Origin of the sequence: Pseudoclavibacter sp. RFBB5, from assembly GCF_002931555.1 — a bacterium.
Taxonomy (GTDB): Bacteria; Actinomycetota; Actinomycetes; order Actinomycetales; family Microbacteriaceae; genus Pseudoclavibacter.
The window spans coordinates 170,742-283,914 of record NZ_PSTZ01000003.1; the positions used below are offsets into that span (position 1 = coordinate 170,742).

Sequence of the window (113,173 nt, forward strand, 5' to 3'; positions counted from 1 at the left end):
GCCCGCTTGGATCGCCTGGTCGGCGACGGCGAGGGCCTGCGAGAAGCCGGCGCACGCGGCGTTGAGGTCGAACGCGACGGGGTGCGTGGCGCCGATGCGCGTCGCCACCTGGGCGGCCGTCGACGGCGAGCGGTCCATGGCCGTCATCGTGGCGACGATGACCATGTCGATGTCGGTGCCATGCACGTCCGCCGAGAGCAGCGCCTTGACGCCGGCGGCTGCCGCGAGGTCGGTGACGCTCTGCCCCTCTGCGGCCAGGCGTCGCTCGCGGATGCCGACACGCGAGGTGATCCACTCGTCGCTGGTGTCGAGAGTCAGCGACAGCTCGTCGTTGGTGACGACGCGCTCTGGCGACTCGTAGCCGACTCCGACGATGCGCGAGTGCACTGGCTGAGGCTGGGAGAAGGAAAGCATGATCAACGCAGAATCCTACCCTCCGGTCAGTGTTCGTCTCTGTGGGTGGTGTTCGGAGCGTGGGGGCTCACCGGATTGCGCGCCGGAGCGGCAGGCGGCGGGCCAGAACGCGGCAGCTTGGCAGCCCGGCAGCGCGTCCGCGCGTCAACCGCGCGGCAGTGTCCCGATCTGGTCACCGGCCTCGTTGAAGACCACGAGCGAGTCGCCGTCGACCTCGGCGGTGCTCGCACCGAGCAGCCAGGTGTCGACGCCCTCGCAGAACATCATCGTCGAGGCGAGCGCCCCGAACTCGACCGTGCCGTCGGTCTCCGTCCACTCGCCCATGAGTCGGTTGCAGCCGTCGTTGCCCGTGACCTTGCCGTCGTCGGCGAGGTTGAGGCCCGGCTCGCCCTGCCCGCTCGAGTTCGGGGTGCCCCAGGTGCCGGCTGCGGATGCGGCGGGAGCCGCGCATCCGGTGAGGAGCAGGAGAGCCGCTGCCGCGACTGCGATGCTGACGCCGATGGTCTTCACGAGGGCTCCGATGCTCAGGGGGATGGCCACATCGTAGCGACTGGGCGCGGACGATCGGAGGGCCCCTCGCGGGCACCGTGTGGCGGAGCGGACGCACTCCTCGGGCGCGCAGGCCGCGCGGCTCACCGCGGAGGAACCGCCCTCCCAGGGTCACACGAGCGAGCGGATACCCTGTCGGCATGCCCGAACTGACCCCAGAACAAGTGGTGGCCCTCAAGGAGCTCGCGATGGGGTGCGCTCGCCGCGGGGACAGCCAGACGCTGCTGGAGCTCATCGACCAGGGCATGCCCGTCGATCTGCAGGATGCGGCCGGCAACACCGCGCTGATGCTCGCCGCGTACAGCGGTCACGCGGGCACGGTCGAGGCGCTCATCGGTCGCGGGGCCGACGTCGACCTGCGCAATGCGCGCGACCAGTCGCCGATCGCTGGTGCTCTCTTCAAGGGCGAGGATGAGATCGTGCGGCTGCTTCGGGATGCGGGTGCCGACCTCGACGCGGGGACGCCGTCCGCGCGCGCGACCGCGGACATGTTCGGACAGGCGCACCTGCTGGCCTGATCACCCCAGGGCGGTGGGCGAAACCTGACCGGCCGGACTGTGTCGTCGCGTTCGGTGAGCCGCGGAACAAGCGCTTGCCCCCGGGCGTTCGAATGAACGTGACCACTCTGACGCCGCACGCACCCCCGAGCGATGCCCTCGATCGGGCCCTCGCGTCGCTCGAATGGACGCTCGTCGGCTCGCACCGGCACCAGCTCACGTCCGGCGAGCCGTTCGCGCGACGCCACGATGGGCCGGGATTCGTCTACGTCTTCGACGGTGTCGCGCGCCTCACGGTGCAGGGCGCGCCGAGCGAGGACCTCGCGGCGGGGGAGCTCGTGTTCTTCCCGCGCGCGCATTCGATGTCGGTGCTGGCGACGGGTGACGTCGAGTTCATCGACGTGGGTTTCGAGGCGGCCCCGCTCGCGCACGCTGCGGCCGAGACGCTGCCCGCCGCGTTGGTCGTGCGCGACTTCGCGCGGCAGGAGCCGTCGATGGTGGCCCTCATCGATGGCATGGCGTGCGCCTGGGGCCGTGACAGCGAGTCCGGTCGGCGAGGGGGCGTGACCGGGCACCCTCGCGCGGGCGACGCCGTCATCTGCAGCCGCATCGCGACGACCATCGTGTCGACGGCGCTTCGGGCCTGGAACGAGGCGGGATGCGCGCCGGCGGGCTGGCTGCGTGACGTCACCGAGCCGCGCATCGCGGCCGCGCTCGAGGCGCTCCACCAAGAGCCGGGCCGCCCGTGGACGCTCGACGATCTCGGGAGGGTCGCGAGGATGTCGCGTTCGGCGTTCGCCCTGCGGTTCCAGGAGGCGGTCGGGGAGACGCCGATCGGGTACCTCACGCGTGTGCGCATGGAGACGGCGAAGGGGCTGCTGCTGCGGAGCGAGCTGACGATCGGCGCGGTCGCGAGCGGGCTGGGCTATGAGTCGCAGGCTGGCTTCAGCCGCGCGTTCCAGCGCCACACCGGGTCGACTCCGGGTCGCTGGCGGGTCGAGGCGCGGTCGGGGGCAGTCCAGCGGGGGCGCGCGAGCGCGTAGCGGGCATCCGCTCCAAGGCGTGGCCTGGACCCCGCGCGGGTGGATGCTGGCGCCCGCGGCACCCTCGCGCAGCCGACGCCAGCATCCGGAGCGACCTCAGTCGGCGCGGCCCGGGAACCGCGCGCTGCCGAAGATCAGGCCGCCGACGACCGCGGACGCCGAGGCGACGACGAGCGCGGGCGTGACGCCGATCAGGTCGATGAGGAGCCCACCGACTCCGGCGCCAAGGGTGATGGCGAGCTGGAACCCTGCGACGGAGAGCCCACCGCCCGACTCCATGCGGTCGGGCACGAGCCGGCCCATCCAGGTGCCGAGCGTCGTCAGCCAGCCGCCGAACCCGATGCCCCACGTGGTGACGGCCACCGCGACGAGCCACACTTCGCCGGGCGCGAGCGCGACGACGCCGATGGAGATGCCGATGAGCAGCGGCACGGCGAAGCGGAGCACCGCGAGGTGCCGGTCGACGAGGAGGCCGACGAGGAAGTTGCCTGCGACGCCTCCGACCCCGAACGCGACGAGCAGCGCGGCCACGCCGACGCTGTCGAGTCCTGGGACGCGGTCGATGGCGAGGCGGATGTACGTGAACGCGACGAAGTGCCCGAGGACGGTGAGGATGTGCCCCGTCAGGCCGACGCGGATGCCCGGGACGCGCAGGGTGTCGACCAGCGAGCGCAGGCCGCCGCTCGACGCGGTCGGCGGCACGTGGGGCAGCGCGACGCGCAGGGCGATGGCGACCGCCACGGTCACGATGGCGACGCTCGCGAAGATGAGGCGCCAGTCCATGATCGTCCCGAGGTAGCTGCCGAGCGGCACGCCGGCGACGGTCGCGACCGTCGTCCCCGTGTTGACGAGCATGATGGCGCGCCCCAGGTGCCTGGGCTGCGAGAGGCTCGCGGCGATCGCGATCGACATGGCCCAGAAGGCGCCGAGCGCGGCGCCGAGGAGGAGGCGCGCGACGAGCAGCAGCACGAAGCCGGGCGCGACGGCCACGATCGCGCTCGAGAGCGCCGCGGCCCCGGCGAGGATCACGAGGAGGGTGCGGCGGTCGAGGCGAGGGACGAGGATGCCGATGGTCGGGGCGGTGAGGAACCCGACGAACGCGGTCACCGTGACGGTCTGACCCGCCTGCCCCTCGGTGATGCCGAGCGACGCGGCCATCGAGGGCAGCAGGCTCGGTGGCAGGAACTCGGCGAGGACGAGCACGAAGCTCGTCGCCATCATGGCCGCGATGGCGGCCCACGCCGTCTTCGCGGGAATCTGCGTCCGTGGCGCCTGCGTCGCGGGGACGATGGGGATGGTTCCGGTGGTCATGCCCTCACCCTCGCCGAAGACGGCGTCTCGTGGTTGATCGTGCGTCCGCGGGAGGTAACCGAACGTCCCGCATCCCGAGTGGCGCAGGAACTGGAAAGCGCGCGCAGGTCAGTTGCGTGCCTTGCGGGGGATGACGACCTCGCGGATGAGCAGGATGATGCCTGCGGAGATCGGGATGGCGACGAGCGCGCCGAGCAGGCCGAGCAGCGTGCCGCCCGCGAGGGCCGCGATGAGCACCACGGAGCCGGGGATCTGCACGGCCTTCGACATGACGCGCGGCGTGAGGATGTACGCCTCGACCTGCATGTAGACGAGCATCGAGATGAGCACGATCAGCGCCGAGATCGGCGACGCGAAGAGCGCGATGATCGTCATGACGACGGTCGTGATGATCGTTCCGATGAGCGGGATGAGCGTGATGAAGAACACGACGACGGCGACGATGAAGGGGTACGGGGCGCCGACCGCCCACAGCAGCAGGCCGCTGAACACGGAGTTGATGAACGCGAGCACGACCATGCCGCTCAGGTAGGAGCCGACGGACGCCATGATGCGCTCGGCGTAGTCCTCGAAGCGCGGTCGCACCGACGCGTCGATGAGCGAGTAGCCGGCCTGCTTCATCTTCCCGAGCGTCGCGACGAAGTTGATGACGAGGATGAAGATGAAGATGCCGCTCGAGACCCCGTTGACGATGGTCGTTCCGACTTGCAGCGCGCCGCCGCCGACGGTGGCCCAGGTATTGGGGTCGACGAGCGTGTCCTGAGCCCAGTCGAGGGCGTTCTGGGCGGCGCCGTTGGTCGCCTTGTTGACGTCGTCGAACCAACCCTCCGCGATGAGGCGGTCGATCTCCTGCGGCACGGTCGTCGCGAGCTGCGTGATCTGCGAGACGAGGATGGGCACGACGACCCAGACGAGGCCGACGACGATCGCGGTGAAGGCCAGGATGACGACGACGATCGCCATCCCGCGCTTCAGCCCCTTTCGCTGCAGCCAGCGCACCAGTGGGTCGAGGCCGAGCGTGATGAAGAACGCCACGAAGATCGACACGAGCACGGAGGACAGCTGCATGACGGTGGTCGCGAGGAGCGCCGCGAGCAGCAGTCCGATGGCGACCCAGAAGCCCCACATGACGGGGTTCCTGCGGAACAGGTCGGCGGACGTCTTGGACAGTGCCGGTCGGGTTGGGTCGGACATCGGTGCCTCCTCGGCAGCAAGGGGATGCGCTCACCAGGGAGGGCGTCTGCTCGCCAAGGCTAGGGCACGTTCGGGGCGCACGGTTATGTATGCACAAGCTGGCAATGCCTGGGAGGTGCTTGCCCGAAAGCCACCTAATGCATACATTGAGGGGTGTTCGACCGAGGAGGTTCCATGCGCGCCAGTGATCGGGTCTACGCGGTGCTCCGCGAGGAGATCCTCGCGGGCGCGCTCCCACCCGGCACCGTCCTGACCGAGGTGGAGCAGGGACGTCGCCTCGATGTCTCCCGCACGCCGGTCCGCGGCGCCTTCACTCGGCTTCTCGCCGACGGCTTGGTCCGCAGTCAGTCGCCCAGGGTCCTCGTCGTCTCCGAGATCAGCACCGAGCGGGTCGTGCAGCTCTACGAGCTCCGAGAAGCGCTCGAGACGCAGGCAGCGGCGCTCGCGGCCATGCGCCGTGAAGCAACGCAGTTCGAGGCCATCCGCACCCGGCTGCTCGGTGCGCCGCAGCTGCTCGAGCTCGGTGACGCAGGTGTCATCGAGTACTTCGAGTTGGTGGATGCCCTCGACCGCGCCATCGACGAGGCGGCCGCCAGCGAGTACCTGAGCGTGGCGCTCGAGTCGTGCCGCCTCCACTCATCACGAGTACGCAGGCTCTCAAGCCATAATCCGGAACGACTCCGGGAAGCGGCGAGCGAGCATCTCGGCGTCGTCGACGCGATCCTCGCGAGGGATCCGCGCCTCGCGTCGCACGCGACCCACTTCCACCTGCATCGCAGCCTCACGACCGCCCTCGCCTCACTGCAGGCGCATGGTCCGCCGCCGACCGCGCCGCACCCGACCCTGTCTCAGCCATCTCCTTCCGAAGGGATCCTCTCCACGTGAACCTCCACGACGTCCGAGTCCACCGCAGCGACGAGAACCTCGAGCGCCACGACCAGCTGGCGTGGAAGATCGCCGAAGTCGCGGCCGACCCCGTCACCGTCCAGGCAGACGTGACCGACATGGTCATCAACCGGGTCATCGACAACGCCGCCGTCGCAGCAGCCTCCCTCACGCGCGCCCCGATCGTCGCGGCCCGTGACCAGGCGCTCGCGCACGGCGTCTCGCGGCACGGCGCCGGTTCGACGCTCTTCGGGCTCGAGGATGCGCAGCGCACGTCCCCGGAGTGGGCGGCCTGGGCGAACGGCGTCGCCGTGCGCGAGCTCGACTACCACGACACGTTCCTCGCCGCCGAGTACTCGCATCCGGGTGACAACATCCCGCCGATCCTCGCCGTCGCCCAGCACCTCGCGGGCCAGCGGGCGATCTCCGGCGAGCAGCTCGTGCGCGGCATCGCGACGGGCTACGAGATCCAGATCGACCTCGCCAAGGGCATCTGCCTCCACGAGCACAAGATCGACCACGTCGCTCACCTCGGCCCGTCGGCCGCGGCCGGCATCGGCACGCTCCTCGGCCTCGACACGGAGACGATCTTCCAGGCCGTCGGGCAGGCGCTCCACACGACCACGGCGACGAGGCAGTCGCGCAAGGGCGAGATCTCGACGTGGAAGGCGCACGCGCCGGCCTTCGCCGGGAAGATGGCCGTCGAGGCCGTCGACCGCGCGATGCGGGGCCAGACCAGCCCGACCCCCATCTACGAGGGCGAAGACGGGGTCATCGCCTGGCTCCTCGGCGGCGTGGATGCGCGCTACCAGGTGCCGCTCCCCGCCGCGGGGGAGTCGAAGACCGCGATCCTCGACAGCTACACGAAGGAGCACTCGGCCGAGTACCAGGCGCAGGCCTGGATCGACCTCGCCCGCAAGCTCCACAACGAGCACCCGCAGCTCGCGACGGCTCCCGACCGGATCGAGCGCATCCTCATCCGCTCCTCCCACCACACGCACTTCGTGATCGGCTCCGGCGCGAACGACCCGCAGAAGTACGACCCGATGGCCAGCCGGGAGACGCTCGACCACTCCATCCCGTACATCTTCACGGTCGCGCTGCAGGACGGCGCCTGGCACCACGTCGGCTCCTACGCGCCCGAGCGCGCGGGGAGGCCGGACACGGTCGAGCTGTGGAAGCGCGTCGTGACCGAGGAGGACCCGGAGTGGACCCGCCGCTACCACTCGCTCGACATCGCCGAGAAGGCGTTCGGCGGCAGCGTCGAGATCACGCTCACCGACGGCACCGTCATCCGCGACGAGATCGCGGTCGCCGACGCGCACCCGCTCGGCGCGAGGCCGTTCGCGCGGGCCGAGTACGTCGACAAGTTCCGCACCCTCGCGACCGGAGTCGTCGACGAGGGCGAGATCGAGCGGTTCCTCGACACCGCGCAGCGCCTCCCGGAGCTGGCACCCGGGGAGCTCGGCCAGCTCGGCTTCGTCGCCCTGCCCGGCACGATCGAGTACACCGAGGGTGGGGGGATCTTCTGATGCTGTACGCCAAGACCAGCCCCGCCGACAAGCGTGCCGCGTTCCGCGCGAGCCTCGCGAGCGGCGATCTGCTTCGCTTCCCCGGCGCCTTCAACCCGCTCTCGGCCCGCCTCATCGAGCAGAAGGGCTTCGAGGGCGTCTACATCTCGGGCGCCGTGCTCTCCGCCGACCTCGGGCTGCCCGACATCGGCCTCACGACGCTCACCGAGGTGGCCGGTCGCGGCAAGCAGATCGCCCGCATGACGGAGCTGCCCGCCATCATCGACGCCGACACGGGCTTCGGCGAGCCCATGAACGTCGCGCGCACCGTGCAGGAGCTCGAGGATGCGGGGCTCGCCGGCATGCACATCGAAGACCAGGTCAACCCGAAGAGATGCGGACACCTCGACGGCAAGCAGGTGGTCGACGAGGAGACCGCGCTCAAGCGCATCAGAGCGGCGGTGGATGCGCGGCGCGACGACAACTTCCTCGTCATGGCACGCACCGACATCCGGGCCGTCGAGGGGCTCGACGCCTCCATCGACCGAGCCAAGAAGCTCGTCGATGCGGGCGCCGACGCCATCTTCCCCGAGGCCATGGCCTCGCTCGAGGAGTTCGAAGCCATGCGCGCCGCGGTGGACGTGCCGCTGCTCGCCAACATGACCGAGTTCGGCAAGAGCGAGCTCTTCACGGTGCAGCAGCTCGCCGACGTCGGCATGAACCTCGTCATCTGGCCCGTCTCGACCCTGCGCATCTCCATGGGCGCGACGGCGGGCGCGCTCGACGAGCTCATCAGCAACGGGACCCTCACCGGCAAGCTCGACGACATGCAGCACCGCTCGGAGCTGTATGACCTTGTCGACTACGAGGGGTATAACCACTTCGACAGCGGAGTATTCAATTTCAGCGTTCAGGAAAGGCCAGGTCAACGATGACTGAGCAGGAGATCTACAAGGGCCTCGCAGGGGTGCCCGTCGACTACAGCGCCATCTCGAAGGTCAATCCGGAGACGAACTCCCTGCTCTACCGCGGCTACCCGGTGCAGGAGCTCGCGGCGCAGAAGAGCTTCGAGGAGGTCGCCCTGCTGCTGTGGGGCGGCGAGCTGCCGAGCGAGGCCGAGCTCGCCGAGTTCGTGGCGCAGGAGCGGGCGGGTCGTGCGCTCGCGGACAACGTGCGTGCCGTGATCGACGCGCTGCCGACGTCGGCGCATCCCATGGACGTGGTGCGAACGGCCGTCAGCATCATCGGCGCCAACGACCCGGATGCGGAGGACCCGTCGGCGGATGCGGAGCTCGCGAAGGCGAAGGCGCTGTTCGCCGCGCTGCCCGCGATCGTCGCGTACGACCAGCGGCGCAGGCACGGGCTGGAGCTCGTCGAACCGCGCGATGATCTCGACTACTCGCAGAACTTCCTCTGGATGACGTTCGGTGAGGAGGCCGCCCCCGAGGTCGTCGACGCCTTCCGCGTCTCGATGGTGCTGTACGCCGAGCACTCGTTCAACGCCTCCACCTTCACCGCCCGCGTGATCACCTCCACGACGGCCGACCTCTACTCGGCGGTCGTCGGCGCCGTCGGCGCGCTCAAGGGTGCACTGCATGGCGGCGCGAACGAGGCCGTCATGCACACGTTCGACGAGATCGGCGAGGCCGCCAACGTCGAGGCGTGGCTCGACGACGCGCTCGCGAGCAAGAAGAAGATCATGGGCTTCGGGCACCGCGTCTACAAGAACGGCGACTCACGCGTGCCCACCATGCACGCGGCGCTCGAGCGGCTGGTCGAGCACTACGACCGACGCGACCTGCTCGAGCTGGCCGAGGCCCTCGAGAAGAGCTTCGGCGAGCGGAAGGGCATCAAGCCCAACCTCGACTACCCGGCTGGCCCCGTCTACCACCTCATGGGGTTCGACACCCAGACCTTCACGCCGCTCTTCGCGGCGGCGCGCATCACGGGCTGGACGGCTCACATCATGGAGCAGGCGGCGGCCAACTCGCTCATCCGCCCACTCGCGGTCTACAACGGCGTCGACGAGCGCCACCTCGACGGCTGACCCGCGGATTGACCCGCGGGCTCGCCCGGGCCTCGCTCGACGATTCGGGATGGGAATGTCGCTTCGTGCTGGGGAACTTCCCACAACGAAGTCATCTTTCCATCCCGAGCGTCGAGGAGGCATTGGCTGGGGGAGCCGCGCGTGCGGCACCGCTCAGCGCGGACGGATGCTGGCCGACGTCTCGAGGAGCCTCGGCGCCTCGAGACGGTACAGCCCCCACGTGCCGCTGCGCTCATAGCTGAGGTACCCGCCGTCGACGAGGATCCGCAGGTGGTGCGAGGCGGTCGACTGCGCGCATCCGAGGGCGGCGACCAGCTCGGTCACCGTCGTCGGCCGGTCGGGGTTCGCCGCGACGAGCGAGAGGATGCGCAGCCTCGTCGGGTCGGCGAGGACCTGGAGTCCGTGAGCCAGCGCGTTGGCGCCCGCAGCGTCGAGCGGAGCCGCGGATGCGTCACCGGGCCACGCGAAGTCAGGAGTCGGAGTCACGACCACGCCCGCCCACCTGCCCGAGGCGCAGCTTGGTGCACAGGTACTGAAGCGTGCGCAGCTCGTCGGGATCGAGCGCGCTCGTCATGCGGTCCTGGATGTTGCGCATGTGGGTGCGCGCCGCGCGTGTGAACTCGGCGCGGCCATCCGGGGTGATCTCGATGAGCGTGGAGCGCAGGTCGAGGCGGTCGTCGATCTTGACGAGGAGGCCGCGCTGCACAAGCCGGTCGACGAGCCTCGACACGGACGACTGTGTGATGAGCACGTTGCGGTTCAGGTCTCGCAGGCGGATGCGCCCCTGCGGTTCGCGGACGACGTTGAAGAGCACGTCGTACTCGTTCATCGACATCGAATTGCTCGCGAACTCGCCACGCAGCTCACGCATGATGGAGACCTGCGCACGAAACAGCGATTCCCAAGCCTCTACCGGGTTGCTTGTCGTCGGCATCGGGCCTCCTGCTTCTTCGTCTCGGCAGCTTCCGTCGAGTGTACTGGCCAGTACATTGCTCGGCGGAATCCGGCGCGACGATGGGGCAGGACTGCCCGTATCCGGGTGTTCCGATGCGGAGTAGCGACCGGTTCGGCGTGCGCTCAGAGACGGTCGGGTGACTGCGCGTTCGGGTACAGGACATCGACGTCGGCGTGGCGGTCGAAGCGGTACCCGGTTCCGCGCACCGTGCGCACGATGTCGCCATACGCGCCGAGCTTCGAGCGGAGGCGTCGGACGTGCACGTCGATGGTGCGCTCGTTTGGTCGTTCCTCGTCGCTGTCGCGCCAGAGGATGTCGATGATCTCCGTGCGGTCGACGGTACGGCCCTCGCGAAGCACGAGCGCCTGGAGGAGCTCGAATTCCTTGTAGGTGAGGCCGGCGTTCTCGCCTGAGACGCTCACGCGCTTGCGGGTCGTGTCGATCGTGACACCCTCGGCCGGGTCCGGCTGGTGGTCCTCCTCGACACCGCGCGCGGCGAGCGCCTGCGGGTCCTGGAGCGCGAGGCGGACGACTTCGACGTCGCGACCGCCCGCGCCCTTGGGGGCGAGCGCCACGGCGGCGTGCGTCTCAGCGTGCGGCGCGACCTCGGCCGTGACGCGCTTGAGCGCTTCGACGAGCTCGGTGAGCGTCGTTCCGTCGAGGGTGGCCTTGGCCTCGTCGAGGCCGACGTAGAGAACGAAACCGCGCGCTTCAGGCGCGGCGGGGACCGCCTGGACATAGGCGGGGCGGGGGGTTTCTGGGATCTGGGTCACGGCATTCAGGGTGCGGGGGCGGCGGAAGTCGGTTGCGAGAGACATTGGATGAAGTCCTTGGAGGTGATGATGCTCGAAGCGCCCGCGTGTCGGCGGGGCTGGTTCGCGACGGTTCGCGAACGATGCCGAGGGGCTGGAGCCTCGGCGGGATGCGACCGGGTGCAGAGAGCAGAGCGGTCACGCTGGCCCAAGGGGCGCAGTGTTCCTTCTTCGAGAGCGAGCTTCACGGAGAAGGGGGCGAAGAATGCGGCGACTCGACGAGCAGAATTCGGAGTCAGCGACACATTCGACAGGACATCGCGGTGCTGGGCATCATCATGCCAGCGGTTCCCGTCGCCGAAAAGGCGGTCAGGGTGCGCGATGGGTTCGTCATGCGGCCAGTATGTTTCTTCGTGACCGCGCATGTCAACAGGTGACGCGAAGTTTATTCCGCGACACCGTAGAGGCGGTCGCCAGCGTCGCCGAGGCCCGGGACGATGAAGCCGTCCTCGTTCAGGCCCTCGTCGAGCGCTCCGACGACGACGGTGACGTTCCGGCCGTCGAACGCCTCGCGCATCCGCTCGATGCCCTCCGGCGACGCGACGATGCAGATCGCCGTCACGTCGACCGCGCCTGCGTCGAACAGGAAGTCGATCGCGGCGACAAGTGAACCGCCGGTCGCGAGCATCGGGTCGAGCGCGAAGCACTGGCGGTTCGCGAGATTCTCGGGAAGTCGCTTCGCGTAGGTCTCCGGCTGCAGCGTCTCCTCGTTGCGACGCATCCCGAGGAAGCCGACCTCGACGTTCGGGACGAGCTTGAGGAAGCCGTCGAGCATGCCGAGGCCAGCGCGGATGATCGGCACGACCAGCGGGACGGGATCGGTCATGCGGAGCCCCGTGGTCTTCGCGACGGGCGTCTGCAGTTCGTAGGACTCCGTGCGCACGTCACGGGTCGCCTCGTAGCTGAGCAGCGTCACCAACTCCTCGACAAGCGAGCGGAACTGCTGCGACGAGGTCTTCTTGTCCCGCAGCACCGAGAGCTTGTGGGTGATGAGCGGGTGGTCGGCTACGTGCAGGCGCATGAAATACAGAGTAACGAAGCCGGAGGCATCCCGGTGACATCCGCGCAGACCGGCGGCCGCCGGCGGTGGGAGGATGGGCGGCGTGTCACTTCACGTCGACGAGCGCCTGCACGAGCTCATGGGAATCGCCCTTGGCGAGGCCGAACTGGCGCTCGCGAGCGAGGACGTGCCCATCGGGGCCGTCGTCACCGACGCATCCGGCGCCGTCATCGCGACGGCCCACAACGAGCGCGAGCTGACCGGCGACCCGACGGGTCACGCCGAGGTGCTCGCCCTGCGCCGCGCAGCTGTACGGCTCGGCACGTGGCGGCTCGACGGATGCACGCTCGTCGTCACGCTCGAGCCGTGCGCCATGTGCGCGGGCGCGATCCTCTCCGCTCGCATCGGCACCCTCGTCTACGGTGCCTGGGACGACAAGGCGGGTGCCGTGGGGTCGCGCTATGACCTCGTGCGCGATCGACGGCTCCCAGAACGCGCCGTCGTCATCGCGGGAGTGCGCGAGGTGGAATGCGCGGCCCTCGTGCGGGGATTCTTCCGTGACTGACTCCCCGAGTGCTGTCGGCTAGTCGACGGAGCGGATGACGATCGACTCGGTGCTGACGTGCACGTTGTGGCGTTCCGTCACGTCCGGCTCCACGAAGATCGCCTCCGCGTGAGGCGCCGCCTCACGGACGAGGGCGCGCAGCTGGGCGAGGACGGGGGGAAGGTCGAGCACCTGGGGGAGGTTCAGCACGGAGACGCGCACGCCGACGAGCGTGACTCGGTCATCGACTTCCACGCTGCGCACCTGGAGCACTTCACCCACGTGCGGGTTTTCGAGCAGCAGTTCGCGGATGTGTGCGGCGAGTTCCGGATTCGGCACGAGTTCCCCTTCGACGGTGACGAGTAACGGCCAGCATACCGAGACCACCCTGACGGCTGTCAGAGCAGGTGCTGCATTCGAGCGTTGTCGGTGGTGCATCCGTACAATCCGGGTATGACGGCACTGACATACGCGTTCCTCGGCGGCGGCAACATGAACGGCGCGATCCTGCGCGGGCTGCTGGATGCGCCCCTCGGCGAGGGCGCGCGTGTCCACGTCACGACGAGGTCGGCGGCTTCGGCCGCCGCCGCTGAGCGCGACGATCGGGTCTCGACGACCGCGCTCGAGAACGACCCGCGGGCGAACCTGGCCGCAGTCGAGCGCGCGGACGTCGTCGTCCTGGGCGTCAAGCCCTATCTCATCGGGGAGCTCCTCGACGAGATCGCGTCCTCGCTCAAGCCGGATGCCGTGGTCATCTCCGTGGCGGCCGGTGTGCGCCTCGAGAGCCTGGCCGCCCGGCTGCCGGAGGGCTCCCAGATCGTCCGATCGATGCCGAACACGCCCGCGAGCATCGGACTCGGCGTGACGGGTCTCGCCGCCAACGCGTCGACCAGCGAGGAGTCGCTCGCCGTCGCGGTCGCGCTCTTCGAGAGCGTGGGACGCGTCGCCACCGTCGGCGAAGACCGCATCGACGCGCTCGCGGCTGTCTCGGGCTCTGGGCCCGCGCACGTCTTCCTGCTGATCGAGCAGTACCTCGAAGCGACGAAGCGCCTGGGCTTCGATGAAGACCTCGCCAAGGAGCTGGTGGTCGGAACGTTCGAGGGGGCCGTCGGCATGGTCGTCCGCGACCCGGACACCGAACCGGCCGAGCTGCGCCGGCGCGTGACCAGCCCCAACGGCACCACCGAGCGCTCCGTCGCCGAGCTGCAGGACGGCGACCTCGCGGGCCTCTTCGAGCGGGCGTTCGCCGCCAACCAGCGACGCTCGGCCGAGCTCGCCGCGGAGAACTCCTGAGCGTCCCCACGCTTCTCCCGCACGGCGGCGGGCCGTGGGGCCAGGGATGCGTAGGCTTGATGACTTGAACGAACAGCGGGAGGGGCGGCCATGAGCGGTCGGAAGCATGTCTTCACGGAAGACCTGTACCTCGTGCTCGGCGTCTCCCGCAGCGCGTCGTTGGAGGAGATCCGACGAGTCGGGCGCGCGAGGCAGCGGGAATCGCATCCCGACCTCGGTGGAAGCTCCGACGACTTCGTGCGGGTCCGCCTCGCGGTCGAGGTGCTCACCGAGGAGAGCACTCGCCGAGAGCATGACGCCTGGCTCTCCGGCGGGGGCTCGCGCCGCGTCCGCTCACAGCAGCGAGCTCAATGGGCTCCGACGAGCAGACGCTCGGCGGGTGGCGGCGGCCGATTCCGCACGCCGCCTCGCTCCGGGGCGACGAAGGAATCCGCCACCTCAGCCCCGCGCCGCAGCGCGCACGCGGAACCCGCGACCCGCGACGCCCCGCCCCCTGCCCGCATCCCAGCCCAGAACTTCGACGTCCGACGCATGGCCTGGTTCCGCACGCGCTGGCCGGAGCACCCCGTGTACTGGCCGCCGGCGGCGGCCGCTCCGCGTCCGTTCACGCGGCGCGAGCTGACGGCAGTCTCGGTGCACGCGGCCATCGTCGTCATCGGCGCCCTCCTCCTCGTGCTCGACGTGTCGCTCGCGCGGCTCACCGTTCCGACGTTCGGGCCTGGCGCGGAGCCGACGATGTGGCCCGCCGTCCTCCTCTACGTGGGGTTGAGCGCGGCCTGGCTCGTCCTGCGGCTCAGGGTCCGCGCGAATCGCTGGGCACTGACCATGTGGCTCGCGACCCTCGTCATCGCCATCGCGGCGAGCGTGCTGTCGGCGACCCTCGGCGTCATGTCCCTGTTCGCCACGACGGCAGGCATGCAGAACCCGGCCTTCGCGAGCCTGCTCGTGCAGGCCGCCATCTACCTCGCCGCGGCCGTGTCCGGCTACTTCGCGTGGTCGAGTCTCGCGCAGCGGCGCATCGCCGTCACCAGGGAACGGCTGCTGGTGCAGCTCGCGAACGAGTCAGCCCCGCCTGCCGCTGGTGGCAGGCGGGTCTGGGGTGAACCAGGCCAGACGGCCATGGATGCGGGCGGCACTGCCGGCGGAACGAACCCCATGCGCGCCTTCCTCGCCCAGCGCTCCGTCGGCGAGCCGCTCGCTCAGCTTCTCCGCATCCCGGGCGTTCGCGTCGTGCACGGGCTGCGCGTCCCCGGCCAGAATGCCGGTTCGATCGCGCACGCCATCGTCAGCGGACGCAGGGTCGCGCTCGTCAACGACGAGCTGTGGGCGCCCGGCACGTACGGCATCTCGCGTGACGGTGAGCTCACGCACAACGGCGTCGCCTTCTCCTCACCCGCGGCCGAGTTCCCGCACGCCGTCGAGCGCTTCCACGAGCTGTTCGGGGAGATGTCCGAGGTTCGCGGCTGGATGACGGTCGTCGCGGAACGCGAGGGGCCCCTCGAGGTCGACAACGCGCTCACCTGGCAGCGAGTTCGCCTCGCCACGACGGAGTCGCTGCTGCGCGAAGTCGGCGACTGGCTCGCCGGCGACGGCAACCGGGTCGACCGGCTGCTGCTGCGTGACCTGATCGCGCACAAGCGCTGACCCGGCCTCCGTCGCGCAGCCGACAGACAGCGCCACGGAATCATTCGTGCGACCGATCCCACGGCATCCACCGCTGAGTAGCGTCGAAGCATGAGCAACCACAGCATGACTCCGACCCCGACCGGCAGTGCTCCGCTCACCGAGCAGTCCGCCTCCGGCAGCAGCAGACTCACGTACGACCACGCGTTGAGCCCGATCGGCCGCGGGAAGGGGTGGTGGAGGGGCGTCCTCTTCATCGCGTTCCTCATCGTCGGCTTCTTCGTGACGTCCATGACGATCGGCGCCGTGGGCATCCTCATCTCCACCCTCACCGGTGAACTCAGCCCGGAGGCGCTCGGAGACGCGGTTGAGAGTGGCGTCATCCCCATGACGCCCGCGATCTTCGTCACCAACAACCTCGCGCTCGCGGCGCTCCTCCCGCTGGCCTACCTCGGCCAGCGGATGCTGTTCGGCGTCCGACCGGGCACCATCTCGTCGGTCACCGGCCGCTTCCGCTGGGCCTGGTTCCGCAAGCTCGCCCTGGTGATCGTTCCGGTCTTCGCCGTCTACTCGGCCGCGCTGTTCCTGCTCGAGCCCGCCGAGCTCAACATCGATGGCACGGCGATGCTCATGCTCGTCTTCGTGCTGCTCACGACGCCCTTCCAGGCCGCCTCCGAGGAGTACGTGGCCCGCGGCGGCTTCCAGCGCGCGGCCGGCTCGTGGTTCGCTGGCCCGCAGCTTTCCTTCATCGTCGGAACCGCCCTCTCTGCGACGCTCTTCTGCCTCGCGCACGGCGCGGGTGACTGGTGGCTCATCGGGTACTACTTCTTCTTCGGCGTGATCATGTCGGTCACCGTCAAGTACACGGGCGGGCTCGAGAGCGCCGTGCTCATCCACTCTGCGAACAACGTCATGCTGTTCATCCCGGCCGTGCTGACCGGCCAGCTCAGCGAGGGCATCGACCGCTCCGCGGGTGCGGGTGGACCGATCATGCTCCTCCCGGCCGCGTTCCTGGCCATCGTCGCCGCCTTTGTGATCTGGCGTGCGAAGAAGGACGGCATCGAGACCACGACGGCCCCGCTCGTCACCGCGAAGCAGCGTCGCGAGGCCGAGGCTCGGGCCGCCTACGAACTGCACGCTCAGCAGCAGGCGCAACTCGCACAGCAGGCCGCGCAGCAGCCGATGCAGACCTACGGCGACGCGCCGAATCAGGCCTACGGTCAGGCTGCGAGCCAGCAGCCCGGCCAGGTGCCGAACCAGCACTACGGCCAGGCCCCGAACCAGGGTCAGCCGCAGCCGGGTTCGACGCCGCCGGCTGGCACGAACCAGCGTCCCGAGTAGCGCCGGTCGCTCGGCCGAACCCCCGGTACGACGAAGCCCCTCGAGATGGAACCAGCGTCCATCGCGAGGGGCTTCTCCGCGTCAGCGGGCGTCGAACGCGTGCTTCGCCTCGGCCGCGAGGCTCGGTTCTCGGAACACGGCGAGGGCGGTCGCCGCGAGCATCCGAGCCCCGTCAGCGATGGTCGCCGAGGCGTTCGGACCATCCGCGGCCTCGGCGAACTCCCTCGTGTGGGTGACCCCGCCAGGGATGAGCTGGATCATCGGGTGAATCGACGGGACGACGTGGCTGACGTTGCCCATGTCGGTGGACCCGGTGATGGGCTCCTCCGTGACCGGCCGCCCGATCCGCTCGTAGGCCGAGTGGGCGAGATCCGCGAGCACCGGGTTCGAGATGAGCGAGTAGTAGGCGGGGGTGTTCTCCTCGATCAGCACCGAGGATCCCGTCGCGAGCGCGGCACCTTCGAAGCAGGCACGCACCCTGGGCACGATGTTCTCCAGCAGATGGTCCCGCTCGTTGGCGCGCACGAAGATACGAAGCGCCGCACGCTCGGGAATGATGTTGGGCGCCTGCCCACCGTCGGTGACGATGGCATGCACGCGGGCATCGTCGGTCAGCTGCTGCCGCAGCAGGCCGATCGCCGTCAGCGACAGCGTGGAGGCGTCGAGCGCGTTGATGCCCAGCTCCGGGCTCGCGGCAGCGTGGCTGGCGCGCCCCGTGAACGTGACGTCGAGCGCCACCCGGGACAGCGTCGAGCCGCCGACGGTGTTCGTCGCCGCAGGATGCACCATGATCGCGAGGTCGATGCCGTTCAGCACCCCTCCCTCGATCATCGGGACCTTGCCAGCGGCCCCCTCTTCGCCTGGGCTGCCGATCACGACCAGGTGCGCAGGGGTCCCGGGGGTGGCCGTGAGCGCGTCCTTCAGCAGGATCCCCGCGCCGAGCCCGCTGGCCGCGATGATGTTGTGTCCGCAGGCGTGGCCGATGCCCTCGAGGGCGTCGTACTCGCAGAACACGGCGATCGTGGGGGTCTCGTCGCCCGCATCCGGGGTCGACCAGCGGCCGACGAATGCCGTGTCGAGGCCCGCGAACCCGCGTTCGACCGCGAACCCGGCCGACTCGAGCTCGGACGTGAGCCGCGCCGCGGCGTGCACCTCGGTGAAGCGGATCTCCGGGTTGGCGTGCAGGTCGGCGGCGACGTCGACGAGCAGGGGCAGTCGGGCCGGCAGGTGTGCGCCGAGCTCGTCGACGATGGCGGGCACGTGGTCGGTGCGGATGTTCATATTCGGTGTTCCTCCACTTGGTTCGGGGTCGGAGTCGGGTCGACGGGCGCGCAGATCAGCCGCCCATCATGAGGGAATGGCCGGGGCCGACGGGCAGCTCGAAGAGGCCCCACACCAGCAGCTGCAGCAGCCAGACGCCCCAGATCGCGATCGTGAACGGCATGACCAGGCTGAACAGGGTGCCGAGGCCGCCCTTCGGCGCCCACTTCTGCATGAGGCCGAGGACGACCGGGAGCAGCGGGTTCATCGGCACGAGCGGGTTCGAAGCCGAGTCGGTGATGCGGAACGCAGCCTGCACGTAAGCGGGGTCGACGCCGTTGAGCATGAACATGGGCACGAAGATCGGCGCGAGCAGGGTCCACAGTGCGGACCCGCTCGTGAGCAGCAGCGCGGGGACGAACACGAAGACGCTGAAGATCATGAGGCCGCCGATGCCGCCGAGCCCTGTCGCCTCCATCGCGTCCGCCCCGCCGGTGGCGAGGAGCAGGCCGATCTGCGACCACGAGAACCAGGCGATGGCCTGGGCCGCCGTGAAGATGACGACGATGAACGGCACGAGCTCCTTGACCGCATCCGTCATCATGCTGGGGATCTGCGCCCAGCTCGTGAGGGTTCCTGCGATGACGCCGTACGTGATGCCGCCGATGAGGAACATGAAGAGGATGAAGATGGGGATGCTCGACATGAACGGCGAGCGCAGGATGGCGCCGCCCTCGCCCTGCAGGGCTGAACCCGGCAGCAGGAGGAGGACCACGAGGACAGCCAGGTAGGCGACGATCGCGACCGCCGCGATGAGGAGCGCGCGACGCTCCGTGGTGGTGACCGGCTTCGTGGTGGAGTCCGGCGTGAGCGAGCCCGGGAGGAGCTTCGTCTCCGGGGGCACGTACGTGCCGAGCTTCGGTTCGAGGAACCGCTGGCAGACGAACGTGATCGTGATGGACAGGATCACGGTCGACGACGCGAAGAAGTAGTAGTTCGCGAGCACCGACACCTCGGCGCCCGGGTCGACGATCTGGGCGGCGCTCGTCGTGATGCCCGACATGAGCACGTCGGTGCCAGCGGGGACGACGTTCGCGCTGAAGCCGGCGATGACGGCGGCGTACGCGGTGATGAACCCGGCGAGCGGGTGCCGACCCGCGGCGAGGAAGGCCGCGGCTGCGAGCGGGGGCAGGATGATGACGGCCGTGTCCGACGCCAGGTTGCCCATGAGGCTCACGAAGACGACCACGTACGTCACGGCCCACTTCGGCGCGGAGAGCACCGTGGCGCGCATGAACGTGCTCAGCAGGCCCGTGCGCTCCGCGACGCCGATGCCGAGCATGACCGTGATGATGAGGCCGAACGGCGGGAAGGTGATGAAGTTCTCGATCGCCGTCGAGACCGCGTAGACGAGGCCCTCCGCCGAGAGGATGCTGCGGATGGGGATGACCTCGCCCGTCGCCGGGTCGATGGTGCTCGCCCCCAGTCCTGCCGCGATGGCCGACGCGATGGCGACGAGGCCGGCGAGGATGAGGAAGAGGAAGAACGGATGCGGGAGTCGGTTGCCGATGCGCTCAACGCCGCGCAGCATCCTTCCGCTGAGCCCTGGCGCCTCCGCGAGCGTCAGCTCCGTGGTGTCAGTCCGAGTCATGTGCACTCCGATGTTCGAGGGGACTTCGCTGTCCTGAGTGTTCTGATTCTGCTTTACGGCTTTGTTACGGTGGTCGCATCGGGCCAGATATTGGTCCAATATGTTCGATATGGATCTCCAGACGCGAGAAGTGTCCCCGGTGCTGTCCGAATCGGACCTCGCGCTCATCGACGTCATGCAGGAGGATCCGCGCGCACCGTGGGCGCAGATCGGTCAGACCATCGGGGTCAGCGCTCCCACCGCCCGCCGCCGCTGGGAGCGGCTCCAGGCCGACGATTCCGCCTGGGTCACGACGCACGTCGGCTGGAACTCCGGGGTCGTCACCGCCATCGTCGCGGTGCAGTGCCGACCAGGGGCCGTCGAGACCGTCATCGAGGCCTTCGTCACGCATCCGCGGGTCGTGACGATCGCCGAGATCACCGGCGACCACGACCTCATGCTCACCGTCCTCGTCCCGGACGTGCACGAGCTGCGCCGGTTCCTCCGTCTCGGCCTGACCTCGCATGCCGACGTCGCCCGCATGCGCACCATGCTCGTGACGCGGATGTTCCTGGATGGCTCGCACTGGCGGTCCGGGTTCGGCGCCTCCTCCCGGCAGGTGGAGGCCCGAGATGGCAGCACGTCCCCCGCCGCGCCGCTCTCGCCCGCCCTCGCGAAGGCCATCAGCATCCTCGAGCGCAACGGACGAGCGCCCAGCAGCGAGCTGGCGTCAGCGCTCGGCGTCTCTGAGGCGCACGCGAGGCGGTTCGTGCACCGCGCCGTGCGGTCCGGGCACATCGTGCAGCGCATCGACGTGCAGCTCGAGCAGCCCCGCTGGCCGTACTCGCTGGTGCTGTGGATGGTCGTCCCGGCCGGCCGCCTGTACGCGGCCGCCGCGCGCATCAGCCAGCGGCAGTCCGTGCGCGCGTGCGCCGCGCTCGCGGGAGGCAGCGCGAACCTGTACGTCGTCGTCTGGCTGAGCTCGTTGGCGGAAGCGCCAGAGGTCGAGATGCAGATCGTGCAGGACGCCGACGTTCGGGTCGTCGAACGCAGCATCATGCTCCACTACAGCAAGCGCATGGGGCACGTGTTCGACAGCAGCCAGCGCCGCACCGGCCACGTGCCCTGGGTTGACGGTGCGGCTACGTGAGGGCGGCGAAGCGCTCCACGTCGGAAGCTGAACCCGAGACGATCACGAGGTCGTGGTTCGAGACCACGGTGTCGGCCATCGCGTAGGTGAACGGCTTGCCGGGGCTCTTCACACCGACGACCGTCACGCGGTACTTCGTGCGCACCCCGGACTCCATGAGCGGCACCCCGCGGATCGCCTTCGGCGGGTACAGCTTCACGAGCACGAAGTCGTCGTCGAACTGGATGAAGTCGAGCATCCGACCCGAGAGCAGGTGCGCGATGCGCTCGCCGGCCTCGCGCTCCGGGTAGATGACGTGGTGCGCGCCGATGCGGCCGAGGATCTTGCCGTGCGTCGCCGACATCGCCTTCGCCCAGATCTGCGGCACCTTGAGGTCGGACAGGTTCGCCGTCACGAGCACGCTCGACTCGAGCGACGTGCCGACGGCGACGACGGCGACCGCGAACTCGTGCGCGCCGATCTGCCGTAGGGCCTCGATGTTGCGCGCATCCGCCTGGACGGCGTGCGTCACCCGCTCCGCCCACTTCTGGACGAGTCCCTCGTCGGTGTCGACCGCGAGCACCTCTCGCCCCTGACGCTGCAGCTGGCCCGCAGTCGCGGCGCCGAATCGGCCGAGGCCGATGACGAGCACCGGCGCATTGTGTGGAATCGGCTCACCCAACGATGATCCTTTCTTCGGGCAGCCGGAAGAGCTGCTTGTGCTCGCTGGAAGCGAGGGCTGCGGCCATGGTGACCGTGCCGACGCGGCCGAGCCACATGGTGATGGAGAGAATGTACGCGCCCTGCTCCGGCAGGTCGCCGGTGAGGCCCGTGGAGAGGCCGCAGGTCGCGAACGCGCTGATCGCTTCGAAGAGCGCCTCGTCGAACGGCACCGAGGCGAAGTGCATGAGCGAGATGGACGAGACGGCCACGATCGTCGCGCCCCACAGCGTCACGCTGACGGCGAGGCGGAGAACGTCGTTCGGGATGCGGCGACCGAACGCCTGGATGTCGTTGACGCCCTTGGCCTCGGCGAACGCGGCGAGGAAGAGGATGGCCAGCGTGGTGACCTTGATGCCGCCAGCGGTGGATGCACTGCCACCGCCCACGAACATGAGCATCTGCATCGCCAGCATCGTGGCCGGGTCGGCGTTCGCGAGGTCGATCGTGGAGAACCCGCCTGAGCGGGTCATGGCGGACATGAAGCCCGCCGTCATCGGACGGAACACGGGCTCCTGCGCCCCGATCGTCGCGGGGTTGTCGCCTTCGAGGACGTAGATCGCGATCGCGCCGAGAACGAAGAGCAGCACGGTCGTGGACAGTGTCAGCTTCACGTGCACGGAGATGCGCTGCTTCGTCTTCACCCAGCGCGTGAGCGCGAAGATGACGGGGAAGCCGAGGCTGCCGAGGAACACTGCGGTCGCGAGGCAGGTGAGCATCCACGCATCCGTCGCGAACGGCTCGATGCCGGTGCTCGTCGGCATGAAACCCGTGTTGGTGAAGGCGGACGTCGCCCAGAAGAAGCCGTCGAGGATCGCATCCCACAGCGGCTCCCCGGCGATGAGCAGGCGGGGGATGATGAGCAGCGCGATGAACGTCTCGATGATGACGAGCGAGATCGCGACCGTCGCGAGGATGCCGCCGATGTCGCCGAGCTTCACGGCCTGCGACTCGGAGACCGGGCCAGCGTGCGTGCGCAGGGCGTTGCTGTCGCTGGCGGCGACGAGCTTCTGCCGCAGGCCGAGGCGCCGGGTGACGATCGCGCCCATGATGCTCGCCAGTGTGAGCACGCCGATCGCGCCGACCTGCATGCCCAGGAACACCATGAAGTGGCCGAAGCCGGACCAGTGCGTCGCCATGTCCACCACGGAGAGGCCCGTGACGCAGATCGTCGAGACCGCCGTGAAGAGCGCCTCGTGGAACGGAGTCACCGTTCCGTCGGCGGACGAGATCGGCAGCATGTAGATCGTCGTCCACAGCAGGATGATGCTCGTGAAGATGATCACCGCGAACCGCGACGGCGTGTGGTGGGCGAAGTCATCGATCTTCCGGCCGACCGCGGAGACGATGCGCCGCAGCAACCCATCCGTGTCCACGGGAGCGGGGATGCTCGAGGCCCGCGGTGTGCGCATCACATCCCCACTTCACAGCACAGTCGACCGACGCCTCACGTGCGCGAGGCGTCGGTCATGCTACTCCTCGCGCGTGGAATCGCGAATACGTGGCACGGGATGATTCGCTCTGCACCTTGTTTCTGCAGTGCTCTGGGCCATAAGGTATTCAACTGACACTCACTTCACTTCCGTAACGCGCGGATCATCCGTCACCTTGGAGCTGCAACACATGGCAAACGACCTGTCTGATGTGCGGTTCCTGACCGTTGCCGAGGTGGCGGAGCTCATGCGGGTCTCGAAGATGACGGTGTACCGACTTGTGCACTCCGGTGAACTTCCCGCGGTGCGGTTCGGCCGCTCGTTCCGGGTGCCGGAGTCGGCAGTCTCCGAGGCCATCAAGCAGTCCGGCCGCGGTGACGAGTTCGGTCAGCACACCGCTTGAGTCCTGCTGGACCCTGGGTTTTCTTTCGAACACAGGGTTACCGCCAGGTGACGTGTAAGCTGGCGCCAGCGATGCCGCAGCCCACCGCTGCGCGCACCTCGTACTTGTAGATAAAGGATGTTCCTATGGGTTCAGTAGTCAAGAAGCGCCGCAAGCGCATGGCGAAGAAGAAGCACCGCAAGCTGCTTCGCAAGACTCGCCACCAGCGTCGCAACAAGAAGTAGTCGCGACGACGCAGAGCGCCGGGCCCTCGGGTCAGGCGTTTTCTGCGTTAAGGCGCGGGTTTGCTCTGGCCGTGAGCGGGCTTGTGGTCGCTCCCGCGCGTCTTGACGACCACAAGACCGCTCTCGTCCGCGTGGTGTCTGCGAGACTCGAGGGCATGACGGATGCACGCGTTCCGACGATCACCTTCCTGGGCAAGCCGGGCTGCCACCTCTGCGAGGACGCGGAGCCGGTGGTGCGGGAGGTCGCCGCCCGCCACGACGCTGAGCTGTCGGTGCTGAGCATCCTGGACGACGCAGCCTTGCAGCAGCGCTTCGGCGAGCTCATCCCGGTCGTGCTGATCGATGGCGTGCAGCATTCGCAGTGGTTCGTCGAGCCCGAGCGGTTGGATGCGGCGGTGTCTGCCGCCGCGGCCCGGGGGTGAACGCGGGCCGAGCCTGAGGGGGACCGACCAGCGGGTTCAGGCCGTCAGGGCGGGTTCGGTGCTGACGCGGCAGACGACGTCGCCGAGGCGAAGTCGGGCGCCGCTCGGAACGCGGTAGACGACGCCCGGCGAGAAAGTGGAGTTGCTGGCACCGCTGAGGTGCACTCCGTGCGTCGAGTGGTAGTCGGTGACGAGGATGCGTCCGGATCGGTCGAGGTCCACGAGCGCGTGGGTGCGCGACACGGTGTTGTCTCGACTGTCGACGCGGACCGGGATGCGGCCGTCGACGGGTGACGGGTTACGGCCGACCGCGGCGCTGCCGGCCAGTACCGCACGGGAGCTGTCCTCGAACTCGATGACGAGGGTCCGGGGCGCTGCGGGCAGCCGTGCCGTCGTTCGGCGCGACCATCGCCGCGGCCGTCGCTCGGGTCCAGGCCTTGAGATCGACTCGGTGGTGGGCCCGGCATCCGGCCCGGTCTCCGGGTCGGCCCTCGTCTCGGTTCCGTTGGCTCGCGCGGGCGCCGGTGCCCCTGACGTCCCGGCATCCAGCCCGGCGCCCGTTCCTGCTCTCGACGCCTGCGACGATGCCCGACGCAGCGCCCGGCGCCCGGAGCGCGGCTCGGTGACGGCTGGCTGGTCCGGCTCGGGGTCAGCGCGCCTCTGCAGGGAGATGCCGCCTCGAAGCAGCGGTTCTGGCGTGCCGCACCTCCGGCACCTGGTCTCGGCTGCCGACGCGGCTGCGGCGCAGGCGACGCACGTGCCGGTGATGATGGTGAGCTCGGGCTCGCTCCCAGCATCGGTCTCCGGCAGTCCGTCGGCGCTGATCGCCTGCATGATCGCAGATGGATGCACGGCGAACTCCTGCATCCGGTTCCCCTCGTGCAGCTCGAGTCGGATCGCGCGGGCGATGGTCTGCGCGAGGCGTGTGCATCGGGCGACGACGGCTGCAAGCGCGGCATCACGGTCGTCCGCGGAGATCTCAGCCGGGGTCGAGCTCCACGACAGCATGCCGCCGCCACTCGCATCGAGGCGCGCGGTGACGCGCGGCCACGTGGGGACGGCCTCGCCCGGTTCTGGCCGGCGACTCGTGCGTCTTCCCGCCATCAGAAGCTCACCCCGCGCGCGTCGAGGAACGGAAGCGGATCGACGCGTTCGCCGTCGACGAGCGCTTCGAAGTGAAGGTGGCAGCCGGTGGACTGGCCGCTTGTACCCGTGATGCCGATCTGCTGACCGGCGGTGACGACCGCCCCCACTCCGACGAGGTAGCCGTCCGATTCCATGTGGAGGTACTTCGTGACGAGCCCTCCGCCGTGGTCGACTCGGATGGTGCCGTTCCCGGAGCTGTCGGGTTCGGCTTCGACGACGGTCCCGGACTGCGCGGCCCAGATCTGCCCGCCGCAGCCGCCCGCCGCGAGATCGATGCCGTTGTGCATGCGCCATTCGAAGTCGGTGGGGTGGAACCGGTTCCCGAACGTGTCGGTGAGCCCGCCGTCACCGGGTGCCGCCCAGCCCGAGGGGCTCAGGTTCGCGGTGCTTCCACCGGCGGCCGCGGCAGCCGCGCTTGCCGCCCCACACCCTCCGTCTGCGTCCGGACTCGCTCCGCTCGCGGGCGGCATCCCTGTGCCCAGCCCAGTGCTGGTTCCGCTGATGGTCTCGCTCACGGCAATGGCGGCCTGCCAGTACTTGGCATAGTGCTGCGGGTCGGCATTTCCCTGGACGCGATGTGCGGCCTCCGACGGTGCGAGCGCGTCACGCTCGGCAACTGCGAGCAGGGCGTTGAAGAAGCTGCCGGCGCTTGCGTGCGGGTCCATTCGGTCGGCGTAGCTTCCCCACGCGCCGTTGTCGCGTTGCTGGAAGAGCCCGCGTGAGTCGGGACCGGCCGCGTCGCCGTGGTCGAGCACCTGCAGGGTCGATTCGCCGATGGCGGTCATGACCCCGATGACCTGGTCGCGGACCCCGAGGCCGGCCTCGCGACCCGCGGTCAGGATGTGTGCGGCATTCGAGAGCTGCGCGCCAGCGAACTCGGCCGGTTCGCCGTCGATCGTGGTGCTGACGGTGAGCCGCGACGCTGAGATCGGGTCGGCTTGGATGGCACCGGCGGCGGCTCCTGAACCGACCGTGCCGGTCTCCGTCTCGGTGCCGAGCGGAACGACCGGCACCGAGAACCCGGAGGTGGCGCAGGCCGCCGCACTCGCGAGCGATGTGCTCGCGATCGTCGTGAGGACCAGGGCCCCGAGCAGCAGCGCCGGCGCGAGCAGGATCACGATCGCGATTCCCCACCATGCACCGGTTCGCGCGCTCACGAGGCTCCGTCCGGTGGCGCGATCTGGCTGACGAGCCAGGGCCCGGAACCGTCGCGCACGAGCAGGAGCCGATAGGAACCACCCTCGGTCGAGACGGCGACGCGGGCGAGGTAGCCGCTTGCGTCGCGTTCGACCGCGATGTTCCCGCCAGCTGTCAGCGCGGGGATCGATGCCGGGTCGACGGAGCTCAGCGCGACGACCGCCGCCGTGGTGAGGTGGGGTTCGAGCCCCTCGAGCCAGTCCCGCTGGGAGACATCGCGACGCTGGTACGCCGCCATGGTCGCGGCAGCGACGCTGATCGCGTCGGCGTCCGACTCCCCATCGTGTGTCGGCGACGGCTCTGGGTCCTCCGCTTCGATGTGCTCGCCCCGCGACCCATCCGTGAGCTCAGACGACCGGTCCGACAGCGCCTGTCGGCTCGGCGATGTCGTCGGCGGCCCGTCGGCTGTCGAGCATCCGCTCACTCCCAGGGCCAGCGCTGCCAGCGCAGCAACTGCGATCTTCCGGCGCATCGAGCACCCCTTCCCAGCCACAGCTCGGCTGCGGCGAGCACCAATCTAGGTCGCTCGGAGCGCCCCGAATTCGGCCTGTGGATAACTCCCTGCGGTCCCTTCGGCCGTGCGTAGAGTCCATTCCTGTACCGAGCCGGCACCAGCACCGACGAGCCATCTGAGGGCGTCGACGGTTCGGCTCAGACACCGGGGCGAGGCACGGCGCGCAGACGCGATCGCTTGTGGTCCGACCCCGGCGGCGCCCGACCCCGCCTACCTGGGTCGCTCTTCGGCGCGCGTTCTCGCGCCTTCATCTCGACAGGAGACCTCTGATCATGACGACCGTCGCACTCGCGATCTTGCTCGACACCACCGCGCACCTGGCGACGCTGCCCGACCCTGACCCGGTGCAGCCTCCGGGCACCGAGGGCCTCACGACCCTGCTCGGCTGGGTGAAGTGGATCGGGCTCGCGGTGTGCGTGCTTGGCCTCATCGCCGCCGGCACGATGATGGCCATCCAGTCGCGCAGAGGCGAGGGCGGCGAGCACGCGGGCAAGATCGGCATGGCGCTCGGCGGGGTCATCATCATCTCGGCGGCGACGAGCCTCGTCGGCTTCTTCGTCTGACATGCGGCGGGCGAGCATCATGCCGAACAGCAGGCAGAGGCCGCGCCGATCTGGCCGCCTCAGCTCGGGCACGTCATGGGGACGTCCTGGCTTCGTCGTGGCCGCCCTCGGCGTCGCGCTCCTTGTGGGTGCCGGTGTCGTCGTCTCAGCCCTCGCGGCGTTCGGGGGTGAGGCTCCCGGTGGGGGTGCGGATGCGCGGGCCGAGTCAGCGACTTCCACGCCGACGCTCGAGGCGAGCGCTGGTCCCCAGCCCGTCGCTGCTGACGACACGCTGTCACCCAGCCATTGCGGGCTGCCCGAATCTGGGGAGTCGGACCCTGCCGAGTCGGGGAAATGGCGACTCGCGATCGCGCCGGAGACCAACTGGCGGGATGTCGACGTGAACCTCGCCCCGAGCGCACCGGCCGCGGGTCCGGGAGAGACGCATGAGGATGGGGTCGCGTCCTGTTTCCAGCGTTCGCCGGAAGGTGCGCTGTTCGCGGCCGCGAACTTCCTCGTGCAGTCGAACACCGCGGGGCTCCGGGCCCCGCTCCTCGAGTACGCCCTGGCGCCTGGACCCCACCGAGAGGCGATCCTCGCAGAGTCGAAGTCGGGGGCTGAGTCGGGCTCCGAGGGTGAGCTCATCCGGCTCCAGATCGTGGGCTACCGGATGCTCGCCTTCGACGGCCAGGCCGCGCGCGTCGACGTCGCGCAGCGCGTCACCGTCGATGGCATGAGCAACTTCATCGCCGCCGTCGTCGACCTCCAGTGGGTCGGTGGCGACTGGCGGATCCCGACCGACGAGCCGCATCCGGTGCGCCTGCAGGCGCTCAGCGACGTCGGCGGCTACGTGCGGTGGGGCGCCTGATGGCTGACTGCGGGCTCGGCGATTTCGAGTGCTATTCGAAGGAGATCGCCTCGACGGTGTGGAGCCGAACACGTGAGGCCCTCCAGAACGACGTCAACGAGTGGGTGGCCGAGCAGATCTCGACGCTCGGCACCATGTGGGTCGACGTGCCGACACCCGACCTCGGGACGACGGGGGCCGCGGCGGGTTCAGCTGCCGCCGCGCCGACCGGCGACGTCGAAGCGCACCTCGGCACCGTGCTCGGGTACGTCAGCTGGATCTCTGGCACGGTCGCCATCATCGGGCTCGTGTTCCTGGCCGTCATGGTGGGGCTCCGCATCCGCTCCGGCGACGGGGTTCCGTTCCACGGCCGCCTGTTCGCCGTGCTCGCGGGCGGTGTCCTCATCGCGGGCGCCTCCTCATTGGTGTCTGCGCTCATCCCCACGGCCCCGGCGGCGTCGACCAACACCGCGACGTTCCTGCAGTCCTCGACGTGGTGGATCGCGGGTGTCTGCGCCATCGTCTCCGTCATGATCGGCGGCGCGCGCATGGCGTGGGAGCAGCGGGCGCGGCCGGGGCAGGAACTCCTGAAGAGCCTGCTCACGCTGGTGGTCGTCGCAAGCGTCGGCCTCACGATCGTGTGGCTGCTCGTGCGTGCGGGGGACTCGTTCTCGACCTGGATCATCGACGAGTCGCTCGAGTGCGACCTCGACGGGGCCCCGAACTGCTTCAAGGACAACGTCGGCGTCATGCTCGGGGGATCCGTCGCGGGCCTCGCCGGCGGTGCTGCCGGGAGCTCCGGCGGAGCGATCGCGAGTGGGGTCAGCAACGGCCTCTTCATCGGCGTGATCGTCGGGCTCGTCTCGGTGGTGCAGGTGCTCCTCATGATCGTGCGAGGCGGGATGCTCGTCATCCTCGCCGGAATCCTGCCGCTCGCCGCCTCTGCGACGAACACGGAGCTCGGCAGAGGGTGGTTCCAGCGCTGCGTGGCCTGGCTGACCGCGTTCATCCTCTACAAGCCGGCCGCGGCAATCGTCTACGCCGCCGGCTTCCACATGAGCGGGGCCGCCCCGACCTCGGAGGGCAGCGCCGTTCTGACCACCTACACGGGGCTCGTCATTCTCGCCCTCGCCATCGTCGCGCTCCCCGCGCTCATGCGCTTCGTGACGCCCATGGTCGGGGCGCTCGCCTCGAGCGGCGGGGGCGCATCCATCGCCAACGCGGTCGCGGACCGCGTACCGGAAGGCGCGCGACCCCGACCGAGCACTGCGCCGCAGGGCAGCAGCGCTTCGCGGGCGGTAACCGGGGCGCCACGGAGCGGGGCGCGGGCACCAGGGGCATCGGCGACGCCGCCCCGATCTCCGTCGACCCCGGGGTCACCGGTGCCGTCGCCGGGGTCCGCGAGGACCCCCGCGTCCCCGAGAGCAGGGTCAGGAGGCGGTGCGGTGGCGGCAGTCGGCAAGGCCGCGGGTGGTCCATACGCTGCGGCGGCGCTCACGGCCGTCCAGCCCGTGAAGAAGGCGATCGAATACGGCACGGACGCCGCGATCACAGTCGCGGAGCGGACCACAGGAGAGGAGCCGAGCGGTGGTCGATAGCTCGATGGCACGACAGGTGCGCACGTACGGGAACTGGCGGAAGCCGACCTCCGCAGGCCTCCTCGGGCTCGGCTCCGTGGGCACGGCGCTCCTCCTGGGCGGGCTGGTGCTCGTGGTCGTCGCCGTCATGATCTCCGGCATCGTCGCGGCGCTGATCGTGGCGACGGCGATCGGCGTGTGCCTGCTGCTGCTCGTCGTGCGTGACGCGCACGGCAAGAACACGCTGTCCCGCCTCGGGGCCCGCTCAGGGTGGGCGCTGTCACGGGCGAGGGGCGAGGCGAGCTACCGGTCCGGCCCGATCGGCCGCGTGCCGTGGGCGACCTTCCAGCTGCCCGGCATCGCGGCGCCGACGAGGCTGAGCGAGCACAGCGACTCGCACGGACGCCGGTTCGCCCTGCTCCTCACGCCGGCCGCCGGCAGCTACACGGTGGTGTTCGGTACGGAACCGGATGGCGCGGCGCTCGTCGATCAGGAGCAGATCGACTCGTGGGTTGCCGAGTGGGGCCACTGGCTCTCGAGCCTCGGTGACGAGCAAGGGATCGAGGCGGCCTCGGTGACCATCGAGACCGCGCCGGACTCCGGCACGCGCCTGCGGCGCGAGGTCGCCATGAACATCGACCCGAACGCGCCAGCCTTCGCGCGCGCAGTGCTCGAGGAGACCGTCGCCGACTACCCGGAGGGGTCATCCACCGTGAAGGCATTCGTCGCGCTCACCTTCCAAGGGTCGCTGAGAACCGGAGGGCGCCGGCGGGCCCCCGACGAGATGGCGCGAGAGCTCGCGGCCCGCCTCCCCGGCCTCAGCGCGGGACTGCAGGCGACCGGCGCCGGCGCCGCGCAACCGCTCACGGCGCAGGAGGTCTGCGAGATCGTTCGAGTCGCCTATGACCCCGCCGTCGCCGTGCTCATCGACGAAGCGCACGCCGCCGGCGAGACCCCGCAGCTCAGCTGGAGCGACGTGGGCCCGGCGGCAGCCCGAGCAAGCTGGGATGGCTACCGCCACGACTCCGCCTACTCGACGACCTGGGCGATGACCGTGGCGCCGAGGGGCAGCGTGCAGTCGAGCGTGCTCGCCCGGCTGCTCGCGCCGCACCGCGACATCGCCCGCAAACGGGTGACGCTGCTCTACCGGCCCATCGACGCGGCCCGCGCTGCCGCCCTCGTCGAGGCCGACCTCAGCGCCGCCCAGTTCAGGCAGACGTCGCGTTCAAAGCCCGCCGCCCGCGACACGCTCGCCGTGCGGGCGGCGGCGGCGACCGCCAGCGAGGAGGCCTCCGGAGCAGGCCTCGTGAACTTCGGGGCACTCGTCACGGCGACGGTGCTCGACGCGGAGCACGAACTCGACGCGCGAGCGGCCATCGACAACCTCGCCGCGACCGCACGCCTCCGCCTCCGACCCGTCTACGGATCCCAGGACTCGGCCTTCGCCGCGGCGCTGCCGCTCGGCCTCGTCCTCAGCAAGCACCTGCGAGTGCCAAGCGAACTGCGAGAGAAGCTATGAAGCGATCACACCAGAAGACGGCGAAGCGACCCGCGCAGGCGCGCCAGAGAACCCAAGCGCGCCCGGGCGCGCGAGGCTGGAGCGGCGCCGGCAGCGGCGCATCCACCTACGTCCAGGCCCCGGATGAATGGCGCGGCACGACCGTCCAGGTCTGCGGGCTCTGGCCGTTCGCGGTCGGGACGGGCACCCCGATGATCGGGGTGCCCCTCGGCCGCCACACGCAGACCGGGGCCACCCTCTGCTGCGACCCCATCTCGTGGTTCCAACGAGCCAAGCTCATCAGCAACCCGTCCGCGTTCATCCTCGGCAAACCAGGCCTCGGCAAGTCGTCGTTGGTGCGGCGCATGGCAACGGGTCTCGCCGGCTACGGCGTGATGCCGCTCGTGCTCGGCGACCTGAAGCCCGACCACGTCGACATGATCACGGCCCTCGGGGGCCAGGTCATCTCGCTCGGACGCGGACGTGGCTACCTCAACGTGCTCGACCCCGGCGAGGCGACGGCGGCCGCGAAGCGGCTCAGGGCCCACGGCTTCGAGGCCGAGGCCAGCCAGGTGCTCGCCGACGCCCACGGTCGCCGGCACACGATGGTCGCCGCTCTCCTCACGATCATGCGGCTCCAGCCGCCGAGCGACCGCGAGGAGACGATCATCGACCGGGCCCTCAAATGGCTCGACGAGCACCACGACGGGGTGCCCGTGCTCGGCGACCTCCTCGAAGTCGTCCAGGCAGGGCCACCGGAGGTGCGCGCGGTCGCGCTCGACCGAGGAGACGACAGCCGGTACAAGGCGATCACGGAAGACCTCGAGGCGTCGCTCATCGGACTCGTCGGTGGCGGCAGGCTCGGCGAGACCTTCTCGCGGCAGACCACCAACCCGATGCGACGCGATGCGCCCGTCGTGTACGACGTCTCCTCGATCGACGACTCCGACGTCGACCTGCAGGCGGCGGCGCTCCTCGCCTGCTGGTCAGCGGGGTTCGGCACCGTCAACGTCGCCAACGTGCTCGCGGATGCGGGGCTCGAACCCCGCAGGCACTACTTCGTCATCCTCGATGAGCTCTGGCGAGCGCTCCGTGCAGGGAAGGGCATGGTCGACCGCGTCGACGCGCTCACCCGCCTCAACCGGCAGCGAGGGGTCGGGATGGCCATGATCTCGCACACCATGAGCGACCTCCTCGCCCTGCCCACCGAATCAGAGCGGATGAAGGCGAAGGGGTTCGTGGAACGCGCCGGCATGGTCATCTGCGGCGGCCTGCCCGGGGCCGAGATGCCGCGCCTCACCTCCGCGGTACGGCTGTCGCAGGCCGAGCAGGAGCTGCTCATCGGGTGGCAGGACCCACCCGCCTGGGACCCGACCAGCGGCCGGGAGGCCGAACCGCCGGGACGAGGCAAGTTCCTCGTCAAGGTCGGCGGCCGGCCAGGCATCCCGGTCGACGTGCAGCTCACCGCCGCGGAGGCGAGCATCAACGACACGAACAAGCTCTGGCACGAGGCGAGCAGGGCGACCGGCGACGCTCCGGGGATCGACCGCGGGCACGAGCCGGATCGAGCGAGATCGTGAGCGCGCCGCGGAAGCGCGGGCCGGGCGGACTGGCGACCGAGGCCGTCGTGCTGTGGGTCGCGCTCGGCACGGTCGTCGTCGCCGTCGGCGGCACCAACGTCTGCGTGCGCGCCGCCAACGCGGTCGATGGCACGGGGTCCGCTCTGCCGGACAACCTCTTCGCCCTGTTCTTCGAGGTGCTGCGAGGCCGCATCCACTGGACGGAGACCGCGACCGCGCTCGCCGTCGTGATGAGCCTCGGACTCCTGCTCGCGGGCACCGCGGCGACGCTCCTCAGCCGGCGCCGGCGATCCGGCGCTCGCCGACTCGACCGCGCCGCGGCCCTGCTCGGCCGGGGGAAGGAGATCGCTGCCATCAGCGCTCGCGGAGCCACGGCCAGCAGCCGGCGCCTCGGTGTCGACGGCCCGATCGGCGTCCGCCTCGGCACGAGCATCCCGGGGCCGGCTCCGGTGTACGCGGGGTGGGAGGACATGCAGATCAACATCAGTGGCCCGCGCACCGGGAAATCGACCGCCTTCGCCATCCCAGCCATCGTCGAGGCACCAGGTGCGGTCATCGTCACCTCCAACAAACGCGACGTCGTCGACGCGACCCGCGGAGTGCGCGCTGCCACGGGCCGAGTGTGGGTCTTCGACCCGCAGTCCGTTGCGGGTGAGGTCGCCCGATGGTGGTGGGACCCGCTGAGCTACGTCACCGACGAGGTGCAGGCAGGCAAGCTCGCCGACCACTTCGCCAGCGGGTCGAGGGAGCCCGGCTCCAGGGCCGACGCCTTCTTCGACCCCGCCGCGAAGGACCTCCTCGCGGCGCTCCTGCTCGCTGGCGCGCTCGCGGGCAAGCCCATCACCGAGGTGTACCGGTGGGTGACGCGACCCGGCGACGACGAAGCCATCGGCATCCTGCAGGACAACGGCTTTCGGCTCATCGCCGACCAGCTCGAAGGGGTCATCAGCGCCCCCGAGCGGCAGCGCGGCGGCATCTACGGCACGGCCCAGCAGATGGCCTCGTGCCTGACCGGCAGGGCCCTCGCCTCCTGGATCACGCCGGGGACCGGTTCTGACGGCCGACCGCGGTTCGACCCTCATCAGTTCGTGCGTGGCACCGACACCCTCTACTCGCTCTCCCGCGAGGGGCAGGGGAGCACGGGCCCGCTCGTCACGGCCCTCACCGTCGCCGTGGCGGAGGCAGCGGAAGAACTCGCCGCGGTTTCACCGGCCGGTCGACTCACCCGGCCGCTGCTCGGCGTGCTCGACGAAGCCGCGAACGTCTGCCGGTGGCGCACCCTCCCCGACCTGTACAGCCACTACGGCTCGCGCGGCATCGTGCTCATCACCATCCTCCAGTCCTGGTCGCAGGGCGTCGAAGTCTGGGGCGAGGCAGGCATGCGAAAGCTCTGGTCCGCCGCGAACGTCAAGGTCTACGGCGGGGGCGTCAGCGAGGCGGCCTTCCTCGAGGAGCTGTCCAAACTCGTCGGAGACCACGACAGAGAACTCTCCTCGCTGAGCTACGGCCGAGGCCACCGCACCGTCTCGAGGCAGCTCCACCGCGAACGCATCCTCGACGTCTCCGAGCTCGCCGCGCTCCCGCGCGGGCGTGCACTCGTCCTCGCATCCGGCGCGCGCCCGACCCTCATCAAGACCAGATCGTGGATGCAGGGCCCGCACGCGACCCGTATCCGCGCCTCGATCGCGCAACACGGCCCCGGTGAGGATCCCGCCCCAGCTCTGGACGCACCAGTGCGCGCGGGGGAGCGGCGATGAGCGACGATGAGACGCACCCAGGCGGTGGGAGCGCGTCCGCCAGCCAGTTCGCGTGCCTCGACGACTTCGTGCGCCAGTTCGTGAGCCGAGCGTGCGCCCGCGGAGTGGACGGGCGCACGCGAGTCTGGTCGGCCCGCTGGTGGGACTCACCCGAGGCGGTGCTCCGTCTCGGGGGGCTCTGGGAGGCGTGGGAAGAGCTGAAGGACTCGCCAGGCGGCGCCTGCCTCTGGTTCCGGGACCATGCCGACTACCACCTCGGCGTGCTCTTCAGCCCCGATGGCCCCTTCGAGTCGAGCCCCGACGTGCGCGACAGCACCAGCCGTCGCGGTGACGACCTGCCCTGCGCACCACCCCCGCCAGGCCACGAGGTGACGCAGTGCGGCTGACGTCGGACGCAGCAGAGCCGCCCGCGAGAGATCGCGGACGGCTCTGAGGTCGCTGCCTGGTTGCGCGCAGCGCGATGAGACCTACGGCTGCAGGCGGTTCGGGCCGCGGAACAGGTACGTGACCTCGCGCAGCGTCGTCTGGTGCAGCATCAGCATCAGAATGCGCGCGAAGCCCATGCCGAACCCGCCGTGGGGCGGTGCTCCGTAGCGGAAGAAGTCGAGGTAGAAGCCGAGCTCGTCGACCTCCATGCCCTTCTGCTTCGCCTGCTCCTCGAGCACGTCCACACGGTGCTCGCGCTGGGCGCCCGTCGAGATCTCGACGCCGTTCCAGATGAGGTCGTAGCTCTTCGTGAGCGACTCGTCGCCCTCGTGGCGCATGTGGTAGAACGGGCGGATCGATGCCGGGTAGTCCGTGAGGAACACGAACTCGTGGCCGAACGTCTCCTGCACGTGCGCCGCGATCTGACGCTCACCCTCGGGGTCGAGGTCGAGGTCGTTGCGCTCCAGCTTGTGGCCACGCGCCTCGACGATCTCGCGAGCTTCGAGCAGCGGGATGCGCGGGAACGGCAGCGACGGAACGACGATGTCGACGTCGAAGAGCGCCTTGATCTCCTCGCCGTGCGCATCCTTGACCGCCTGCAGGCCAGCAACCATGAGCTGCTCCTGCATCTGCATGACGTCCTCGTGCGACTCGATCCAGCTCACCTCGGCGTCGATGCCGGTGAACTCGGTCGCGTGGCGCGACGTGAAGGAGGGGTCGGCTCGGAACACGGGCCCGATCTCGAAGATCTTCCCGAGGCCCGAGCTCATCGCCATCTGCTTGAAGAACTGAGGGCTCTGCGCGAGGTACGCGCTCGTCTCGAAGTAGTCGACCTTGAAGAGCTCCGCCTTCGACTCGGACGCCGACGCCATGAGTTTCGGCGTGAAGAGCTCGACGTAGCCGTTCTCCACCCAGTACGTGCGGAACGCGTGCGCGAACGTCGTCTGGATGCGGAAGATGAGGGCGTTGCGCGGGATGCGCAGGTCGAGGAAGCGCCAGTCGAGGCGCTTGTCGATCGACGTGTCCTCGGCGATGGGTGTCTCGGGGAGCGCGGCGGTCTCGACGACGATCTCGTCGACCTTGACCTCGAGCCCGCCGAGCTTCACGCGCTCGTCGGCCTTCTTCTGGCCGCGCACGGAGATGAAGCTGCCCTGCGCGAGCGCGGAGATCGTGTCGGAGATCGCCTCACGGCCCTCGGCACGCGGGTTCACGAGCTGCACGGCGCCGCTCTCGTCACGGAGGACGACGAACTGCACCTTCTTCTGGTCTCGAACCGTATCGACCCACCCCTGCACAAGCACGGGGCCGTCTTCGAGCGTGGAAAGGGAGGAGATGAGGGCGCGATCAGTCACCGGTCAAGGGTACCCGAGGCGCACGTGCGTGCGAGCGGGAAGAGAACAAGGCACGGCTTGGGTCGCGGATGCGCATCCTGTGCCTGAGTGTCGGTGGCGGTTCGTAGACTGGATTGCATGGCGGCACAGCGAATCCACCTCGTCCGCCACGGCGAGGTCGAAAACCCCAACGGGCTCCTCTACGGGCGGCTCCCAGGCTTCGGGCTCTCGGAGCTCGGCGCCCGCATGGCGCGCGTGACCGCAGAAGACCTGCACGCCCGTGCCGTACCGGCGACCCGACTCGTCGTCTCTCCGCTGCAGAGGACCCGCGAGTCTGCGGCGCCCATCGCCGAGCTGTTCGGGCTCGAACCGGTCATCGACGAGCGGGTCATCGAACCCACGAACGCGTTCGAGGGCAGGCGCATGACGGGCAAGTACGGCGCGCTGCGTCGCCCAGGATCGTGGCCGAAGCTCGTCAACCCGCTGCGTCCCAGCTGGGGGGAGGCGTACAAGTCCATCGTCGCCCGCATGCGCGAGGCGGTGCTCGACGGCGCAGAGCTCGCTGACGGCGGCGATGTTATCGTGGTCTCTCACCAGCTGCCGATCTGGATGGTGCACCGAGCGCTCTCGAAAGAGCCGCTCCCGCACAACCCGAAGCACCGGCGGTGCTCGCTCTCGAGCATCACGACGCTGGAGTACCACCCCGCAACCGGCTTCGTGGAAGCCGACTACCGCGAACCGGCGGCGCAGGAACTCAGCGCCGCCACCGATGAGGGAGCCGTGTGACCATCCGCTCAGAGAGCGTGAAGATGTCGCGCTCTGCCCGACCCCTCCGCGTCGCGTTCGCCTCGTTGGGTGTTGCGACGATGCTCCTGCTGGCCGCGTGCGCCCCGAGCGAAGACCTCGCCGATCAGGCACGCGACGCTGGAGCAGGCACCGTGGCGAGCGACGGCAGCTACGAGATCTTCCCAGCGGAAGAGCGCCAGGCGCCGATCGAATTCGGTGGCATCACCGAGTTCGGCGACGAGCTGTCGAGCGAGGACCTCGCAGGGTCGGTCACCGTTGTGAACTTCTGGTACGCGGCGTGCCCACCGTGCCGCCTCGAAGCGCCCGATCTGCAGGCGCTGTGGGAAGAGCACGAAGGCGACGGCGTCGAGTTCGTCGGCGTGAACATCTACGACCAGGCCGCGACGGCCAAGGCGTTCGCCGAGACGCAGGGCATCACCTACCCGTCGATCCTCGACGTCGACGACGCGAGCGTCCGCCTCGCCTTCGCGGACAACGTGCCACCTCAGGCCATTCCGTCGACGCTCGTGCTCGACGCCGAGGGCCGCGTGGCGTCGGTCATCCGAGGCCCCATCGACCCGTCGATCCTCGGCTCGATGATCACCGACACCCTCGCCGAGAGCAGCAAGTGACCACTGCCCTCTTCGCTGCATCCGCACTGACCGCCATCGCACCCGGCAACGCGGTCGGCGAGACGATCGTGAGCGGGCAGCTGCTCCTCGCGATCCCCCTCGCCCTCCTCGCGGGCCTCATCTCCTTCGCGTCTCCGTGCGTGCTCCCGGTCGTCCCCGGGTACCTCGGGCTCGTCGGGGCTGTCGCTCAGGATGCGCCAGCCAAGACCACCTCGCGCACCCCGATCGGAGCAGTGGCCGCAGGGGGCACCGGAGGAGGCGCGGCTTCTGCTGCAGCAGCGGTGGGCGGTGGCTCGAGCACAGGCTCCTCCGCAGCGTCGACCGCGCCCGCGAAGCCCTCCCTCGTCACCCGCCTCACCACCGGTCGAGGCCGGGTCGCGTTCGGCGCGACCCTGTTCGTGCTCGGGTTCTCCGTCATCTACGTGCTCTCCGGCGCAGCGTTCGGGCAGATCGGCATCTGGCTGATCCAGTACCAGGGCGCAGTCATGCGGGTGCTCGGCGCGATCGTCATCCTCATGGGTGTCGTCTTCATCGGCCAGGTGTCGTTCATGCAGCGCACCGCGCGCCTGAAGTTCGCCCCATCCGGGTTGCTGGGTGCACCGCTGCTCGGCGTGGTCTTCGGCATCGGGTGGACCCCGTGCCTCGGCCCGACGCTCGCCGCGATCATGGCCCTCGGGGCGCAGACGGCCTCCCCGTCCAGGGGCGCCCTGCTCGCGTTCTTCTACTGCGTCGGGCTCGGCCTGCCGTTCATCCTCATCGCACTCGGGCTCGGCCGCGTGACCACGGGAGTCAACTGGCTCCGCAAGCACATCCGAACCATCAACCTGATTGGCGGAGGCCTCCTCATCGTCCTTGGATTCCTGATGCTCATCGGCGTCTGGCAGCAGATCATGTTCGCGTTCGCCGCGACGCTCCCCGGTTATGTCGCGCCCCTCTGATCATTTCGACGCGGGCAAGGACGGCTTCGAAGCCCGCGATCGGCAGCCGAAGAAGACCGCATCCGGAGCCGCGGGCGCGACGACGTCCAACAGGCCGGGCGGCGTCAAGAAGCCCGGCCGTGCGTCCGCCCTCGTCGCTTGGCTGCGCACCGCCTGGCGTCAGCTCACGAGCATGCGCACCGCGCTCCTGCTGCTTCTGCTCCTCGCGATCGCGGCCGTACCTGGCTCGCTCGTGCCGCAGCGCTCGAGCGACCCGAACGGCGTCATCGTCTACCAGGACACGTACCCCGAGATCGCTCCGTTCCTCGACGACATCGGCATGTTCGACGTCTACAGCTCGCCGTGGTTCACCGCCATCTACCTGCTGCTGTTCGTCTCGCTCATCGGCTGCATCATCCCGCGCATCAAGCACCACTGGGACGCGCTGCGCTCGAAGCCCCCGAAGACCCCGGCGCGCCTCTCGCGGCTCGACGCCTACTCGACGCAGGTGCTCGACGCCTCTCTCGACCCGAAGCGCGGTGCCGTCATCGACGAAGCCGCCAAGGTGCTGCGCGACAAGAGGTACCGCACGGTCATCTTCGACGACGGCAGGCGCGGGGTCTCGGTCTCCGCGGAGCGCGGGTACATGCGCGAGACCGGCAACCTGGTGTTCCACTCCGCCATGGTCGGCATCATCGTCGCGGTCGGCATCGGCGGCGGCTACACCTGGTCAGGGCAGCGGGTGCTCGTCGAAGGCCAGACCTTCGTGAACGGGCTCGTCAGCTACTCGTCGTTCAACCCTGGCCGCTTCTTCACCCCGGACGCGCTCGCGCCGTTCTCCATGCGCCTCGACTCCTTCGACATCACGTACGAGGAAGAGAACCAGAACGCCATCGGGCAGGCCACCGACTACGCGGCGAACGTGACCGTCAACACACCGGGCGGCGAAGCCAGAAGCGAGACCGTCCGCGTCAACGACCCCCTTCGCTTCGCGGGCACCGACAGCTACCTCCTCGGCAACGGGTACGCCCCGGAGATCACCGTGCGAGACCCAGACGGCAACGCCGTGTTCTCAGACTTCGTGCCGTTCCTTCCGCAGGACTCCTTCCTCACCTCCATGGGCGTCGTGAAGGTGCCGGATGGACTCGACGAGCAGATCGGCATGCTCGGCTTCTTCTACCCGTCGGCGGTGGAGCTCGAGTCGGGTGCCCTCACCTCCAACCACCCCGACCTTCGCGACCCGATGCTGACGCTCAACGTCTACTCGGGCGACCTCGGCCTCGACGAAGGGGTGCCAAGGTCCGTCTACACGCTCGACACCGATACGCTCACACCGATCGCTGCCCGTGATCTCGACGTCAAGCCCATCGAGCTGCGCCCCGGGGAGACGGCCGAGCTCCCGAACGGTCTCGGCACCATCGAACTCGGCGAGGTTCCCCGCTACGCCTCGTTCGACGTGCACGACGACCCGACGCAGATCCCGGTCCTCATCTTCGCGGTGCTCATCATCGGCGGGCTCTTCACGTCACTGCTCGTGCCACGGCGCCGCCTGTGGGTGAAGGCCACCACGCGCGCCGACGGCACCGTGCTCGTCGAGTACGCGGGCCTCGCCCGCGGCGACGACCCGCAGCTGGCAGCGGCCGTCAACGATCTCCTCGACCTGCACACGAGAAAAATCGTAGGCTTAGCCGAACCCGCGTCGCCGGCCCGCGACGCTTCGGGCTCTCAACGAACAGAGCCCACCCAAAGCTCAGAACCCGGCGCCGGCAACCAAGGTGCGGCGCTCGCCTCTTCTCCCACTCAGGAAGCTCCATGATCGAAACGCTGTCCAGCTGGTCGAACCTGCTCCTCTACATCGCCATGGCGGTCTACGCGGTCGCGTTCATCGCGTTCTCCCTGGATCTGGCGGGACGCAGCGCGCGGGCCGCCGAACGCACCGAGCGGCAGTCCGCCGTCGGAGCGACCGCCGCGCGTCGCAACGCACTCGTCGGCGCGGCCGCCGGTTCGGCGGGCGCGAGCACGTACGACACAGCAGCGCGCGAGCGAGAGATGGCGGAACCGGCCAGCTACACGACGGAGGATCCCTCGAGCTCCGTCTCGCTCGCATCCACTCGCACCGAATCGGGTGATGCCTGGCGCGACACGAGGGCGACCCCGTCGCTTCGGATCGCCATGTGGCTCACGGTCGCGGCCTTCCTCGTGCACCTCGCGGCCACGGTCCTTCGCGGCATCGCCGCCGACCGTGTGCCCTGGTCGAACATGTTCGAGTACTCGATGACCTCGACGCTGCTCATCGTGCTCGTCTTCCTGCTCGCCCGCTTCTGGGCGGACGTGCGCTTCCTCGGCACCTTCATCACGGGCTTCACCGTCATCACGCTCGGCATCGCCACGCTCGGCTTCTACGTCGACGTCGTGCCGCTCGCACCCGCACTCCAGTCGGTGTGGCTCGTCATCCACGTGTTCGTCGCCTCCCTCGCGACCGGGTGCCTCGCCATCGGTGCCGGCCTGAGCGTCGCGCAGCTCCTGCAGACGCGTCGCGTCGCCCGCGTGCGCGCCGGTCTCCCGTCGCGGCTCAAGCTCCTCTCGGCGCTGCCGGATGCGGTGCGCCTCGAGAACCTCGCCTACCGCATCAACATCGTCGGCTTCATCCTCTGGACCTTCACCCTCATGGCTGGTGCAGTCTGGGCGGAACGCGCCTGGGGTCGCTACTGGGGGTGGGACACCAAGGAGGTGTGGACCTTCATCATCTGGGTGGTCTACGCCGGCTACATCCACGCCCGCGCGACGCGCGGCTGGCGCGGTTCACCCTCGGCGTGGCTGGCCATCGCCGGGTTCGCCACAGTCATGTTCAACTTCGGTGTCGTCAACGTCTTCTTCAAGGGGCTGCACGCCTACTCGGGCCTGTAGGCCCGCGAGCCCTCAGGCCGACCTCCGGCCGAGGTCAGGCCGAAGCGGCGAGCAGCGCGTGGCAGCGACTGATGCGGGCGCGCCACCAGTCCTGACGCGGGGCCGGGGACGCGAGGCGGTCGAGCGCTGCTTCGTCGATCGTCACCGGGGCAAGCGGGATGCGCCCGGCGCGTGGGCGGAGTGGTTCCGCCACGACGTCGTCCGCAAGGAGCGACGCCGTGCCGAGACCGGCATCGTGCCTCGGCTCGGGGAGGGCCGCGACGAGCTGTGCGCCCATCGCGATGCCGACGGACGAGTCGAGGGCACTCGACACCGTGGCCGGGAGCCCCGTCGCGCGTACGATCTCGGCGGCGCGGCGAACGCCTCCCAGGGGCTGCATCTTCACGACGATGACGTCGGCCGCACCGAGACGCGCGACCTCGAGCGGGTCCTCGGCCTTGCGGATGGACTCGTCGGCGGCGATCGGCACGGCGATTCCCTCGCCAGCGAGGCGCCCCCGAAGCTGCACGAGCTCCACGGCGGTCGAGCAGGGCTGCTCCGCGTATTCGAGGTCGAAGCGCGAGAGCGAGCGGAGCGCTCGGACTGCCTCGTCGACCGACCAGCCGCCGTTCGCGTCGATGCGCAGCCGTGCGTCGGCGCCCAGTCGCTCGCGTACCCCTCGCACCCTGGCGACGTCGTCGGCGAGCACCTGCCCGCGCTCCGCGACTTTGATCTTCGCCGTGCGGCAGCCGTCGAAGCGCGCGAGCACGCTGTCGAGCTTCGACGTCTCGACGGCGGGCACGGTCGCGTTGACCCACACCTCCCCGTCAGAGCGCCGGGGCAAGGAAGCGTCGAAGCCGAACTCGAGGGCCGCGCGCAGCCAGTTCGCGGCCTCCGCGTCTTCGTACTCGAGGAACGGCGAGAACTCGCTCCAGGCTTGGGTGCCACGGATGATCGCGGCCTCCCGCGCATCCACGCCCCGGAAACGCGTCACCAGGGGGAGCGTCACGATGTGCGTGCGAGCGAGGAGCTCGTCCAGGTCGGGCAGCTGCATGGGCTCATTCTCTCGCGCTTCTCGACGGCTGGCGCGGCGGTCACTGGTCCGAGCCGCAGCTGCTGGCTCGTGCCGCTGTCGCGCCGGACGGGAACAAGCGGCCGAGCTGGGTGCGATCCGTCCGGATCGCGCTAGGCTGAGGCATCGATCCGTCACACCGGACGCGAAACCCTTATGTCTACGAATCTCTCCAGCCCCGCACCTCGCTTCAGCCCTCCGCCGGCTGACGAGGACTTCGACGACGGCCTCCTCGGCCCGGCGCCGGTGGCACGACAGCCCGCGCGCTCTGTGTCGGTCGTCGGCAAGCCTGGATACGACAAGCCCCAGCACCGGCATGGCACGCTCGTCCAGCGCACCTGGTACGAGATCGCGTTCAACCCGCGCCGTTGGTCGGCAGGGCACTGGGCGCTGCTCGGTGTGCTCATCACGGTACTCGCGGACGTGTTCGTGTTCTTCTACGCGTCGAACCTGTTCGGCATCGACCGCAAGTTCGAGATCGAGATGTGGCTGCTCACGGCGGGAATCGCCGGATTCCTGACGATCGCTCTGGCGCTCTGGGGCATCATCTTCAACAGCGCGAGGGGGGCTGCGATCTTCGCGCTCATCCTCGGCTTGCCGTTCGGTGCGCCGCCCGCGTGGCTGGTCGGCAACACGCTGGTCCAGCTCATCGCAAACGGCGGCACGCTGCCCGTTGCGCCGCCTCTCTGGTAGTTCCTGACGGAGCCGGGCCCTGTTCGGCCGACAGCCGTCTGGTCACGGCCGCGAGTCGGTTAGCGTTGGGGCATGACTGCCTTCGTCTCCGAACTCTTCGACGCCGAGCGCTGGCGCACCGTCCCGGGCTTCGAGGAGCTCACCGACCTCACGTATCACCTGGATGTCACGGGGCGCATCGCCCGTGTCGCCTTCAACCGGCCTGAGGTCCGCAACGCGTTCAGGCCGCAGACGGTCGACGAGCTGGCGCGGGCGCTCGATGACGCGCGCATGAACCCACGCGTCGGCGTGGTGCTGCTGACCGGCAACGGGCCGAGCCCGAAGGACGGCGGCTGGGCGTTCTGCTCGGGCGGCGACCAGCGCATCCGCGGTCGCGACGGGTACAAGTACGCCGACGGTGAGACGCGCGACACGATCGACGCGGCCCGCAACGGGCGCCTGCACATCCTCGAGGTGCAGCGCCTCATCCGCTTCATGCCGAAGGTCGTCATCGCGGTCGTCCCGGGGTGGGCGGCCGGCGGCGGGCACTCCCTGCATGTGGTGTGCGACCTGTCGATCGCGTCGCGCGAGCACGCGAAGTTCAAGCAGACGGATGCGGACGTCGGGTCGTTCGACGCCGGCTACGGCTCCGCGTACTTCGCGAAGCAGGTCGGGCAGAAGTTCGCGCGCGAGGTGTTCTTCCTCGCGGAGGAGTACTCGGCGGATCGGGCCATGGAGATGGGCACCGTGAACCGGGTGGTGCCGCACGTGGAGCTCGAGGTCGAGGCTGTGCGCATGGCGGAGACGATCCTGACGAAGTCGCCGACGGCGATCCGCATGCTGAAGTTCGCGTTCAACGCGGTCGATGACGGCCTCGTGGGCCAGCAGGTGTTCGCCGGCGAGGCGACTCGCCTCGCTTACGGAACCGATGAGGCCGTCGAAGGTCGCGACTCGTTCCTCGAGAAGCGCGAGCCTGACTGGTCGCCGTTCCCGTGGCAGTTCTAGCACCCGCCGGCCGGCGCGGTTCGGCGGTGGGGTCCTCGCGATGACGGCCGCACCATCGGACGGCGCAGGCCTGCGGCGGCTTGTTCGGGTGGATGCGCGCGACCCGGACGCGGTCACCGCGGCGCTCAACCGGGCCTTGGATGGCGGGGGTCCGGCCGTTCTGCCGACGACAGGCCCTTCGCAATCCTCACGCGCCTCGGCAGCCACGCCCGGTCTGGACGCCGACCGTCCCGACGACGATGTCCTCCAGCGCGTCCCGGACGACGTGGTGCTCGTCATCGAGACGAGCGGCTCGACGGCTGAGCCGAAACGGGTCATGCTCGCGGAGAGCGCACTGCGCGCGTCCGCGGCGGCCACGTACGCCAGGTTCGATGAGCTCTTCGGCGCCCCCGGTCAGCGAGCCGATCCCACGCGACAGTGGCTGCTGACGTTGCCGGCCTCCTACGTCGCGGGCGCCCAGGTGCTCATGCGTTCGATCATCGCTGGAACTGAGCCTGTTGTGCTGGGCGATGAGCATTTCACCGCCGAGGGCTTCGCGCGCGCGGCGGGTGAGCTGACCGCCGAGCGGCGGTACGTGTCGCTCGTCCCGGCACAGCTCGTGCGGCTGCTCGACGCCGCCGAAGCCGAGCTGGGCGCTGGTCCGATCGCGGGCGCCGTCGCGCGCTTCGACGCGATCCTCGTCGGCGGGCAGGCGCTGCCACCAGCCCTCCGGTCGCGGGCGGGGGAGCTCGGCTGGAACCTCGCGACGAGCTACGGCTCGAGCGAGACGAGCGGCGGCAGCCTCTACAACGGGGAGCCGCTCGACGGAGTCAAGGTGCGCATCCGCGACGACGAGGTGCAGCTGGCGGGCCCCGTGCTCTGCGCCGGCTACCTCGGTGACCCGCGCCGGACCGCGGAGGCGTTCGTCGAGGACGACGGGGTGCGCTGGTACCGCACGAGCGACGGCGGCCGCTTCGAGATCGACGAGGCCACGGGCCGCGAACGACTCGTGGTGACGGGTCGACTCGACAACGTCATCGTCTCCGGTGGCGAGAAGGTGCTGCTCGACCGGGTCGAGGGCATCGTGCGCCGCCTGCCCGGCCTGGAGGGGGCCGTTGTCGTCGCCGCGCCGTCCGAGCAGTGGGGGCAGGTGCCCGCGCTGGTGGTGGAGACGTCCGCGTGGGCGCCCGACGCGTCCCAGCCTGGCGTCGCGGCGACGTTGCTGGATGCGCGTGAGCTCGCAGCCGACGAGCGCTGGCGCTCCATCCGCGAGGCGACGGCGGCCGCCGGCCGTGCGGCTCGTCCGGCGCTCCTTGTGGTCGCGCGCAGCATCCCGCTCCTGCCCAGTGGGAAGCCGGACCGTCGATCGCTGGAGGACCTGGTCGCGCGGCTCGCCCACGGAGGTGCCGACGAGGCCTGAGCCTGTCGCCGATGCCGGCCGTCGGCGGCTGCACCATGCGCTGCACCATGATGGTGCTGCACAGCGGCCGGACGTCGAACCTGAGGGGGTTCGATCAGCCCAGGTCGCGGCGAACGACGGCCCTGCGCTCTGCGGAGTCAGGCCTCGGGGGCGTGCTTGTGTGTGCGGTTGGCGGCGGCCGATCGTCGTCGGACGAAGATTGCCGTGCCGATTCCGGCTCCGAGCAGGACCAGCACGCCGACGATGACCAGTGGCGCGGCCGGCGCGGCCGGTGCCGGGGCCGTCGGCTGGGCGGTGGCGGTCGCACTGGCCGCGGGAGTCGGCGCGGTCGCCTCTGGCGTGCCGGGCTCGAAGATCGCCTGCAGCTCGGCCCCGACGGCCTCCGCCAGGTAGGCGACGCCGGCCTCGTTGGGATGGAGTGCGCCGAGCTTGAGGGATGCGCCGGGTGTGGTCGGCGTTCCCTCGCCGGGTTCCAGCGTGATGCCGTTCATGTACGGGTCCGTGGTCGTGCAGGCGGAGTGGGCGGCCGTCGCCTCGAGGGTGGAGATGAAGGTGGCGCCGATGGCCTCGGCCGCCGTCTGTATGGCCGCGTCGAGGCGCACTTCCGTCTCATGCAGGTATGCGGTGTCGACGTCGGTGAACGGGAAGGAGTTCTCCGGGTAGCCCGCCGAGGTGAAGGCTGGGGAGAAGCAGCCGCCGACCGGCGTGTTCGTGGGGTCCGGGGTGATGGCGGGGTACCCGACGACGACGATCTCGGCGTTGGGTGCCTTCTCGGTGATGAGGGCGAACGTCGAAGCCAGAGCAGGGGCGACCAGCGAGTCGATGCGGTCCTTCAAGGTGTCGACTTCGACGCCTCCTCCGCTGACGACGTACTTCGAACGGCAGTTGGGCGTGGTCTGATCGGCGACGAGGGGCCCGAGGGAGCTCGCTGCGATGCACGAGGCGGCGATGTCCGAGAACTGCAGGTCGTTGCCGCCGATTGACAGGGTGACGATCTCGGTCGTGGCGGACAGGCTCGCCGACTGCACTGGTGCGCTCGCCCCAGCCCCGGTGACCTGCTCGACATCGCGGATGTCGGCGGTGACGGCGCCGCTGCACGTGCGGTCGTCGAGGGTCAGGCCGAGCGAGTCGGCGATGCGGTGCGGGTAGTTCGCGAGCGCCTGGAAGCAGCCGGCGGCGGGCTCCTCGCTGAACGGCACGAGCCCGAAGCCGGCCGAGTACGAGTCGCCCAAGGCGATGTACTCACGCCCCTGCGTGCCTCCGTTTACCGTCGGATCGCCGAGGGGCGCCGCGAGGGCCCCGGGGGCCACGAGGAGGGCGATACCTGCGGCCGCGAGGCAGACGGCCGCCGCGCGAACGCGTGATCGGGAAGTCATGGATCTCCTGTGGAGCGGACGTCGTGCGGGGGATGGGAGGTGATGGTCTCATAGTGCCACCGTGACGCTGGCCGGGAACGGGATGGCGAGCTCGCTTCTCGGGGCCGCGAACCGTCGTCGCAGGGATGCGGGCCGCGCGCCGCCCTCTAGAATCGCTCCGTGGCGCAGAAACAGAAGCAGAGACAGCGGAAGCAGCAAGCGAACCCGACGCAGCGGCCCCGGCCGAAAGCCGGCGAGGTGCGCAAGCTGGATGCGCGCGCCTGGATCTCAGGTGCCCGGCTGCGCACGCTCCCGCTCGCCATCGCACCGGTGCTGCTCGGCACGGCTGGCGCGATCGTCGACGGGCCGCTCGGCGAGTACCACTGGGTGCGCGCGCTCGCCTGTCTCGCGGTCGCCCTCTGCCTGCAGATCGGCGTGAACTACGCGAACGACTACTCCGACGGCATCCGCGGTACCGACGCCTATCGCGTCGGCCCCGCCCGTCTGACCGGTTCGGGCCTCGTCGACCCGAAGCGCGTGCGACTCGTCGCCTTCATCTTCTTCGGCCTCGGCGCCCTCGCCGGTCTCTTCCTGGTTTGGCGATCCGAGCAGTGGTGGCTGCTGGCCGTCGGCGCGGTCGCGATCCTGGCGGCCTGGTTCTACACGGGTGGCAAGCGTCCGTACGGATACGCGGGGCTCGGCGAGGTGTTCGTCTTCGTGTTCTTCGGCCTCGTCGCGACCGCCGGCACGACGTTCGTGCAGATAGGCAGCGTCTCCACGAACGTGTGGATCATGGCCACCGCGATCGGCCTCTTCTCCTGCGCTGTGCTCATGGTCAACAACATCCGTGACATCGAGCAGGACCGCCTCGCCGGCAAGCGAACGCTCGCCGTGCTCGTCGGCCCCGTCGTCTCGCGCTGGCTCTTCGGCGTCTTCACGCTGGCGCCGTTCGTGCTGGCCATCCTCTTCGCCATCGCGTACCGCAACGCGATCTTCACATTCTTCGCGCTGCTGCTCGCCGCTCCCGCAGTCCTCATCGCATCGACTGCCCGCAAGCCCAAAGAGCTGATCCTCGCGCTCATGCTGACGAGCTTCGCGACGCTCGCCTACGCGCTGCTGCTCGGCTTCGGCATCGTCTTCAGCGGGTACGTGCGCTAGCTGCTCGGTGAGCGCTGCGGCGAAGAGTCGGGCGTCGGCTCTTCACCGGGGTCGGCCTCGGCAGGCTCGGTCTCGGACGTGGCCTTGACTGGTTCGGCCGCCTCGGTCTCAGCGGTGGAGTCCAAGGCCGCGTCCTCGTCCTTGTCGTCGGCGGTGCGCGCATCCTTGCGCTCGGTGAGGCGCTGCAGGTCGTCGCCCATCTGCTGGCGTGTGCCGCGCAGGAAGATGACGGAGATGCACGCGCTGATGACGGCACCGATGAGGGCGCCGGCCAGCCAGTTCCACTGCCAGGCGGGCAGGGCCAGCATGACGACGGCGAATGGCACCGCGAACGCGAGCAGTCTGATGACGGAGTAGACGAGCCAGGCGCGCTTCGAGTTCATCCCGCAATTCTACGAGCGACCGGGTGATCCCAGGTTCGCCCAGGGCACAGGCACCACCAGGTCGGGTGGAGGCAAGTCGCGTATCCTCGGGGGACCATGTCTCGCCTCCTCATTACTGCCGCAGTCATCGTCGTCGCGGTGACCATCTTCGCCGTGGTCGATTGCGCGATGACGGACGCAAAGCGCACTCGTGCGCTGCCGAAACCCGTCTGGGTCGTCGTCGTCTTGCTGGTCCCCGTGGTCGGCCCGCTCCTGTGGCTGTTCTTCGGCAAGGTCCGCGGCAACGCGACCGCCGTCAAGCCCGTGCAGACGACGCCGGACGACGACGAGACGTTCCTGAAGTCCATCGGCATCGAGTCCGACAGCGAGGAACGCATCCGGAAGCTGGAGGAAGAGCTCAAGGCCCTCGATGACGTGGAGTTCCCGGCCGCCGCGCCGAAGGGCCCCGTGACCGAAGGCGGCGCTGCGACGGCGCTGGAGGATGCGGCAGACGAGCCCGTGAAGGGTGAGCGGGCCTCGAAGGCTGATAAGACCGAGAAGCCCGCCAAGCCGGAGCTCGGCGGCAAGAAGCCGCGCAAGGGCGACGCCGGCGACGCCGGCCATGATGGAGAACCCATCGAGCACAAGGACGACTGGACTCAGGGTGACGGGTCGTCCCGTGCCTGATCGGCACGCCGAATCCGAACCTCCCCACTCGCAGCACCCCGCAGGGGGCGATGCGTCGGCTGCCTCGACGCCGGTGCCCGCTTCGCTGCCGCGCACCGCAAACCCGGCGACGGACTTCAGTCTCGACTTCCTGGCCCAGCTCGTCCAGCGCGGGATCACTGATCTCGTCGTCTGCCCTGGGTCTCGCTCGCAGGCGCTGTCGCTGGTCGCGGCCGAGCTGGAGCGCGTCGGCGCGGTTCGGCTGCACGTCCGCATCGATGAGCGCTCCGCCGGCTTCTTCGCGCTTGGCCTCGCCGCCGAGACCGGGCGAGCGGTCCCCGTCATCACGACGTCCGGGACAGCGGTCGCCAACCTCCTCCCGGCCATGCTCGAGGCGTTCCATGCCACCGTGCCGCTGGTCGCCGTCACTGCGGACCGCCCGGAGGAGCTCCTCGGAATCGGCGCGAACCAGGCCACGACGCAGCCGGGCATCTTCGGCCCCAACGTCCCGCACGATGCCGTGCAAGCGCCGGTCGGGGCCGCCGATGAGGCATCGCTCGCCGAGCGCCTCGCGATGCGGGCGGCCGCGACGCGTGGGCCGCTGCACCTGAACCTCGCCTTCCGCGACCCGCTGAGCGTCGCCGTTCCTGAACTGGACGCGTGGGCCGCAGGGGTGGCAACCCTCGCCCCCGCCGACCGAGTCGCGGCGGACCAGGGTCGGGCTGCACCAGGGCAGGACGAGCCACCCGCCTCCGGAGCCGAGACGCTCGACATCGAGGCGGCGGAATGGCCCCGCACGCTCGTCATCGCAGGCGCCGCTGCCGGCCCTGAAGCGGAGAAGGTGGCGCACGACGGTGGCTGGCCCCTCATCGCCGAGGCCACGAGCGGTTCTCGCTACGGCCGCAACCTCGTACTCGCCTACCGTCAGCTCCTCGGCGCGACCTCCCCGCGCCCAGACCTCCGCGACGCCATCGAGCGGGTCCTGGTCTTCGGCCATCCGACGCTCAGTCGCGAGATTCCCCAGCTCATCGCACGCGATGACGTCCACGCGGTGGTCGTCGGGCCGACCGGCGGCGAGCCGTACAACCCGGGGCACGCGGTCGCGGCGCACGTCGACGCCGTGCGGGTGCATCCGGTGCCGACCGCCGACGCGCATGCCAGAACCGAATCTCGCGCGTGGCTCCGCGAGTGGGTGCTCGCGAGTCGAGAGCTGATGGAGGCGGATGCCGAGCAGACTCCCGCACCCGACATCGAGGCGTCTCGTTCCAGCGACACCGCGGTGCGGGGCCGCTTCGCGAAGCAGGAACTGGCGGTCGCTCGCACCAAGGTCGACCGGCGGATGCTCGCGGAGGCGGTGTGGAGCGCGACGTGGCCGCACGACCGCCTGGTGCTCGGAGCGTCGACGCTCATCCGCTCGCTCGACGCCCAGGTGGCGGGCAAGCCCATCCGGGTCCACGCCAACCGCGGTCTCGCGGGCATCGACGGCACGATCGCGACGACGCTCGGAGTCGCCGTCGGCAGCCAGCTCGGCGGTCCGGTGTCAGCTCAGGGCGGCGTGACGCGGGCGCTGATCGGCGACCTCACGCTGCTGCACGATGCGTCCTCCTTGCTGATCGGGCAGGGGGGCGAGTGGGCCCCACGCGTGCAGCTCATCGTCGGCAACGACGGCGGGGGCACCATCTTCGACGACCTCGAGGTGGCTCGGACCGCAGCCGCGGAGGCGCACACGCGGGTGCTCTACACGCCCACCAGGGTCGACCTCGAGGCGCTGGCGACCGCGTACGGCTGGAGCTACTGCCGAGCGGAGACGCGCGCGGACCTCCAGGGCGCGCTTGTCTCGCGCGAGCACGAGCGCATCCTGATCGAGGTTCCCCTGTCTCGAGGCTGAGGCCCGAGGCAGGCGCGCAGCAGGCCGCGCCACCGCGGTTCAGGCGGGCGGAAGATCGCCGTCCATCACGACGGATTGCGTCGCCGCATCCCACGCGAAGGTGGCGACCGCCTCGCCCGTCGGGGCAGCGTTCGGCTCGCCGGGCAGCGGGTAGCGGTAGGTGACGGTGATGAGGGTGTCGGAGAGCTGCCCGATCTCGGGCAAGAAGCCGTAGGCATCGGCCGTCGCCGTGCCGACGTACGCACCGCTGTGGAAGAGCAGGATGTGGTGCGGGGTGGACGCGGTGCCGCCCTCGAGCGTGACGACCACGTACGAGAGGGGCGCGCACGCATCCCAGGTCTCGCGGTCGGGTTCGGCCGCGACCCACGGCAGGTCGGGGAAGTCCGGGTATGCCTCCACCTGAGGCAGTGCGGTTTCGAGGGCCGCGGCCTGTGTCGAGTCCGTGCAGGCGGTCTCCGGCGCGGGTGCTTCGCTCGGCTCGCTCTCGGGGGCGGGTGTCGTCGTCGCGGTCACGGTGACCGTGGCGGCTGGTGTCGTCTCAGCGGTCTGTGGCGTGGTGGTCGCCGCGCACCCGCTGATGCCGAGGGATGCGGCGGCGAGGAACGCGATGGCGGCGGGGATTCGTGCTGATCGTGGGATTCGCATGGTGGAGCCCTCCTCAGTCGACATTCCCGAAGGCTAATGAGCGAGGCTTGACGGATCCAGGGAGTACGTATGTCAGGACATATGCTGATCTGGCATGTCCAGCGACGATTCCCGGAGGAACGATGGCCCCCTCATCTACGACCCCAGAGGCACCAGCGGCTGCGGACGGTGCCATGAACTTCCACACGAGGAAGTGGGTGCGCCCCGAAGACCTCAACGCCAACGGCACGCTCTTCGGCGGCAGCCTGCTGCGCTGGATCGATGAAGAGGCCGCGATCTACGCGATCATCCAGCTCGGCAACTACCGGTGCGTGACGAAGTACATCTCGGAGATCAACTTCGAGGCGTCGGCCGAGCAGGGTGACCTCATCGAGATGGGCCTCGTCGCGACCCACTTCGGGCGTACCTCCATGACGATGCGAGCCGTCGTGCGCAACATGATCACGCGCCGCACCATCCTCTCCATCGAGAAGATCGTCTTCGTGAGCCTCGGCGACGAGGGCACCCCCGAGCCGCACGGCTACTCGACCATCACCTACGCCCGCGACCGGATGCCGACGACGCACCCGAAGACCGGCACCATCGCGGTCCCGACGGCGGGCGAGGAGCGACGCTGATCACGCGCAGGAGGGCACCCGGTCTCCCGAGCGCCCTCCTCGTGCAGCTGAGCTGCGGCGCTACTGGTTGCCGACCTGCTTGTCGGCCGCGTCTCGGGCGCCCTTGATCTGATCGGTGAACTTGTCACCGGTGGCCTTCTGGGCCGCATCCGCGACGCCGTCGAGGATCTTGTCGCTCATGTCCTCCGCCTGCTCGCTCTTCAGCGCTTCGGTGACGCGCGGGTCCTTCAGGAACTCCTGTGCCTTGCCGGTGATGTCTTCGATGCCCATGTGGTTCTCCCTCGCTCGAGCGCCGCTCCCGCTCCGTCGTGGAAGCCGTCGCGGTGCCAAAGCCTAGTGCCAGGCGGTGGCGTTAGCCTGGTCTCATGCCTCACTTCACCACCGAAGACGCCGCAGTGCTGCGCGTTGCCCCCGACTTCGATCTGGGCTCGGTCGACCCCGACTCGACACCTGGTTTCACTGGCAAGAAGGCAGACGCGGCCGCCCTCTTCACCGAGCACGACGAGGAGATCGCCGAGCTGCAGGAGCGCATGTTCGCGAACGCGCGGGCCGGCCGGGCGGCACCTTCCGTGCTCCTCCTCCTGCAGGGGATGGACACGTCCGGCAAAGGTGGAATCGTGCGTCACGTCATCGGCGGGGTCGATCCGCAGGGCGTTCAGATCGCGTCGTTCAAGGCGCCGACGCCTGAAGAGCGTGAGCAGGACTTTCTCGTCCGCATCCGCAAGCAGCTGCCCGCGGCAGGCAAGATCGGCGTGTTCGACCGATCGCACTACGAGGACGTCCTCATCCAGCGCGTGCGCTCATTCGCACCGCCGGAGGAGATCGAGCGGCGCTACGGGGCGATCGTCGACTTCGAGGACGAGCTCGCCGCATCCGGGACGAAGCTCATCAAGGTGATGCTGCACATCTCGAAGGACGAGCAGGGCGCTCGGCTCGCGGAACGGCTCGAGCGTCCGGACAAGCACTGGAAGTACAACCCCGGTGACGTCGATGAGCGCCTCCTCTGGGACCAGTACCAGGATGCCTACGAGATCGCGCTGCGACGCACGTCGACGGAGACGTCCCCGTGGTACTGCGTTCCGGCGAACAGGAAGTGGTTCTCGCGGCTTGTCGTGAAGGGGCTGCTGCTGGATGCGCTGCGCGGCTTCGAGCTGCAGTGGCCTGCCGCGGACTTCGACGTCCAGACCGAGAAGCGGCGCCTGGCGGAGAGCGCCTGACACCCGCTCAGCCGGCGAGCTCGGGCGGCCAGACGACGCTGAATCGTTCGAGGACGATCTCGTGCTCCAGAGTGAACTCCCGGCCGGCGGCGGCGCGCGTGCGCTCCCAGTAGCGGAGGTGCTCGCGGCGCCAGCTGTCGAGGCTGCGGTCGTCTTCACCCTCGTCGTAGGCGAAGGCAGCGTCGACGCTGTCGAACGTGCCGATGCGCAGCTCTGTGCTGCGGATCACGACGACTGGCGCGCCGCGGCCATCGCAGGCGATCCAGTGCGAACCGATGCGGGGGAGCGGCTCGCTCTCCTCGGCGAACTCCTCGACGAGTCCTGCGGTCGCGCGCTTCGGGCCGTGGGTCACGAGCGCGAGCAGTTCGTCGGCGAGCTCGACGCTGTCCCCGAAGTACTCGACCGTGTAGTCGGACGCCGACGCGGCGGCGCTCTGGTTGGCGGCGCGGTACTCGTCCCACATCACGGCGGCGGCCGCACGGTCGACGCTCGGGAGCTCGGTGCGTCCGAGCGCCTGGTTGCTGTTGCTGCCGCTGCTGGTCGCGTCCGTCACCGCATCACCTCCGCGCCGCGAGGCCGCGGCTCGTCCTCCGCCTCGCCGCGCAGCGCCTCCACGATGGGGCGGAACTTCAGCTGCGTCTCGCGGTACTCGTCCGATGCGTCCGAGGAGGCCACGATGCCGCCGCCCGCGTATGCCGTGATCGATCCGCTCGCGTCGATCTCCGCACCGCGGAGTGCGACTGCCCACTCGCCGTCGCCGCCGGCGCCGACCCAGCCGACGGGGCCGGCGTAGCGCTGCCGGTCGAACGGCTCGAGAGCCAGGATCGCGTCGAGGGCAGCCGGGGTGGGGGTGCCGCCGACCGCCGCCGTCGGGTGGAGGGCGTCCACAAGATCCAGCACCGTCACACCGGTCGGGAGGGTGCCGCGGATGTCGCTCGCCAGGTGCCAGAGGTTCGGCAGCTTGAGCGTGAAGGGGACGCGGCTGCTCGTGAGACCTGTGCCGGGGTCGTCGTGCGTGTCGAGCGTCTCGAGGGACGCGAGCGCGCTCTCGACGGCGTAGCGGTGCTCGGCGAGGTTCTTCTCGCTGTGGCGGAGCCGCGCCTCTGCGCGTGCATCCGCTTCCTCGTCGGCACCGCGCGGTGCAGTGCCGGCGAGCACACGAGCCGAGACCTGACGCTCGAGGACCCGGACGAGCGTCTCGGGGCTGGTGCCGGTGAGGCCGTCGACGGCGTAGGTCCAGCACTCGGGATACGCGGACGCGAGGCGCGCGAGCAGGCGGCGGCGGTCGGCGCCAGCTGGGAGCCTGCCGTGCTGTTCGCGTGCCAGGACGACCTTCGAGAGGTGGCCCGTGTGGATGAGGTCGAGTGCCCGGTCGATCGCGCGGCGGTGCTCGTCGGACGACATGAGGCCGTCCTCGAGGATCGCCGTTGCGTCCGTCTCGCCGAACGGCTGAGCCTCGGGCAGGCGTGGCTTCGGCTCTGATCCGTCCGCGGTGATGGCGGTCACGAAGGAGACCGCGCCGCGGCGACCGACGATGAGCTCTGGCACCTCGAGCACGCTGCGCGCCCCGGACTCGGCCGCGAACGCGAACGCCCCGAAGGCGACGAGGCCGGAGCCGGTGGTGTTGACGGTGTCGTCGATGTCGGCCGACTCGACAACCTGCCGCCAGGCCTCGGCGGAGTCTGGGATGCGCGCCTCGCCGGTGAACTCGCCCCGCCAGGCACGTCCCGAAGCGACGATGCCGTCGCCCTGCCGAAGCCACACGAGGGGGGAGGTCGGGGAGGCGAAGCGGAGGAGATCGCCGAAATGCGGCACCTCGATGGTCCGGGCGCGCAAGCGGGGAGCGTTGACAGCTGGCACGACCGCAAGCCTAGACCCGGCGCGGAAGGGCGGCCCCGGGAGTCCGCCTGAACGCGGCCAGGGCGAAGCCTGCGCCGCAACGTAGGATGATCCGGTGACCAAAGCCGACCTGAACAAGCGACCCGAGCAAGTGTCGTCGATGTTCGACCGTGTTTCCAAGAAATACGACGAGACGAACGACATCCTGAGCATGGGCAACGCGCCGCGCTGGCGTGTGCAGACCCGCCACGCGATCGCCCCGCAGCCGGGTGAGAAGATCCTCGATGTCGCCGCAGGCACCGGCACGGTCAGCAAGGTCCTCGCCGACGCTGGTGCCAAGGTCACCGCCCTCGACTTCTCCGCCGGCATGATCGAGGAGGGCAAGCGCATCCACGGTGCCAACCCACGCATCGAGTTCGTGCAGGGTGACGCGACCAAGCTCCCCTTCGACGACAACACGTTCGACGCGTCGACGGTGAGCTTCGGCCTGCGCAACGTGCAGGAGCCGAAAGTCGCACTGCGGGAGATGCTGCGTGTCACGAAGCCGGGCGGACGCCTCGTCATCGCCGAGTTCTCGACGCCGCCGCAGGCCATCATCCGCACGGGCTACCGCGCCTACATGCAGCTCGCGATGCCGAGCATCGTGAAGCTCGTGAGCAGCGACCCCGAGGCATACACGTACCTGAACGAATCGATCATCGCGTGGCCCGCGCAGCGTGAGCTGGCATCCTGGCTGCGGGAGGCGGGCTTCGAACGGGTCAAGTATCGCAACCTCTCGGCCGGTGTCGTCGCGCTGCACAAGGCATTCGTCCCGCTCGCCGAAACCGGCAGCGCCCCCAGCTAGGGGAGACGGAAGCCAGCAGGCACCGGCCCAGCGCCACCTGCACCCCAACCCAGTTCGTGCGGAGATCTCCTTCGGACGGAACACCTGAACCACCAGGAGACATGAGCGTGGAGCTCCCCAAGACCGAACAGCGCCGCAAGGCGCGAAGCACCGTGGTGCCGGGCGGAACCGACGACCTCTTCGACGGTCCGAAGTCCGACGTGCTGCGAGAGCGGCTCGACGCTGGATTGGCCGCGGTCGAGGCCCGCCTCCGCGCCGAGGTGCAGTACGCCGACGAGATCGCCGACGTCACCGCCCGCTACCTCCTCAACGCCGGCGGGAAGCGCCTGCGCCCCATGCTCACGGTGCTCTCGTCGCAGTTCGGCGAGACGCCGGGCTCCGACGATGTCATCACGGCAGCTGCCGCGGTCGAGCTCACGCACCTCGCATCGCTCTACCACGACGACGTCATGGATGAGGCCGAGCTGCGTCGAGGCGTCGCCGCCGCGCACCTCCAGTGGGGCAACTCCATCGCGATCCTCGCCGGCGACCTGCTCTTCGCCCGTTCGAGCCTGCTCTTCTCCGAGCTGGGCCTTCGCGCCGTCCGGCTGCAGGCTTCGATCTTCGAGCGGCTCGTGCTCGGGCAGATGCGTGAGACGACCGGGCCGTCGGCCGGCACCGACCGCATCGACCACTACGTGGGTGTCCTCGCCGACAAGACGGGCTCCCTCATCTCCGCCGCCGCTCAGTTCGGCGCGATCGTGTCGAACGCACCAGAGCCGGTCGTCGCGGCGCTTGCCGAATACGGCGAGCGAGTCGGCGTCGCCTTCCAGCTCGCCGATGATGTCATCGACCTGCAGCAGAACCCGGACACGACGGGCAAGCTCGCGGGCACCGACCTGCGTGCGGGTGTCGAGACCCTCCCTGTGCTGCTGCTGGAACGCCAGGCGGCCACCGACGAAGCGAGCCGCGACCTGCTGGAGCGCATCCGCACCCGCGTCGCCGGCGTCAACGAGCAACCGGAGGAGACTCGCGCGAGCGAGGAGGAGATCTCGAGCATCATCACCGAACTCCGCGAGCACCGCGTGACGCAGCTCACGATCGACGAAGCCCAGAACTGGGTGACGCTCGCCGTCGAAGCCCTGCGGCCGCTGAAAGCCGGCCCGGCGAAGAACGCGCTCGAGCGCTTCGCCGCGGAGGTCGTCAGCCGCGATCGCTGACCGAGACGTCCCGAGACGTCCCACCCCTGACCCCTTCCGGAGGACGACACCTCGCGAGCCTCCACCTCGACCCTTCCTGGAGGACATGTGACCACGCTCCGCCTTGCCATCGTCGGCGCAGGACCAGCCGGCATCTACGCGGCCGACATCCTGCAGAAGATGGAGCGCCAGTTCGACCTGTCCATCGACCTCTTCGACAAGCTGCCAGCGCCGTACGGGCTCGTGCGGTACGGGGTCGCCCCTGACCACCCGCGCATCAAGGGCATCATCAACGCCCTGCGCGAGGTGCTCGAATCCGGTGTCATGCGGGTGTTCGGCGGAGTGGAGTTCGGCAAGGACATCACGCTCGAGGACCTCAAGCAGCACTACCACGCGGTGATCTTCTCGACGGGAGCCATCCGCGACGCCTCCCTCGACATCCCAGGCATCGAGGCGCAGGGCAGCTACGGTGCCGCGGACTTCGTGAACTGGTACGACGGGCACCCCGACGTGCCCCGGACGTGGCCGCTCGACGCTCGCGAGGTCGCCGTCATCGGCAACGGCAACGTGGCGCTCGATGTCGCGCGCATGCTCGCGAAGCACCCGAAGGACCTCATGTCCACCGAGGTGCCGCAGAACGTGGTCGAGGGCCTCGAGGCGAGCCCCGTCACCGACGTGCACGTCTTCGGGCGACGCGGGCCCGCGCAGGTGAAGTTCACACCCCTCGAGCTGCGTGAGCTCGGCGAGGTGCCCGACGTGGACGTCATCGTGTACGAGGACGACTTCGACCGCGACCCGGCGGCCGCCGAGCTCGCGAAGACGAACAAGCAGCTCATGGTCATCGGGCGCATCATGGGCAAGTGGCGCGGAGAACGGGAGCTCACCGCCTCGCGCCGCCTGCACCTGCACTTCTACTCGAAGCCGGATGCGGTGCTCACGGAGGACGGGCCAGACGGCGAGCGCGTCCGGGCGCTGCGGATCGAGCGCACGGAGCCGGACGCCGAGGGCGGCGTGCGCGGGACCGGCGAGTTCGTCGAGTACCCGGTGCAGGCCGTCTACCGGGCCATCGGCTACTTCGGCTCGCCGCTCCCCGGCGTGCCGTTCGACGAGCATCATGGCGTCATCCCGAACCATGAGGGGCAGGTGTGGGACGACGACAACCAGCAGGTCAACGGCATGTACGCGACGGGGTGGATCAAGCGCGGCCCCATCGGCCTGATCGGGCACACGAAGTCGGACGCACTTGAGACGGTGACGCACCTCGTCGCGGATCAGGGCAATTGGTGGACTCCCGCCGATGCGAGCGAGGCCTCCGTCGTCGAGCTGCTCGAATCGCGTGGGGTGCGCTTCACCGACCTCGCTGGGTGGCGTCGTCTCGATGCGCACGAGCTTGCCCTCGGCGAGGCGAATGGCCGTGAGCGGATCAAGGTTGTGGATCGAGACGAGATGACGAGGATTTCCCGGGGCGAATAGGGGTTTTGGTCGCCGTTCAAGAAGTGGGGAGTTCTGCCCATCGCGGAACGCTCGTTCACCTCGTACGCTCGGAGTACGCACAGAGAGCGGAAGAGATTTCGGGCCTGAACCGGTCCGAGTCAACACTTCAGCCGGCGGCTGAGCCGCGTCGCAATGGTCGTTCTGACCGCGGCGCGACACTGGGGGAGCTCGCCGTCGGCTGGAGATTCTTTGCCGGGGCGGTTCCGGGAACCGTTCGGCAAGATCAGCGCAGTTGGCGCAATGGGGCGCCGCTACTGGATGACGCTGGTGAGGCGGGCGACGTTGTCGAGCGCGCGGGTCAGGATGGGCCGCTGCCGCCACTCGTCGAGGGTCAGCTCGAAGCTGCGCTGCCTGTAGCCGTTCTCGACTTCGCGCATCCGGTTCACGAACTCTTCGCCGTGCACCATGAGCATGAGCTCTGCGTTGAGGGTGAACGAGCGCATGTCCATGTTGCTGGAGCCGATGAGGGTGACGGAGTCGTCGAAGGTGATGTGCTTCGAGTGCAGGATGTAGGGGCGCCGGTACAGCATGATCCTGACGCCGGCGCGGAGGAGCGCCTCGTAGTAGGAGCGCTGGGCGTGGAAGACGAAGAACTGGTCGGCGATCTCGCCCACGAAGAGTTCGACGCTGACGCCTCGCTGCACGGCCGTCGTGATGGCGTACATGAGTGAATCGTCTGGCACGAAGTAGGGGCTGACGATGACGATGCGCTCCCGCGCTGCGTAGAGCAGCTGGTTGAAGAGGCGCAGGTTGTTCTCGTTCTCGTAGCCGGGGCCGCTTGGGACGAGCTGGCAGGGGAACACGTCGTGCTGGTCGCCGGCTTCGATCTCGGCTTCCGCCTCGTCGGGTTCCGGGGTGACCGGGTCGTTCTCGAAGACGTCGGTGAGGAGCTCTTCTGTCTCGGCGTACCAGTCGGAGATGAAGACGGCGTTGACGCCGGTGACCATGGGCCCCTCCATGCGGAGCATGAGGTCTTTCCACTTGAGGTCGTCGCCGCCCGGCTTGGGGCCGCGGTGGTAGTCGCGGGAGATGAGGTTCTGTGAGCCGAGGTAGGCCGTGCGGCCGTCCACGACGAGCAGCTTGCGATGGTTGCGCAGGTCGACGCGCTGCATGCCGCCCTGCCACGGGTAGAGCGAGAGCATCCGGTGCCAGTCGGCGCCGATCTGGGTGAGGCGGTGCTTCATCTTCTTGTAGCCGCGGTAGCGCATCGAGCCGACATGGTCGAAGAGGACGCGGACGGTCACGCCGCGCTGCACGGCGCGTTCGAGCGCGTCGAAGAACGGGGCGGTGGCGTCGTCGTGGCTCATGGCGTAGAAGAGCACGTTGACGTAGCTCTCGGCTTCGTCGATCTCGTCGGCCATTCGACGGATGGCCCGGTTGTAGGTGCCGTGCAGCTCGAGTCGGTTGCCGTCGGCGAGGGGGATCGCGGTGAGGTGCTCGCCGAGCTTGGTGACCTGGGCGAACCACGAGGGGCTCGTGATGACCTGCTCGGCCGGGGCGATCTGGTCGGTGGCGTCGCGGATGATGCCGTCGACCTGAGCCTGCATGCGTCGGCGGCGAGTTGGCAGCTGGTTCGTGCCGAACAGGAAGAAGAGGACGACGCCGAGGTAGGGGATGAGGATGATCGTGATGATCCAGGCGAGCGCCGTCGTGGGTCGCCGGTTTCGGGGAATCACGACGACCGACGTGACGATGATGAGCACGTAGACCGTGGCGACCGCGCCGAGCCAGAATCCGGTGAGGCCGAGTTCCGGGTACCAGGGCATGAGCGCGCCGATGGCCGTGCTCGGGTCGAGCGCGGCCATCGGCGCCCCCGGGGGCACTAGCGGCGGTTGACGAACTGGAGGTCGACGTCGACGTCGGCGCCCTTGAGCAGCGCCATCGTCGCCTGCAGATCGTCACGGCTCTTCGACGAGACACGGAGCTCGTCGCCCTGGATCTGCGCCTTCACGCTCTTGGGGCCTTCGTCGCGGATGAGCTTCGTGAGCTTCTTCGCGCTCGGCTGGTCGATGCCCTCCTTCAGGGAGGCTTCGATGCGGTACTCCTTGCCGGAGGCGTACGGCTCACCGACGTCGAGCGTCTTCAACGAGAAGCCGCGCTTGATGAACTTGGTCTGCAGGACATCGAGCACCGCCTTCACGCGCTCTTCGCTGGAGGCCTTGAGGAGGAGCTTCTCGCCAGACCAATCGACCGAGGCGCCGACGCCCTTGAAGTCATAGCGCGTCTCGAGCTCCTTCTGCGCTTGGTTGACGGCGTTGTCCGCCTCCATCTTGTCGACCTTGTTAACGACATCAAACGAGGAATCTGCCATGCCCACCATGGTAGCGAGGACCGCCGACAATCTCGTGAGCGGGGGTGCGTCCGCGTCGTTTCGACAAACCGGGTGGAAGTCGGTAGTCTCTAGCCTGCACGTTTGCGCTTCGCGCTGTGCACTGGCGAGTTACCCAAGCGGCCAAAGGGATCTGACTGTAAATCAGACTGCTCAGCATTCGGGGGTTCGAATCCCTCACTCGCCACGAACGCCATGACGCGAGACATCCACCAGATGTCTCGCGTCATTGCCATCTGGGCCTGGTCAGGCCGACGTCCCGGACGCCATCACGCCTGCGCCTCCATCACGCCAGCGTGCCAGGCGTCGAGGAGACGCGCGACCGTGCGCGTCTGCTCCCACGGCATGGCGCGTGACTCGAGGCGACCGTCCCTCAGCGCGCGCGACACCGCATCCGCCTCGGCCGCGAACGGGTGCACCTGCGCCACCTCGATGCGACGCCTCTGCCCCTCGTGGATGTGGCTGAGCACGTTCGGCGACAGGTCGCGGTCGCCGAAGGCGTTCTCGAGGGTGATCCAGCCGCCATCTCCGACGATGTCGGCGCGCTTCGTGAGCTGGGTATCGATGGAGCATTCGACGAAGGCGGTGAAGCCGTCCGCCTCGACGCTGGCGGAGGAGTAGACGTCGACTCCAGCCTCGATGCGTCCGTGCGGGTTCGCGAGGTGTAGCTCCGGAAGCGCGATGCCGGCGGAGGCCGCGGTGCTGACGGCGAAGGAGACGGGGTAGCCGCCGACATCGAAGATCGCTCCGCCCGCGAGCTTCGGGTCGAACAGGCGCCCGTCCCTGCTGCCGGCCGCGAAGCCGAACTGGGCGTGCACGTGCAGGGGCGCGGCGACCTGGCCCCACTTGAGGCGACGGTCGACGGCACGGGCAAGCGGGCTGAAGCGCTGCTTGTAGGCCTCCACGACGGGCAGGCCGGCGCGCTCGGCAGCCTCAAGGACCCGTTCCGTCTCGGCGGCGCTCGGGGCCAGCGGCTTCTCGCACAGCACTGCCTTCCCGGCCTCGAGCGCTGCGATCGCGAGCTCCGCGTGCGTCGTGTGCACGGTAGCGACGTAGACGGCGTCGATGTCATCGCGCGCCAGGACCTCGGCGTAGGTCCCGGAGACCGCTGCCCCGTAACGGGCGGCGAAGGCCGATGCCCGTTCGGCGTCGCGGCTGGCGACCGCTCGCAGCTCGCCATGTTCGGAGCTCGGCAGCCACGTCGCGAACGACTCCGCGATCGCACCCGGCCCGAGGATGGCCCACCTGGTCTTCTGCATGACGCGAACCTACCCGAGCGGTCCGTCCAGCATCCACGGGAGGTTCCCTGGGGGTTCTGCGATGAGTGGCCCTCGCCGACGCTGGCCGGGAGCACGCCGATCCCGCACCTGGGCGTCACCCGCACAGACGCTGATCGTTCACCCGCGAGGACCAACCGCGGCGACGGTCAGGCCAGAATTGGCGCACAGCTGTCGACGAGGACCGGAGAAGACCGTGACCGCACCGAAGCAAGACAGGGACCCCGTCAGCAGCTACCGCCCCCGGCTCGCGCCCTGGGCCATAGGCATCGCCATCGGCGTCGCGATCGGGATCGTGATCTCCGTCATCCTGGCGATGACCCCGGCCTTCACGGTCGCGTTCATGATGACGGGCATCGCTCTGGGCGTCGGCTTCGCGATCGCCCTGCAGGCCGCCTTCGACGACATGGCGAGCAAGAAGAAGTAGCAGTCACACCGTCGCGGCGAGTGCCAGCGTCGCGAGGGGCACGATGATCGCGACCCCCACGAGTCCGAGCGCGACGAAGCGCAACCACGAGATCGTCACGCCCAGTGACACGAGACGCTCGTGCCAGAGCAGCGTCGCGAGCGAGGCCCACGGCGTGACGAGCGGTCCGAGGTTGACGCCGATGAGCAACGCGACCAATCGGGCGGGGCTGTCGGCGACGGGTTCGAGGGCGAGGTAGGCGGGCAGGTTGTTGATGCCGTTGGCGCTCGCGGCGCCGATCGCCGCCAGCTGCAGGAGGCTGAGCGGGTCGTCGCCACGCCCCGAGACGGCGGCGAGCAGCTCGCTCAGCCCGTGCGCGTGGGCGGCCTCGACGAGCACGAACAGCGACCCGGCGATGCCGAGCGCCTGCCAGGGCACGAGGCCGAAGCGCAGCGCATCCCGCCGACGCGCGGCGAACGCGCCGACGAGCAGGAGCGCGGCGGCGCCCGCCGGAACCGCCACTTCGACGCCGGAGACCAGCAGTGGCAGCAGCAGGGCAGTCACGACCGACGAGAAAATCAGCAGCGGCCGATCCGGGATGCTCGTGGGCGTCGGCATGCGGTACCGCCGGTCGAGCTGGCGGCGGAAGACGAACGACAGGATGGCGGCGCTCGCGACCACGCCTACGAGCGCCGGTGCCCACGTCAGCGCGAGGAACTGGAGAGGCCCGCCCTCGAACGACCGAGCCGCGAGCAGGCTCGTGAGGTTCGAGACCGGGAGGAAGAGGGATGCGGTGTTCGCGAGCCAGACGGTCGCGAGCGCGAACGGGATGGGTGAGACGCCGACGTGCACGGCGAGCAGCACGACCACCGGGGTGACGAGCACGGCGGTCGTGTCGAGAGAGAGGAAGGCGGTGCTCACGACAGCGAGCAGGAGCACGAGCATCCACAGCAGCCACAGGCGGCCCCGGCCGAGCTTCGCGAGCCGGTCGGCGAGCGCCGAGAAGACGCCGGCCTCGCTCGCCAGCTCCGCGACGATCGTGATGCCCACGACGAACGCCAGCACGGGTATCACCCGCTCGCCCAGCTCCAGCAGCTCGGGAGCTGGCAGCACACCGGTGGCCGCGACGACGACCGCCGCGACGACGAGCACGGCGGTGGCGATGAGTGGGGCGACGCGGGACGCGGGGGACTCGGCCATGGCTGAGCAAGTTTAGGCCCGCGATACGGCCCCGATGTCGGTGCTCGCTCGTAGGATTCGAGCATGAGCGCGAACGATGACGTTGCGAGCCGCGAGGCGGCCGTCGTCGTGAGCGCGCTGCACGTCAGACGCGGCGGCAAGGCGGTGTTCGACGGGCTGGAGCTCTCGATTCCCCGCGGGCAGATCACCGGTCTCCTCGGCCCATCCGGATGTGGGAAGACGACCCTCATGCGCGCCATCGTCGGCGTGCAGAAGACGGCGGGTGGCACCGTGACGGTGCTCGGCGAGCCCGCCGGATCGCGGCAGCTCCGCTCCCGCGTCTCCTACGCGACGCAGGCCGCATCCGTCTACGACGACCTGACCGTGGCGCAGAACCTCAGCTACTTCGCGAGCGTGCTCGGAAGCAGGCGCGCCGACCTCGGCGCGCTCATCGACCGCGTCGGGCTCACCGGGCAGGCCAGGCAGAAGGTCGAGTCGCTGAGCGGCGGGCAGAAGAACCGCGTCTCCCTCGCGGTGGCGATGCTCGGGGACCCGGAGGTGCTCGTGCTCGACGAACCCACCGTCGGCCTCGACCCCGTGCTGCGCCAGGACCTGTGGGCGCTGTTCCGCTCACTCGCCGACGATGGCGCGACCCTGTTCGTCAGCAGCCACGTCATGGATGAGGCCATGCGCTGCGATCGCCTCATCCTGATGCGGGATGGCCACCTCATCGCCGACACCACCCCGCCGGAGCTCCTCCGTGAGACAGGCACCAGCGACGCGGATGCGGCCTTCCTCGCCCTCATCGAACGCGGCGATACGAGCCACGGGCGACACGCGGGGTCCGAGGAAGGGGCCGCATCGTGAGCCCCACCAGAACGTTCGCGACGGCCGGGCGCGTGCTCAGGCAGCTCCGCCACGACCCGCGCTCCATCGTGCTCATGGTCGTCGCCCCGAGCCTGCTCGTCGGCCTCTTCGCCTGGCTGTTCTCCGAGCAGGACGGCGTGTTCCAGCGGCTGGGCCCGGCGATCCTGGCGTTGTTCCCGTTCATCATCATGTTCCTCATCACGAGCATCACGACCCTCAGGGAACGCCGCTCGGGCACGCTCGAGCGGCTCATGACGACGCCGCTCGCGAAGGGCGACTTCATCGTCGGCTACGCGCTCGCGTTCGCCGTCGCCGCGGTGGCGCAGGCCATCGTCACCGTGGCGTTCGCCGTGATCGTGTGCGGCCTGAGCGTGGAGGGCCCGCTGTGGCAGCTTGGCCTCGTCGCGGTGGCGGATGCGCTGCTCGGCACCGCGCTGGGGCTGCTCGCGAGCGCGTTCGCGCGCACCGAGTTCCAGGCAGTGCAGTTCATGCCCGTGCTCGTCATCCCGCAGATCCTGCTCGGCGGCATCCTCATGCCCCGCGACCAGATGCCGGACGCGCTGCAGGCGATCTCCGACTGGCTGCCGCTGAGCTACGGCATCGACGCCATCAACGCGGTCACGGCGGGGAGCTCGGCATGGGACCTGTGGGCGCCCGTCCTCGTCATCCTCGCGTTCGCGGTCGGCGCGCTCATCCTGGGCTCGCTCACCCTTCGCCGTCGAACCGGGTAGACGCTACTTGGCGGCGACGCTGTCGAGATGCTCTCGCAGCGCGATGATGATGTCGTCGCGCGTCGTGTTGCGGGCGTGGGCGAGCTCCTCGATGAGCCAGTCGAGCGTCATGTAGTTGGCGTGCAGCAGGTTCGACAGCTCGATGTTGACCTTCACCTGGTTGGGGCCGCCGTCAGCCGGCAGCTCCGCATCCGGGTCGCCGTCGGAGTCCAGCCCCTGCCCCTGCTCGACCTGCACGACAAAAGCGCCGACCTCGACGAGTCGCTCATAGGCGAGCGCCGCGGCATCTGGCGACACCTCCGTGACGGAGACGGCGTCGAGCAGCACGTGCGCTGCCTCTCGGCTGGTAGCTGGAGTGGACATGCAACGAGGATAAGCGCGCACTTCGAACAGACAGTCAGGGTCCATCCATGCAAGGCACAATCGGGGACATGAGCAGCAAACCCACAGCGAAGGCCCGCCCCACTCCAGACGCGCCTGTCGTGGTCATCGGGGACGCCATCGTCACGGAACTGCAGGAGACGGAGGCGCGTGGGGGACTCACCCGCCGCAGCTACGTGAGCGGCTCAGCCCTCAACGTCACCATGGCGCTCGCGCGCCTGGGGGTGCCCGTCGCCCTCATCGCGAGCATCGGCGACGACCCGGACGGGCTTCGCATCCGCGACCACCTGCGGAAGCGGGGCATCCAGTTCGCGCCGTCGGTGTCGCTCGCGGGCACCGGGCGGGCCCTCGGCGAACCAGCAGACGGGGAGCCCCTGTACACGTTCGACGACGCGGCCCGGGCCCGCCGCATCCGCTTCGACGACGAGCAGGTGGCGCTCATCCGCGCGGCGCCGTTCGTCGCGATCTCCGGCTTCGCGTTCGACGACAAGAAGCAGCACAGGCGGCTCCTCGAGGCCGTGATCCGACCGCAGGAGCGTCTGCTCCTCGACCCGAATCCGCGCCTGGGGCTCGTCGAGGACCCAGGCGCGTTCCTCGACAACTTCGAGCGGCACGTGTCCAGCGCCCTGTTCGCGCACCTGTCCGACAACGACGCCGACCTGCTCTTCGAAGCGCCCCTCGACGAGGCGACCAGCGACATGCTCGACCTCGGCGCCACCCACGTGCTCGCCACGGAGGGCACGCGCGGCGGGCGCTGGGTCAACCGGGCCGGCATCGATGTGGCCGAGCCGATCGTCGAGCTGCCAGGTGAGATCGTCGACACGATGGGGGCCGGCGACGCGGTCTTCGCGACCGCGGTCGCCTCCATCGCGCAAGGCGGGGTGCCGCATGAGGCGGCGGATGCGCGTCGAGTGCTGCAGCGAGCGATGGCCGTCGCGGCCGCCACGGTGCGCGTCACGGGCAGCTTCCTCGCCGCGGACGACGACCTGCCGCCCGCCGCTGAAGCGTAGGCCGCGACCTCCCGGCGGTCTCGGGATGGAAAAGTCGCTTCGTGCTGGGGAACTTCCCGCAACGAGGTGATTTCCCCATCCCGAAACCGTGGGCCGGTGGGGCAACTACTCCGACGAGGCCGCTGACGCCGGGCCCGAAGCCGAGCCCGACGCAGGCGCCACTGCCGCCGCCGCGCGCTCGCGCTTCTGCTTGCGCTGCACGGAGACGCCCGCGACGATCGAGATGCCAGCGATGATGAAGCTCGTCGTGACCTCGATGAGGCGCGTCTCGCCCGCGAAGAACATGTAGATGAGCAGCGCGGAGAGCGCGACGATGACCACCCAGGTGAGCCACGGGAAGCCCCACATGCGGATGGCGCCCTTGGTGATCGCGTTCGGGTCCTCGCCGGCGGCGACGGCGTCTTCGGCGAGGATGCGGCGCGAGCGCAGCTGGGAGACGGCGATGACGATCCACACGAAGATCGCGACGGCGCCCGTCGAGTTCACGAGGAACGAGAACACGTACTCGGGGGTCGTGTAGTTGAGCACGACCGAGAGCAGGCCGACGACGGCGGATGCGAGGATCGCGACGTACGGGGTGCCGCGCTTCGAGACCTTGCGGAACGCCTTCGGCGCCTCGCCGCGACGCGACAGCGAGAACGCCATGCGGGACGCGGTGTAGAGCGACGCGTTGAGGGTGGAGAGCAGCGCGGAGAGCACGATGATGTCCATCGCGAGGGCTGCCCAACCGATTCCGGCGGCGTTCAGCATCGTGACGAACGGGCTCACGCCTGCCGTGATCTGGTCCCAGGGCAGCACGATGAGGACCACGAGGATCGAGCCGATGTAGAAGAGCAGGATGCGCCACACGACCGAGTTCACGGCCTTGCGCACCGCCTGGGCTGGCTGCTCGGACTCGCCGGCCGCGATGGTGGCGACCTCGGCGCCGAACATGGAGAAGATGACGGGGAGGAGCGCGGCGAGGATGCCAGCGACGCCGAACGGGGCGAAGCCGCCGTCGGCCGGCGCGAGGTTCCCGAACGTGGCCGTGTTGTTCGGGATGACGTGCGCGATGAGGAGCGCGCCGACGATGATGAAGATGATGATGGAGACGATCTTGATCGACGCGAACCAGAACTCGAACTCGCCGAACGACTTCACGCTGATGAGGTTCGCGATGAGGAACACGAGGGTGATGATGAGCGCCGGGATCCACTGGGGAACCTCAGGCAGCCAGCCGCTGATGATGACGGCGGCGGCCGTGGCCTCGATGCCCACGACGACCACCCAGAACCACCAGTAGAGCCAGCCGATGGAGAGGCCGGCCCACGGCCCGATGAATCGCGTCGCGTAGGCCGAGAACGATCCGGTCTCAGGGGAGATGGAGGCCATCTCGCCGAGCATCCGCATGACGAGCACGACGACGACGCCCGCGAGGGCGTAGGCGAGGATGACGGCGGGGCCGGCCGCGAGGATCGCGGTGCTGGAGGCGACGAGGAGGCCCGCGCCGATGACGCCGCCGAGGGCGATCATCGACAGGTGGCGCGGCTTGAGCGTGTTGGCGAGGGCCTCGCCCTGCTCGACGGCCGGGCCGCGGCGCGACTGGTGGCCACGCTCGCTCAGGTCGCGGCCCTTCTCGGTGAAGACGGCCTCGGTGTGGGGTGCTGCGGCACCTTCTGGAATCTGGCCGTCAGCGCTTGGGGACGTCATGGATCACGTTTCTCCTGGTGAAGGGAACCCCGGGCGTCGCGCGTTCGCTGAAGAGTCAGCACATGAGGGAGGAGCGCGCTGGGCGCCTCGAGGTCGGTACTGAGCAAGGGTAGGGGGCGTCACACGTCCCGTTCACCTTGTGTTCATAAGTGACGTGGGTGATCCCGTCAGCTCGCCGGGGAGTCGCCTGGCAGGGTCTCGGGGTCGCTGGGTTCGACGCTGCCGCGTGCGTCCCGTTCCGCGGTCGTCTGCGCTTCGGTGGCGCCGCCGATGTCGACCGTGAACCAGCGGATCGTGACGCCGCAGATGGGGCCGATGAGCAGGGCGAACGCGACGGTGCCGATGCCGACGTCGCCGCCGAGCATCCACCCGATGGCGAGCACGATGACCTCGAGGCTCGTGCGCACGATCCAGATGCGCCAGCCGGTGACGCGGTGCAGGCCCGTCATGAGCCCGTCGCGCGGCCCCGGCCCGAAGAGCGCGCCGATGTAGAGGCCCGTCGCGAGCCCGAGGGTGAGGATGCCCCCGGCCAGCAGGAGGATGCGCCACCAGAGATCGAGGCCCTCGGGGATGAGCCAGAGCCCCAGGTCGGCGCAGGGCCCGACGAAGAGCGCATTGAAGAGCGTCCCGAACCCCGGCCGCTGCCGGAGGGGGATCCAGATGAGGAGCACGACGACGCTGATGAGCACCGTGATGAGCCCGAAGGGCAGCCCCGACTGCACCTGGATGCCGAGCGTCAGCACATCCCACGGGGAGACGCCGAGCTCACCCCGCACGATCATCGCGATGGCGAGGCCGTAGAGGACGATGCCGATGACGAGCTGCGTGGCGCGACGGGGCAGGCGGACGATGGAGCGCATCCGCTTATCTAAGCCCCTCGCGCGCGGCGGCATCGCGGTCCACTCGGGAACAGTGGATGGGTGCGGGCGCCGGGCTGGCGGGCTTAGCTGACGGAGCGCACCGTGGAGCGGATCTCCTCGGCGGACGCGAGGAACTTCTCGAGCTCGCTCGGCGACATGGGGGTGTCGAGGATGCGCTCGACGCCGTTGGCGCCCACGATCACGGGGGTCGAGATGGCGACGTCGTCGATGCCCCACTGCCCCTGCAGCAGCGTGGAGACGGGCATGATGGCGTGCTCGTCGTTGACGATGGCCTCGGCGATGCGGGCGCCGGACAGGCCGATCGCGTAGTTCGTGGCGCCCTTGCCCTCGATGACCTTGTACGCGGCCGTCCGCACATCGTGGGTGATGCTCTCGAGGGTGTCCTCGGTGAAGGGGCGTTCGCCGTCGCGCTCCCAGTCGAGGATGGGGATGGGGCCGATCGTGGCCTGCGACCACAGCGCGAACTCGCTGTCACCGTGCTCGCCGACGATGGTGGCGTGCACGCTCGTGGGCGCGAGACCGCCAGCGAGCTTCGCGATGATCCAGCGCAGGCGGGAGGTGTCGAGCACCGTTCCCGACGAGATGACCCGGCCGGGCGGCAGGCCGGAGATGCGCTGGGCGACGACCGTGAGCACGTCGCACGGGTTCGTGACGAGCACGAACACGGCGTTGGGTGCGAGCTCCACGAGCTGCGGCATGAGCGACTCGAGGATGCCGACGTTCACGCCGACCAGGTCGAGGCGCGTCTGCCCGGGCTTCTGCTTGGCGCCCGCCGTGATGATGACGACGTCGGCTCCCGCGACGGTCGTGATGTCGCTGGAGCCGGTCATGACGCTCGAACCCGTGAACTGGGTGCCGTGCGCGAGGTCGAGCACCTCCGCTTCGACCTTCTTCGTGTCGATGTCGTAGAGGGTGATCTCGCGGGCGACGCCACGGATGAGGCACGCGTACGCAAGCGAGGTGCCGACGCTGCCAGCCCCCACGATCGCGACCTTCGACTGCTTCTGCACGGGCATGGTGCTTCCTTTCGGGAAGATCAGCAACCCTCTGATCGTATGGGCGCTGGCCTGATCGCTGCGGCGTGTCGCGGCGCGGCTCGGGTTGCGCTGAAGGTGCGCTGGTTACGCTCGTTCGCATGCGCATCCCGTCGGAATCAAGTGAAGGATCACGGCACGACGGCGCGACTCCTCCACCGAGCGGATCGGCTGGCGGTGCCAGTTCGAAGGATGGTGGCGGCGCGGTCGGCCGCGGTGGCACCGACCGACGCGCGCGCGGACTCGAGGAGGTCGACGCCAGGCGGGTGCAGCGCGCAGATTTCGTGAAGCAGGTGCTCGCGAAGCGCGACGGTGGCGCGGATGATGGCGACGCCACTCAGGATCCCGCCGATGCGACGGCTGACGGCTCTGCAGCCGATGGCCCTGCAGCCGGCGGCGATGGCTCAGCCGATGGCGCTGCCGCCCCTCATGCTGCAGCCACCGGCGCTTCGACTCCCGGCGAGCCAGTCACCAACGCCCACGCGGATGCGAACGCGGGCGACGTGGAGACGCCGGCAGACGGGGAGATGCCGGCAGACGGGGAGACGACCCGCGAACCCAGGGGAGCGGATGCGGTCGCGCAGCCCTCCTCGAATGAGACCGTCGCCGTCGACGACTCGATCGTGAGCGCGCTGCGTGCCGAGGGGCGAACCGCGACGGGCGATCGAGATGCTGGACGGGGTGCCGCACCGCGTCCAGACCAGACCGTCGCCGTCGACGACTCGATCGTCGCGGCGCTCCGGGCGGAAGGCCGCACGGCGACGGGGGACCGCGACACCGGTCATGCCGGCGTCGCAGCGCAGGGCCCGGCCACGGGCACCCAGCCCGGTCAGGCGACGGCTCGGCCGCCCGCCGACGCGGCCCCGCCGACCGCGGCCATGCCGGTCGTGACGCAGCTGCGGGACGTCCCCGTCTCCGAAGCGCTGCCGGCTGCGCTCGCCCTGCTCCGCGGCTGGCGCGAGCAGGTGGCCGACGCCGACGCGAAGCGGGCCGCCGCGGTCGAGGCCGCTTCGAGTACTCGAGCGAAGCGGCGAGCCGACACGACCTCCGAGCTCGACCGTGTGCTCAGCGGGCCGGACGGCGAGGTGTTCCTCCGCTCCCTCATCGACGAGGTCATCCGCCCGGACGACGCGATCGCGGCCGGCAACGGCCTCGGCGACCTCGCCCCGAAGCTCCCCGCGAGCCTCTCGACCGGCACGAAGCGCGTGTTCCAGCTCGGCGCCTTCGCCGGCCCCGGAGTCCCATGGCTCGCGGTGCCGCTCATGCGTCGGGCGACAGCGGCGTTCTTCGGAGAGGACACTGTACGGAACGCACCAGCCGACCTCTCGGCCGCCGTCGAACGAGCCGCGTCTCGAGGGGCCGTCTCCCGCATCCGCCTGCTCGGCGACGAGGTGCTCGGCGAGCGCGCCTCGAACGCGCGCCTCGAGACCTACACGCAGCTCCTCGCAGCCGGCCAGATTCGCGAGCTCGAACTTCGTGTCGTCGACATCGAAGCGCAGCCAGCCCTCTGGGACTTCGACGGAACGCTCGAGCGCGTCGTGTTCAAGCTGTCCGCGCTCGGCCGGGCGGCTCTCACCGCGCCGACGCCTCCGCTGCTCATGCTGCGAGCTCAGTCGTCGACCGATCTCGAGCTGACCGTGCAGGCGTTCATGCGCGCCTTCGAGCAGGAGGAGCTGCGCGGCCTGCACGTGGGCATCTCCCTGCCCGCCCAGTTCCCCGAGACGCCCGGCCTGCTCCGCCGCATCGGCGGATGGGCGCACATGCGCCGCGAGGACCTCGGCTCCGACATCACGGTCGCCATCACGCGAGACGCGAACCACGACCTCGAGCGCGCCGACGCCGTCATCAACGGCTGGCGCCTCGCAACCTACGCGTCGGACGCCGACGTCGACGCCAACTTCGCGCGCCTCCTCGACGAGGCGCTCGCGATCGACCACGTCGCAGCGTTCCGGGTCGAGGTCGAAGCGGATGCGCGCCGCGACGTGGCACTCGCCGCCGCGATCGCGAACGCTCGAGGGCTGCCGAAACCGGTGAGGGTCGTCGTTCCTCGCTCGGCAGACGACGCGACCCTCGCTCGCATCCGCTCGGCCGGTGTCGAACTCGTCGAGCGCACCCCCGTCGTCGACGGAACCACGCAGCGCCACGCGGCCAGCTACCTGCAGCACCGGGTCGACGTGCGGGCCAGGCAGCTCGGCGCGGAGCCGGCCGACGCAGCATCCGCGACCGCCGCCGTCACGGCCGGTGCGGGTGCCGACGCCGTGCATCCCGATGACGAGCGACTCCTCAGCGCGACTGCCCGGATGCGGCAGATCGACTCAGGCCCGAACCGCGAACAGGACCGCGTGCTCGCCGACGACGCCGCCACCGTGACGGCGAGCATCCAGCTCGAGCTGTTCCCAGATGGCCTCTTCGAGGACGAGGAGCCCGCGGCCGAACGGCCGGCGCGCGTGAAGAAGCTGAAGCCGGCCTCGAAGCCCGTCATCGACGACGACGAAGAAGTCACCGAGAACCCTGCCGACACGGGCCCCAGCCCTCGCCTCACCGAAGTCGTGCTCGGGCTGAAGCGCGGCCGACTCCTGCGCAACACGTTCCGCAACTCGCCCGGCACCGACCCGTCGCTCGCCAGCAACCGCGACTGGCTCCTCTCCATCCAGCGTCGAGTGCCTCGCAGCGAGCTCGGCATCGACGAGGTCGAGCGGCACCTGCTGCACGAGCCTGGCGACGTGGATGCGCTGCTCTCGCGCGCAGAGCGCGCAGCCGAACCCTGGGCCCGGAAGCCGGGCTGGGAGCGGGCAGCCGTGCTCGAGAAGGTGGCGAAGGCGCTCGAAGCGAACCGAGCGCGTCTCATCGAGGTGGCCGTCTCAGAGACGGGGACCCCACTCCCCGACGTCGATGCCGACGTGAGCCGCTGCATCGACCTCGCCAACTACTACGCGCACCTCGCCCGCCAGCTCGACCGCATGCAGGGCGCCGACTTCGAACCCGTCGCCGTCACCGTCGTCACGCCGTCCTGGGTGCCCGCCGTCGCAGGCAGCGCGGGGCACACGGCGCAGGCGCTCGCGGCCGGCAGCGCGGTTGTCCTGAAGCCATCGCCTCGCACGCGCCGCACGGCGGCCGTCTTCGCCGAGGTGCTGTGGGATGCGGACATCCCACGCGACCTCGTGCAGCTCGCGATCTGCGACGAGAGCCTCCTCTCGGACGAGCAGCTCGGACAGATGCTCATCACCGACGACCGCGTGCAGCGGGTGCTGCTCAGCGGCAACTGGGAGACGGCGCGCTCGTTCCTGCGCTGGCGCCCCGACCTGCCGCTCATCGCGGCGACAAGCGGCAAGAACTCCATGATCATCACGCCGAGCGCCGACCTTGACCGGGCCGCCCTCGATGTCGCGCGCAGCGCGTTCCTCAGCGCGGGGCAGCGGCCCGGCCACGCCGGCACGGTCATCCTCGTCGGCTCCGTGGCCCGTTCGAAGCGCTTCCATGAGCAGCTCGCCGACGCCGTCGCGTCGCTGCGCATCGGCTACCCGAGCGACCCCGGCGCCGTCGTCGGGCCCCTCGTCTCCCCGCCCGACTCGCAGCTGCGCTTCGCGCTCACGTCCCTCGGCGAGGGCGAATCGTGGCTCGTCGAGCCGCGGCAGCTCGACGACACCGGCCGACTCTGGTCGCCCGGCATCCGCGTCGGCGTCAAGCCGGGCAGCTATCAGCACGTCACCGAGTTCTTCGGACCCGTGCTGAGCGTCATGCACACGCACACCCTGGATGAGGCCATCCGCCTGCAGAACTCGACTCAGTACGGGCTGACGGCGGGCATCCACTCGCTCGACCGCACCGAGATCGCCGAATGGCTGCGCCGGGTCGAGGCCGGCAACCTGTACGTGAACCGCGACATCCTCGGCAACACGCCCCAGCGTCAGCCGTTCGGCGGCTGGCTCCGCTCCATGGTCGGCACGGCCACCAAGTTCGGGGGCCCCAACTCGCTGCTCTCCCTCGGCGCGTGGCGCCCGAACCACGGCGAGCAGTCCCAGACCCTCCACCTGCGCGGCATCGATGAGCAGGCGACGGCGCTCATCGAGTCGGCGGCCCCGTTCATGGACTACGAGACCTTCGACCGCCTCCGCCGCGCCTCCCTCAGCGACCAGATCGCGTTCAACGAGGAGTTCGGCGAGGTCTCCGACGTCTCGAACCTGAAGTTCGAGCGCAACCTCATGCGATACATCCCGGCGCGCGCCACGGTCCGCGCGGCCGAGGACGCGACGCTCGCCGACCTCATCCGCGTCATCGTCGCCGCCCGCATCGTGCGCTCGAAGCCCGTCATCACGTCGGGCATCGAGGTGCCGGATGCGGTGCTCGCAGAGTTGCACGCGCAGGGCCTGACCGTGCAGCGCGAGACCGACGCCGAGTTCGCCGAGCGCGCCCGCACCGGTGGCATCGAGACGCTGCGCGTGCGCCTCATCGGCGGCAGGCGGCGAGAGTTCTGCGACGCCCTCCAAGGCGACCCGGACATCTCCATCTGGTCGGACGCGGTCACGCCCGCCGGCCGCATCGAGGCGCTCCCGTTCCTCCGCGAGCAGGCGATCTCCATCACCGCGCACCGGAACGGGCACCCCGACGCGCGCATGCAGCAGCTGTTCCCCTACGAGCAGACCATCGACCCGGACGCGCCCATCACGCAGGGCCCCATCAAGTCCCGCGGGTAGTGCGCTCAGGTGTCCCGGCAGCGCTGTCCAACATCAGTGCGATTTCGAGCTGAGATCGCGGTTGGAAGGTTTCAGTCGAGGATTTCGCACTGATGCTGGTCAGGCGTGGGGCGGATGTCGCAGAAGCCGCGCCGAGGCAGCGCTTCGTGGGATGGGGGCACGCCGATCTGCTGGGATGTGCCGAGCGCGTCCATCCAAGGACCGTGCGGACTTCTTGCGAGCGTGATGGGTTTTTACCCATCATCGGTCGGAGAAACCCCGCACGCGCATCCGTAGAACCCATCACAGTCGGAGAAACCCCGCACGCGGCGGCAGACCGCGCGTGGGAGGGCCGCCACGACCTCGGTCATCAAAGGACTGAGCGAGCGGATACGGGTGTCCTCCGTGCCGGTCGCCTACGATCGAACGCATGACTGTCGACGCCGACGGAACCCCCGACTCCCCGCGAACGCCTGACCCTGCGCGAGCCTTGGAGGCCCTGTCCCGCGAGCTGCCTGGCCGAGTGGTGACTGACCTGGCGGCGCTTGAGCTTCTGCGCGTCGACCGCTCCGGCGTGGTCGCGGCCGGAGTCCCGCTCGCGCTGGTCGAGGCGGAGTCGGTTGAGGATGTGCAGGCGGCGTGCCGCATCGCGAGCGAGCTCGGCGTCCCCATCGTCACGCGCGGAGCCGGCACGGGCCTCGCGGGAGGTGGGGCTGGCGGCGAGGGGGAGATCGTGCTCTCGACCCTGCGCATGAACCGGATCCTCGAGGTCTCGCCCGCCAACCAGCTTGCGGTCGTGCAGCCGGGCATCCTGAACGGCGCGCTCAACGAGCAGCTCGAGGGGCACGGCTTCTGGTGGGCGCCCGACCCGGCTTCCAAGCACATCTCGACGGTGGGCGGCAACATCGCGACGAACGCGGGTGGCCTGCTGTGCGCGAAGTACGGGGTGACGCGGGAGGCCGTGCTCGGGCTCAAGGTCGTGCTCATCGACGGCTCGGTCATCGAGGTCGGCCACCGAACGGTCAAGGGCGTCACGGGCCTCGACCTGTGCGCGCTCATGGTCGGTTCGGAGGGCACGCTCGGCGTGATCGTCGAGTGCACGCTCAAGCTGCGTCCGCTCGTGCCCGGGGTCGTGCCGACGATCGGCGCGTACTTCACCGACGTGGGGAGCGCGGCCCGTGCATCCGCCGCCGTCACCGCGTCCGGCATCCAGCCGGCCATCATGGAGCTCATGGACAGGGGCGTGCTGGCCGCCGTCTCCGCCTACACGGGTGTCGATCTCGCCTCGCACGGTGACTCGTACCTGCTGATCCAGACCGACGGCGCGAACGCGGTCGCCGAGGCCGAGGGCATCGTCGAGGTGCTGCGAGCCAACGGCGGCACGGTCTCGATGACCACGGATGCGCAGTCGGCGCTGACGCTCGTGGATGTGCGGCGCCAGGCGTATGCGGCGAAGGAGGCGCTCGGGAAGGTGCTGGTCGAGGACGTGTCCGTGCCCCGCGACAAGCTGCCTGAGATGTTCGCGAAGATCGACGAGGTCGCGGCGCGCACCGGCACGACGATCGTCACGGTCGCGCACGCCGGCGACGGCAACCTGCATCCGACGTTCATCTACGACCGGGCGGAGAGTGTCGTCCCGCAGGCGGTGTGGGATGCGGCCGACGAGCTCTTCACATACGCCATCTCGATCGGAGGCACGCTCACGGGGGAGCACGGGGTCGGCCTCCTCAAGCGCCAGTGGCTGGGTGAGGAGCTCGGCGAGCGCCAGTACGAGCTGCAGCGCGGGATCAAGCGCCTCTTCGACCCGCAGGGCCTCCTCAACCCGGGCAAGGTCTTCACCGAGTAGCCCGCGCCGCCGCTCGGTCGCGTTCCCAATTGACGGGAAATTTTGCGGGACCTCGGGCGTGCCGTCCAGGAGGATCGTCCGCGAAACAAGGGCGTCACATTCCGTCCACTAGTCTCGGGACATGGGTGACCTCTTCGACGGCTACAGCCAGGCTCTGACCAGGCAATCCCAAGCGGCGCTGTCGCCGCCATTCGACGAGATGTTCATGGGGGAGGCGCCCGAGGGCGAGCTGGATCCGCGGCGCACGTACCGAGATCTCTACGACGTCCTCTCGGGGATGACGCAGGAGCAGATCCGGCACCGCTCCGATTCGCTCGCCGACTCGTACCTCGCGCAGGGCGTCACGTTCGACTTCGCCGGCGAGGAGCGTCCGTTCCCGCTCGACGTGGTCCCCCGCGTCATCGAGCGCGCCGAGTGGCAGAAGACGGAAGCCGGCATCAAGCAGCGCGTGCGCGCGCTCGAGGCGTTCCTCGACGACGTGTACGGCGACCAGCGGGCCATCGCCGACGGCGTGATCCCGGCGAGCCTCATCGCCTCCTCGGTGCACTACCACCGCGTCGCGAAGGGCATCCGCACGGCGAACGGGGTGCGCATCCACGTCTCGGGCATCGACCTGATCCGGGATGAGCACGGCGAGATGCGCGTGCTGGAAGACAACGTGCGTGTCCCGTCGGGCGTCTCGTACGTCATCTCGAACCGCCGCGCCATGGCGCAGACGCTCCCGGAGCTCTTCTCCCGCATGCGCGTCCGCCCTGTCGGCGACTACCCGAACCGCCTGCTCGGCGCGCTGCGTGCATCCGCGCCGGACGGCATCGAGGACCCGACCGTGGTCGTCCTCACGCCCGGCGTCTACAACTCCGCGTACTTCGAGCACACGCTGCTCGCCCGCCTCATGGGCGTCGAGCTCGTCGAGGGCCGCGACCTGTTCTGCTCCGGCGGCCGCGTGTGGATGCGCACGACCGCCGGCCCCCAGCGCGTGGACGTCATCTACCGCCGTGTCGACGACGACTACCTCGACCCGCTGCAGTTCCGCCGCGACTCGATGCTCGGCTCGCCCGGCCTCATGATGGCGGCGCGGCTCGGCAACGTGACGATCGCGAACGCGGTCGGCAACGGTGTCGCCGACGACAAGCTCGTCTACACGTACATGCCCGACCTCATCCGCTACTACCTGTCGGAGGAGGCGATCCTGCCGAACGTCGACACGTGGCGTCTGGAGGAGCCGGACGCGCTCGAGGAGGTGCTCGATCGCCTCGACGAGCTCGTCGTGAAACCGGTCGACGGCTCGGGCGGCAAGGGCCTCATGATCGGCCCGAGCGCCAGCAAGCAGGAGCTCGACGAGATGCGCGTGCGCCTGCTCGCCGATCCGCGCGGCTGGATCGCGCAGCCCGTGGTGCAGCTCTCGACCATCCCGACGCTCGTGGAAGACGGGATGCGGCCGCGTCACGCCGACCTGCGCCCGTTCGCCATCAACGACGGCCACGACGTGTGGGTGCTGCCCGGCGGCCTCACCCGCGTCGCGCTGCCGGAGGGGCAGCTCGTCGTGAACTCGAGCCAGGGCGGCGGCTCCAAGGACACGTGGGTGGTCGGCGCCGAGCGCAGCTTCTCCAAGCCCCAGCCTCACGGCGTCGAGGAGCTGCTCGACGACCAGGCCGACATGTCGGAGACGCCGCACCCCGTGACGGGTGTGCTTCGCGTCATCCCGCACCGCCAGGACCACATGCCGCAGGACGCCCCCAAGCGCGGCGACCAGCAGCAGACGCAGCAGCAGACGCAGGGGCGGGCCTCCCAGGCTCAGTCGCATTCGCACGCTCAGTCAGAGCAGATCCAGCAACAGCAGCAGGCGCGCTCGGAAGCGCCCGTCGCGGCTGGGCCTGCCGACACGAACCAGAAGGGAACGGACGCATGCTGAGCCGTATCGCCGAGTCGCTCTTCTGGATCGGCCGCTATGTCGAGCGGGCCGACGGCACCGCGCGCATCCTGGACGTGCACCTGCAGCTGCTGCTCGAGGACCCGTGGGTCGACGAGGCGACGGCCTGCCGCTCGCTCCTGAGCGTCATGGGCGCTGCGGATGTGCAGCCGGATGCCGAGCTGACCCGCTCTGACGTGCTGAACCTCATGGCCGTCGACCGCTCGCAGCCCGCCTCGATCGCCTACTCGGTGAACGCGGCCCGCGAGAACGCTCGCCGCGCCCGTGAGATCGTGTCGACGGAGCTGTGGGAGTGCCTCAACGCCACCTACTCGCGCATGCCGTTCAGCGTGCGCCAGGAGAAGGTGCACGACCTGTTCGCGTGGGTTCGCGAGCGCTCGGCGCTCGCGGTGGGTGTCGTCAACTCGGCGGCGAGCCGCGACGACGCGTACCAGTTCATGATGCTCGGCCGCTCGCTCGAGCGCGCCGACATGACGGCACGCCTGCTCGCGACGCGTTCGCTCACGGAGGCGTCCGGCGCTTCCTGGACGACGATCCTCCGCTCGTGCGGCGCGTATGAGTCGTACCTGCGCACCTATCACGGCATGCCCTCCGCGGCGAACGCGGCGGAGTTCCTGCTCCTCGACCGTCTCTTCCCACGGTCGATCCAGTACTCGGTGTCGACGGCGCTCTCCTGCCTCTACGACATCCAGCCCCGCCACGAGCGCGGCGGCCGCGTCGGAGTCACCGACCAGGCACAGCGCCTGCTCGGCCAGATCTCGTCCGACCTCGAGTACCGGCCCATCCACGACACCCTGGCCGACCTGCCCCGCTACATGGATGGCGTGCAGGACGCGGTGTCTCGGGCCTCCGAGGCCATCCGCCAGCGCTACTTCCCGTCGATCACAGCCCCGAGCTGGGTGGGAGACAACTCATGAGCCGCATCCGCATCCGCCACTCCACCGGCTTCCGGTACGAGGGCGACGTCACGACCTCGTACAACGAGGCCCGCATGCTGCCGATGGCCAACAACGGCCAGTTCGTGCTGTTCGGGCACCTCGATGTCACGCCGCACTCGTCGACGCACAACTACTCCGACTACTGGGGTACGAAGGTGACGGCGTTCGAGGTGCTGAACCCGCACTCGGAGCTGTCGCTGACGGCGTCGAGCCTCGTCGAGGTGCGGCAGCGTCCCGAGGCCGGGCAGCTGTCGCTGAGCTGGGATGAGCTCGCGCGCGAGCGGCTCCGCAGCGTCGAGCTCGTCGAGCAGACGGCGCAGACGCGCCTCACGATGCCGCCGGAGGATGTCAAGGCGCTCGCGGCTGAGGTCAAGGGCGCGAACACCGGACCGGCATCCACGGCGATGGAGATCCTGCACCTCGTCTACGAGGCCGTCGCCTACGAGGGCGGAGTGACGGGCGTCCGCACGACGGCCGCCGAGGCGTGGGAGCACAAGCGCGGCGTCTGCCAGGACATCTCGCACATCGCGCTCGGAGCGCTTCGAGCTGCCGGGATTCCCGCGATCTACGTGTCCGGCTACCTGCACCCGCGGCCGAACGCCGAGATCGGTGAGACGGTGAGCGGCGAGTCGCACGCGTGGATCGAGTACTGGGACGGCGAGTGGCGAGGCTGGGACCCGACGAACGACATCCCGATCGGCGAGCGCCACGTGCTTGTCGGCCGCGGCCGCGACTACAACGACGTGCCTCCACTGCGCGGCGTGTACGCGGGACCGTTCTCCTCGCAGCTGTTCGTGAAGGTCGACATCACGCGGGAGGCCTAGTCATGCCGGGCTCGGGCACCGGCCCGCAGGGCGGATCTGCCGGCGGTTCGCACGGCGGCTCGCAGGGTCGTGCGGATGCGCGCGGTCCGGCCGCACCGAAGCCCGACCCGACCGGTGCGCCGGCGACGTTCGTGGTCCCGACGGGTCATGGCGTGGACGTGCACGTCTACGAGTGGGCCTGCGTGTCGCCGCGCGGCGTGCTCCACCTGTCGCACGGCTCGGGTGAGCACGCGAAGCGCTACGACGCGTATGCGCGCGACCTGGTAGCCGCGGGTTACGCGGTCGTCGCGCACGACCAGCTCGGGCACGGGCAGACGGGCCTCGGCTCTCTTGGGCTCTCGGCGCTGCCGGCGACCGAGAATCGGGCCGCGCTCGAGGCGCTCGAGGACATCTCCGCCTGGGTTCGGGACCGCTACCCGCAGCTCCCGCTGATCCTGCAGGGGCACTCGTGGGGCTCGTTGCTCGCGCAGCAGCTCCTGGTGCGCGATTCGGCGTTCTTCTCGGCGTGCATCCTCACCGGCACGGCCCTCGCGTTGCCCGGTTTCACGAACCCGGGCAACCTCAACAAGCGGTTCGAGCCCGACGAGACCGGCCTCATGTGGCTGAGCCGCAACCCGGAGGCGCGGCGAGCGTTCGCCGACGACGAGCTGTGCTTCGACATCGCGAAGACGCCCGTGTGGTCCACGCGAGGCGCGTTGCAGCTCATTCACGTCCCACCCCGTGCCGCCTCGGGGACGCTCGACGACGTGCCCGTGCTGATCCTCGCCGGCTCGGAGGATTCGGTCGGTTACGGCGAGCGCGGGCCTCGTGCCCTCGCGCGGTTGTATCGGAAGCGTTCGAAGCTCAGCGACGTGACGCTCAAGATCTACCCGGAGGCGCGGCACGAGCTGCTCAACGAGCTGAACCGTGACGAGGTCATCGCCGACATCGTCGCGTGGCTGGATGCGCGCATCCCGCCGCTCTTGTAGCGGTTGCGCCGTAGAGTGCTTCCATGCACGGTGAGTACAAGGTTCCTGGCGGGAAGCTCGTCACAGTCGACCTCGAGGTGGAGGGCGGTCGGATCGTCGACGCGCACCTCGCGGGCGATTTCTTCCTCGAGCCAGACGAGGCGCTCGACGACATCAACGGCGCGCTGAACGGGTTGCCTGCGGACGCGAGCGCGGAGGAGATCACGGCCGCGGTGCGCGATGGTCTTCGGGAGGATGCGCAGCTGCTCGGCGTCACGCCTGAGGCCGTCGGCGTGGTGGTCCGCCGGGCCGTGCTCGGTGCCCGCGACTGGCGCGCGTACGACTGGCAGATCCTGCATCCGGGGCCCCTGACGCCTCGCGAGCATGTCGCTCTCGACCAGGTGCTGACCGAGGAGGTCGGCGCTGGCCGACGCCCCGCGACGCTGCGCCTGTGGGAGTGGGACGAGACGGCCGTCGTGCTCGGCTCGTTCCAGTCGGTGAAGAACGAGGTCGACCAGGAGAACCTCGACAAGTACGGGGTGCAGCTCGTGCGGCGCATCACGGGTGGCGGCGCCATGTTCATGGAGGCCGGCTCGGTGGTGACGTACTCGCTGTACGTGCCGAGCGATCTTGTGCACGGCATGTCGTTCGCGGAGTCGTACGCCTTCCTCGACTCGTGGGTGCTGGATGCGCTGCACGGCCTCGGCATCAACGCCAGGTACGAGCCGCTCAACGACATCGCGAGCCCGTCTGGCAAGATCGGTGGAGCCGCGCAGAAGCGCCTGGGTTCCGGCGCGGTGCTGCACCACGCGACCTTGAGCTACGACATCGACGGCGACCGCATGACGGAGGTGCTGCGCATCGGCCGCGAGAAGCTGAGCGACAAGGGCACGCAGTCCGCGAACAAGCGCGTGAGCCCCCTGCGGTCGCAGACGGGCATGGAGCGCTCGGCGATCATCGACCACTTCAAGACGACGTTTGTGGAGCACTATGGCGGTACGCCCGCCGAGCTGTCGGACGAGGAACTCGCGCGGGCTCGTGAGCTGGCGCAGTCGAAGTTCGCGTCGAGGGAGTGGACGCACCGGGTTCCGTAGCTTCGGACGCTGCGGTGGTCGCGTGCAGTACCGTCATGCGCAGCTGATTCGCCGTGCTGGCGCGAATCAGCGTGGTCGGGTTTCGATGGGAGTTGTCCCGTATCGCGCCATGAGCAGGAGGACAAGCGCGCTCCCGGCGAGGAGCCCGTCGGCGATTCCGGCAGGGAGCATGAACATCATGAGCGTCAGCGTGATGAAGCAATTCAGGAGGGTGAGCGCGAAGCCCCACATGCGGTTCCGCAGAAGACCGATCGCGCCGACGATGCGCAGGGCCGCGAAGACCCCGCTCATGGCCATCATCAGGTACAGGTGCTCGTCGAAGAACGGCACGATGAACGAGAAGCCGCGCTCCATGACGGATGCGTCGGCATCGACGGCGAGCAGGACGATCAGGCCGAGGAACGGGATGCCCTCCATCAGGACTCCCTGCACGAGCTGAAGGACCGCCGCCCACTTCAGGTGCGGGCCGGTTCTGGATTCCGTGCGGCGTTCTCTCACGGGGCGAGTCTAGACGCGAGCGAACGACGGGATGCTCGTCGAGCGAAGAACGCGAATTCACTCCTGTGGTCTGCTTTCAGGCTTACCGGCGGGTAGAAGTCCCCATCGCGCGGATCCGCCAAGGCCCGTAGCCTGGCCAGGCGATTCACTTGGGGGGCCGATGGGCGCAGGAGTAGGTGTTTTCGCGCGTCCGCGCGCCGTGGGGGTTGCTCGGCATCCGCTGCCACGTGGGCGATCAGGTGAACGTGGGCAAGTCGCCTCGGCCGGGGGCCCGCGATGAAGCAGTCGCATCCGATCGCGGACGAGTTCACGGCCGAGTTCAACGTCTTCCGGGCGTCGTCGTCGAGGGTGACGTTGTCGATGCCGCTGTGGGCGTTCATCATGGACAGCCGTTCGGCGAGCCTGCGGCCGGTGCTGGTCACGAGGGCTGACGCGCACGTCTCTCGCTTCGTGTTGGAGGAACTGCGCGCCGCGAACGGCCAGTGGGCAGTCGATACCGGCTCGGGGGTGTACGACACGCGTTCGGGGTATCGGCTTCGCGGGTTCTCGGAGCTCTGGATGGGGGTGCCTGCTGGTCGACACCGACTCGAGGGTTTCGAGGCGACTCGGTCGAGCGGGCTTGGGGCGCTGAGTTTCGATATGCATGTGCGCACACGGGCGGAGAAGCAGGCTCGTGTGGGGGCAGTGGTGCGCCATCTGTTTGCTGGCCTGGGTGGCGAGACCCCTGAGCGGTGGGGGCGCTATGACCCGCTGACGCAGCCGTGGTCGGAGGACGCGCTCACGGAGGAGCTGCGCCGCGAGATGCCGGTAGCCCGGCGGCGGTATGTGGCCGGGAGTGGCGGCGCGGTGGGCAGTGTGTCGGCCGCGCGTTCCCGCGACGGTGTTCTGGTGCAGGCGCGCGGCGTGGTGCCGATCGGCACGTACGAGCGGCCTGGAGACGGTGCGGGGTTGTCGTTGGAGGCGGTGCCGACAGTTCTGCCGACGCTGGTGGAGCTGGGTGAGCGCTTCGTGCCGAACGTCGTGCTGGTCTCCCACGTGCAGGTGGAGGAGCGGCTGGGCTCAGTCGGGCAGTCCGTGGGTCTTCGGCCTGCGGATGTGCCGATCGCGGCCCTGCTGGGCGCGAGGGCGGTGCGCGACCTTCGCATCGACGTGGATCGGGTTCGCGAGGAGTTCGGTGCGGTGCCGGTTGGTTCGCGGCGTGCTCCGTCGTTGATTGTCGGATTCAGCGAGCTGGCGCCGTTCTGGCACCGCTTGCGGGCGTTTGCCCATGACCTCGACGAGGAGCGTCTCGGCATGGCGCTGTCGGCTGAGCTTGGGGGTGTGTGACGTGCCTCTGGAGTTGGTGATGTTGAGCGATGTGATGCCGTCGCAGGAGTTGCAGTTCGGTGCGGCGAAGGGGCTGCACCCGAATGGTCAGGTGGCGCACTTCCTGGACGGCGCGGTGCTGCAGTACTTCGACGCCGAATGGTGCCCGTTGCTGACGGTGTACGAGACGGCGCCGGTGTTCGATTCGGTGGGGGCGCGGGCGTCGATTCGTGGTGCTCCGGCGTCGTTGTCGTTGTCGTTGTGGACGGAGATGACGGTGCCAGCGGGGGAGCTGGCGCCGGGGCGCGAGTTGGCGGAGCGGATCGCTGCGGCGACTGCAGGTGTGATCAGAGAGCGAGTGTGACGCGATGGCGGAGTGGCAGATCAACCCGGGCGGTGTGAAGACAGTGCTGACCGCGGTGATCGGGGCAGAGTCTGAGGTGCTCCCCACGGTGAGCGCGGAGAACGTGGCCGGGGTGCTGAGCGCGTTGGCGTGGGGTGGCGAGTGGACGGCGTGTGTGGGCTCGGCGGTGCAGGGGCTGGTGACAGACCAGCAGGCGAGCGTGGACACCATCTGCCAGACGATCTCCGCAGGGGTGACAGGTGTGTCGAACGCGACGCTCGCGTACGAGGCGGGGCAGACGGCCATGGCCGCGTCCTTCCAGTCGGAGATGATGGCGTCGGCAGAGGACGGGGACTTCTCGTTCTTCGACCAGTACGGATATCAAGGTGCCTGAGGCACACGGCGCCGACCCGGGCGGCCTCATCGACCCGGCCCTGTTCCCCTGCAAGTCTGCCGACCTAAACACGGAGACCATCGCGTCGGGCGGCGACCAGCTCGCGTCGATGGGCACGAACCTGAAGTCGAAGGTCGATGCCGTGGAAACGGCGTGGACTCCGATCGCCGAGCCCTACCAGGCGCCGGAGCAGGAGAGCGTGTACGCGCTGATGACGCCAGCGGTGGATGCGGCTGGCGACGTGTCCTCGCGATTCACGTCGGCGCAGGGGCACATCGACACGTACGCGTCGTCGCTGTCGACGATCAAGACCACGCTGGCTGATCTTGAAACGCGAGCGGCTGACTTCCGGACTGAAGCGCTCGCCGGGTACAAGAGGTACGTAGACAGCCAGGGCAAGGTGCCCGAGATGTCGCTCAGCTACAACAAGCCGAACGTGCTCGTGGACTGCTCGTGGGAGGAGCATCCGCCCGCGGTCGAGAAGAACGACGCTCTGCTGGCCGAGTACAACGTCATTCTCGAGTCGATCTCGACGGCCGCGACGACGTGCGCGAACAGCATCAACGGCTTGCTGACGGGCGTGTGCGCGGCGCCGTTGGTGCCGGTGACGGCCGAGCAGCTGGCTTCACTGGACGAACCGATGGCGTGGGGTTCCCCGTCGAAGGAGGCGGAAGGCGTTCAGCAGTCCATTCAGAAAGGCTTCGACAATTTCGTCGGTGGCACGTTCGAAGGCGGTAAAGCGCTGCTGGGGTTCCACCCGGTGACGGGTGAGTGGTCGGTGGCGAACATCGTGACCACGCTTGGTGGCACGGCCGATTTTCTGGTGTCGAGCGCCGCGCTCGTGTTGACGGTGCCCGCTTCATGGCTGCTGAAGGAGACCACCGGCAAGAGCGACCTCACCGACTTCCTGGACGACCGCATCAACCTCGCGGCGACGGGTTGGGGTGGGATGGTCGGTTGGGATCATCAGGCGGCCCTAGCTGGTGGTGATGGCTGGGCGAAGTGGAAGGAAGACGGCGTCGCGGCGGGCGCTGAGGTGGTGTTCGGTGGGTTGGCGATGATCGTCCCCGGGGTGAACGCGGCGAAGATCGGGACGATGGCGGCGCGGGTTCCCGGCATGGTGGCGAAGCTCCCGAACGGGGTCGCGGCAGGCGCGGCGAAGACCGCGTTGGCGTTCAGCAAAGCGGGGTCGTTCCTGGTCGGGAACAAGCCCGGGGTGACGCCGTTGTCGAAAGCGAAGGGGCTCACCTCGCCGGTGTCGTCGGCTGGTGGGCACGCGGCCCTCGACGCGTTGGGCGAGTCCGGGGGTGGACCTGGTCGCGGGCCAGACGCCCCCGAGCGGGTGCCTTCTGGTGTGCCGGTTCGGCAGCCCGAGGGAAACCCGAATCCGGCGCTGGGTGACGGGGCGGGGCGCAAACCAGGTGACGATGCGAGTGTGGACGTCCCCGAGGAGGGGCGGACCCCTGCCTCGCCAAACGGCTCCGGACCTGAGGTTCCCGCGCCGGGCCGAACCCCGGGCTCACCGGGCGGGCTGATTGACGACCACGGGGGAGTGCGTGACCCGAGTGGTCGCGGGCCTGAACTAGACGGTGACGGAAAGCCCGACGCGCGCGATCCAGAGTCGGCCTCGCTCAAGTCGGGCGTCCCAGCCTCCGATGGTGGCATCCCAGATCCGACGAGCGTCGACCCGTACAAGGCGACGCTGGGCGTCAACGACACGGTGCCGGAGCTTTCCGACGCGTTCGACAAGCTCTTCGACGACCGCACAGAGGCTGCGGCTGCGCGTGTGGAAGCGGTTGCCGCGCAGAACGCCAAACTCGCCGAGCTCGCGGAGCACGGCATCGACGTCAGCAAGAGCGAGCTGACCAAGGGCACGATCGAGAAGACAATCGCCGCACAAATCGGTGATGTGAATGCGGATCCGATGCTCGCGCCAGAGGTCAAGGCCCATCTCGCTCAGAAACTGCTTGAGCTCGAAAAGCTGTCCTGGGCGGAGCGGGACGGTTTGACTGCGCAGCTCAAACTCTCGGAGGATATGGGCGATCAGGCAGCGAAGGATGTGATTGCTTCGCAGGACGCGTCGCTTTTGTATGAGTCGAAGCCGGGTAAGCACTCGTTCGATCAGGTTGGTTTGTCGGAGGACGGGTCCACACTGGTCATCACGGAAGCGAAGGGTGGTGCCTCCTCGTTGAGCAAGGCTGGGCGTGTCTTGCCGGATGGGACTCGCGCTCCGCAAGGATCGACGATGTACTTCAACGACGTGTTCCGCGTGGACAAGCAATTGCAGCAACACCTCGCGGAGAATCCTGCGCTTGCCGAAGGGCTCGCCGATGGGTCCATCAAGGTGTCGTACCAGCTGGTGAAAGCGAAGGAAAACGGTAGCGTCACCGTGCAAGAAATTGTGTTGAACCCGAACGCGCTCGACCTCGGACTCGGAAAGTAAGGGAGAACTCATGGTGGAACTGGTGATGGCCGACGAGGCCCGCGTGCAGGAAATCGTCACGGCCTTTCGCGACGTCGCCTGGCCGCTTCCCGTAGAGGACGGCAAGCGCCTGGCGGATAGTCTCGGGTGGCGCATGGAGATGGACCTGAGTAACGGGGCTCAGTATTTTTCAGGCATGCTCGACGCTGCTGGTGGCACCGCGGATGTGCTCGTCTCTTACTTGGACGTCGACGTCGCCGAGGTCAAGGTCAACCTGTGCAACTTCTCGAAGGAGCACGCGCGGAAGGACATGCTCGCTGTGCGTAAGCAGATGACGGCGTGTGTGAAGTCTGTGCTCGGGGAGCCGTCGGGCAAGCAGCGAGGGAACGCCTACTGGGACTTGGAGAACCGCGGGCGGATCTGGGCGAAAAACATCGACCTGACTGTGCTCTTGCAGATTCTCCACCCGCGCTACGCGGACATCGAGCGGGCTGAGGAGCACTTCGGTATTCCTGAGGACCGGGTTCCGGGAACTGGCAGCGAGAGCGATTACCTGTAGGTGGTGGCTTGTCAGAGGCTTACCGAGTAACCATGTCCGAAGTAGGAGACACGAACCCCCGACTCATCGTCGCCGACACGGCACAGGTGCAGCGGATCGTCGCTGCGTTTCGAGACGTCGAATGGCCGCTCTCCGCGGAGCGTGAGCGCGAAATCGCGAGCGCGTTGGGCTGGCGATTAGATCGTCAGCGAGCCAGAGGCGCGAGCTACTACTCCGGGATGCTTGATGCCGCGGGCGGACACTCAGACGTAGGGGTCTCGAGCTCAGACGGCAACGTCTCCGAGGTTCGCGTCAAGTTGTCCAACTTCTCCCGGGAACACTCGAGCGGGGACATCTTGGCGGTTCGTAAGAGCATGACCGAATGCGTCGAGACGGTGCTGGGGAAGCCGAGTGGCAAGCAGCGCGGAAATGCGTTCTGGGACCTGGAGAGCCGCGGTCGTATCTGGGTTGAGAGCATCGACTACACGGTCCTTCTACATGTGCTGCATCCTCGCTACGCGGACATCGAACGTGCCGAGGAGCGCCTCGGTATCCCGGACGATCGCATCCCAGGGACCGGCGACGAGAGCGACTACCTGTAGGTCGTGGCTTGTCGAAGGTTTACCGAGCAACCGTGTCCGTAGCAGGAGACACGAAACCCCGACTCATCGTCGCCGACACCGCGCACGTGCAGCGCATCGCCGCTGCGTATCGAAACGTCGACTGCAACAGGGCATGGGACGAAGAAGTGATCGAATGGCATTTCTGCCGGAGATTCAACCCGTGGACCCGAGATGCGGCGCCGGACGAGCACTCCTGGATTGACGAGCAAGAGGCGCGAAGGCGCTACCGAACGTCGGGCGAGAGCCTCACGTTGGTGCCGCCCGTGGATGTGAAGACGGGCATCGCGCCGTACTACATCGTCGTAACTCCGCGCGAGCATCCGTCCTTCACTGTCGTGCAGCAGGTGTCCCCTGCGTTCGGCGTAGGAGCGAAAGCCTCTGAGATTTGGTGGAAGAGCCTGGGGGACGGTCGCCTGTTCTCCCACATCGCATCGGTGTACGAGTACGGGATCTACAACCCACAGCTGCCGCCGCAGGTGTTCCAGCCTGTGGCGAAAGTTCAGTCGCACAACAACGAGGACGGGACAGGGTGGACCAACTTCGTCGAGTTCAACCCGCCATCGCGGATGCGAGCTGATCGGGACCAGGTTCTCGTGGATGAGATGTACGCCGCCGAACCAGCTTGGAGTGAGTGGGACGCCCTGGTCTGAGCGCCGATCACTGTCCGCAGGGCGGCCCGGTCCACTTACGGGCAGGTGCACGTCGGTTGGCTGGTGGTGATGGTTGGGCGAAGTGGAAGGAAGATGGGGTCGCGGCGGGTGCTGAGGTGGTGTTCGGTGGGTTAGCGATGCTGATCCCGGGCGTGAACGCGGCGAAGATCGGGACGGTCGCGGCACGCGTTCCCGGCATGGTCGCGAAGCTCCCTGACGGGGTCGCGGCAGGAGCGGCGAAGACAGCGTCGGCGTTCAGCAAGGCGGGGTCGTTCCTGGTGGGGAACAAGCCTGGAGTGACGCCGTTGTCGGAAGCGAAGGGGCTGACCTCGCCGGTGTCGTCGTCTGGTGGGCACGGAGCCCTCGACGCGTTGGATGCCGTGGGTGAGACTGATGTGGCGCCCGGGGGTGTGTCTGGTCGTCCGCCGGGTTCTGATTCGGGTGGGGGAGATTCGTCAGGCGGGTACTCCGGGACTGGTGTGGACGGGGCGACCGCGCCCGAGTCGAAACCGCCGCACGCGGATACGGCGATCGATCAGAAGGATGCGCCGCGGAAGCCGGTGAAGCCTGACGATTACGAGGCGGCGTTGGAGCGTGCGCCGAAGAATGGTGACGGTGTGCCGATCGATCCGCGGACGGGCGAGCCGCTGAGTGGTGTCGGGGAGGATGGCCCACAGAAGTGGCACTTGAAGTGGGACCCGGAGGCGGGTGAGGCGGGCGAGTTTGTGGCTCGAAACCCTGGGCAGGGGTTTGTGGAGCCTGGTTCGCGTGCGCCGAAAGCTGGCTATGATCCGGCGATTGGTGAGACGTACGCGTCTGGGGATGGGACGAACCCTGGTGAGTATCCGCCGTCGATTCCTGAGCGCACGTGGGATCCGGATTCTGGGGTGCCTGGGCATGACTATGTGACACCGACCTCGGAGAAGGGGGGTGGAGTATCAGTCGCAGATCAGTGGTTGGGAGGTGCTCCCGGATGGGACGCAGTCCGAGTATCGTTGCCGCGTTTCGAGACGTCGTCTGGCCGCTTCCCATAGAGGACGGCAAGCGCCTGGCGGATGGCCTCGGGTGGCGCATGGAGATGGACATGAGCAATGGAGCTCAATATTTGAAGTCGGTGCTCGGGGAACCCTCGGGCAAGCAGAACCGGAGACGAGAGCGACTACCTGTAGGCGCCCCTCCCCGTTCCTCGGCGCGCGCCGTATTCAACGACCCGGTGAGGGGAGAAGTACCCATCGCGTAACGCTGGAAGCGTGGTTACGCTGGCGATTCATCCGAGAATTCTCCGGAGGATCCCCGTGCCGCACATGTGCAATCCTGCTCCCGTCTCCCAGGACACAGTTTCGTGACCGCGTTCATCGACCCGCTCTCCGACGAGCGCGGCCCTGATGGCGCGGGCGGCGGCTACACCGTCTACTGGGCATCCGCTGAGCGGGTCACGCTCTCGAGGCCGCTGCAGCGGTTCCTCATCGACGCGCAGTTCTCGCGCCTCCGCCCGATCCTCGTGACGACCGACCAGGCGCACGTGTCGAGCTTCGTGGCGGATGCCTTCCAGGCGGCAGGCGGGTACTGGGCCGTGTCGCACGGCAGCGCGATGTTCGACGCGTTCCGGGGAACGCGCATCCGCAGCTTCGGGGACTTCTGGGCACCCAAGCCCGGCGTCCTGCCCGAACCGCACCCCATGCTCTCGCGCCTGCGCGAGCAGACGACGCCGTCGTTCGTCTTCGACGTGTACGTGCGCGACCGCGCGGACGACCGCACGCTCATCGGCGGCACGGCCGACCTCCTCGTAGCGGGCCTGGGCGGGGGCGCACTCGAGCGCTGGGGCCTCGTCGAGCCGCTCGCGCAGCGCTGGTCGCACACCGCTGTCACCGAGTCCATGCGCCGGCAGATGCCCGTCACCGAACGCCACTACGCGGCGGGCGGCGACGGCTCGGCCGTCAGCTTCGCGGTCTCGCGCACGAAGTCGGGGATCCTTGAGCACGTGCGAGGCGCCGTGCCCATCCGCGGCGCCGAGCTCACGGCGCTGGCCCGCGACCCCCGCGGTTCCCTCGCCGCGCACCCGCGCGTGCTCGACACGCTGCGCGAGCTCGCCGAGACGAGCCGCGTCAACGTCGCGCTCCTCTCCTGCGGCGAGGTCGAGGAGCGCGACGGCTCGTTCGGCCGCCTGCCCGGTGTGCGCCGCCCCGAGCAGCCGCTTGCCGTGCTCCTCGGCGCACGCGCCGTGCGCGACCTCGCGATCGACGTGGACGCGCTGGCCGAGCACCACGACGTCACCACCGTCGGCCTCCGCCGGGCGCCAGCGCTCATCGTGCGGCTCTCCGGCGGCGACCCGCTCTGGTACCAGCTGCGCGCGTTCGCGACGGACCTCGACCAGGAGCGCCTCGCATCCGCCCTCGCCGTGGAGTTCGCCACGGGTGACGCGAACGTCGGAAGGAGCTGACCGTGCCCATCGAACTGGTCCTGCTGAGCGAGGTCGCACCGAGCGACGAGGCCATCGCGCGCGCCATCGCCGAGACCCACCCGGAGGGGCAGCTCGTCTCCTTCGAGGACGGCGCCGTGCGCCACGCGGTCGACGGGACGGGAGCGTCCCTGCTGACGGTGTTCGAGAGCCAGCCGATCGTCGACCCGACGAGTGCGGTCGCCGCCATCGCGCATCCGCCCACAGCGTTCGGGTTGTGGACAGACGTGACCGTGCCGAGGAGCGAGCCGCAGCGCGGCCGTGCCCTGGCCGAGCAGATCGCCGCCGCTGTCGGCGGAACCGTGACAGAGAGGGTGTGACGTGTCGGATTGGAAGATCGACCCCACCGGGGTGCAGACGGTGCTCACGAGCGTGCAGACCACGCAGGGTGAGCTCGCTACCGTCATCACGGAAGCGGGCATGAACGGCGTCGTGGCGGGCGTCGCATGGGGCGGCGGCATCACGGCCGGTGTCTCCGAGGCCCTCGCCGGCCTGCTCACCGAGCAGCAGTCGAACGTCACGGCCGTCGGCAACACCGTCAACGCGAGCGTCACGGGCGTCGCCAACGCCGTCTACGCCTACAACAACGGGCAGGAGCAGATGGCGCTCGAGTTCCAGGGCGCCATCGCGGACGGCTCCGACGGCGACTTCAGCTTCTTCGAGCAGCACGGCTACCGGGGGGACGCATGACCATCGAAGTCTGCACGGGAGACGGTCTCATCGACCCGTCGGCGTTCGTCCTGAAGAGCGCCGATCTGGACACGTCGCTGATCGAAGGATCTGCCACGGCCCTCCAGGGCATGGGGTCTGGTCTTGTCGAGAAGGTGTCGACCATCAGCACGACGTGGTCTGGCATCGGCGCCTCCTATCAGGCGCCGGAGCAGGAGTCCGTCTATGCGGCGATCACGCCCGCGACGAACGCGGCGGCGGATGTGGAGACCAGCTTCTCCAGCGCGGCCGGTTACCTGAACACCTACGCGGAGGCGCTGGAAGCGGTGAAACCGACGCTCAAGGACCTCGAGGACCGCGCGGTGGCGTTCCGTCAGGAGGCGCTGGCCGGCTACAACGTGACGGTGTGGGATGCGCACGGCCTGTCGATGGAGTGGATGACCACTTCCTTCAGCGACATGGATGAGAAGTCCGAGCACATCCCTTGGACAGAGCACGGCCCGGCGAAGGAGAAGAACACGGAGCTGCTCGCCGAGTATGCGGCGATCATCGAAACGGTCTCGGCGGCCGCGACGACCTGCGCCGCTGGCCTCGAGACGCTCAGCACCGGAAGCTACGTCACCGAGGACGAGGCCATCACCGCCGAGGCGATCATGGCGTCGACGGAGCTGCCGTGGGGCTACCCGTCTGAGGAGGACCGCAACTGCTCGGAGTCGGTCGCGCACGGCGCCGGGAACTTCTGGCACGGCACGTGGACGGGGGCGGCGTCGCTCATCGGCCGCGACCCCGTCACCGGCGACTGGGGCTGGGACAAGGCAGGCGCCGCGTGGGGCGGGCTCGGCAACTTCGCCCTCTCGACGGCCGTCGTGCTGTCCCCGACGACGTGGGCCGTGAAGCTCGTGGCGCCCGGTTCAGAGGCAGACCAGTGGTTCGACGACCGCGTCAACGTCGCCGCGACCGGATGGGGCAGCCTCATCGGCTACGACCACCAGGCCGCGCTCGCGGGCGAGAACGGCTTCCACGCGTGGGAGGAGGACGCGGTCGCGACGGGCACCGAGACGATCGCGAACATCGGCACCTTCTTCATCCCAGGTGCGAACGTCGCGAAGGGCGTGTCGACGGCCGGGAAGGTCGGCTCGATCGTGACCCGTGTCGGCGGGGTCGCCGCCGACTTCGCGATTCCCGGCGGCTCGCTCGCGGTCGGCCTCGTGACGAAGGGCATCAAGTTCTCGCCAGACGGCCTGAAGATCACGCCGTACGTGGGCGCGACGGGGGTCGTGGATGCGCTCTCGCCGTCCGGTGGAGTGCCTCCGGTCTCGTCTCACTTCGGACTGGACGCGCCTGAAGCTCCGGCGGCCCCGTCTGGGCCCGCGGGCCCCGTAGCCACGCCGAACCCAGCGGCCGGCGCGCCCGCGCCTGGTGCTGCTTCGCCTTCGTCCGCGCCCGGTGCTGCTTCGCCTTCGTCCGCGCCCGGTGCGCCGACACCGACATCCTCGGTCGAGGGGCCGTCGACCAACGGCGCGTCGCCGTCGGGTGCCGGGTCTGCGTCAACCGGGCAGAACTCGCCGGGTTCTGGTGCGACCGGCGCACCGTCGAGCTCCGGCACCTCTCCGAGCGGCACCAATGCCACGACTGGCACACCTGATGGCCCGAACGGGGTGCGCGACCCTGAGGTGGCTCCCACTCGGACCCCTGAGGGTGACGCCGAGCATCCATCAGGGAACGGCACGCAGGATGCAGGCGGCCAGCAGAACGCGCCTGACCAGCAGAATGGCAATGGCCAGCAAGATGCGCCGGGCGCGACGCCAGCTCCAGACGCGAACGGTGGGCAGGTGGCGCCTCACGCAGAGGGCACGCCGCCCGGACCGGCCGCCGCTGCGTCCTACCCGGAGCCACCCACGGAGTACCCGCGTCCCGAGCCGACCCAGACAGTCGAGGTGCCGAAGGCGGACGCACCCGGGCCCCGCACGCCGTTCGCGGCGAGCAGCGACCTGGCGCCGAACAGCCTGTACCGGGTCGAGGGCCGTGGCGACTTCTACACGGACGCTGACGGCAAGGTCGTCTACGTCGAGGCGAACTACGGGACGACGGGCAACCTGAACGCCGACTTGATCAACCCTCAGCCGAACGCGACGTACGTCGTGCATCCGAACGTCGGCGAAGTCTCTGAAGGGGCGAGCGCCGCCCACGTCTTCGAAACGGATCACGCCGGCCGCACCGTCGGTGCGCACACGGAGCAGCTGGCCCTCGGAGACGCGGACCGGTCGCCAAGCGTGCAGTCGCGCATCGGAGACGAAGGCGGCGATGGGTACGATGGCGGGCACCTGTTCGGGAACGGCTTCGGTGGCGGCCCAGAGGACGCCAACCTCATCGCCATGTTGGAAGAGATCAACAGGGGTGGTGGCGACAGCTACTTCAACCTGGAGAACTCGTGGCGTGAGCTCCTGCAGAGAGACCCCTCGACGATGATCGAGGTTTCGATCAAGCCGCACTACCCGGACGGGAGCACGGTGCCGGATCGCGTGCAGGTGACGTACTCGGTCAACGGCGAGATGCCGATCAACAAGGAGTTTTCGAATGTCAGATGAACGCGGACTCATCGCTGAGCAGGAAGCCCTCACGCGGGTCGCGAAAGAGCTGCACGGCCTGATCGGTCCGGGAGACGAACGCGCCGAGTATCTCGGAACGGTGCTCGCCCCGGTCACGTCGGAGCGCGTGCGGGCCGCGAACCCGAACGGGAAGTACAAGATGAGCGACGGGCAGTTCAATGCGCTCCCGTTCACGGAAACCCTGCGTGACGCCGTCCGAGACCTGCGGTCGGCGACCTACCGCGAAGGGGCTGGCACCTGGTTCAGCGCGAAGGTCTCAGTGACAGCCCAAGGGGCGGTCTCGGCGGAGTACAACTACGACGACGAGCCAGAGTGGGATGCGCCAGTCGATGCCATTGCGTACCTGACGGACCTCGAGCAGTTCCCGCGAGACGAGGTCAACCAGCCCGCATGGCTGAAAGCCAAGCTTGAGGAAGCGCGCGCCGCGCGTCACCCGTGACGCTCCGGGTCGGGGCGCGCACCCGAATGAGCTCGACCTCGGGCTTGGGAAGCAGACGACGCCATGACGACGCAGAACATCGCCGACCGAAGCACCGTTGCCCGCCTGAGTGAGGTGCTGACGGAGCTCAACTGGCCGGTCTCGAAGCAAGAGCTGACCGGGGTAGCTGCAGAGCTGGGATGGTCGGAAGCTCGGTCGACAAGCCTCAGCGCTCGCTACCGGACCGGATACATCGAGTCGCCCGAACGCGTCTCGAACGCCTCGGCTTCCGTCAAGGACGAGTCGGTCACCGAGATCCAGGTGAAGCTCAGCGGTGCGGACGCCAGTGGTGCAGTCGATGTCGCAGGTGCCCGGCGCCACCTCGGCGCGGAGCTCGCGGAGATCCTCGGTGAGGGATCCGCACGTCAGGGCAGCGACATCGCTTGGGACCTCGACAACGGCGGGCGCCTGTGGCTGAAGTCGCTCGACACGAGCGTGGCGCTCATCGCGCTCCAGCCGGCATACGCTGAGATCGAGCGCCGCGAGGAGCGGTCGGGCATCGGCCCTGGCCGAGTGCCGGGCGAGGCCATCTGATCCGAGGCACAGCACCGTTCGCGGCCACCGCGTCTTTGAGAACGCCAACGGCGAGCATCCAGTGCCGGATGCTCGCCGCCGCTCATGTCGGTGCGTTGAGTCGCTGCCTAGCTCGGGATCGACGCCCGTGCCGCGGACAGGGCGCGGCGGGCGACGTCGTCGTTCTCGACCAGCGAGTTGCGGATGGCGGCGATGACGTCGCGCACCTGCTGTCCGGCTGAGTTCCACTGCTGCTCGAGGTGCGCGTACTCGTCCGAGACGCCGTCGGCCTGGTAGTCGGCCATGGCCGACTTGACGTCGGCGTCGCGGCGGTCGAGCGCCGACTCGAGACGGGCGGCGACCTGCTCGAAGTTCGCCTGCGTCGCCTCGGACGAGCCGATGTTGTAGTCGTTGCGATCCATCTGGTTCGTGAACATGCGTGTTCTCCTCGTTCTCGTCGCGTCGGTGTCTGAGCGCTAGGCCTGCGGGCGGATGCGCGTCAGGAAGGACTCAGAGCTGAAGTCGGTCGAGCCGGCCGCGGCCTCGTGCGTCGCGGCTCCGTCGTCGGCGGCGGCGACGAAGGCCTTGTTCTGGCCGCTGATGGAGGTGACGATGCCGACGAGCGCCGAGTTGAGGGCGTTCGAGATCTCGTCGGTCTTCGACTTGAAGTTGTTGAAGCTGGCCTTCGCGGGCCCGTTGAAGGTCGAGGAGAGCGGCTCGGCCGCGTCGAAGAGCTGCTTCACGAGCTCGCCGAGGTCGTCCGATTCGGTCTGCGACTTGTTGCCGAGCGTGACCAGGGTCTGGTCTTCCATTGCGAACTTCATGGCATCCTCTCCAGCACCGCGATCGGCGCGCGTTCTTATCGGGAGATGTCAGTCCAGCACGGGTTGCCTGCCGTCGTCCAACTTTTCACCGGGGAGTTCTCCCCTCCCGGCGTCAGGTTTGGCCGACTAGCCTTGCGACTCGTGTGGAAAACGGCCGATCTCCCAGCGGCGACCGCCCAGCTCGCCTGGTCGATCGCGCTCGACGTGGCGCTCGGGCTCGCGGTGGTCGCTGGCCTCTCGCTGCTGGCCGCGGCCCACAGTCTCGCGTTCGCGGTGCTCGTCGGAGTGGTCGTGTCGCTCGTCCTGCTCGCGGTCTGGTGGTGGATGCGCGCTGCGCTCGGCACGAGCGCGGGCCACGCCCTGCTGGGGCTCCGCACCGTCGCCCGGTCGACGGGCATGCCTGCGCATCCGCTCACGGGCGCACGCGCGACGATGAACGTCCGCACGGGGCGCGATCCGCTGCATCTGGTGCCGGCCGCGATCGAGCTCGCCCCGCCGACTCGCGTGCCCCAGCGATTCTCGAGCCCGGACCTCGAGCTGCACTTCGATGACGGCTCGCGTCACGTCGTCCGCGGCGTGATCGTCGTGGGCCGCGCCCCGCAGGTCTCGTCGAGGAGCCAGCGGCCGGTCGCCGTGCCCGACTTCTCACGGAGCCTCGCCCCGACCCACGTGCGCCTCGAGCCGAACTTCGAGGGTGTGCTCGTCACCGACCTCGGCAGCGTCTCCGGCACGTGGGCGTTCGCGGGCGGCGACCCGCAGCGGTTGCAGGCGGAGACGGCCGTCACCGTTCCGTTCGGCACGGTGCTGGCCCTCGGCTCGAGGCGCGTGCGCCTCGGTCGGCCCGGCGTGCCAGGAACGGGGGTGGCCGCGTGAGTGAGACGGACCGCACGCTCATCGACACGACGCGCGCGCACCGCGAGCGGATGCTCGGCGCGCTCGCGCACGGACCGCAGGCGACGAGGCGCACCGTCAACACGAACGTGGGTCGACTGCTCGGCTCGGTGATCCTCGGCGCCGTCATCTGCTGCGCGTGCCTCGGCACGAGCTTCGTCGTGAACCTGCTCGAGGATCGCAAGCAGCAGGAGGCGATCTCCGCGTTCCAGGCGGCGGCCGCGGCGAACCCCGTCCAGCCAGGCGGCACGGTCGTGCAGGACGAGGCGACCGGCTTCCTGCTCGACCAGGCGACGGGCCAGTACACCGACCCGCGCACGGGTTTCGTCGTCGACCCCGCCACCGGTTACGCGACGGACCCGGCCGGCAAGCTCATCGACACGAGGATCGGCTGGTACATCGACCCGGCCACCGGGTACTACACGAACCCGACGAGCGGCATCACGATCGACCCGCAGACGCTGACGGTGGTCGAGTGAGCAGCGCCAGCCCTGGCATCCGGCGAGCGAACCCCGATGCCCGGCGACAGAACCCTGAGGAGCACTGAGTGTCGTACACGCGACTCACCGTCATCGGCAGCGAGCGGAAGGCAGAGCTCGCGCTGCCGAGCACCGAGCCCGTCGGAGTGCTCCTCCCTCACGTCCTCGAGCTGCTCGACGAGCACCCGCACGGCGGTGACGTGCTGATCCTGACGACACTCACCGGCGCATCCCTCGACTTCGACGCGACCCTCGAGGAGCAGGGGGTGCGGCCGGGCGCGATGCTGCGCGTGACGACCGCCGACGACGCACCGCAGGCGCCAGAGGTCATCGACATCACCGACGCCATCACGGAGGCCGGGGCCACGAGGCGGGACGCCTGGGGGGAGGCGCACACGCGCACGACGCTGGCCGTCGCCGCCGGGGTCGCCGCCGCGGGTGCCGCCATGTGGGCCATGGGCGCGTTCGCGCTTCCGGCGCAGTGGATGCTCGCCGCCGCGGCACTGCTCGCGGCCGCTGGCGCGGGACTCGCTCGGTCGGGCCAGCGGTTCGCGGCGGTCGCCGTCGCGAGCACAGCGATCGGGGTCTCCCTGCCCGCCGCGTTCGGGCTCGCCGCGGAGGTCGGCAGGGACGGTGGCGCCGGCGGCGTCGCGGGTCTCCTGCCGAACACGGTGCTCGTCGCCGCCATGTCCGCCTGGTTCGTGCTCGGACTCGTGTGGGGCATCGGGTTCCAGCGGGGCTCGGCGAGGTACGGCGCCGCAGTCGGCCTGATTGCCGGCAGCATCCTCTTCTTCCTGAGCCTGGCTGGCTTCGATCGCGGTGGCGTCGCGGTCATCGTGTCCGTGCTGAGCGTCGCGGCCCTCGGCCTGCTTCCTGGCGCCGCCCTCTCCCTCAGCGGCCTCACGTCCTACGACGACCGCATCATGCGCGGCGAGCGCGCGTCGACGGTTGACGTGCGGGCTGCGATCGCGGAGTCGTTCGCGCAGCTCACCTGGACGGTCATCGCCGTGTCGGTCGTGGCCGCGCTGTCGCTCACCGAGCTGCTGCTCTCGGGCGACCCATGGCGGCAGGGGCTCGCCGCGGCCCTCGCCATCGTCGCGCTCCTCCGCATGCGCACGTTCCCGCTCGCGCCTCCCCGTCTCGCCCTGCTGGCCGCCGCTGCCGTGCCCGGCATCCTGTGGCTGCTGTCGACGCCGCTCCTCGGCGACGGTGAGAAGGCCCTCGCCGCGGGTGTCGTGGCGCTGCTCGCGGTCGCCACCGCCGCGTGGAGCCCGAGCGGGGTCGTCGCCGCCAAGCTCAGGCGCTGGGCCGACATCGTGGAGCTGCTCGTGGTGCTCACGGTTGTGCCCCTCGCGCTCGGCTCGTTCGGGATCTTCGCCGACCTCCTCGAGGCGTTCCGTTGAACCGACCGAGCGCCTTGCACCTGGCCTGGCCGCACGCGTTCACGGCGCGCGGGGCGGCCGAGCTGCGGGACCTCCGAGAGCGTGCCGCCGTGCCGCTTGCGCTCCGCCGTCGTGTCGGCGTCGCCTCGCTCGCGGTCGGCGCCGGATGCACGACGGTCGCCGTGGAGCTCGCCAGGTTCCTGTCGTCAGTGCGGCGCGACCGGGTGCGCTTCGTCAGCGCGCAGGGCGGCAGCGCCCGCCCGGAACGCGGCCTCGATGGCACGGCCGTCGAGGCGCTCGAGCTGTCGCCGGCCGAGTGGCCCGCCGACGTCGACGCCTGGTGGCGGCTGCACCGCGCGTCCAGCGACGCCTACGACCTCACGGTCACGGACTGGGGCGCGACTCCGCTGGAGCGCCTCCGCGACCTCGCGGAGCACTCGCACGTGCTCTGCCTCGTGACCCCGGCGGACCGGTCGAGCGTCCAGCAGGCCCTCGACGTCGCCGCCGCGATCGGCGCGCACACCAGGGTCGTCCTCGTCGCGGTCGACGTGCAGCGCGTCGCCGGCCTCGCGACCGAGATGCTCGTCGACAACCTGCCCTTCCCGTCTGTGCTCCTGCGACACGACCGGAAGCTGCGCGAGAGCGCGCGGCGGGGCCTCGACGGCGTGCGCATGCTGCGCCTCGGTGCCAGGGTCATCGATGCGGCAGCGGGGGTGGCGGCACCGCCGGTGCCCACCCCGGTCGCGCCCTCGGCTCCGATCCCGCACGCGCCGCCGGCACCCGTCGCGCCGCCCGCGCAGGCGCCCGTGTTTCCCCCAGCGCCCAACCGACCCGCATCCACCTCCGACCGACCAGGGAGGCGACCGTGAGCATCCGCGACGCACACCGACCCACCCGGACCGTCTTCCCGGCCCAGAGGCCCGAGCCCCGCCAGCTCGCCTCGCCGCCCACGCTGAGCGACGAGGCCAGCGCGACGCCATTCCAGTTCCTGCTGCCGGTCGTCGGCGCGCTCACGTCCGTCACGATGATGGTGGTCATGCGCAACGGGCAGCCGCTGTTCCTCTTCATCGCCGGCATCGTGTTCGTCGTCGCCATCGTCTCTGGTGTCGGCTTCGCGATCTCGGCCAGGGGTCGCGCCGGCCGGGCGCTGCGCATCCGCCGCAAGCGCTACCTCGATTACCTCGAGCGGCAGCGCACCGAGCTGCGCGACGAGGCGGCCGGGGCGGCGCGGGCCGCGAGGCTCGTGCATCCCGACCGCAGCGGCCTCGCCTCCCTGGTGCAGGATCCCGCTCGCCTCTGGGACAGGCGCCGCGGCGACCCCGACCACCTGCAGGCCCGCGTGGGCACGGCGACCGTGCCGTGGTTCCAACTCGGGGTCTCCGCTGAGGACTCGCCGACCGAGCCCGCCGACCCCATCCTGCTTCGCGAGGCGCAGCTGCTCGCCGAGACGCACAGCGAGGTGCCGGGGATGCCCGCCGTCGCGGAGCTTCGGGGCGCATCCGTCGTCGCGATCATCGGACCGCGGGAGCGCACCGTGCCCCTCGTGAGGGGGCTCGTCGCCCAGCTGGCCAGCCACCAGCTCCCGGACGACGTGCAGCTCGCCGCCGCCTTCGCTCCGGACCGCGGAGACGACTGGCGTGGCTTCGACCTGCTCCCGCACGCGCAGAACCCGCGCCTCTTCGACGGTCCGATGCCGGCGCGTCGCGTCGCGCCGGACCTCCGCCAGCTCGCCGCCGTGATCGGGAGCGAGCTCCTCGACCGCACCCAGACGGCCGCCGCCGCGAGGCGCCGCGGTGGCACGGCGACGACGCTGACCAGTCTCGTCGTGGTCGACGACCGCCACGGCGAGCCCGCCCGCCCGCTGCAGCTCCCCGACCGCAGCTACACGCCGAGCGAGATCGGCGTGACCATCGTCCACCTCGTCGACGATCGCCTCCACGAGCCGGACGACGTCGACGTGCGCATCGAGCTCGATGCCGACGGCGGTGCGGCGCTCACGCACAACGCGGGCGGCAGCGAGCAGCGCACGCTCTCATTCGAAGCCGACGAGGTGACGTCGACCGCGTTCGAGGGCCTCGCCCGCACCCTGGCCGCGCGGCGCACCTTCGCCACCGCGGGGGCCCGCGACGACGAGGGACCCGCGGCCGACATCGCCGAGATCCTCGGCGTTCCCCTCGACAAGCCAGTCGCACTCGAGCGCGTCTGGGCGCCGCGACAGCCCTCGGAGTTCCTCCGTGTCGCGTTCGGCGTCAACGATCAGGGCCGCCCGGTGCACCTCGACCTCAAGGAGAGCGCGCAGCAGGGCATGGGCCCGCACGGCATCTGCATCGGCGCGACCGGCTCCGGGAAGTCGGAGATGCTGCGCACGCTCATCCTGTCGCTCGCCGTCTCCCACCCGCCGGAAGACCTCGCGATGATCCTCGTCGACTACAAGGGCGGGGCGGCCTTCGCACCGTTCGAGGGACTCCCGCATCTCGCGGGCCTCATCGACAACCTCGCCGACGACCCGCAGCTGACGGTGCGAGCGAAGGCCTCGCTCCAGGGCGAGGTCGTGCGCCGACAGCAGCTCCTGAAGGCCGCGGACTCGTCACCGTCCATCTCGCACTACCGCGAGCTGCGCCGCACTCGCCCCGAGCTCGCGCCCATGCCGCACCTCTTCGTCGTCATCGACGAGTTCGGCGAGCTGCTCACGGCGGAACCCGACTTCATCGACCTGTTCCTGCAGATCGGCCGCATCGGTCGGTCCATCGGCGTGCACCTGCTGCTCTCGAGCCAGCGCATCGAGGGCGGCAAGCTGCGCGGGCTGGACACCTACCTGTCCTACCGTCTCGGTCTGCGCACGTTCAGCGAGGCGGAGTCGCAGGTTGTGCTCGGCTCCGGTGACGCCTTCCACCTGCCGCCGATCCCCGGCTACGGCTACCTGAAGGTCGACACGAGCGTCTACCAGCGCTTCCATGCCGGCTACGTCTCCGGTCCCATCGACGAGGTGGCTGAGGCGCGCCCGGTCACGGACGACGAGCAACCGCGAATCGTCGAGGTGCCCCTCTTCAACGGCATCGACAGCGGGGGAGACCCTGACGCACCGCTCGTGCTGCGCGCCCCGGAGACCCGCCGTACCCTCATCGACGACCTCGTCGCCCAGCTCGACCGGCCGGAGAAGGTCAGACCGGTCTGGCTGCCCCCGCTCGCCGAGCGCATCTCGCTCGGCGAGGCGTTCGCGGCCGGCGCGGACAGCTCAGCAGACCCCAGCGATTCCGGCGAACACCCCCACGGCCCCGCAAACCCCGGGGGAGCGCATCCGCTTCGCTTCGTCATCGGGGTCGAGGACGAACCCGCGAATCAGCGGCAGGAGCCGTGGGTGCTCGACCTCACCAAATCGGGTGGCCACGTCGCCATCATCGGTGGCCCGCAGTCTGGGCGGAGCACGGCCCTGCGCACGATCGCGGCATCGCTGGCCCTCAGCGGCGCACTGGGCGCCGTCGGCATCTACGGCATGGACCTGACAGGCGGCGGCCTCCGCAGGCTGGAGGCGTTTCCGCACGTCGGCGGCGTCGCCACGCGAGGAGACGACTCCAGACTCGTGCGCCTCGTCGAGGAGCTCGCCGCGATGCTGCGGATGCGCGAGGAGCTCTTCAAACGGCACAGCATCGACAGCACGGCGCAGCTTCGCGCCATGCACGCCGCGGGGAAGCTGCCCGGACTGCCGAACGCCGACATCGTCCTCCTCGTCGACGGCTACGGCGCCCTCCGCCAGGACTTCGAGCACCTCGACGGGCCGTTCACGAAGCTCATGCTGCAGGCATCGAGCTACGGCATCCACCTCATCGTGACGCTCGGCCGCTGGAGCGAGCTGCGCATGGCGCACCAGTCGCTGTTCGGGACGCGCATCGAGCTGCGCCTCAACGACCCGTCGGACTCGGCCATAGACCGCAAGCTCGCCAAATCGGTGCCGGCCGACTCCAGGGGGCGCGCGCTCACCGACGCGAAGACCCTGGCGCAGTTCGCGCTCCCGACGCTCGAAGCCGTCGACCCCGACCAGGTCGGCGACGCCCTCGAGGAACTCGCGGCCAGAGCGGCGGAATCCTGGAGCGGGCCGGCCGCAGCGCCCATCCGCCTCCTGCCGAACGTCGTCGACCCGTCGAGCCTGCCCGACGCGGCCGACGAACCCGCCGCCGTGCCCCTCGGCCTCCGCCAGGACACCATGGACACCGCGCTGTGGGACTTCCTCGACTCCGACCAGCACCTGGTCGTGCTCGGGGATGCGAAGAGCGGCAAGTCGACGGCGCTGCGCGTCATCGCGAAGGGCCTCGTCGAGCGGTTCACTCCAGACGAGCTCGCGATCGCCGTCGTCGACCCGCGCGGCAAGGTGCCCGGCGTGATCCCCGAGGAGTACCTCGCAGCCCACGCCAAGTCGGCGGCGCAGGCGAGCGGGCTCGCCGCGTCCATCGCCAGCGAACTCGCCGAGCGGCCAGGCCGCACCGCCGAGGAGCTCAGGAAGACGCCGAGAGTCGTGCTCCTCGTCGACGACTACGACATCGTCGCGGCCGGCGGCACCGACCCGCTCGGGGCGCTGGTCCCTCACCTGCCTGCGGCTCGCGACCTCGGCATCCACATCGTCGTCACGAGGCCCGTCGCCGGGTCGACGAGGGCCATGTACGCGCCGTTCCTGCAGAGCACGCGGGATACGGGCGGGGCGCTGCTGTTGCTCTCCGGCGATCGCAGCGAGGGGCAGATCGCGCCGCGCCTCTACGCCGAGCGGATGCCCCCGGGCCGCGGCAAGTACGTGCGACGCGGAGAGGCTCCCGCGGTCGTGCAGCTCGCGAACCTCCCCGAGCGCGCCTGACGGGGCGGCGGCTGCTCGGTGGGTGTCTGGCCTGCTGCGTCGCTCAGCGGGTGGTCAGCGGCTGGTATTCGGGATGCTTGCGGATGAACGCCGCCACGTACGGGCACTGCGGGACGATGGTGAGCGCCGACTGCTCGCCGAGCGTCGTCAGCGCCGCATCCGTCAGGACCGCGGCGAGTCCCTGCCCCTGATGGGCGGGGTCGACGACCGTGTGATCGATGACGATCGCGTCGGCCGTCGTGACGTAGCTCAGGAACCCGATCTCGGTGCCGTCGCCGTCGTTGAGGGCGAAGCGCGAACGATCCTGCTGGTGCTGGACGGAATTTGACATGCGCAGAGGCTACGCCGTCCCACCGGCAGAAGACTCAGTGATTACGCCGACGATGCCGAGTGCGAGCATCAGTGTCCGCACCCTCGGCCAGTCCCGGACGACCCCGCCAGCGCCTGTGCGAGGGTTGACCGGTGACTGAGGAGCAGCAGGACCATACGCCGGACGGCCGAGCGTCGGAGGCTCAGGCGCCGGATGATCAGGGGCGGCGCGCCGAACGTGCCGGGCGGAGCAAGCGCAAGGCCTCAGCGCGTGTGCGCCGGAACCGGAAGATCGCCGCGGCGGGTCTCGCGGTTGTCGTGCTCCTGGGGAGCGGCTTCATCTACTGGGCCGTGACCGCCGCATCGAACGGTGACGCGAGCGTGCCGACCATCGCATCCACCTCGGCCCCCGCGACGCCGACGGCCACCCCGACTCCCACCGCCACACCGACCCCGGAGCCGACCGCGACGGCCGAGCCGACTCCGACCGAGACGCAGCCACCGGCCTCGGTGCTCAACATCACGGACCCCAACAGCATCACGGTGCTTGTGAACAAGCAGACACCGCTGGTTCCCGCCGACTACGCGCCCGCCGACCTCGTCGCCATGTCGGAGATCGGCGTCCCCTCCGCCAACGGCCACTCGCTCCGCTCGGAGGCGGCGACCGCGGTGCAGACGATGTTCGCGGCGGCCAGCGCCGAGGCGGGGCTCACTCTGGACATGACCAGCGGGTACCGCGACTACGGGCTGCAGACCGAGCTCTACACCGGGTACGTCGCCGACCTCGGCCAGGAAGCAGCCGACCTCACGTCGGCTCGTCCCGGGTACAGCGAGCATCAGACCGGGCTCGCCGCCGACATCTCGTCGCAGGGCGAGGGATGCGTGCTGGAGCAGTGCTTCTCGACGACGGCGGGTGGTCAGTGGCTCGCCACGAATGCCCACCGCTTCGGCTTCATCCTGCGCTTCCCGGACGGGGCGACCGCCACCACCGGGTACGAGTTCGAACCCTGGCACTACCGCTACGTCGGCACGGAGACGTCCGCCGCGATGCAGGCGGCTGGCACCAGCACGTACGAGGAATTCCTGGGCGCTCCCGCGGCGCCAGGCTACTGAAGAGGCCAGGCTCGGTAGAGTTCTGCCAGAGCTTTGGAAGCAGAAGCACTCCAAGACCAGGAGGTCGAGATGGCAACGTGCCCCACGTGTGGTGCCGAAGCGCAGGTCGGACAGAGATTCTGCGCCGAGTGCGGTACCAAGCTGACGGCCGTGCGCCCTCGCGCCGCCGAAAGCGACGGCAGCAACGCTGCTCCGCGCCGACCGGCTGATATCGGTGCGGGCGGCTTCCGCTGGAACGCCTCGGCCCCCACTCCGCCCTCGGAGGTCGTGGGCCGCGCTCGCGAAGAGGCGGAGCAGAAGACGGCGCCCACTGACGGCGACGACTTCTTCGCACGGTACCGCCCGAAGGCCTCGTCGCCGAGCGCGCCCGAGACGGACGACGCCGGCAGCGAACCGGAACCCGCGGCTCCGGAGCCCCCGTCGTTCCTCCGCTCGCGTCGCCGCTTCAACCCCGACCTGCGCGCGACGGGTGAGCGAGGCATCGTCACGCCCGAGACGGTCATCCCTCCCACTCCGGCGCGCCCACGCACCCCCGCGCCAGCTGAGCCGCCCGTCGAGGCGCCGACCGCTGAAGAAGCTGCGAGCGCTGAGGCTCCGCAGGCTCCCGCAGCGTCGACGCCGAACACGACGGGTCCAGTGCGGGATGCGTTCGCGTTCGAGCCGCCGACAACCGAGTTCGACGTGCTCCCCATGAACACCCCGCCGGCACGTTCGTCCCAGCCCGGCATGCCCGGCGCAGACGACAGCGAGCCGCGCGGACAGGTGCCGAGCTGGTTCTCCGACCTCGAGGGCACGGGCGACCCCGCGCCCGTGGAGCCGGCCGCACCCGCCCCGGCCGCACCCGCACCGCGCAGTGAGGCGCCCGCGGAGACCGCTGCTCCGGAGAGCGCTGCACCAGCCAGCGCCGCACCGCAGTTCGGGAGGCCGCCCGAGCGGGCAGCAGCGGCGCAGACCGCCGACTCCGACCAGCGGGCAGCCGCTCCCAGCTCATCGGCTGACGTTGCGACGCCGGCCTCGACCGATACGGATCTCGAGGGTGCCGGTGCGCAGTCGGGCGCCACCAACGAGGCCCCGCGTATCCCCTCGTTCCGCGCCGAGCCGCCGGCGCTCCCGATGCCGCGCGTCGTCCCCTCACCGCCGCCGATGCCCGCCACGGGAGACCCGTTCCGCGGCGCATCCGCTGCCCCCGTCTTCCCGAGCGGGCCAGCGGTCGTTCCCGGCGAGCCGCCCCGCGCGGCACCTGCCGGGAAGAGCGCCTTCGATGAGCTGCTTGCCGGTGAGCGCAGCGACGGCAGCGTCCTCGATGACTCCGATCGCCCGATCGTGTCGCGCGACTTCGAGCAGACCGGCATCGTGCCGCTGCCGTCTCGCAAGCGCGAGAGCTTCGGTGAAGCGCGCGACTCCGAGCGACAGGATGCGGCCGAGCTGTTCGGTGCCTCCGGCGCCCCGGCAGCGCAGACCCCGCAGATGCCAGAGCCCGCAGCCCAGGTCCCGAGTGCAGCGCAGGCACCGAGTGCGCCGGAGGCTGAGCCGCCGACGCGCGCGCTGCCGAAGCAGCACACCGGGCCCGCCTTCGGCGAGGACGTCGACCAGGGCCAGGGTGTCAGCCACGGCCGGGGCTTCGCGCAGGATCAGGATTCCGCGCAGGATCGTGATTCCGCGCAGGATCGTGACAGCGACCGGGATGCGCGCTTCGCTCCGCCCGAGACGCCTCAGGGAGGCCAGCGCGAGCAGGACCCTGCCAAGGAGCTGCTCTCCAGCTGGTTCGACGAGGACGACGCGGACGAGTCGTCGTCCGCCCCGGCGTCCGCTGGCGTGCGAGCGCCTCGAGCGCCTCGAGCGCCTCGTGCGCCTCGCCGTCCCGGGCCCGCGCCGCGTGGGGCGGGTGCGCCTGCTGCCGCCCCGCCGCGGTCCACGGGGCCTGTTTCCTCGGGACCGGTCAGTGACGAGCCCGACGTCCAGCCGTCCGATCGGAATCCGTTCGACCGAGTGGGTGCCGCGCTCGGCGGCGGGAGCGGCGGAGGCGGTGGACGCGTCGGTGCGGCCGTGCGTGGCCTCGACAACCGCAACCGTCGACGTCTCGGCATCATCGCCCTCTCGGTGGTCGGCTCGATCCTTCTGATCATCTCGGCGATCATGATCGGCAACGTCGTCGGAGCGAACCGAGACGACCCCATCGCTGGCGGCGACCCCTCCGCGAGCGAGACCGCCGCGGAGCAGCCCGCCACGGAGGAGCCGGCACCGCCCGCTGGGCCGGCCGCCGTCGCCGACCCCAACTTCGCTCCGGTCACCTTCACGAGCGAGACCGGCAACATCCGCTGCCAGATCACCCCGGAGACGGGCGTCACCTGCCAGCAGTACACCGTCGACTTCCCGGTTCCGGAACAGGCGTGCCAGGCCGGCGCGACGGGCGTCGTCGTGGGGCTCGATTCCAACGGCTACACGTTCCCGTGCCTCACGGACGACATTCCGCTTGAGGGTGCCGTCGTGCAGCCCTACAACTCGCCCGTGGTGCTCGGCGAGTTCGTGTGTGAGATCACCTTCGAGACCGGCGTGACCTGCTTCAACGCGTCGGGTGACATCGTGAGCGTCGAGTTCTCCGCTGGCGTCGGACAGGCTGGCCGCCTCAGCGCGACCAACCCGACTCCCGCCGAAGGCCAGTAGCGGCCCGCCGGCGCCGCCGGCGCCCGCCGGCACAGAACGCCGCCTGCGTTTCCACCCTCTCGAGCACGTCCAGAGGTTGGAGACGCAGGCGGCGTTCTAGCGGCGGGTGGTGCGGTACGCGCGGTCAGGAACTGAGCGCCGCGTCGACGATGGCCTTGGCCTCCGCCTGCACGAGCTTCAGGTGCTCAGGCCCCTTGAACGACTCGGCGTAGATCTTGTAGACGTCCTCGGTGCCGGATGGGCGGGCGGCGAACCACGCGTTGTCGGTGGTGACCTTCACCCCGCCGATGGCCGCTCCGTTGCCGGGGGCGTGGCTGAGACGTGCCGTGATGGGGTCGCCGGCGACCTCGACCGCTGAGATCGCGTCGCCGTCGAGCTTGCCGAGCACCGCCTTCTGGGCGGGGGTGGCTGGTGCGTCGACGCGCTCGTAGGCCGGGCGACCGAACTCCGCGACGAGCTCCTCGTACCGCTGCGACGGCGTCTTGCCGGTGACGGCGATGATCTCGGCCGCGAGGAGGGCGAGGAGGATGCCGTCCTTGTCAGTGGTCCAGACGGTGCCGTCCTTGCGGAGGAACGACGCTCCGGCAGATTCTTCGCCGCCGAACACGATGGAGCCGTCGATGAGGCCGGGGACGAACCACTTGAAGCCGACGGGCACCTCGACGAGCGTGCGGCCGAGCGAGGCGGCGACGAAGTCGATCATGGTGCTCGACACGAGCGTCTTGCCGATGCCGGCCGACGCGGACCACTCGGGGCGGTTCGCGCACAGGTAGTCGATGGCCACGGCCAGGTAGTGGTTGGGGTTCATGAGCCCCGCGTCAGGGGTGACGATGCCGTGGCGGTCGGCGTCGGCGTCGTTGCCCGTCAGGATGTCGTAGTCGTGGCGTCGCGCGAGCACGGAGGCCATGGCGGACTGCGACGACGGATCCATGCGGATCTTGCCGTCCCAGTCGAGCGTCATGAACGGCCAGCGCGCATCCACGTCCGGGTTCACGACCATCAGGTCGAGGTCGTACTCGTCGGCAATGGCCTGCCAGTACCGCACGCTGGCACCGCCGAGCGGGTCGGCGCCGATGCGCACGCCCTCGCGCTTGATGGCGTCGACGTCGATGATGTTCTTCAGGTCGCGCACGTAGTCGCCCTTGAAGTCGTGGCGGCCCACGTTGCTCGCGTCTGGGGTGCCGCGCTTCACGCCCTCGAGGCCGGCCTCGATGAGCTCGTTGGCGCGGTTCGCGATCCACCCGGTCGCGTCGCTGTCCGCCGGCCCGCCGTGAGGGGGGTTGTACTTGAAGCCGCCGTCCTGCGGAGGGTTGTGGCTCGGGGTGACGACGATGCCGTCTGCCTGCTCGGTGTTGCCCGGATCGGCGTTGTAGCGGATGATCGCGTGCGAGAGCGCGGGGGTCGGCACCCATTCGTCGTCGAGGTCGGCGAGCACGGTGACGCCGTTGCCGACGAGCACATCGAGGGCGCTGCGCTCGGCCGGCTCGCTGAGTCCGTGCGTGTCACGTCCGATGAAGAGCGGGCCGGTGATGCCCTGAGCCGCTCGGTACTCGACGATGGCCTGCGTGATGGCGAGGATGTGCGTCTCGTTGAACGAGGAGTTCAGGCTCGAGCCGCGGTGGCCGCTCGTGCCGAACGCGACGCGCTGCGTCGAGACGGCGGGGTCGGGGATCTTCTCGGCGTACGCAGCGATGAGTGCGTCGAGATCGATGAGGTCAGTTTCAAGGGCGAGGCTGCCAGCGCGATCGTGCATGCCCTCAGTCTGGCACCGCGCGGTGCCTCGTGGGGAGGAACTCATGCATCGGCATAGGCTGAACCCCATGACCGAAGCCAGCACCGTGCCAGATGAGCGAGAGACGTACTCCTACCTCGGGCCGGCTGGCACGTTCACGGAGGCGGCGCTCGGCCAGGTCGCCGCCGCCGAGGGTCAGATCTGGCGTCCCGTGAGCAACGTCGGCGAGGCGCTCGCCGATGTCACCTCCGGGCGCAGCGTGGCAGCCATGATCGCGATCGAGAACAGCATCGAGGGCGGCGTCACGGCGTCTCAGGATGCGCTCGCGACGATCCCGGGGCTTCGTATCGCGGGCGAGTACGAGGTGGCGATCTCGTTCAGCCTCGTCGTCCGGCCCGGAACGCGTCTCGAGGATGTGCGCACGGTGTCGGCGCATCCGGTTGCGTACGGCCAGTGCCGCAGGTGGCTGCACGGCAACATCCCGGGGCACGAGCACGTCGTCGCGAACTCGAACATCTCGAGCGTCAACGCGCTGTTCGACGAGCGCGGCGACATCGACGCCGCGATAGCGCCGCGCGGGGTCGAGGATCGCTTCGACGTGTCGGTGCTGGGTGAGGGCATCCAGGACAACAAGACGGCGCGCACACGGTTCGCGCTCGTGAGCCTCAGTCGTGAGCTTCCGGCTCGGACGGGAGCCGACAAGACGAGCCTCATCGTCGAGCTTCCTGAGGAGTTCCCGGGGTCCCTCATGGTGATGCTCGAGCAGTTCGCGACTCGCGGCGTGAACCTCTCGATGATCACGTCTCGCCCTCTACCTGACCGCATCGGCTCGTATCGCTTCGTGCTCGACCTCGATGGCCACATCGACGACGCGAGGGTTGCGGATGCGCTGCTCGGCCTTCGCCGCTTCAGCCCGCACGTCATCTTCCTCGGCTCGTACCCGCGGGCGGATCGCAAGCCGGTCGTCGTCGACCCCAAGTGGGGTGACGAGCACTTCGGCGAAGCGGTCGACTGGCTGAGCTCGCTGCGCGGCTGAGGTTCATCGCGCGCTGGCCTCGGTGAGGTTCGCGCCGAGACGGCGTGCGCTGTCGACCGTGAGATCGAGCACCGGGCCGTCTCGCAAGAGGACCGCGAGCCAGGCAACGCGTTCGTGGCGTTCCTGATGCTGGACGAGCACCAGCGTGTCGATGGCGAACGCATGCTGACGTTCGCGGTGGGACGCCGGCGCTCGCGTCACCACGGAGACCTCTCTGCTTGCGCCGTAGTGCAGGGTCTCATCGGCATCGAGATGCAGGGCGATGCACCATGCTGGGCAGAGCGGGGTGCCGGATCGCGTGATCATGCGCGTTCTCCTCTGGTGTGCACGCGGAGGGGCTGCCCCGGTCCGGCACAGCCGGGGCGGCTGCCGCGCGACGCGGATGCTGGGCTGTTCGGACACCGTAGAAGTGACCGCCGACATTCTGTGTCGTCTGCCACTCGACCGGTCGCACACGCCGCCGCCGTGCACCACGTAGCGCACCGCGTGTCCCAACGCCAGGGGGAGAAGTACCCGAAATTCGCCCCTTGAAAAAGGTCACGTTCCTGTTACGTTAGACAGGCACTTTGCTGGCTCCCATCTTCGCGTGCTACCCAACCCCGGTTTCGGGACGGCGACGGTGGGTTGGCGGGACACCGCCTCAGCGCCGCAGAGCCGGAGTGCGATCACCACGCGGGTGGTCGCCTCTCGCGACGCAGCGCCTCGCAGCACCGACACGACCCGCAACCAACGAAGGGGCCCACGCTTGAAGAAGCAGCTCGAACAGCTTGAGTCGGAGACGGGCTCGCGCTCGATGTCGGCTCGCGGCGGCGTCCGCAAGACGCTCGCGTCCATCGGACTCATCGGCGGAATCGTCGCGATCTCTGCCGGTCTCGGCTCGGCCCCTGCGCTCGCAGACACCCCGAGCGAAGACCTCACCGGATCTCGGACGGAGCCGGTCGCGGCACCGTCGCGCCACGGCGACGACACCCGCTCGCACCTCTCACGCTCGACGGAGCCCGTGCGCAACTACGTCATCCAGCCGGGAGCGGAGCTCCCAGCGGGTGTCACGCCCGACGAGGCCGCGATCTGGGAAAT

The 113,173-nt window shown here is 69.5% G+C and carries 108 protein-coding genes and 1 tRNA gene (2 of these 109 only partly in view); 71 read left to right on the forward strand and 38 right to left on the reverse strand.

The features are described from left to right. Together C5B97_RS04050 and C5B97_RS04055 are read right to left on the reverse strand one after the other, a co-directional pair. Positions 1-414: the beginning of a beta-ketoacyl-ACP synthase III gene (locus C5B97_RS04050; protein WP_104310969.1), read on the reverse strand. Its footprint begins 567 nt before the window's first position; the window shows 414 of its 981 coding nt (coding positions 1-414); the start codon lies at positions 412-414; the stop codon falls past the left edge of the window. Positions 415-558: 144 nt separating this feature from the next. Beyond that, complete coding sequence (locus tag C5B97_RS04055; RefSeq protein WP_258067932.1) at positions 559-954, reverse strand: META domain-containing protein; 396 nt, start codon at positions 952-954, stop codon at positions 559-561. Between the two features lie 149 nt (positions 955-1,103). Between C5B97_RS04055 and C5B97_RS04060 the strand changes: the two genes are divergently transcribed. Together C5B97_RS04060 and C5B97_RS04065 are read left to right on the forward strand one after the other, a co-directional pair. After that, entirely contained in the window at positions 1,104-1,481 is a 378-nt protein-coding gene (locus tag C5B97_RS04060) for an ankyrin repeat domain-containing protein (protein WP_104310853.1), read from the forward strand. Positions 1,482-1,573: 92 nt separating this feature from the next. Next, entirely contained in the window at positions 1,574-2,503 is a 930-nt protein-coding gene (locus C5B97_RS04065; protein WP_104310854.1) for an AraC family transcriptional regulator, read from the forward strand. Positions 2,504-2,599: 96 nt separating this feature from the next. Here C5B97_RS04065 and C5B97_RS04070 read toward each other — a convergent pair whose 3' ends face one another. Together C5B97_RS04070 and C5B97_RS04075 are read right to left on the reverse strand one after the other, a co-directional pair. Then, the gene (locus tag C5B97_RS04070) at positions 2,600-3,814 is read right to left on the reverse strand and encodes an MFS transporter (protein ID WP_104310855.1); all 1,215 of its coding nucleotides are present in this window, start codon (positions 3,812-3,814) and stop codon (positions 2,600-2,602) included. Positions 3,815-3,922: 108 nt separating this feature from the next. Next, positions 3,923-5,008, reverse strand: coding sequence for an AI-2E family transporter (locus C5B97_RS04075; RefSeq protein ID WP_104310856.1), 1,086 nt, complete (start codon positions 5,006-5,008; stop codon positions 3,923-3,925). Positions 5,009-5,182: 174 nt separating this feature from the next. On the opposite strand from C5B97_RS04075, the gene C5B97_RS04080 reads away from it, so the two are divergent. From C5B97_RS04080 to C5B97_RS04095, 4 genes are read left to right on the forward strand one after another with little or no spacing between them, the layout of a single operon-like run. Then, a complete protein-coding gene (locus tag C5B97_RS04080) occupies positions 5,183-5,893 on the forward strand; it encodes a GntR family transcriptional regulator (protein WP_104310857.1) in 711 nt (236 codons plus the stop codon). Continuing rightward, complete coding sequence (locus C5B97_RS04085) at positions 5,890-7,425, forward strand: MmgE/PrpD family protein (RefSeq protein WP_104310858.1); 1,536 nt, start codon at positions 5,890-5,892, stop codon at positions 7,423-7,425. The genes C5B97_RS04080 and C5B97_RS04085 overlap by 4 nt, the downstream gene beginning before the upstream one ends. Further along, on the forward strand, positions 7,425-8,339 hold the full coding sequence (gene prpB, locus C5B97_RS04090; RefSeq protein ID WP_104310859.1) for a methylisocitrate lyase: 915 nt from the start codon (positions 7,425-7,427) through the stop codon (positions 8,337-8,339). The genes C5B97_RS04085 and prpB overlap by 1 nt, the downstream gene beginning before the upstream one ends. Next, the gene (locus tag C5B97_RS04095; protein WP_104310860.1) at positions 8,336-9,451 is read left to right on the forward strand and encodes a bifunctional 2-methylcitrate synthase/citrate synthase; all 1,116 of its coding nucleotides are present in this window, start codon (positions 8,336-8,338) and stop codon (positions 9,449-9,451) included. Before prpB ends, C5B97_RS04095 begins: the two co-directional genes overlap by 4 nt. 153 nt (positions 9,452-9,604) lie before the next feature. On the opposite strand, the gene C5B97_RS04100 is transcribed toward C5B97_RS04095, so the two are convergent. From C5B97_RS04100 to upp, 4 genes are all read right to left on the reverse strand, one after another. Next, on the reverse strand, positions 9,605-9,937 hold the full coding sequence (locus C5B97_RS04100; protein WP_179555430.1) for a helix-turn-helix transcriptional regulator: 333 nt from the start codon (positions 9,935-9,937) through the stop codon (positions 9,605-9,607). Next, positions 9,921-10,385 carry a MarR family winged helix-turn-helix transcriptional regulator gene (locus C5B97_RS04105; protein WP_104310862.1) on the reverse strand — a complete coding sequence of 155 codons (465 nt, stop codon included), beginning with the start codon at positions 10,383-10,385 and terminating at the stop codon, positions 9,921-9,923. The genes C5B97_RS04100 and C5B97_RS04105 overlap by 17 nt, the downstream gene beginning before the upstream one ends. 143 nt (positions 10,386-10,528) lie before the next feature. Then, on the reverse strand, positions 10,529-11,224 hold the full coding sequence (locus C5B97_RS04110; protein ID WP_104310863.1) for a winged helix-turn-helix domain-containing protein: 696 nt from the start codon (positions 11,222-11,224) through the stop codon (positions 10,529-10,531). Between the two features lie 379 nt (positions 11,225-11,603). Continuing rightward, positions 11,604-12,239 carry a uracil phosphoribosyltransferase gene (upp, locus tag C5B97_RS04120; protein ID WP_104310865.1) on the reverse strand — a complete coding sequence of 212 codons (636 nt, stop codon included), beginning with the start codon at positions 12,237-12,239 and terminating at the stop codon, positions 11,604-11,606. A 118-nt stretch (positions 12,240-12,357) separates the two neighbouring features. Between upp and C5B97_RS04125 the strand changes: the two genes are divergently transcribed. Next, entirely contained in the window at positions 12,358-12,783 is a 426-nt protein-coding gene (locus C5B97_RS04125) for a nucleoside deaminase (protein ID WP_104310971.1), read from the forward strand. 18 nt (positions 12,784-12,801) lie between these two features. Here C5B97_RS04125 and C5B97_RS04130 read toward each other — a convergent pair whose 3' ends face one another. Beyond that, complete coding sequence (locus C5B97_RS04130) at positions 12,802-13,101, reverse strand: hypothetical protein (protein ID WP_146079215.1); 300 nt, start codon at positions 13,099-13,101, stop codon at positions 12,802-12,804. A 114-nt stretch (positions 13,102-13,215) separates the two neighbouring features. On the opposite strand from C5B97_RS04130, the gene proC reads away from it, so the two are divergent. The 3 genes from proC to C5B97_RS04145 all read left to right on the forward strand — a co-directional run bounded on the left by proC (position 13,216) and on the right by C5B97_RS04145 (position 17,019). After that, positions 13,216-14,055, forward strand: coding sequence for a pyrroline-5-carboxylate reductase (gene proC, locus C5B97_RS04135; RefSeq protein ID WP_104310866.1), 840 nt, complete (start codon positions 13,216-13,218; stop codon positions 14,053-14,055). A 90-nt stretch (positions 14,056-14,145) separates the two neighbouring features. After that, on the forward strand, positions 14,146-15,699 hold the full coding sequence (locus C5B97_RS04140; protein WP_104310867.1) for a DnaJ domain-containing protein: 1,554 nt from the start codon (positions 14,146-14,148) through the stop codon (positions 15,697-15,699). A 90-nt stretch (positions 15,700-15,789) separates the two neighbouring features. Continuing rightward, on the forward strand, positions 15,790-17,019 hold the full coding sequence (locus C5B97_RS04145) for a CPBP family intramembrane glutamic endopeptidase (protein WP_104310868.1): 1,230 nt from the start codon (positions 15,790-15,792) through the stop codon (positions 17,017-17,019). A gap of 81 nt (positions 17,020-17,100) precedes the next feature. Here the strand turns inward: C5B97_RS04145 and C5B97_RS04150 are convergent, their stop codons facing one another. Then, positions 17,101-18,300 carry a M20 family metallopeptidase gene (locus C5B97_RS04150; RefSeq protein ID WP_104310869.1) on the reverse strand — a complete coding sequence of 400 codons (1,200 nt, stop codon included), beginning with the start codon at positions 18,298-18,300 and terminating at the stop codon, positions 17,101-17,103. A gap of 55 nt (positions 18,301-18,355) precedes the next feature. Then, positions 18,356-19,930, reverse strand: coding sequence for an AbgT family transporter (locus tag C5B97_RS04155; RefSeq protein WP_104310870.1), 1,575 nt, complete (start codon positions 19,928-19,930; stop codon positions 18,356-18,358). Positions 19,931-20,039: 109 nt separating this feature from the next. Between C5B97_RS04155 and C5B97_RS04160 the strand changes: the two genes are divergently transcribed. Then, on the forward strand, positions 20,040-21,059 hold the full coding sequence (locus C5B97_RS04160; RefSeq protein ID WP_181026898.1) for an Lrp/AsnC family transcriptional regulator: 1,020 nt from the start codon (positions 20,040-20,042) through the stop codon (positions 21,057-21,059). On the opposite strand, the gene C5B97_RS04165 is transcribed toward C5B97_RS04160, so the two are convergent. Together C5B97_RS04165 and C5B97_RS04170 are read right to left on the reverse strand one after the other, a co-directional pair. After that, a complete protein-coding gene (locus C5B97_RS04165) occupies positions 21,052-21,720 on the reverse strand; it encodes a TrkA family potassium uptake protein (RefSeq protein WP_068478414.1) in 669 nt (222 codons plus the stop codon). The two genes, C5B97_RS04160 and C5B97_RS04165, sit on opposite strands and share 8 nt — an antisense overlap. Continuing rightward, positions 21,713-23,170 carry a TrkH family potassium uptake protein gene (locus C5B97_RS04170; protein WP_104310872.1) on the reverse strand — a complete coding sequence of 486 codons (1,458 nt, stop codon included), beginning with the start codon at positions 23,168-23,170 and terminating at the stop codon, positions 21,713-21,715. The genes C5B97_RS04165 and C5B97_RS04170 overlap by 8 nt, the downstream gene beginning before the upstream one ends. Positions 23,171-23,381: 211 nt before the next feature. Between C5B97_RS04170 and C5B97_RS04175 the strand changes: the two genes are divergently transcribed. From C5B97_RS04175 to C5B97_RS04185, 3 genes are all read left to right on the forward strand, one after another. Continuing rightward, positions 23,382-23,594: a helix-turn-helix domain-containing protein gene (locus C5B97_RS04175; RefSeq protein ID WP_104254521.1), complete on the forward strand. Its 213-nt coding sequence runs from the start codon at positions 23,382-23,384 to the stop codon at positions 23,592-23,594. 125 nt (positions 23,595-23,719) lie between these two features. Continuing rightward, a complete protein-coding gene (locus C5B97_RS04180) occupies positions 23,720-23,818 on the forward strand; it encodes an AURKAIP1/COX24 domain-containing protein (protein ID WP_082775156.1) in 99 nt (32 codons plus the stop codon). Between the two features lie 71 nt (positions 23,819-23,889). Next, complete coding sequence (locus C5B97_RS04185; RefSeq protein WP_307852809.1) at positions 23,890-24,240, forward strand: glutaredoxin family protein; 351 nt, start codon at positions 23,890-23,892, stop codon at positions 24,238-24,240. A 36-nt stretch (positions 24,241-24,276) separates the two neighbouring features. On the opposite strand, the gene C5B97_RS04190 is transcribed toward C5B97_RS04185, so the two are convergent. The 3 genes from C5B97_RS04190 to C5B97_RS04200 are packed head-to-tail and all read right to left on the reverse strand — an operon-like array spanning position 24,277 to position 27,055. Then, complete coding sequence (locus C5B97_RS04190) at positions 24,277-25,344, reverse strand: FHA domain-containing protein (RefSeq protein WP_104310873.1); 1,068 nt, start codon at positions 25,342-25,344, stop codon at positions 24,277-24,279. Further along, entirely contained in the window at positions 25,344-26,543 is a 1,200-nt protein-coding gene (locus C5B97_RS04195) for a M23 family metallopeptidase (protein ID WP_104310874.1), read from the reverse strand. Before C5B97_RS04195 ends, C5B97_RS04190 begins: the two co-directional genes overlap by 1 nt. Continuing rightward, a complete protein-coding gene (locus C5B97_RS04200; RefSeq protein ID WP_104310875.1) occupies positions 26,540-27,055 on the reverse strand; it encodes a hypothetical protein in 516 nt (171 codons plus the stop codon). The genes C5B97_RS04195 and C5B97_RS04200 overlap by 4 nt, the downstream gene beginning before the upstream one ends. Positions 27,056-27,276: 221 nt before the next feature. Here C5B97_RS04200 and C5B97_RS04205 point away from each other — a divergent pair, with 221 nt between their 5' ends. The 7 genes from C5B97_RS04205 (at position 27,277) to C5B97_RS04235 (ending at position 35,284) form a co-directional block, all read left to right on the forward strand. Then, positions 27,277-27,660 carry a TrbC/VirB2 family protein gene (locus tag C5B97_RS04205; RefSeq protein WP_368845302.1) on the forward strand — a complete coding sequence of 128 codons (384 nt, stop codon included), beginning with the start codon at positions 27,277-27,279 and terminating at the stop codon, positions 27,658-27,660. Positions 27,661-27,757: 97 nt separating this feature from the next. Next, entirely contained in the window at positions 27,758-28,507 is a 750-nt protein-coding gene (locus tag C5B97_RS04210; protein WP_146080711.1) for a hypothetical protein, read from the forward strand. Beyond that, complete coding sequence (locus C5B97_RS04215; RefSeq protein ID WP_146080712.1) at positions 28,507-30,084, forward strand: hypothetical protein; 1,578 nt, start codon at positions 28,507-28,509, stop codon at positions 30,082-30,084. The genes C5B97_RS04210 and C5B97_RS04215 overlap by 1 nt, the downstream gene beginning before the upstream one ends. A 4-nt stretch (positions 30,085-30,088) precedes the next feature. Continuing rightward, entirely contained in the window at positions 30,089-31,582 is a 1,494-nt protein-coding gene (locus tag C5B97_RS04220) for an SCO6880 family protein (protein WP_104310878.1), read from the forward strand. Continuing rightward, positions 31,579-33,141, forward strand: coding sequence for an ATP/GTP-binding protein (locus C5B97_RS04225; RefSeq protein WP_104310879.1), 1,563 nt, complete (start codon positions 31,579-31,581; stop codon positions 33,139-33,141). The genes C5B97_RS04220 and C5B97_RS04225 overlap by 4 nt, the downstream gene beginning before the upstream one ends. Then, positions 33,138-34,898, forward strand: coding sequence for a type IV secretory system conjugative DNA transfer family protein (locus tag C5B97_RS04230; protein ID WP_104310880.1), 1,761 nt, complete (start codon positions 33,138-33,140; stop codon positions 34,896-34,898). The genes C5B97_RS04225 and C5B97_RS04230 overlap by 4 nt, the downstream gene beginning before the upstream one ends. After that, a complete protein-coding gene (locus C5B97_RS04235) occupies positions 34,895-35,284 on the forward strand; it encodes a DUF4913 domain-containing protein (protein ID WP_104310881.1) in 390 nt (129 codons plus the stop codon). Before C5B97_RS04230 ends, C5B97_RS04235 begins: the two co-directional genes overlap by 4 nt. A gap of 81 nt (positions 35,285-35,365) precedes the next feature. Here C5B97_RS04235 and aspS read toward each other — a convergent pair whose 3' ends face one another. Then, a complete protein-coding gene (aspS, locus tag C5B97_RS04240; RefSeq protein ID WP_104310882.1) occupies positions 35,366-36,676 on the reverse strand; it encodes an aspartate--tRNA(Asn) ligase in 1,311 nt (436 codons plus the stop codon). A 117-nt stretch (positions 36,677-36,793) separates the two neighbouring features. On the opposite strand from aspS, the gene C5B97_RS04245 reads away from it, so the two are divergent. The 5 genes from C5B97_RS04245 to ccsB are packed head-to-tail and all read left to right on the forward strand — an operon-like array spanning position 36,794 to position 41,897. Then, on the forward strand, positions 36,794-37,441 hold the full coding sequence (locus C5B97_RS04245; protein WP_104310883.1) for a histidine phosphatase family protein: 648 nt from the start codon (positions 36,794-36,796) through the stop codon (positions 37,439-37,441). After that, positions 37,438-38,073, forward strand: a complete 636-nt coding sequence (locus C5B97_RS04250) for a TlpA disulfide reductase family protein (protein ID WP_258067938.1) — start codon at positions 37,438-37,440, stop codon at positions 38,071-38,073. The genes C5B97_RS04245 and C5B97_RS04250 overlap by 4 nt, the downstream gene beginning before the upstream one ends. Positions 38,074-38,108: 35 nt before the next feature. Next, positions 38,109-39,011 carry a cytochrome c biogenesis CcdA family protein gene (locus C5B97_RS04255; protein WP_104310975.1) on the forward strand — a complete coding sequence of 301 codons (903 nt, stop codon included), beginning with the start codon at positions 38,109-38,111 and terminating at the stop codon, positions 39,009-39,011. Beyond that, on the forward strand, positions 38,995-40,806 hold the full coding sequence (locus C5B97_RS04260; RefSeq protein ID WP_104310884.1) for a cytochrome c biogenesis protein ResB: 1,812 nt from the start codon (positions 38,995-38,997) through the stop codon (positions 40,804-40,806). The genes C5B97_RS04255 and C5B97_RS04260 overlap by 17 nt, the downstream gene beginning before the upstream one ends. Continuing rightward, entirely contained in the window at positions 40,803-41,897 is a 1,095-nt protein-coding gene (gene ccsB, locus C5B97_RS04265) for a c-type cytochrome biogenesis protein CcsB (RefSeq protein ID WP_104310885.1), read from the forward strand. Before C5B97_RS04260 ends, ccsB begins: the two co-directional genes overlap by 4 nt. 34 nt (positions 41,898-41,931) lie before the next feature. Here the strand turns inward: ccsB and C5B97_RS04270 are convergent, their stop codons facing one another. After that, positions 41,932-42,930, reverse strand: coding sequence for an o-succinylbenzoate synthase (locus C5B97_RS04270; RefSeq protein ID WP_104310886.1), 999 nt, complete (start codon positions 42,928-42,930; stop codon positions 41,932-41,934). A 174-nt stretch (positions 42,931-43,104) separates the two neighbouring features. On the opposite strand from C5B97_RS04270, the gene C5B97_RS04275 reads away from it, so the two are divergent. From C5B97_RS04275 to C5B97_RS04285, 3 genes are all read left to right on the forward strand, one after another. Beyond that, the gene (locus tag C5B97_RS04275; RefSeq protein ID WP_104310887.1) at positions 43,105-43,641 is read left to right on the forward strand and encodes a hypothetical protein; all 537 of its coding nucleotides are present in this window, start codon (positions 43,105-43,107) and stop codon (positions 43,639-43,641) included. A 72-nt stretch (positions 43,642-43,713) separates the two neighbouring features. After that, positions 43,714-44,625, forward strand: a complete 912-nt coding sequence (locus C5B97_RS04280; protein WP_104310888.1) for a 1,4-dihydroxy-2-naphthoyl-CoA synthase — start codon at positions 43,714-43,716, stop codon at positions 44,623-44,625. Between the two features lie 40 nt (positions 44,626-44,665). Then, positions 44,666-46,024, forward strand: a complete 1,359-nt coding sequence (locus tag C5B97_RS04285) for an AMP-binding protein (RefSeq protein WP_104310889.1) — start codon at positions 44,666-44,668, stop codon at positions 46,022-46,024. A gap of 137 nt (positions 46,025-46,161) precedes the next feature. Here the strand turns inward: C5B97_RS04285 and C5B97_RS04290 are convergent, their stop codons facing one another. Next, entirely contained in the window at positions 46,162-47,400 is a 1,239-nt protein-coding gene (locus C5B97_RS04290) for an SGNH/GDSL hydrolase family protein (protein WP_104310890.1), read from the reverse strand. A gap of 159 nt (positions 47,401-47,559) precedes the next feature. Between C5B97_RS04290 and C5B97_RS04295 the strand changes: the two genes are divergently transcribed. Beyond that, on the forward strand, positions 47,560-48,537 hold the full coding sequence (locus tag C5B97_RS04295) for a 1,4-dihydroxy-2-naphthoate polyprenyltransferase (protein ID WP_104310891.1): 978 nt from the start codon (positions 47,560-47,562) through the stop codon (positions 48,535-48,537). Here C5B97_RS04295 and C5B97_RS04300 read toward each other — a convergent pair. Continuing rightward, positions 48,534-48,920 carry a DUF4229 domain-containing protein gene (locus tag C5B97_RS04300; RefSeq protein WP_104310892.1) on the reverse strand — a complete coding sequence of 129 codons (387 nt, stop codon included), beginning with the start codon at positions 48,918-48,920 and terminating at the stop codon, positions 48,534-48,536. The genes C5B97_RS04295 and C5B97_RS04300 overlap by 4 nt on opposite strands. 96 nt (positions 48,921-49,016) lie before the next feature. Here C5B97_RS04300 and C5B97_RS04305 point away from each other — a divergent pair, with 96 nt between their 5' ends. Next, a complete protein-coding gene (locus C5B97_RS04305) occupies positions 49,017-49,586 on the forward strand; it encodes a PLDc N-terminal domain-containing protein (protein WP_104310893.1) in 570 nt (189 codons plus the stop codon). Next, entirely contained in the window at positions 49,579-51,453 is a 1,875-nt protein-coding gene (gene menD, locus C5B97_RS04310) for a 2-succinyl-5-enolpyruvyl-6-hydroxy-3-cyclohexene-1-carboxylic-acid synthase (RefSeq protein ID WP_308471448.1), read from the forward strand. The genes C5B97_RS04305 and menD overlap by 8 nt, the downstream gene beginning before the upstream one ends. A gap of 39 nt (positions 51,454-51,492) precedes the next feature. Here the strand turns inward: menD and C5B97_RS04315 are convergent, their stop codons facing one another. Next, positions 51,493-52,098 carry an LppP/LprE family lipoprotein gene (locus C5B97_RS04315; protein ID WP_181026899.1) on the reverse strand — a complete coding sequence of 202 codons (606 nt, stop codon included), beginning with the start codon at positions 52,096-52,098 and terminating at the stop codon, positions 51,493-51,495. Between the two features lie 173 nt (positions 52,099-52,271). On the opposite strand from C5B97_RS04315, the gene C5B97_RS04320 reads away from it, so the two are divergent. Next, positions 52,272-52,715, forward strand: coding sequence for an acyl-CoA thioesterase (locus C5B97_RS04320; protein WP_104310896.1), 444 nt, complete (start codon positions 52,272-52,274; stop codon positions 52,713-52,715). A gap of 60 nt (positions 52,716-52,775) precedes the next feature. On the opposite strand, the gene C5B97_RS04325 is transcribed toward C5B97_RS04320, so the two are convergent. After that, positions 52,776-52,985, reverse strand: coding sequence for an Rv0909 family putative TA system antitoxin (locus C5B97_RS04325; RefSeq protein ID WP_104310897.1), 210 nt, complete (start codon positions 52,983-52,985; stop codon positions 52,776-52,778). A 95-nt stretch (positions 52,986-53,080) separates the two neighbouring features. Here C5B97_RS04325 and C5B97_RS04330 point away from each other — a divergent pair, with 95 nt between their 5' ends. Further along, a complete protein-coding gene (locus C5B97_RS04330; protein ID WP_104310898.1) occupies positions 53,081-53,932 on the forward strand; it encodes a PPK2 family polyphosphate kinase in 852 nt (283 codons plus the stop codon). Positions 53,933-53,939: 7 nt separating this feature from the next. Here the strand turns inward: C5B97_RS04330 and C5B97_RS04335 are convergent, their stop codons facing one another. Both C5B97_RS04335 and C5B97_RS04340 read right to left on the reverse strand, forming a co-directional pair. Beyond that, complete coding sequence (locus tag C5B97_RS04335; RefSeq protein WP_104310976.1) at positions 53,940-54,395, reverse strand: ASCH domain-containing protein; 456 nt, start codon at positions 54,393-54,395, stop codon at positions 53,940-53,942. Positions 54,396-54,481: 86 nt separating this feature from the next. Then, on the reverse strand, positions 54,482-55,792 hold the full coding sequence (locus C5B97_RS04340; protein ID WP_258067941.1) for an isochorismate synthase MenF: 1,311 nt from the start codon (positions 55,790-55,792) through the stop codon (positions 54,482-54,484). Positions 55,793-55,886: 94 nt separating this feature from the next. Here C5B97_RS04340 and C5B97_RS04345 point away from each other — a divergent pair, with 94 nt between their 5' ends. The 3 genes from C5B97_RS04345 to C5B97_RS04355 all read left to right on the forward strand — a co-directional run bounded on the left by C5B97_RS04345 (position 55,887) and on the right by C5B97_RS04355 (position 59,266). After that, positions 55,887-56,615 carry a class I SAM-dependent methyltransferase gene (locus C5B97_RS04345; protein ID WP_104310978.1) on the forward strand — a complete coding sequence of 243 codons (729 nt, stop codon included), beginning with the start codon at positions 55,887-55,889 and terminating at the stop codon, positions 56,613-56,615. Between the two features lie 101 nt (positions 56,616-56,716). Next, a complete protein-coding gene (locus tag C5B97_RS04350) occupies positions 56,717-57,814 on the forward strand; it encodes a polyprenyl synthetase family protein (RefSeq protein ID WP_104310899.1) in 1,098 nt (365 codons plus the stop codon). Between the two features lie 87 nt (positions 57,815-57,901). Beyond that, positions 57,902-59,266, forward strand: a complete 1,365-nt coding sequence (locus C5B97_RS04355) for an FAD-dependent oxidoreductase (protein ID WP_104310900.1) — start codon at positions 57,902-57,904, stop codon at positions 59,264-59,266. Between the two features lie 272 nt (positions 59,267-59,538). On the opposite strand, the gene cls is transcribed toward C5B97_RS04355, so the two are convergent. Continuing rightward, positions 59,539-61,092 (reverse strand): cardiolipin synthase, encoded by a 1,554-nt coding sequence (gene cls, locus C5B97_RS04360; RefSeq protein WP_258067942.1) that lies wholly within the window; start codon positions 61,090-61,092, stop codon positions 59,539-59,541. A gap of 17 nt (positions 61,093-61,109) precedes the next feature. Further along, entirely contained in the window at positions 61,110-61,598 is a 489-nt protein-coding gene (locus tag C5B97_RS04365; protein ID WP_104310980.1) for a YajQ family cyclic di-GMP-binding protein, read from the reverse strand. Positions 61,599-61,721: 123 nt separating this feature from the next. Here C5B97_RS04365 and C5B97_RS04370 point away from each other — a divergent pair. Further along, positions 61,722-61,803, forward strand: a tRNA-Tyr gene (locus tag C5B97_RS04370). Positions 61,804-61,885: 82 nt separating this feature from the next. Here the strand turns inward: C5B97_RS04370 and C5B97_RS04375 are convergent. Beyond that, positions 61,886-62,875, reverse strand: coding sequence for a Gfo/Idh/MocA family protein (locus tag C5B97_RS04375; protein ID WP_104310901.1), 990 nt, complete (start codon positions 62,873-62,875; stop codon positions 61,886-61,888). A gap of 214 nt (positions 62,876-63,089) precedes the next feature. Here C5B97_RS04375 and C5B97_RS04380 point away from each other — a divergent pair, with 214 nt between their 5' ends. After that, the gene (locus C5B97_RS04380; protein ID WP_104310902.1) at positions 63,090-63,320 is read left to right on the forward strand and encodes a hypothetical protein; all 231 of its coding nucleotides are present in this window, start codon (positions 63,090-63,092) and stop codon (positions 63,318-63,320) included. A gap of 3 nt (positions 63,321-63,323) precedes the next feature. On the opposite strand, the gene C5B97_RS04385 is transcribed toward C5B97_RS04380, so the two are convergent. Next, entirely contained in the window at positions 63,324-64,499 is a 1,176-nt protein-coding gene (locus C5B97_RS04385) for an SLC13 family permease (RefSeq protein WP_104310903.1), read from the reverse strand. A gap of 63 nt (positions 64,500-64,562) precedes the next feature. On the opposite strand from C5B97_RS04385, the gene C5B97_RS04390 reads away from it, so the two are divergent. After that, entirely contained in the window at positions 64,563-65,345 is a 783-nt protein-coding gene (locus C5B97_RS04390; protein WP_104310904.1) for an ABC transporter ATP-binding protein, read from the forward strand. Beyond that, positions 65,342-66,076: an ABC transporter permease gene (locus C5B97_RS04395; protein ID WP_104310905.1), complete on the forward strand. Its 735-nt coding sequence runs from the start codon at positions 65,342-65,344 to the stop codon at positions 66,074-66,076. The genes C5B97_RS04390 and C5B97_RS04395 overlap by 4 nt, the downstream gene beginning before the upstream one ends. Before the next feature lie 3 nt (positions 66,077-66,079). Here the strand turns inward: C5B97_RS04395 and C5B97_RS04400 are convergent, their stop codons facing one another. After that, the gene (locus C5B97_RS04400; RefSeq protein WP_146080713.1) at positions 66,080-66,439 is read right to left on the reverse strand and encodes a hypothetical protein; all 360 of its coding nucleotides are present in this window, start codon (positions 66,437-66,439) and stop codon (positions 66,080-66,082) included. A 68-nt stretch (positions 66,440-66,507) separates the two neighbouring features. On the opposite strand from C5B97_RS04400, the gene C5B97_RS04405 reads away from it, so the two are divergent. Further along, positions 66,508-67,467 (forward strand): carbohydrate kinase family protein, encoded by a 960-nt coding sequence (locus C5B97_RS04405; protein WP_181026900.1) that lies wholly within the window; start codon positions 66,508-66,510, stop codon positions 67,465-67,467. Between the two features lie 105 nt (positions 67,468-67,572). On the opposite strand, the gene C5B97_RS04410 is transcribed toward C5B97_RS04405, so the two are convergent. From C5B97_RS04410 to C5B97_RS04420, 3 genes are all read right to left on the reverse strand, one after another. Next, positions 67,573-69,156, reverse strand: a complete 1,584-nt coding sequence (locus C5B97_RS04410) for an amino acid permease (RefSeq protein ID WP_104310908.1) — start codon at positions 69,154-69,156, stop codon at positions 67,573-67,575. A gap of 167 nt (positions 69,157-69,323) precedes the next feature. Continuing rightward, a complete protein-coding gene (locus C5B97_RS04415) occupies positions 69,324-70,016 on the reverse strand; it encodes a YitT family protein (RefSeq protein WP_211891172.1) in 693 nt (230 codons plus the stop codon). Positions 70,017-70,099: 83 nt separating this feature from the next. After that, positions 70,100-71,053: an L-lactate dehydrogenase gene (locus C5B97_RS04420; protein WP_104310909.1), complete on the reverse strand. Its 954-nt coding sequence runs from the start codon at positions 71,051-71,053 to the stop codon at positions 70,100-70,102. Positions 71,054-71,172: 119 nt separating this feature from the next. Here C5B97_RS04420 and C5B97_RS04425 point away from each other — a divergent pair, with 119 nt between their 5' ends. The 7 genes from C5B97_RS04425 (at position 71,173) to C5B97_RS04455 (ending at position 83,323) form a co-directional block, all read left to right on the forward strand. Next, positions 71,173-75,765, forward strand: coding sequence for a proline dehydrogenase family protein (locus C5B97_RS04425; protein ID WP_104310910.1), 4,593 nt, complete (start codon positions 71,173-71,175; stop codon positions 75,763-75,765). 409 nt (positions 75,766-76,174) lie between these two features. Continuing rightward, positions 76,175-77,590 (forward strand): FAD-binding oxidoreductase, encoded by a 1,416-nt coding sequence (locus C5B97_RS04430; protein WP_104310911.1) that lies wholly within the window; start codon positions 76,175-76,177, stop codon positions 77,588-77,590. Between the two features lie 121 nt (positions 77,591-77,711). Continuing rightward, a complete protein-coding gene (locus tag C5B97_RS04435) occupies positions 77,712-79,502 on the forward strand; it encodes a circularly permuted type 2 ATP-grasp protein (protein WP_104310912.1) in 1,791 nt (596 codons plus the stop codon). Further along, positions 79,496-80,437, forward strand: coding sequence for an alpha-E domain-containing protein (locus C5B97_RS04440; protein WP_068478330.1), 942 nt, complete (start codon positions 79,496-79,498; stop codon positions 80,435-80,437). The genes C5B97_RS04435 and C5B97_RS04440 overlap by 7 nt, the downstream gene beginning before the upstream one ends. Then, positions 80,434-81,282, forward strand: coding sequence for a transglutaminase family protein (locus C5B97_RS04445; RefSeq protein WP_104254567.1), 849 nt, complete (start codon positions 80,434-80,436; stop codon positions 81,280-81,282). Before C5B97_RS04440 ends, C5B97_RS04445 begins: the two co-directional genes overlap by 4 nt. A 2-nt stretch (positions 81,283-81,284) precedes the next feature. After that, positions 81,285-82,250: an alpha/beta fold hydrolase gene (locus C5B97_RS04450; protein ID WP_104310913.1), complete on the forward strand. Its 966-nt coding sequence runs from the start codon at positions 81,285-81,287 to the stop codon at positions 82,248-82,250. Positions 82,251-82,273: 23 nt separating this feature from the next. Next, positions 82,274-83,323, forward strand: coding sequence for a lipoate--protein ligase (locus C5B97_RS04455; protein ID WP_104310914.1), 1,050 nt, complete (start codon positions 82,274-82,276; stop codon positions 83,321-83,323). A gap of 66 nt (positions 83,324-83,389) precedes the next feature. On the opposite strand, the gene C5B97_RS04460 is transcribed toward C5B97_RS04455, so the two are convergent. Next, entirely contained in the window at positions 83,390-83,821 is a 432-nt protein-coding gene (locus C5B97_RS04460) for a DUF2127 domain-containing protein (RefSeq protein ID WP_104310915.1), read from the reverse strand. 276 nt (positions 83,822-84,097) lie between these two features. Here C5B97_RS04460 and C5B97_RS04465 point away from each other — a divergent pair, with 276 nt between their 5' ends. The 13 genes from C5B97_RS04465 (at position 84,098) to C5B97_RS04525 (ending at position 96,844) form a co-directional block, all read left to right on the forward strand. Next, on the forward strand, positions 84,098-85,147 hold the full coding sequence (locus C5B97_RS04465) for a DUF6177 family protein (protein WP_104310916.1): 1,050 nt from the start codon (positions 84,098-84,100) through the stop codon (positions 85,145-85,147). A 19-nt stretch (positions 85,148-85,166) separates the two neighbouring features. Continuing rightward, positions 85,167-85,490, forward strand: a complete 324-nt coding sequence (locus C5B97_RS04470; RefSeq protein WP_181026901.1) for a hypothetical protein — start codon at positions 85,167-85,169, stop codon at positions 85,488-85,490. 4 nt (positions 85,491-85,494) lie between these two features. Beyond that, positions 85,495-85,863 carry a DUF6507 family protein gene (locus C5B97_RS04475; protein ID WP_104310918.1) on the forward strand — a complete coding sequence of 123 codons (369 nt, stop codon included), beginning with the start codon at positions 85,495-85,497 and terminating at the stop codon, positions 85,861-85,863. Further along, a complete protein-coding gene (locus C5B97_RS04480; protein WP_104310919.1) occupies positions 85,856-88,306 on the forward strand; it encodes a hypothetical protein in 2,451 nt (816 codons plus the stop codon). The genes C5B97_RS04475 and C5B97_RS04480 overlap by 8 nt, the downstream gene beginning before the upstream one ends. A 10-nt stretch (positions 88,307-88,316) precedes the next feature. Further along, complete coding sequence (locus tag C5B97_RS04485) at positions 88,317-88,844, forward strand: DUF6301 family protein (protein ID WP_104310920.1); 528 nt, start codon at positions 88,317-88,319, stop codon at positions 88,842-88,844. Between the two features lie 32 nt (positions 88,845-88,876). Next, the gene (locus tag C5B97_RS04490) at positions 88,877-89,425 is read left to right on the forward strand and encodes a DUF6301 family protein (RefSeq protein ID WP_104310921.1); all 549 of its coding nucleotides are present in this window, start codon (positions 88,877-88,879) and stop codon (positions 89,423-89,425) included. A gap of 86 nt (positions 89,426-89,511) precedes the next feature. Further along, positions 89,512-90,096: a hypothetical protein gene (locus tag C5B97_RS04495; protein ID WP_104310922.1), complete on the forward strand. Its 585-nt coding sequence runs from the start codon at positions 89,512-89,514 to the stop codon at positions 90,094-90,096. Positions 90,097-91,438: 1,342 nt separating this feature from the next. Beyond that, on the forward strand, positions 91,439-92,536 hold the full coding sequence (locus C5B97_RS04500) for a DUF6177 family protein (RefSeq protein WP_104310923.1): 1,098 nt from the start codon (positions 91,439-91,441) through the stop codon (positions 92,534-92,536). A gap of 2 nt (positions 92,537-92,538) precedes the next feature. Further along, a complete protein-coding gene (locus tag C5B97_RS04505) occupies positions 92,539-92,874 on the forward strand; it encodes a hypothetical protein (RefSeq protein WP_104310924.1) in 336 nt (111 codons plus the stop codon). A gap of 1 nt (position 92,875) precedes the next feature. Next, positions 92,876-93,244, forward strand: coding sequence for a DUF6507 family protein (locus C5B97_RS04510; RefSeq protein WP_104310925.1), 369 nt, complete (start codon positions 92,876-92,878; stop codon positions 93,242-93,244). Next, the gene (locus C5B97_RS04515; RefSeq protein WP_104310926.1) at positions 93,241-95,811 is read left to right on the forward strand and encodes a DNA/RNA non-specific endonuclease; all 2,571 of its coding nucleotides are present in this window, start codon (positions 93,241-93,243) and stop codon (positions 95,809-95,811) included. The genes C5B97_RS04510 and C5B97_RS04515 overlap by 4 nt, the downstream gene beginning before the upstream one ends. After that, positions 95,801-96,271, forward strand: a complete 471-nt coding sequence (locus tag C5B97_RS04520) for a hypothetical protein (RefSeq protein WP_104310927.1) — start codon at positions 95,801-95,803, stop codon at positions 96,269-96,271. The genes C5B97_RS04515 and C5B97_RS04520 overlap by 11 nt, the downstream gene beginning before the upstream one ends. Before the next feature lie 63 nt (positions 96,272-96,334). Beyond that, positions 96,335-96,844 carry a DUF6301 family protein gene (locus tag C5B97_RS04525; RefSeq protein WP_104310928.1) on the forward strand — a complete coding sequence of 170 codons (510 nt, stop codon included), beginning with the start codon at positions 96,335-96,337 and terminating at the stop codon, positions 96,842-96,844. A gap of 107 nt (positions 96,845-96,951) precedes the next feature. On the opposite strand, the gene C5B97_RS04530 is transcribed toward C5B97_RS04525, so the two are convergent. Continuing rightward, the gene (locus C5B97_RS04530) at positions 96,952-97,260 is read right to left on the reverse strand and encodes a hypothetical protein (RefSeq protein ID WP_104310929.1); all 309 of its coding nucleotides are present in this window, start codon (positions 97,258-97,260) and stop codon (positions 96,952-96,954) included. Between the two features lie 39 nt (positions 97,261-97,299). Beyond that, positions 97,300-97,647, reverse strand: a complete 348-nt coding sequence (locus tag C5B97_RS04535; protein WP_104254576.1) for a hypothetical protein — start codon at positions 97,645-97,647, stop codon at positions 97,300-97,302. Between the two features lie 141 nt (positions 97,648-97,788). On the opposite strand from C5B97_RS04535, the gene C5B97_RS04540 reads away from it, so the two are divergent. The 5 genes from C5B97_RS04540 (at position 97,789) to eccCa (ending at position 105,242) form a co-directional block, all read left to right on the forward strand. Next, entirely contained in the window at positions 97,789-98,520 is a 732-nt protein-coding gene (locus tag C5B97_RS04540) for a hypothetical protein (RefSeq protein ID WP_104310930.1), read from the forward strand. Further along, positions 98,517-99,017, forward strand: coding sequence for an OCRE domain-containing protein (locus C5B97_RS04545; RefSeq protein WP_104310931.1), 501 nt, complete (start codon positions 98,517-98,519; stop codon positions 99,015-99,017). The genes C5B97_RS04540 and C5B97_RS04545 overlap by 4 nt, the downstream gene beginning before the upstream one ends. A gap of 68 nt (positions 99,018-99,085) precedes the next feature. Continuing rightward, complete coding sequence (locus tag C5B97_RS04550) at positions 99,086-100,420, forward strand: EsaB/YukD family protein (protein WP_104310932.1); 1,335 nt, start codon at positions 99,086-99,088, stop codon at positions 100,418-100,420. Continuing rightward, complete coding sequence (locus C5B97_RS04555; protein WP_104310933.1) at positions 100,417-101,268, forward strand: hypothetical protein; 852 nt, start codon at positions 100,417-100,419, stop codon at positions 101,266-101,268. Before C5B97_RS04550 ends, C5B97_RS04555 begins: the two co-directional genes overlap by 4 nt. Beyond that, positions 101,265-105,242 carry a type VII secretion protein EccCa gene (gene eccCa / locus C5B97_RS04560; protein ID WP_104310934.1) on the forward strand — a complete coding sequence of 1,326 codons (3,978 nt, stop codon included), beginning with the start codon at positions 101,265-101,267 and terminating at the stop codon, positions 105,240-105,242. The genes C5B97_RS04555 and eccCa overlap by 4 nt, the downstream gene beginning before the upstream one ends. Before the next feature lie 43 nt (positions 105,243-105,285). Here the strand turns inward: eccCa and C5B97_RS04565 are convergent, their stop codons facing one another. Then, entirely contained in the window at positions 105,286-105,573 is a 288-nt protein-coding gene (locus C5B97_RS04565) for a GNAT family N-acetyltransferase (RefSeq protein ID WP_104310935.1), read from the reverse strand. 131 nt (positions 105,574-105,704) lie between these two features. On the opposite strand from C5B97_RS04565, the gene C5B97_RS17875 reads away from it, so the two are divergent. Both C5B97_RS17875 and C5B97_RS04580 read left to right on the forward strand, forming a co-directional pair. Further along, on the forward strand, positions 105,705-106,664 hold the full coding sequence (locus C5B97_RS17875) for a M15 family metallopeptidase (protein WP_181026902.1): 960 nt from the start codon (positions 105,705-105,707) through the stop codon (positions 106,662-106,664). A 150-nt stretch (positions 106,665-106,814) separates the two neighbouring features. Further along, entirely contained in the window at positions 106,815-109,328 is a 2,514-nt protein-coding gene (locus tag C5B97_RS04580; RefSeq protein ID WP_258067958.1) for a hypothetical protein, read from the forward strand. A gap of 124 nt (positions 109,329-109,452) precedes the next feature. Here the strand turns inward: C5B97_RS04580 and pgm are convergent, their stop codons facing one another. Continuing rightward, entirely contained in the window at positions 109,453-111,081 is a 1,629-nt protein-coding gene (gene pgm / locus C5B97_RS04585; protein ID WP_104310939.1) for a phosphoglucomutase (alpha-D-glucose-1,6-bisphosphate-dependent), read from the reverse strand. 67 nt (positions 111,082-111,148) lie between these two features. Here pgm and pheA point away from each other — a divergent pair, with 67 nt between their 5' ends. Continuing rightward, positions 111,149-112,096 carry a prephenate dehydratase gene (gene pheA, locus C5B97_RS04590; protein ID WP_104310940.1) on the forward strand — a complete coding sequence of 316 codons (948 nt, stop codon included), beginning with the start codon at positions 111,149-111,151 and terminating at the stop codon, positions 112,094-112,096. Positions 112,097-112,099: 3 nt separating this feature from the next. Here pheA and C5B97_RS04595 read toward each other — a convergent pair whose 3' ends face one another. Then, complete coding sequence (locus C5B97_RS04595; protein WP_104310941.1) at positions 112,100-112,402, reverse strand: hypothetical protein; 303 nt, start codon at positions 112,400-112,402, stop codon at positions 112,100-112,102. Between the two features lie 439 nt (positions 112,403-112,841). Here C5B97_RS04595 and C5B97_RS04600 point away from each other — a divergent pair, with 439 nt between their 5' ends. Then, positions 112,842-113,173: the 5' portion of a hypothetical protein gene (locus tag C5B97_RS04600; protein ID WP_104310942.1), read on the forward strand. Its footprint extends 1,090 nt past the window's final position; the window shows 332 of its 1,422 coding nt (coding positions 1-332); it begins with the start codon at positions 112,842-112,844; the stop codon falls past the right edge of the window.

Bases quoted from the DNA above. Each gene is read 5' to 3' on its own strand.
- C5B97_RS04060 (WP_104310853.1), top strand. From the start codon at position 1,104: ATGCCCGAACTGACCCCAGAACAAGTGGTGGCCCTCAAGGAGCTCGCG.
- C5B97_RS04065 (WP_104310854.1), top strand. From the start codon at position 1,574: ATGAACGTGACCACTCTGACGCCGCACGCACCCCCGAGCGATGCCCTC.
- C5B97_RS04070 (WP_104310855.1), bottom strand. From the start codon at position 3,814: ATGACCACCGGAACCATCCCCATCGTCCCCGCGACGCAGGCGCCACGG.
- C5B97_RS04075 (WP_104310856.1), bottom strand. From the start codon at position 5,008: ATGTCCGACCCAACCCGACCGGCACTGTCCAAGACGTCCGCCGACCTG.
- C5B97_RS04080 (WP_104310857.1), top strand. From the start codon at position 5,183: ATGCGCGCCAGTGATCGGGTCTACGCGGTGCTCCGCGAGGAGATCCTC.
- prpB (WP_104310859.1), top strand. From the start codon at position 7,425: ATGCTGTACGCCAAGACCAGCCCCGCCGACAAGCGTGCCGCGTTCCGC.
- C5B97_RS04095 (WP_104310860.1), top strand. From the start codon at position 8,336: ATGACTGAGCAGGAGATCTACAAGGGCCTCGCAGGGGTGCCCGTCGAC.
- C5B97_RS04105 (WP_104310862.1), bottom strand. From the start codon at position 10,385: ATGCCGACGACAAGCAACCCGGTAGAGGCTTGGGAATCGCTGTTTCGT.
- C5B97_RS04110 (WP_104310863.1), bottom strand. From the start codon at position 11,224: ATGTCTCTCGCAACCGACTTCCGCCGCCCCCGCACCCTGAATGCCGTG.
- upp (WP_104310865.1), bottom strand. From the start codon at position 12,239: ATGCGCCTGCACGTAGCCGACCACCCGCTCATCACCCACAAGCTCTCG.
- C5B97_RS04125 (WP_104310971.1), top strand. From the start codon at position 12,358: ATGGGAATCGCCCTTGGCGAGGCCGAACTGGCGCTCGCGAGCGAGGAC.
- proC (WP_104310866.1), top strand. From the start codon at position 13,216: ATGACGGCACTGACATACGCGTTCCTCGGCGGCGGCAACATGAACGGC.
- C5B97_RS04140 (WP_104310867.1), top strand. From the start codon at position 14,146: ATGAGCGGTCGGAAGCATGTCTTCACGGAAGACCTGTACCTCGTGCTC.
- C5B97_RS04145 (WP_104310868.1), top strand. From the start codon at position 15,790: ATGAGCAACCACAGCATGACTCCGACCCCGACCGGCAGTGCTCCGCTC.
- C5B97_RS04150 (WP_104310869.1), bottom strand. From the start codon at position 18,300: ATGAACATCCGCACCGACCACGTGCCCGCCATCGTCGACGAGCTCGGC.
- C5B97_RS04155 (WP_104310870.1), bottom strand. From the start codon at position 19,930: ATGACTCGGACTGACACCACGGAGCTGACGCTCGCGGAGGCGCCAGGG.
- C5B97_RS04160 (WP_181026898.1), top strand. From the start codon at position 20,040: ATGGATCTCCAGACGCGAGAAGTGTCCCCGGTGCTGTCCGAATCGGAC.
- C5B97_RS04170 (WP_104310872.1), bottom strand. From the start codon at position 23,170: ATGCGCACACCGCGGGCCTCGAGCATCCCCGCTCCCGTGGACACGGAT.
- C5B97_RS04175 (WP_104254521.1), top strand. From the start codon at position 23,382: ATGGCAAACGACCTGTCTGATGTGCGGTTCCTGACCGTTGCCGAGGTG.
- C5B97_RS04180 (WP_082775156.1), top strand. From the start codon at position 23,720: ATGGGTTCAGTAGTCAAGAAGCGCCGCAAGCGCATGGCGAAGAAGAAG.
- C5B97_RS04190 (WP_104310873.1), bottom strand. From the start codon at position 25,344: ATGGCGGGAAGACGCACGAGTCGCCGGCCAGAACCGGGCGAGGCCGTC.
- C5B97_RS04200 (WP_104310875.1), bottom strand. From the start codon at position 27,055: ATGCGCCGGAAGATCGCAGTTGCTGCGCTGGCAGCGCTGGCCCTGGGA.
- C5B97_RS04215 (WP_146080712.1), top strand. From the start codon at position 28,507: ATGGCTGACTGCGGGCTCGGCGATTTCGAGTGCTATTCGAAGGAGATC.
- C5B97_RS04220 (WP_104310878.1), top strand. From the start codon at position 30,089: ATGGCACGACAGGTGCGCACGTACGGGAACTGGCGGAAGCCGACCTCC.
- C5B97_RS04225 (WP_104310879.1), top strand. From the start codon at position 31,579: ATGAAGCGATCACACCAGAAGACGGCGAAGCGACCCGCGCAGGCGCGC.
- C5B97_RS04235 (WP_104310881.1), top strand. From the start codon at position 34,895: ATGAGCGACGATGAGACGCACCCAGGCGGTGGGAGCGCGTCCGCCAGC.
- C5B97_RS04245 (WP_104310883.1), top strand. From the start codon at position 36,794: ATGGCGGCACAGCGAATCCACCTCGTCCGCCACGGCGAGGTCGAAAAC.
- C5B97_RS04260 (WP_104310884.1), top strand. From the start codon at position 38,995: ATGTCGCGCCCCTCTGATCATTTCGACGCGGGCAAGGACGGCTTCGAA.
- ccsB (WP_104310885.1), top strand. From the start codon at position 40,803: ATGATCGAAACGCTGTCCAGCTGGTCGAACCTGCTCCTCTACATCGCC.
- C5B97_RS04270 (WP_104310886.1), bottom strand. From the start codon at position 42,930: ATGCAGCTGCCCGACCTGGACGAGCTCCTCGCTCGCACGCACATCGTG.
- C5B97_RS04275 (WP_104310887.1), top strand. From the start codon at position 43,105: ATGTCTACGAATCTCTCCAGCCCCGCACCTCGCTTCAGCCCTCCGCCG.
- C5B97_RS04280 (WP_104310888.1), top strand. From the start codon at position 43,714: ATGACTGCCTTCGTCTCCGAACTCTTCGACGCCGAGCGCTGGCGCACC.
- C5B97_RS04285 (WP_104310889.1), top strand. From the start codon at position 44,666: ATGACGGCCGCACCATCGGACGGCGCAGGCCTGCGGCGGCTTGTTCGG.
- C5B97_RS04290 (WP_104310890.1), bottom strand. From the start codon at position 47,400: ATGACTTCCCGATCACGCGTTCGCGCGGCGGCCGTCTGCCTCGCGGCC.
- C5B97_RS04300 (WP_104310892.1), bottom strand. From the start codon at position 48,920: ATGAACTCGAAGCGCGCCTGGCTCGTCTACTCCGTCATCAGACTGCTC.
- C5B97_RS04305 (WP_104310893.1), top strand. From the start codon at position 49,017: ATGTCTCGCCTCCTCATTACTGCCGCAGTCATCGTCGTCGCGGTGACC.
- C5B97_RS04315 (WP_181026899.1), bottom strand. From the start codon at position 52,098: ATGCGAATCCCACGATCAGCACGAATCCCCGCCGCCATCGCGTTCCTC.
- C5B97_RS04320 (WP_104310896.1), top strand. From the start codon at position 52,272: ATGAACTTCCACACGAGGAAGTGGGTGCGCCCCGAAGACCTCAACGCC.
- C5B97_RS04325 (WP_104310897.1), bottom strand. From the start codon at position 52,985: ATGGGCATCGAAGACATCACCGGCAAGGCACAGGAGTTCCTGAAGGAC.
- C5B97_RS04330 (WP_104310898.1), top strand. From the start codon at position 53,081: ATGCCTCACTTCACCACCGAAGACGCCGCAGTGCTGCGCGTTGCCCCC.
- C5B97_RS04335 (WP_104310976.1), bottom strand. From the start codon at position 54,395: ATGTGGGACGAGTACCGCGCCGCCAACCAGAGCGCCGCCGCGTCGGCG.
- C5B97_RS04350 (WP_104310899.1), top strand. From the start codon at position 56,717: ATGAGCGTGGAGCTCCCCAAGACCGAACAGCGCCGCAAGGCGCGAAGC.
- cls (WP_258067942.1), bottom strand. From the start codon at position 61,092: ATGGCCGCGCTCGACCCGAGCACGGCCATCGGCGCGCTCATGCCCTGG.
- C5B97_RS04365 (WP_104310980.1), bottom strand. From the start codon at position 61,598: ATGGCAGATTCCTCGTTTGATGTCGTTAACAAGGTCGACAAGATGGAG.
- C5B97_RS04375 (WP_104310901.1), bottom strand. From the start codon at position 62,875: ATGCAGAAGACCAGGTGGGCCATCCTCGGGCCGGGTGCGATCGCGGAG.
- C5B97_RS04385 (WP_104310903.1), bottom strand. From the start codon at position 64,499: ATGGCCGAGTCCCCCGCGTCCCGCGTCGCCCCACTCATCGCCACCGCC.
- C5B97_RS04390 (WP_104310904.1), top strand. From the start codon at position 64,563: ATGAGCGCGAACGATGACGTTGCGAGCCGCGAGGCGGCCGTCGTCGTG.
- C5B97_RS04400 (WP_146080713.1), bottom strand. From the start codon at position 66,439: ATGTCCACTCCAGCTACCAGCCGAGAGGCAGCGCACGTGCTGCTCGAC.
- C5B97_RS04405 (WP_181026900.1), top strand. From the start codon at position 66,508: ATGAGCAGCAAACCCACAGCGAAGGCCCGCCCCACTCCAGACGCGCCT.
- C5B97_RS04410 (WP_104310908.1), bottom strand. From the start codon at position 69,156: ATGACGTCCCCAAGCGCTGACGGCCAGATTCCAGAAGGTGCCGCAGCA.
- C5B97_RS04415 (WP_211891172.1), bottom strand. From the start codon at position 70,016: ATGCGCTCCATCGTCCGCCTGCCCCGTCGCGCCACGCAGCTCGTCATC.
- C5B97_RS04420 (WP_104310909.1), bottom strand. From the start codon at position 71,053: ATGCCCGTGCAGAAGCAGTCGAAGGTCGCGATCGTGGGGGCTGGCAGC.
- C5B97_RS04425 (WP_104310910.1), top strand. From the start codon at position 71,173: ATGCGCATCCCGTCGGAATCAAGTGAAGGATCACGGCACGACGGCGCG.
- C5B97_RS04430 (WP_104310911.1), top strand. From the start codon at position 76,175: ATGACTGTCGACGCCGACGGAACCCCCGACTCCCCGCGAACGCCTGAC.
- C5B97_RS04435 (WP_104310912.1), top strand. From the start codon at position 77,712: ATGGGTGACCTCTTCGACGGCTACAGCCAGGCTCTGACCAGGCAATCC.
- C5B97_RS04440 (WP_068478330.1), top strand. From the start codon at position 79,496: ATGCTGAGCCGTATCGCCGAGTCGCTCTTCTGGATCGGCCGCTATGTC.
- C5B97_RS04445 (WP_104254567.1), top strand. From the start codon at position 80,434: ATGAGCCGCATCCGCATCCGCCACTCCACCGGCTTCCGGTACGAGGGC.
- C5B97_RS04450 (WP_104310913.1), top strand. From the start codon at position 81,285: ATGCCGGGCTCGGGCACCGGCCCGCAGGGCGGATCTGCCGGCGGTTCG.
- C5B97_RS04455 (WP_104310914.1), top strand. From the start codon at position 82,274: ATGCACGGTGAGTACAAGGTTCCTGGCGGGAAGCTCGTCACAGTCGAC.
- C5B97_RS04465 (WP_104310916.1), top strand. From the start codon at position 84,098: ATGAAGCAGTCGCATCCGATCGCGGACGAGTTCACGGCCGAGTTCAAC.
- C5B97_RS04470 (WP_181026901.1), top strand. From the start codon at position 85,167: ATGTTGAGCGATGTGATGCCGTCGCAGGAGTTGCAGTTCGGTGCGGCG.
- C5B97_RS04475 (WP_104310918.1), top strand. From the start codon at position 85,495: ATGGCGGAGTGGCAGATCAACCCGGGCGGTGTGAAGACAGTGCTGACC.
- C5B97_RS04485 (WP_104310920.1), top strand. From the start codon at position 88,317: ATGGTGGAACTGGTGATGGCCGACGAGGCCCGCGTGCAGGAAATCGTC.
- C5B97_RS04490 (WP_104310921.1), top strand. From the start codon at position 88,877: ATGTCCGAAGTAGGAGACACGAACCCCCGACTCATCGTCGCCGACACG.
- C5B97_RS04515 (WP_104310926.1), top strand. From the start codon at position 93,241: ATGACCATCGAAGTCTGCACGGGAGACGGTCTCATCGACCCGTCGGCG.
- C5B97_RS04520 (WP_104310927.1), top strand. From the start codon at position 95,801: ATGTCAGATGAACGCGGACTCATCGCTGAGCAGGAAGCCCTCACGCGG.
- C5B97_RS04525 (WP_104310928.1), top strand. From the start codon at position 96,335: ATGACGACGCAGAACATCGCCGACCGAAGCACCGTTGCCCGCCTGAGT.
- C5B97_RS04530 (WP_104310929.1), bottom strand. From the start codon at position 97,260: ATGTTCACGAACCAGATGGATCGCAACGACTACAACATCGGCTCGTCC.
- C5B97_RS04535 (WP_104254576.1), bottom strand. From the start codon at position 97,647: ATGAAGTTCGCAATGGAAGACCAGACCCTGGTCACGCTCGGCAACAAG.
- C5B97_RS04565 (WP_104310935.1), bottom strand. From the start codon at position 105,573: ATGTCAAATTCCGTCCAGCACCAGCAGGATCGTTCGCGCTTCGCCCTC.
- pgm (WP_104310939.1), bottom strand. From the start codon at position 111,081: ATGCACGATCGCGCTGGCAGCCTCGCCCTTGAAACTGACCTCATCGAT.
- pheA (WP_104310940.1), top strand. From the start codon at position 111,149: ATGACCGAAGCCAGCACCGTGCCAGATGAGCGAGAGACGTACTCCTAC.
- C5B97_RS04595 (WP_104310941.1), bottom strand. From the start codon at position 112,402: ATGATCACGCGATCCGGCACCCCGCTCTGCCCAGCATGGTGCATCGCC.